This window comes from Streptomyces sp. NPDC008317 (assembly GCF_042955955.1).
Taxonomy (GTDB): Bacteria; Actinomycetota; Actinomycetes; order Streptomycetales; family Streptomycetaceae; genus Actinacidiphila.
Window position 1 is genome coordinate 1,084,326 of record NZ_JBIBFQ010000002.1, and the last position, 85,979, is coordinate 1,170,304.

Below are 85,979 nucleotides of genomic sequence, written 5' to 3' on the forward strand. Positions count from 1 at the left end.
ATGTCGTCGAGGGCGGCAAGCCCTTCTGGTACGCCGATACCGTCAGGGCCTGGAGTGCCCGGCGGCCGGGAAACCGCGGCCGCCGGGATCCGGACTGAGCCTCAGTGCCGCGTGGCCGGCTCGGGGTCCCGCCGCTCCTGCGAGGAGCGCGGGGCCTTCGTGCCCTCCGCCGCCTCCTGGCCGCCGCCCTCCGATATGCCGAACCGGTCGTGGAAGCGGCGCAGCACCGGCGGCGCCCACCAGGTGGCCCGCCCGGTCAGCCGCATCACCGCGGGCACCAGCAGGGTGCGGACCACCATCGCGTCCATGAGCACCGCGAGCGCGATGCCGAGCCCCAGCATCTTGGTGTTGGCCACCCGCGACGTGCCGATCGCGACCATCACCACGGCCAGGATCACCGCCGCCGCCGTGATCAGTCCGCCGGTCCGCTTGAGCCCGAACTCGATGGACGCCTGGTGGTCGCCACTGCGGTCGTACTCCTCCTTGATCCGTGAGAGCAGGAACACCCCGTAGTCCATGGAGAGTCCGAAGGCCACGCAGAACATCAGCACCGGCAGGGTCGTCTCGATGCTGCCGGTGGCTGTGAAGCCCAGCAGTCCGGACAGATGACCGTCCTGGAAGACCCACACCACCGCGCCGAACATCGCGGTGAGGCTCAGCGCGTTGAGCAGCACCGCCTGGAGCGGGATGATCACGCTGCCGGTGAGCAGGAAGACCAGCAGCAAGGTGACCAGGGCGATGATCCCGGCCGCCCATGGCAGCCGTTGGCCGATGGTGTCCTTGGTGTCCACCAGGACGGCGGCCTGGCCGGTCACCGAGGCTTTGAAGTCCGTGGGCACGGCGCGGATCGCGCCGACCAGGTGCTGGGTGCCGGCGTCCACCGCCTCGCTCGTGGACAGCACCGTCATGTAGGCGGCGCCTGAGTCCTGGGCGACGACCGGCCCCTCGACCCGGACCACGCCGGGCAGGGCGGCCACCCGCTTCTCGTATCCGGCCAGTTGGGACCGGTCGGCGCCTTCGGCCAGCACCGTGATGGCGCCGTCGGGGCTGCCGGGGAACTCCTGGCGAATGTGCTGCTGCACCACATGGGACTCGGCCGCCGAGGGCAACTGCCGATCGTCCGCGGCGCCGAAGCGCACCTGGAGGAAGGGCAGTCCGAGCAGCAGCAGGCCCGCGACCGCGCCGATCGCGAAGAGCGGCGCCCTGCGCATCACCAGCCGGGCGAAGGCGGCGTATCCCGCGCCGGGGTCGCTCGCGGGCCTGCGGCGCAATGCCTTGCGCAGATCCAGCGCGTTGACCCGGTCTCCGAGCAGGACCAGGCAGGCGGGCAGCGCGATCAGCGCCGCGGCGGCGGCCAGCAGCACCACGGCGATCCCCGCGTAGGCGAAGGAGCGCAGGAAGTACTGCGGGAAGACGAGCATCGCGGCGAGCGAGGCGGCGACGGTAAGGGCCGAGAAGAGGACGGTGCGGCCCGCCGTGCGCAGGGTCACTCCGACCGCCGCGCGCGGGGTGAGTCCGGTCGCCAGCTCTTCGCGGAATCTGCGGACGATGAACAGGGCGTAGTCGATCGCGAGGCCGAGGCCGAGCGCGGTGGTGAGATTCTGCGCGAAGACCGAGACGTCGGTGAACGAGGTGATGGCGCGCAGCACCGCGTTGGTGCCGAGGATCGCGATGATGCCGACGCCCAGGGGCAGCAGTGCGGCGATGGCGCTGCCGAAGACCATGACGAGCAGTATCAGGGTGACGGGCAGGGCGATCATCTCGGCCTTGACCAGGTCGTCCTGGATGGTGCTCTGCAATTCGTGCCGGACGGCGGCCGAGCCGCCGACGCTCACGTCGACCGGTCCGTGCTCCCCGCGGTAGGCGGGGGCGATCCGTTTGACGGCGGTGGCCACCGCGTCGTCGTCGCCCTTGAGTCGGGCGGTGATCATCGCCGAGCCGTCGTCCTTGGCGCGCAGCACCGGCGCGTGGGTGCCCCAGTAGGAGGTGACGCCGGTGACCGCCGGATCGGCGGCGAGCTTGCGGGCCAGCTCCTGCCCCTGCGCGGCCACGGCGGGGCTGTCGACTCCCGCGCCCTTGGCGTCGACCAGCAGGACCAGATTGGGCTGGGAGGCGGGGAAGTGGTCGGCGAGCGCCGCGGTCGCGTACGAGGACTCGGAGTCGGGCGCTTCCCAGCCGCCGCTGGCCAGCCGGTCGGCCACGCCTCGCCCGGCGACGACCGCGAGCGCGGTGAAGAGGAGGGCGAGCAGCAGCGTCAGCCTGGGCCGGGCTGTGACGGCCCGCGTCCAGCCCCCGACCTCGGAGTCGTGGTTGACATCAGCCATGACAAAAGGTGTCCTCTCCCCGTAGTGCGACGTAGAATCGCAAATGCGAACTGTCGCTCGCGTTTCAAGAATGCGAGCGAACGCTCGTGTTTGTCAATACCCCTGGGGAGTCACCGTGTCCGAGGCGGAAGAGCGGCAGCCGCGCCGTCGGCAGGCCCGTGGCGAGCGGCGTGTCACACAGCTCCTCCAGGCCGCCGCCAGCGTGTTCTGCGCGCTGGGCTACACGGCGTCCAGCACCAACGCGATCGCCCGCGAGGCAGGGGTGTCGCCGGGCACGCTCTACCAGTTCTTCCCGAACAAGGAGGCCATCGCGGTCGAGCTGGGCAGCCAGCTCGCCAAGGAGATGGAAGCCACCCACGGCCGGGTCTTCACCGTCGAGAACGCCCTGCTGCCGCTGGACGAGATGATCGACGCCGTCGCAGGCCCCTTCATCGAGTTCAACTGCGCCAACCCGGCCTTCCTCGCCCTGATCAAGGGCCCGGACACTCCCGGCAAGGTCGCCGAGGGCCACGACGAGCTGCACGCGTCACTGCTCGCGCGCCTCACCGAACTGCTCGGCGTCCGTCAGCCGTCGCTGTCCACAGCGGAACGCACGCTTGTGGCGCAGATGTCCTTCGCGATGTTCAAGGCAGGACTCGACCTCGTCGTCCAGCACGAGGGCGAGGAACGGGACGCGTACGCGCGGGAGATGAAGGGGATGCTCTACCGCTATCTGGCGCCCTACCTGGGCACTGGGGCGGTCACCGGTCCGGGCACGGCCGCCGCCCCGGACAAGGGCGCCGCCCCGGACAGGAGCCCAGAAGACAGCACGGACACCGCCGCCGCGCGCTGACTCCGGGTCCGGGCACGCGGCCGAAGGCTACTTGCCGCGGCCGGCCAAGAAACAGGGAAATCCGCCCCGGTCCTTGCCCGGTGGCGGACTTGTGCGCGCGACAGTGGCGCCTGTGACGGATGTCGATGTGGTGGTGGCCGCTGCCCCTGGTCCCGCGGGCAGGCCACCGGCCGGTCCCGTACCACCACCGCCGGAGGGTCCCGGTACGACCACCGCGTCACCCGCGAAGGACGCCCGTACCACCATCGAGGGAGGCCGGGTCGCCTCGCGCTCCACCACCAGGCGGGGATCGCGACGCTCACGCGCCCGCGAGACCCACTGCACCAGCGTGCCGATACCGGCGACGAGCATCGATATACCGAGCCCCAGGCAGAGGGCGAAGAACGAGTTGGAAGCGGCTTTGCCGCTGAAATAACCGGCTCCGACGGAATAGCTGGCCCAGACGGCCTCCGCGACACCCGCGCCCACCGCGTAACGCCGGGCGGGATAGCGCACGACACCCGCCGCGAGACCGCCTATCACTCGGCCGCTGGGCAGAAAGCGCACACCGATCACAAAGGGCACACCGTGCCGCTGTATCCGTAGGGCGGCCCATCTGAGCAGCGCCGCCCGGCGTTCGTCGCGCTCCATGCGGGCCAGGACACGGCCGCTGAGCGCCCGGCCGGTGCGGTGGATCAGCATGTCGCCGAGGACCGCGCTGCCCGCCACCACCAGCAGCACGAGGGCGATGTCCAGCCGTCCCTCGGCCGCCATCACTCCGCCGGTCACGAGCAGCACGGAGTTGGGCACGAGCGGCGGGGCCGTGGTGAGGGCCAGTACCGCGTATGCCCAGAAGACGTGTCCACCTCGCAGGTACTCAGCGAGACCCGAGGTGAAGTCCAGTGACGACACGTTCAGTGCAACGTCCATTCCACCGCCCCTCTTCCCGCCCCCGGGCTTCAAAACTGACAGCGGCCGGTGGGACGGGGCAAGGGGGTTTCCCGCGGATCAGGGGATTCCTCGGGGGCTCCCAGGAGAATTCATCCTGAGGGTCCAGTCGGGCTACTCCTCAGGGAGTACGGGCGCGCCTGTCACGGAACGCGGAATGCTCCCGGCGCACTGGACCTCCGGAGCACAGGGCCTCGGGAGCACAGGGACCACCGGGTCACCGGGTCACCGGGTCACCGGGTCACCGGGTCACCGGCCGAGCAGTTCGCCGCCGTTGCACTGAAGGATCTCGCCGGTGATGAAGCCGGCGTCGGGGGACGCGAGGAAGAGCACGGCCGCCGCCACGTCGGCGGGGTGGCCGACGCGACCCACGAGCGTGCGCCCGGCCCGCCGGGTCAGCTCGGCGTCGTTGAGCCGCGAGCCGAAGAATTCGGTGCCCGCCACGGTGCCGGGCGCCACGATGTTGCACGTGACGCCCTGCGGGCCGAGCTGGGCGGCCAGCGAGTGGTTCCAGGCGTGCAGGGCGGCTTTGGAGGCCCCGTAGGAGCCGCCACCGCGCAGCGCGGCCACCGAGGTGACCGTGACCACCCGGCCGCTGTCGGTGAAGCGGTCTCGCAGCGATTCGGTCAGCAGCACCGCGGTCAGCACATTGCGCTCGAAGTCGCCGCGCCAGCGGGCGAGCACCCCGTGCGGGCCCGCGCCGATCGCCAGCTCCCGGCTGCCCGCGTTGTTCACCAGGACGTCGACCTGCTCGGGCAGGTGCCGGAGCGCCGCCTCGACGTCGTCGGGGTCGGCCAGGTCGCAGGCGACCGGGGTGACGTCCAGCCCGCGCTCCCGGCGCAGCTCCTCCGCGGTGGCGTGCAGGACCTCACGGCGACGGCCGACGATCGTGACGTGGTGGCCCTCCTCGGCGAAGCGGATCGAGATCGCCCGACCGATGCCCGTACCCCCGCCGGTCACGACGACGCTGCGGCCCGCTGTCCCGTTCTGTGCCATGTACTCCGCCCCTCATGAGGAGACAGCACGCTACGGGATCGCCCCATACCGCCCGCGAGCGGGGTAGCCTGCGAAAACGCCCCCATTCGAAGAGACGTAGATCACAGGGCTTGGAACGTAACCATTACGGTGGTTCGTGGGTCTTATGTCTTGAGCACCGCGCTCCCGGCGGAGCCGGTGGGGGGCTGCGGAACGGGCTGTCTTGGGGGACGGCCCGGGAATGCGTCGCCGGGGCGATGTCCGGGGAGCTTTGAGCGGCCCTCCCGGGCCGCAGTCGTCCCGGCACGGCGCAGCCGCCGAAAGACGCCCGGTCGGACCCGTGGGGGGATCCGTTCCGGGAACGGGAGCGCCCCGTGCCGGACCCGTGGGGGGATCCAGCGCGGGGCGCTTCTTCATGCGTGGTGGGGCCAGGCTCAGCCCGTGGTTCAGCGGCCCTCGACGGGCACGTAGTCGCGGATCTCGACGCCCGTGTAGATCTGCCGCGGACGGCCGATGCGGGAGCCGGGCTCCTTGATCATCTCGTGCCACTGGGCGATCCAGCCGGGCAGCCGCCCGATGGCGAACAGCACGGTGAACATGCTGGTCGGGAAGCCCATGGCCCGGTAGATCAGACCGGTGTAGAAGTCCACGTTCGGGTACAGCTTGCGCGAGACGAAATAGTCGTCGCCGAGCGCGTGCTCTTCGAGCTTGAGCGCGATGTCCAGAAGCTCGTCGGACTTGCCGAGCGCCGACAGGACGTCGTGCGCGGCCGACTTGATGATCTTCGCCCGGGGGTCGAAGTTCTTGTAGACGCGGTGTCCGAAGCCCATGAGCTTCACACCGTCTTCCTTGTTCTTCACCTTGCGGATGAAGGCGTCCACGTCGCCGCCGTCGGCCTGGATGCCTTCCAGCATCTCCAGCACCGACTGGTTGGCGCCGCCGTGCAGGGGGCCCCACAGCGCGCTGATACCGGCCGAGATCGAGGCGAACTGGTTCGCCTGCGAGGAGCCGACCAGCCGGACCGTCGACGTCGAACAGTTCTGCTCGTGGTCGGCGTGCAGGATGAAGAGCTTGTCGAGGGCGCTGACCACGACCGGGTCGAGCTCGTACTCCTCGGCCGGCACGGAGAACGTCATGCGCAGGAAGTTCTCGACATAGCCGAGGTCGTTGCGCGGGTAGACCACCGGCTGACCGACGGACTTCTTGTACGCGTACGCCGCGATGGTCGGCAGCTTGGCGAGCAGCCGGATCGTGGAGAGGTGGCGCTGCTCGGGATCGAACGGGTTGTGGCTGTCCTGGTAGAAGGTCGACAGCGCGCTCACCACGGACGACAGCATCGCCATCGGGTGGGCGTCACGGGGGAAGCCGTCGTAGAACCGTTTGACGTCCTCGTGCAAAAGGGTGTGCTGGGTGATCTCGCCCTTGAACTCGGCCAGCTCGTCGACTGTCGGCAGTTCGCCGTTGATCAGCAGGTAGGCGGTCTCCAGGAAGCTTCCGCGCTCGGCGAGCTGCTCGATCGGGTAACCGCGGTAGCGCAGGATGCCTTCCTCACCATCGAGGAAGGTGATCGCGGACTTGTAGGCCGCAGTGTTGCCGTAACCGCTGTCCAGGGTGACCAGCCCGGTGTCGGCGCGCAGCTTGCCGATGTCGAAGCCGTTGTCACCGACGGTGCTGTCAACCACCGGGTAGCTGTACTCGCCGTCCCCATACCGCAGTACTACAGACTTGTCGCTCACGTCATTCCCTCACCGACGGTGTTGCCTCTTCTTCGAGGTGCCCTGACGAGGTCCACTGTCCCCCATTTGGCACTGGCGTGTGCACTCGGGGTCGGCCATCGGGCCGAAAGGTGGCACTCAGTGCCTATTTTGCGCCCCTGGACAGCCGGTGGTCGAGAGCCGTGAAGCGCTTTCCCGCCGACACCGTCCGCACCGCCTGACCGATGGCGCGACGCGATCCGACCAGCACGACGAGCCGCTTCGCCCTGGTCACAGCGGTGTAGAGCAGATTGCGCTGCAGCATCATCCAGGCACTGGTGGTGACAGGGATCACCACGGCCGGATACTCGCTGCCCTGCGAGCGGTGGATCGTCACCGCGTACGCGTGGGCCAGTTCGTCCAGCTCGTCGAAGTCGTACGGGATCTCCTCGTCCTCGTCGGTGTGCACGGTGAGGCGCTGCTCGACGGTGTCCAGCGCGGTGACCACGCCGACCGTGCCGTTGAAGACGCCGTTCGCGCCCTTGTCGTAGTTGTTCCTGATCTGCGTGACCTTGTCGCCGACCCGGAAGGTCCGGCCGCCGAACCGGCGCTCGGGCAGGTCGGGCCGCGCCGGGGTGACGGCCTGCTGGAGCAGTCCGTTGAGCACGCCCGCGCCCGCGGGACCTCGGTGCATCGGCGCGAGCACCTGGACGTCACGGCGCGGGTCGAGCCCGAAGCGGGCCGGGATGCGGCGGGCCACCACGTCCACGGTCAGCCTGGCCACCTCCTCCGAGTCCTCCTCGGCGAAGAGGAAGAAGTCGGGCAGGCCCTGAGTGAGCGGCGGGACACCGGAGTTGATCCGGTGCGCGTTGGTCACCACCCCGGACTGCTGGGCCTGCCGGAAGATACGTGTGAGCCGCACGGCGGGCACGGGGCCGTCCGCCGCGAGCAGGTCACGCAGCACCTCACCTGCGCCGACGCTCGGCAACTGGTCCACATCGCCGACGAACAGCAGGTGCGCGCCCGGCGGCACCGCCTTCACCAGCTTGTTCGCCAGCAGCAGGTCGAGCATCGACGCCTCGTCGACCACCACCAGATCCGCGTCCAGCGGCCGGTCCTTGTCGTACGCCGCGTCGCCGCCCGGCTTCAGCTCCAGCAGCCGGTGCACGGTCGAGGCCTCGGCGCCGGTCAGCTCGGCCAGCCGCTTGGCGGCGCGGCCGGTCGGGGCGGCCAGCACCACCTTGGCCTTCTTCGCGCGCGCCAGCTCCACCACCGAGCGCACGGTGAACGACTTGCCGCAGCCGGGGCCGCCGGTGAGCACGGCGACCTTCTCGGTCAGCGCCAGCCGTACCGCCTCCTGCTGTTCCGGTGCGAGATCGGCCCCCGTCCTGGCCGCCAGCCAGGCCAGCGCCTTGTCCCACTCCACGTCCCGGAAGGCGGGCAGCCGGTCCTCCGGTCCGCGCAGCAGCCGCAGCAACTGGGCGGCGAGCGATATCTCGGCCCGGTGGAAGGGGACCAGGTAGACGGCCTTCACCTGTTCCTCGTGCCCGTCCGGCGAGGGCACGCTCTCCCGGACGACGCCCTCCTCCTCGGCCAGCTCGCCCAGGCAGTCGATCACCAGGCCCGTGTCGACCTGGAGCAGCTTCACCGAGTCCGCGATCAGCCGTTCCTCGGGCAGATAGCAGTTGCCGCCGTCAGTGGCCTGCGACAGGGCGTACTGCAATCCCGCCTTGACCCGCTCCGGGCTGTCGTGGGGTATCCCGACCGCCTGCGCGATCCGGTCCGCGGTCAGGAAGCCGATCCCCCAGACCTCGGCGGCCAGCCGGTACGGCTGGTTCTTCACCACGGAGATCGACGCGTCCCCGTAGCCCTTGTAGATCCGCACGGCGATGGAAGTGGACACCCCCACTCCCTGGAGGAAGACCATCACCTCCTTGATCGCCTTCTGCTCCTCCCACGCGGCGGCGATCAGCTTGGTGCGCTTGGGGCCAAGCCCCGGCACCTCGATCAGCCGCTTCGGCTCGCCCTCGATGATCTCCAGCGTGCCGGTGCCGAAGTGGTCGACGATCCGCTCCGCGATCCTCGGCCCGATGCCCTTGATCAGCCCCGATCCCAGGTAGCGGCGTATCCCCTGGATCGTGGCCGGCAGCACCGTCGTGTAGTTCTCGACACTGAACTGCTTGCCGTACTGCGGATGCGAGCCCCAGCGGCCGTGCATCCGCAGCGACTCCCCCGGCTGCGCCCCCAGCAGCGCGCCGACGACCGTCAGCAGATCCCCCGAGCCACGGCCGGTGTCCACCCGCGCGACCGTGTACCCGGTGTCCTCGTTGGCGTAGGTGATCCGTTCCAGGACGCCGTCCAGCACGGCCAGCCCCGACTCGCCCATGCCCGGCCTCCCTTCCCGGCCCTCCCGTTGGTGATCTGTTCCGAAGGTACCGGTTGACTCGGACACCCCGTCGCCGCCCTGTGGATAACTCTCCGGCGGCAACTCCCCCTGTGGACAACGCCGCTCGGGCCACCCGGCTGCGGCCCTTCACGCGTTCGGCCGAACTCCGGGGGCCGCCGCTCGCGCGCCCGCGTAGCGTGCGGCACATGAGCGACCGACCGCTGCAGGACGAAGTGCTGACCGAGCTGGGTGACGAGCGGCTTCAGGAGATGGCCGATCGGCTCGGCACGGACACGGACGCGGCTCGGCAGGTCGTGGGCGCCTCGGTGGGTTCGCTGACCGGTGTGGTCACGGACGAGGCGGTGACACCGGGCGGGACCGCGGAGTTGAGCCAGGCGCTGGAGCAGGCCGCCTCGGAACCGGAGCCGCTCACCGGGGTCGCCGGTTTCGCGGGGCTCGGCACGGGCGTGGGCGGCGGTCTGCTCACCACGGTGCTGCGCAAGGCGACCGCGCCGACGGCCCGCGCGGTGTCGAAGCGGACGGGTCTTCCGGTGGCGGCGGTCACGGGGGCGCTGGAGACGCTCATTCCCGTGGTGGCGACGGTGCTGGCCAAGCGGGCCCGCCGGGCGAAGTGAGGCGGACGCGGCGAGCCGCCCCGGCGGTCACAGCGTCCGCACAGAGATACGAAAGAGGTCCGGCACAAGGCCGGACCTCTTTCGTTTCCCCCCTGCTACCCCCGAAGCCCCCCTCGGGCGCATTTCCCTCTCGGCTCCGTGAAACCCCTCCCAGGAGCCTTGATGCCCAGTAAGACCACCGACCCCCCGGAAGGGTTGTACGACGGATGCGTAATCTCTCAAGTTTTTTTCAGAGAACGTGCCGGAGGTACCGATCGGCGATCTCGGCGACCAGTTCAGCGCCGTCCCTGGCCCACAGCGCGGGGTTGAAGATCTCCACCTCGACCGGCCCGCGAAAGCCCGTCGCGTCCACCTGCTCACGCAGTCCCCGCAGGTCAACGCAGCCGTCACCGAGCTGTCCCCGCCCCAGCAGCACCCCCTCCGGCAGCGGCGTCACCCAGTCGGCGACCTGGAAGGAGGCGATCCTGCCGCCCGCTCCGGCCCGGACGATCTGCGTAGGCACCATGTCGTCCCACCACAGGTGATAGGTGTCGACCACGACACCCACGTGGTCCGCGGGGAAACGTTCGGCGATGTCCAGCGCCTGGCCGAGCGTGGAGACCACACACCGGTCGGAGGCGTACATCGGGTGCAGGGGCTCGATCGCGAGCCGTACCCCGTGCTCCGCCGCGTAGGGCGCCAGCTCGCCGATCGCGTCGGCGACCCGCTCCCTGGCGGCGGCGATGTCGCGGTCGCCCGCGGGCAGGCCGCCGGAAACCAGCACCAAGGTGGCCGTTGCCAGCGTCGCCGCCTCGTCGATCGCCGCGCGGTTGTCGTCCAGCGCAGTCGCCCGCTCCGCCGGGTCGGTCGCGGTGAAGAATCCGCCGCGGCACAGCGATGTCACGGTGAGCCCGCTGTCCCGCATCAGGTCCGCTGCACGCTCGACGCCGTACTCCCGCACCGGCGCCCGCCACAGCCCCACCGAGCCGATCCCGGCCGCCACGCACCCCTTGGCCAGCTCGGGCAGCGACCACTGCTTGACGGTCTCCTGGTTGATGCTCAGCCGCGAGAGGTCGCAGGTCACGTCGCTGTGCACGTCGTCGTGAGAGGCGGATGCGGAGGACTCGGGGTCGGGCGACGTCGGTACGGTCATGCGTCCACTCCGTATACGGCGAGCAGGCCGCGCATCCGAGCCTCGGCGAGTCCGGGGTCGGGGAACAGGCCGATCCGGTCGGCCAGTTCGTAGGCGCGGGCGAGATGCGGCAGGGAACGGGCCGACTGGAGACCGCCGACCATGCTGAAGTGCGACTGGTGCCCGGCCAGCCAGGCGAGCAGGACGACACCGGTCTTGTAGAAGCGTGTCGGTGTCTGGAACAGGTGCCGGGACAACTCGACGGTGGGGTCGAGGACGCGGCGGAAACCGGCGGCGTCCCCGGTGTCGAGGGCGCTGACGGCCGCCGACGCCAGGGGCGCGAGCGGGTCGAAGATGCCGAGCAGCGCGTGGCTGAAGCCCTGTTCGTCGCCCTCGATCAGCTCGGGGTAGTTGAAGTCGTCGCCGGTGTAGCAGCGCACGCCCTGCGGCAGGCGGCGGCGCAGTTCGACCTCGCGCCGCGCGTCGAGCAGCGAGATCTTCACGCCGTCGATCTTGTCCGGGTGGGCCTTGATGACGTCGAGGAAGGTGTCGGTCGCCGCGTCCAGATCGTCGCTGCCCCAGTACCCGGCGAGCGCCGGGTCGAACATCGGGCCGAGCCAGTGCAGGATCACCGGGTCACCGGCCTGACGCAGCAGCCGCCCGTACACCTCCAGATAGTCCTCAGGGCCCTTCGCGACCGCGGCGAGGGCGCGGGACGCCATGAGGACGGCCTGCGAACCGGTCGCCTCGACGAGCGCCAACTGCTCCTCGTAGGCGGCGGCGACCTCGTCCAGTGTGGCGGCGGGACCGGTGAGCTGGTCGGTGCCGACACCGCAGGCGATCCGGCCGCCGACGGCACGCGCCTCGGCCGCCGACCGGCGGATCAGCTCCGCCGCGCCCGCCCAGTCGAGCCCCATGCCGCGCTGCGCGGTGTCCATGGCCTCGGCCACGCCCAGCCCGTGCGACCACAGATGGCGGCGGAAGGCGAGAGTGGCGTCCCAGTCGACGGCCGCGGGCTCGTCCGCCGCCGTCCGCAGCGGGTCGGCCACGACATGGGCGGCGGAGTACACGACACGGCTGCGCAGCGGAAGATCCGCGCTATAGGTGACGGATTCCGAACGCGGCACATAGGTGCGCGTTTCACCGGACGCGTCCGGCAGCAGGATGCTCACAGGGCCAGCTCCGGAACCTCGAAGCGGCGGCCCTGCGTGGAGGAGGCCAGGCCGAGTTCGGCGAGCTGGACGCCCCGGGCACCGGCCAGCAGGTCCCACTGCCAGGGCTCGTCGAGCGCGACGTGCCGCAGGAACAGCTCCCACTGGACCTTGAATCCGTTGTCGAAGTCGCCGTTGTCCGGGACCTCCTGCCACTGGTCCCTGAAGGACTCGGTGGCGGGCAGGTCCGGATTCCACACCGGCTTCGGCGTGGCGGAACGGTGCTGGACGCGGCAGTTGCGCAGCCCGGCGACCGCGGATCCGAGCGTGCCGTCGACCTGGAACTCCACCAATTCGTCGCGGTTGACGCGCACCGCCCAGGAGGAGTTGATCTGTGCGACGGCGCCGCCCTCGAGTTCGAAGACACCGTAGGCGGCGTCGTCCGCGGTGGCGTCGTACGGCTTGTCCTTCTCGTCCCAGCGCTGCGGGATGTGGGTGGTGGCCAGCGCCTGGACGGTACGGACCCGGCCGAACAGCTCGTGCAGCAGGTACTCCCAGTGCGGGAACATGTCGGCCACGATGCCGCCGCCGTCCTCCGAGCGGTAGTTCCAGGAGGGGCGTTGGGCGCTCTGCCAGTCGCCTTCGAAGACCCAGTAGCCGAATTCGCCGCGGATGGACAGGATCCGGCCGAAGAAGCCGCCGTCGATGAGCCGCTTGAGCTTCAGCAGGCCCGGCAGGAAGAGCTTGTCCTGCACGACGCCGTGCTTGACGCCCGCGGATGTGGCGAGCCGGGCTAGTTCCAGCGCTCCGTCGAGTGAGGTGGCGGTGGGCTTCTCGCAGTAGATGTGCTTGCCCGCGGCGATGGCCGCCTTCAGCGCGGTCTCGCGGGCCGCGGTCACCTGCGAGTCGAAATAGATGTCGACGGAGGGGTCGGCGAGGACGGCGTCGAGGTCGGTCGACCAGTGCTCGATGCCGTGCCGCTCGGCCATGGCCCGCAGCGCGTGCTCGCGCCGGCCCAGCAGGATCGGCTCGGGCCACAGTGTGGTGCCGTCGCCGAGGTCGAGTCCGCCCTGCTCACGCAGGCTCAGGATGGAGCGGACCAGGTGCTGCCGGTATCCCATCCGCCCGGTGACGCCGTTCATGGCGATCCGCACTGTCCTGCGTGTCACGTGACAAGTCCTCTCGTCGCTGCCGGGTGCAGGGAACGCGTCCACGGTCACCAGCGCGGCAATAGCAAGCGCTTTCTGCTCGTTTACGCTAGCTGCTACGGCCTGCGTTCGACAAGAGTCTCCTGGTGGTGAATGGAAGCGCTTTCTCTCACATGCGCCACCGCTCCCCCTCGCGTCCACGAAGTGAGACCATGTGCCCCTGCGAGCGGGAACGCGCACCTCACGGCGCCCCTCGCGCCCACCGCCCCCTGCAGAAGGACCGGACCGAGATGGCAGTGACTCTGGCCGATGTGGCGGCGCGCGCCGGAGTATCGTCGGCGACCGTGTCCCGTGTTCTGAACGGCAACTACCCGGTCGCGGGAAGCACTCGGGAGCGGGTCAGGCGCGCCGTCGCCGAACTGGACTATGTCGTCAACGGCCAGGCGCGGGCCCTCGCCGCCGCCACCTCCGACCTGGTCGGCGTCCTCGTCAACGATGTCGCCGACCCCTTCTTCGGGCTCATCGCGAGCGCCGTCCAGGCCGAGATCAGCGCGGGCGCGGCGCCGGGCGGCGGCAAGCTCGCCGTCGTGTGCAACACCGGCGGATCTCCCGAGGCCGAACTCACCTATCTCACGCTGCTCGAACGCCAGCGCGCGGCGGGCGTGGTCCTCACCGGGGGCGCCGTGGAGAGCGCGGAGCACACGGCGGCGGTCACCGCGCGGCTCACCCGGCTCGCCGCGTCCGGCGCCAATGTCGTGCTGTGCGGCCGTCCCCCGCTGACCCTGCCGGACAGCGGGCTCGTCGCGGCCACCGTCGCCTTCGACAACCGCGGCGGCGCGCGGCGGCTGACCGAGCACCTGCTGTCCCTGGGCCACCGCAGAATCGGTTACGTGACGGGGCCGGTCGAGCGCAGCACCTCCCGGCACCGGCTGGAGGGCCACCGTGCGGCCCTGGCCGCGAGCGGTACCCGGATCACCTCGGATCCGGAGGCGTACGCGGAGCGGCTGACGGTGCACGGGACGTACGACCGGGCGTCGGGTTACGACGCCGCGCTCGAACTGCTGCGGCGGGACGCGGGTCTGACCGCGATCGTGGCCGCGAACGACACGGTCGCGCTCGGCGTGTGCGCGGCGCTGCGGGACCAGGGGCTGAGCATTCCCGGTGACGTGTCGGTCGCCGGATTCGACGATCTGCCGTTCAGCGCCGATGTCTCCCCGGCCCTGACGACGGTCCGCATTCCCTTGCAGGAGGCGGGCGCGCGAGCCGGGCGGTTGGTGATGGGGCGGCTGTCCCCGCCGCCGGGCGGGGTCGCCACGATCCGTACGGAACTCATGGTCCGCGGGTCGACCGCGCCGCCGTCGGGCCGGTCCGACTGAAGTTATCCACAGGTTTCGGAGGGGTCTTCCGCCCGGCCCCGCGTCCGCCTACCTTTGACTCAGGCAAAGGAAATGGGGGATTGATCATGGCCGTCCGGGAGATCCGCGAATTCAACCGCTTCTACACCAACCTGATCGGCGCGCTCGACTACAGCCGCCACCTGCACACACCGTTCACCCTCACCGAGGCGCGCGTGCTGTACGAGCTGGCGCACGCCCCGCGGACCGACGCGGCCGACCTGCGGGTGGAGTTGTCGCTGGACGCGGGCCATCTCAGCCGGATGCTGACCAAATTCGAGGAACGGCAACTGGTCACCCGCGGCCCGTCAGAACAGGACGCCAGGCGGCAGCGGATAGAGCTGACCACGCACGGGAGGCAGGCCGCGTCCCTGTTGGAGGAGCGGTCGGAGGAAGCCGTCGGCTCGCTGGTGGACCGCATACGTCCGCAGGACCGGCCGCGGCTGTCCGAGGCTATGCGGACGGTTCGGGAAATACTGCGCGACAACACCGTCAGCGGCGACAGCGGTGGCGACGGCCGTGCCCCGGCCACCGGCGGCGAGCCGTCCGCGTCGCGGGTCGTGCTGCGCGGCGCGCGCCCCGGCGATCTGGGGTGGTCCATCGAGCGCAACGCGGAGGTCTACGCGACGGAGTTCGGGTGGAACGAGGAGTACGAGGCGCTGGTCGCCCAGATCGTCGCGGACTTCGCCGCCCATCGCGATCCGGAGCGCGACGCGGTGTGGATCGCCGAACTCGACGGACGGCGGGCGGGCTGCGTCTTCTGTGTACGCGACAAGGAGCCGGGCACCGCGCGGCTACGGCTGCTGCTGGTCGATCCGGCCGCCCGGGGACACGGCATAGGCAAGTTGTTGGTGGACGAATGCATCGCCTTCGCCCGCTCCGCCGGCTACACCGATCTGGTCCTGTGGACCAATGACATACTGGCCGGCGCCCGAACGATCTATCAGCGCGCGGGATTCGAACTCGTCGCGGAGCAGCGGCATCACAGCTTCGGCCGCGAACTCATGGGGCAGGACTGGCACTTGGCGCTGTAGGGGACAGCGCCGCAGGGCCGACACGACATCGCAGACACATTACAGGGGGGATTCCATGGCGATTTCGATGCAGAAGGTGGAGCAGACCGCGCCCGGTCTGGTCAGCCTCTACAAGCAGGCGGCCGTCAGCCTGGACAAGCACCGGCTGTCGGGCGAAAGCGCCGCGGTCTATCTGGTGCTCGACCGCTCGGGCAGCATGCGGGAGTTCTACAACGACGGCACCGTCCAGCATCTCGCCGAGCAGACACTCGGCCTGGCCGCGCATTTCGACGACGACGGCATCGTCCCCGTCGTGTTCTTCTCCACCGAGGTCGACGGTGTGGACGAGGTGTCGCTGACGCGGTACGGCGGCCGGATCAACAAGCTCAATGAGGCGTACGGCCATATGGGTCGCACCAATTACGCGGCTGCCATGGAAGCGGTCATCGAGCACTATCAGCGGTCGGGGTCGACGGCGCCCGCGTTCGTGGTGTTCCAGACCGACGGCGGGCCGATCAACAAGGGCGCGACCATCGAGGTGCTGTGCAAGGCGGCGAAGCTGCCGATCTTCTGGCAGTTCGTGGGATTCGGGGACGACGAATTCCGCTTCCTGCGGCGGCTGGACGAACTGCCGGTACCCGCCAAACGGGTGGTGGACAACGCGGGGTTCTTCCCCGCGGGCAAGGACCCGCGATCGATATCGGACGCGGTGCTGTACGACCAGCTCATGGCGGAGTTCCCCGACTGGCTGGCGGCGGCCCGCGCGCAGGGCATCGTCGGCGGCTGAACAGGTGCCGAGCAGGGGCTGAACACGGGTCGGGCGGGGCCGAACGCGGTTGACCCGGCAGGAAGCGGTGCCTAGTGTCCGGCGAATGAAACTCGCCTTCTCCACTCTCGGCGTCCCGGCCCTGCCCATCGAGCAGGTGGTGCGGCTCGCGACGGAAAACGGCTTCCACGGCGTCGAATTGCGCGCCAGCGACGAGGAACCGGTCCACCCCGGTCTCTCGGCCGGTGAACGCGCCGACGTGGTGGAGCAGTTCGGCAAAGCCGGGGTCGAGATCCTCACCGTGGCCGCCTACGCCAAGGTGGCCGCGCCCGGGGACGACCAGCCGGTGCTCGACGAGATCGGCGCGGCGATGACCCTCGCGGCCGATCTGGGGGCCTCCTACGTGCGGGTGTTCCCCGGCGGAGGCGACACCGAGTCGCAGGAGGCGGACACGGTCGCCGCGCGCCGGCTCGCAGCGGTGGCGCCGGTCGCCGCCGACCTCGGGGTGCGGGTGCTGCTGGAGACCCATGACTCGCACCGCGGCGGCGCCGATGTGGCGCGGATCCTGGGCCTGGTCGGACACCAGGGGGTCGGCACGATCTGGGACGTGATGCACACCTGGCTGGCGGGAGAGCAGCCGTCCACGACCTATCCGGCACTGGCCCCGTACCTGGGCTATGTCCAGGTCAAGGACATCGCTTCGGCGGCGGACACCACGCCGCTGGCACTGGGGGCCGGGGTGCTGCCGCTGGCGGAGACCGTCGAGGTGCTGAGCCGGGCGGACTGGGACGGCTGGCTGTGCTGGGAGTACGAGAAGCGCTGGTATCCGCAGGTGCCGGAGTTGGCGGGGCTGCTCGGCCCGGCGCGCGAGCACCTGTCCCGGTTGCTGGCCGACTCGGCCTGAACGGCATGCTCGATCTGGCGCGGCTGAGGGCGCTGCACGCGGTGCACGTCCACGGGTCGGTGGGCGCGGCGGCCGAAGCGCTCGGCTACACGCCGTCGGCGGTCTCGCAGCAGATCTCCAAGCTGGAGCGGGAGACCAGGTCCGTGCTGCTGGAGCGGCACGGGCGCGGGGTGGCGCTCACGGACGCGGCGCATCTGCTGGTGGAGACCGCGCAGCGGCTGATGTCGATCGTGGAGGCGGCCGAGGTCACGCTGGAGGAGCAGCGCGGACGGCCCACGGGACGACTGACGCTGGCGGCGTTCCCGACGGCGGCCTGCGGGCTGCTGCCCGGAGTGCTGGCGGAACTGACCGCGGCGCACCCCGCGTTGGAGCTCCGGCTGCTGGAGGTGGACGCGCATCTGTCGGTGGACCTGGTGGCGCGCGGGGCGGTGGACCTGGCCGTGGCGCACGACTGGGACATCGCGCCGCTGCCCGCGCCGCCTGGCTTGGAGCGGGCGGTCATCGGGGACGACCGGTGCGACGTACTGGTCCCTGCCGGGCACCGGTTGGCCGAGCGGGCGTCGCTGACGCGGGCGGATGTGGCGCACGAGCGGTGGATCTGCCAGCCGCCGGGGTCGGTGTGCCACGACTGGCTGGTGCGGACGTTGCGGGAGGCCGGGACGGAGCCGGACATGGCCTTCCAGGTCGGCGAGTACGGGACGCAGTTGGCGCTGGTGGGGGCGGGGCTCGGTATCGCGTTGGTGCCGAGGCTGGGGCGGGGGCCGGTGCCCGAGGGCGTCGCGGTCGTACCGCTGGAGCCCGCTCCGGTGCGGCGGCTGTACGCGCTGTGGCGGACGGGGGCCGCGCGCAGGCCCTCGATCGTCGCGGCGGTCGACACGTTGAGGTCGCATTGGGCGGCTGGGCCCGGATCGGCCGCCGAGGACGGATGATCGGGGCATGCGCCCACGACTTCCGCACCGTCCGCCGCGCCCGCAGCCGGGCGGTGACCATGCCCCTGAGGCCATCGCGGAACCGGGCGGGGTCGGGGACCGTCACACCGGCATGCTGACCGTGAAGGTGAATCAGCGCGGAGCGGCCTGGGCCGTGGCACTGGCCGTTTCGCTGACCTTGGGTGCCGTCGCCTGCGGGAGCGGCACCTCGGACGCGGCGGACGGCGCGCCGTCCAGCACGACCGGGCCCGTGACGCCGAGCGGCGACACGACCACCGCGCCGCCGACGACCACCGAGCCGACGACCGCGACGCCGACGACCGGTGGCCCCACCACGGGCAGGGCGACGCCGGGGACGGGGTCGATCGCCAGTCGCGTCGTGTACTTCTCGTCGTCGGTGCGGGCCGTCGCGGGGACGCACGAGGTGCTGCGCGACCGGGGCGAGTTGGACCGTTTCGCCACCACCGTGGCGCACAACGACGGGAAGACGGCGGCGGAGATCTCGGCGGGCGGGGCGGCGACGGACTTCGGGCGGTACGTGCTGGTCGGCTGGACCGAGTCGACCGGGTGCAGCGCGGCCACGTCGGCGACGCTCGGCGTGGCGGGCAACTCGCTGAAGCTGCGCGTCGAGCAGCCGACGCCGACGGCGGAGTGCCTGACGGACTTCCGCGTGACGGTGGTGTTCGAGGTGCCGAAGGACCGGATCCCGGCGCGACCCGCCTTCGGCTGACCGAAGGCGGGACGCCAGGAGCCCAGAAGGCCAGAAGGGCAGAAGGGCGGCAGGCCAGGAAGGCGGGACCCGCCGGTTCCGTCGCACGGGCGACGGGTCCTCCCGTCACGCCACCGCGCGCACCTCGCCCGTGAAGGTGCGCCACAGCTCGGCGTAGCGGCCGTCGCGGGCCAGCAGCGCCGCGTGGGTGCCGTCCTCGATGACCCGCCCGTGGTCGAGGACGACGACCCGGTCCGCACGGGCCGCCGTGCTCAGCCGGTGCGCGACGACCAGCGTCGTACGCCGGGTGGCGAGCCGGTCGGCGGCCTGGTTGACGAGGGCTTCGGTGGCCAGGTCGAGGGCCGCGGTCGCCTCGTCGAGAAGCAGGACGGCGGGGTCGACCAGTTCGGCGCGGGCCAGGGCGATCAACTGCCGCTGTCCGGCCGACAGATTGCGGCCCCGCTCGGCGACCTGGTGGAGATAGCCGCCCTCCAGCGTCGCGATCATCGCGTGCGCGCCGACGGCCCGCGCCGCCGCCTCGACCTCCGCGTCGGTCGCGCCCATCCGTCCGTACGCGATGGCGTCGCGCACCGTGCCCGCGAAGAGGTACGGCTCCTGGGGGACGACGCCGAGGCGCTGCCGGTAGGCGGTGAGGTCGAGTTCGCGGATGTCGGTGCCGTCGACCAGCACCGCGCCGTCGGTCGGGTCGTAGAACCGCGCGACCATCTTGACCAGGGTGGACTTGCCCGCGCCGGTCTCGCCGACGAAGGCGACGGTCTGTCCGGCGGGGATGCGCAGATTCACGCCGCTGAGCGCCTCCGCGCCCTCGGCCCCCTCGCCGCCGTACCTGAAGTGCAGGTCGCGGAAGGCGATCTCGCCACGCAGCCTTCCGACCTCACGCGGCCGGGCGGCGGCCGGGGTGGCGGTCGGCTCGTGCAGCAGCTCACGGATCCGGCCGAGCGACACCGACGCCTGCTGGTAGCCGTCGAAGACCTGCGAGAGCTGCTGCACGGGTGAGAAGAACAGGTCGATGTAGAGCAGATACGCCACCAGCGCGCCCGCCGTGAGCGTCCCCGCGCTGATCCGGTGCGCGCCCACGATCAGGACGAGCGCCGCCGCCACGCTGGACAGCAGCTGAACGAAGGGGAAGTAGACGGAGATCAGGAACTGGCCGCGCACCCGCGCCGTCCGGTAGTCGTCACCGCGTTCGGCGAATCGTTCCGCCCCGCGCCGCTCCCCCCGGAACGCCTGCACGATCCGCAGACCCGCGACGTGCTCTTGGAGGTCGGCGTTGACGACGGCGATCCGCTCGCGCGCCAACTCGTACGCCTTCACCGACTTACGGCGGAAGACCCAGGTGGCGACGATCAGGATCGGCAGCGTGGCGAAGACCATCAGGGCGAGCTGGACGTCGATGGCGAGCAGCGCCACCAGGATGCCGAGGAAAGTGAGGACGCTGACCAGCGCCGTGACCAGCCCGGTCTGGAGGAACGTCGACAGCGCGTCCACGTCCGTGGTCATCCGCGTCATGATGCGGCCGGTCAGCTCGCGCTCGTAGTAGTCGAGGCCGAGCCGGTGCAGGTGCGCGAAGATCTTCACGCGCAGGGTGTAGAGGACGCGTTCGCCGGTGCGGCCGGTCAGCCGGGTCGAGCCCCACTCCGCCGCCCACTGCGCGATCACCAGGACCAGGCCGAGCAGCGACGCCACCCAGACCGCGCCGAGCGCCGCCTGCCGGACGCCCGCGTCGATGCCGTGCCGGATCAGCACCGGCAGCAGCAGTCCCGCGATGGCGTCCACGGCCACCAGCGCCAGGCTGAGCAGCAGCGGGGTGCGGAAGCCGCGCAGCAGGCTGCCGAGGCCGAACTTCTCCTCGGCGGTCCGCGCCCGGTCCTCGTCGACCTCCGGGGTGTCCAGGGCGGGCGGCAGCGCGGCGACCTTGGCGAGCAGGTCGGGAGTGGCGGGCATGCCCGCCAGCGCGCCCGCCATGCCGCCCTGGGCGGGGGCGACCCGCGGCGGCCCGGAGGCGCCCGCGCCGGCGCTCCGCCGGTCGTCGTCCTCGGCCGCGGCGCGCCGGTCGGCAGGCCACAGCTCCGGAGTCACCGCCCCCGGAGCCACAGCCTCGGGACAAGCGCCGTCGCCCCGCGCCGGGCCGTCCTCGTCGAGCGGGCACTCGAAACCGTCGAGGCCGTCCGTACAGCCCTCGGTCCGCGCACCCGCCAGTTCGGCCTGCGCCGCGGCCATGTCCGTCTGCGCCGCCTCCCACTCGATCCGCCCCGCCGGGTCGAGGTCGACCACGTCGGCGCCGAGCGCGTCCGGGTCGGTGAGCAGCGCGCGGTAGAGCGGGCAGCGCTCCTGCAACTCCTCGTGCGTGCCGACGTCCGCCAGGCGTCCCGCGTCCAGTACGGCGATCTGGTCGGCGAGCGCCAGCGTGGAGCGGCGGTGGGCGATCAGCAGCGTCGTACGGCCGCGCATCACCTCGCGCAGCGCGTCGAAGATCTCCGCCTCCACCCGGGCGTCGACCGCCGAGGTGGCGTCGTCGAGCAGCAGCAGCCGGGGGTCGGTGAGGATCGCGCGGGCCAGGGCGACGCGCTGGCGCTGGCCGCCGGACAGGGTCAGGCCCTGCTCGCCGACGACCGTGTCGTAGCCGTCGGGCAGGTCGGAGATGAAGCCGTCCGCCTGCGCGGCGCGGGTGGCGGCGAGCATCTCCTCCTCGGTGGCGTCCGGGTGGCCGTAGAGGATGTTCGCCCGCACGCTGTCGGAGAACAGGAAGCTGTCCTCGGGCACCATGCCGATCGCGGACCGCAGCGATTGGAAGGTCAGCTCCCGTACGTCCACGCCGCCGACGCGTACGGCGCCGCCGGTCACGTCGTACAGCCGCGGCAGCAGCAGCGAGACCGTGGACTTGCCGGAGCCCGAGGAGCCGACGACGGCGACGGTCTCGCCGGGCTCGACGCGCAGGTCGAAGCCGTCGAGGACGGGCCGGTCCTCGGTGTAGCCGAAGGTGACGTGGTCGAAGTCGACGGTGGCGGGGGCGTCCGCGGGCAGCGTCCTGGTGCCGTCGGTCAGCGTGGGCTCGGTGTCGATCAGTTCGTAGACCCGCTCGACCCCGGCCCGCGCCTGCTGGCCGACGGTGAGCATCATCGTCAGCATCCGGACCGGGCCGGTGAGCTGCGCCAGGTAGGTGGAGAAGGCCACGAAGGTGCCGAGGGTGATCTGGCCGCGAGTCGCCATCCAGCCGCCGAGCGCCAGCATGCCGATCTGGCCGAGGGAGGGCACCGCCTGGAGCGCGGGGCTGTAGCGGGCGGTGAGACGGATGGTACGGAGGCGGCCGGCGAACAGCTTGCGGCTGACCGTCTCCAGCTTGTCCATCTCCTGCTGCTCCTGGCCGAAGCCCTTCACCACGCGCACACCGGTGACCGAGCCGTCGACGATGCCCGCGACGGCCGCCGCCTGACCTTGCGCGTACCAGGTCGCGGGAAACAGCCGCTTACGCGACCGGTCGGCGATAAACCACAGGGCAGGGGCGACCGCGAGCGCGACCAGGGTGAGCAGCGGCGACAGCGTGAGCATCACCACGAGCGAGAGCACGAACAGCAGCAGATTGCCGATCATCATCGGCAGCATGAAGAGCAGACCCTGGATGAGCTGGAGGTCGCTGGTGGCGCGGCCGACGACCTGGCCGGTGCTCAACTCGTCCTGGCGGCGGCCGTCCAGGCGCATGATCGAGCGGAACATCTCATTGCGCAGGTCGTACTGGACGTCCAGGGCGAGCCGTCCGCCGTAGTAGCGCCGCACATAGGTGAGCACATAGACGACGACGGCCGCCGCGATCAAGGTGAACGCCCAGGGCGCGAGCGGCTTGTCGTGCTTGACGATCACGTCGTCGATGATCAGCTTCGGCACCAGCGGGACCAGCGCGGTCACCGCCATGCCGCCGAGTGACGCGCCCATCGCGAGCAGCACATTGCGGCGGTAGCGCCAGCAGTACGTGGTCAGCCGCCACAGCCAGCCCCGCTCCTTCGGCGTCCGCGCCGCCGCCCCCTCACCGGGGACAGGACCTTCCTTCGTCGTCCTCGCCCTGGTCAACGACCTTGCCACCCGCGTCCTCCAGCCCGTCCGTCCACCCGTTGCCGCCGGAGGCTGCAACGCTCCGGCGTGCGCGTTTCATCCTCCCGCAACAAATGGGAGACCAAGGTCGCGGGGCGGTGCGACCTTGGTCGTAGTCCCCGGGGCGACGCCGGCCAGGCCGCCGAGGGGCCGCGAACAGGCCCGCAGAACGGCCCTGGAGGGGCCCTTCAGCGGGCCGCGGCGACCTGCCGGGACATGATCGTCGTCAGCTCGTAGGCGGTGTGCGAGGCCGCGACCGAGGTGATCTCGGCGTGGTCGTAGGCCGGGGCGACCTCGACGACATCGGCCGACACCAGGTGGCAGTCGGCCAGGCCCCGCAGGATCTCCAGCAGCTCGCGGGAGGTGAGCCCGCCGGCCTCCGGGGTGCCGGTGCCGGGCGCGTGCGCCGGGTCGAGCACGTCGATGTCGACCGAGATGTACAGCGGACGGTTCCCGACACGCTCCCTGAGCTGCTGCGCGACCTCGTCGACACCGCGCCGCATGACGTCGGCGGACGTCACGATCCCGAAGCCCATCTTCTCGTCGTCGTCCAGGTCCTTCCTGCCGTACAGCGGGCCGCGCGTGCCGACGTGCGACAGCGCCGACGTGTCGAGAATGCCCTCCTCGACCGCGCGCCGGAAGGGCGTGCCGTGGGTGTACTCGGCGCCGAAGTAGGTGTCCCAGGTGTCCAGGTGCGCGTCGAAGTGCAGCAGCGCCACCGGGCCGTGCTTGCGCGCGACGGCGCGCAGCAGGGGCAGCGCGATGGTGTGGTCGCCGCCGAGCGTCATCAGCCGGGCACCGGTGTCCAGCAGGTCGTCCGCCGCGGCCTGGACGGTCTCCACGGCCTCGTTGATGTCGAACGGGTTGGCGGCGATGTCGCCCGCGTCCGCGACCTGGGCGAGCGCGAAGGGCGACGCGTCCTGCGCCGGGTTGTACGGGCGCAGCAGCCGTGACGCCTCGCGGATCGCGTTGCCGCCGAACCTCGCGCCGGGCCGGTAGGAGACGCCGGAGTCGAAGGGCACGCCGACGACCGCGACGTCGGCGGCGCCGACCTCGTCCAGGCGCGGCAGGCGCGCGAAGGTGGCCGGTCCCGCGTAGCGCGGGACACGCGAGGAATCGACGGGGCCGCGCGGCTCTGCGCTGCTCATGGGTGGCTGCCTCTTTCGTTGGGGATCGCCCGCCTGAGGGGCGAGGCCGACCCTACGTGGCCGCCGGAAGCCACCGGAATGTACGTTTCCTCCAATCGGGGGTTCCGATTACGCCTCGGCGTCGATCCCCGGCCGGACGCACGTCCGAGCGGCGGAGCGGGACAATGTGCGCATGCCCATGGATCCAGCTGCCGCAGCACCCACCCGCCAGGCCCTCGTCGCCCATCTGACCAGCACCCGGATAGCCGGCGACGTGGCGACCAGCCGCGAGAACAACCTCGACCACTTCCGGGCGCTGGCCGAGGGAAATCGCTACTACTGGTTCGGCCTGGAGCTGGGTGACCGCTGGGACGACCAGGCGGCGGTGCTGGAGCTGATGGCCGAGCGGTGCGGTGTCGTCGCCGATCCCGGGCACCGGCACGGGCAGGACACCATCGATCCCGAGCTGACGATCGACGCGCTCGACCGGATGGCCGATGTGCTGCACAAGGCGGCGGAAAACGGCTCCAGGGTGCTGGTGGCGACCGGTCACCCGGCGGGTCTGTTCGCCGTCCACTGGGAGCTGGCCGCCGCGCTGCGCGAGGCGGGCTGCACGCTGATCACCCCGTCGGAGCGCCTGTACGCGGACGGCGGTGAGATCCGGCACCTGGCGTCCGTTTCCATGGTCCACCGGGCGGGCGGTCTGGTGCACACCCACTCGCCCGACCCGATGCGGGAGATCCTGGACGCGCTGGAGCGCGACGGCGAGCCGCTGCCCGATCTGGTGATCGCCGACCACGGCTGGGCGGGGTACGCGGGCGAGCGCGGCATCGAAACGGTCGGCTTCGCGGACTGCAACGACCCGGCCCTTTTCGTCGGCGAGGCGGAGGGCAGCCTGCTGGTGACCGTCCCGCTGGACGACAATGTGCCGCCGCAGCACTACGCGCCGCTGACCGCGTATCTGCTGGCGACCGCCGATCTGACCGCCGCAGGTCAGGCCGCGCGGAACTGACGCGGTCCCGGTCCGTCGCTACGCTCGCTACCATCAATGAAGGAACAAAAGGAACATCAGGGTCAAGAGGGGGCGAGGAAGGCAGGCGCAGTGGTCCAGGTCGTGATCGTCGATGACGAAGCACTGGTCAGGGCCGCCCTGCGAAGCATCCTCGAATCCTCCGGCGACATCCGGGTGGTCGCGGACTGCGACGGGCACGACGCCGTCGGGACGGTGACCGCGACGCGTCCCGGCCTCGTCCTGCTGGACGCGGTGATGCCGCCGCCCGACGACGGACTGACCGTCCTGCGCGCCCTGCGGGCACTGCCCTCGCCGCCCGCCGTCGCCATGCTGACCGCCTTCGACACCAGCGCCCATCTGCGCGCGGCGATGGCGGCGGGCGCCACCGGTTTCCTGCTCAAGGACACCGCGGTCGGCACCCTGATCGACGCGGTACGCGTCATGGCGCGCGGCGGCACCGTCTTCACCCCCACCGTGGGCCGCGCGGTCGTCGACGGCTTCCTGGGCGATCCGCCCGGCTCCGACGGCGCGAAGGGGCCCGGTACGCCCGAGGCGTCCGCCCACGCCGCGGCCCTGGCGCCGCTGACCGACCGCGAGACCGAGGTGCTGCGGCTGCTGGCGGCCGGGCTGCCGAACGCCCGGATAGCGGCCGAGCTGGGGATCTCGGTCGGCACCGTCAAGGACCATGTGCGCGCGGTGCTGCGGAAGCTCGCCGCGCCCAACCGGGTGGCCGCCGCCGTCGTCGCGCACCAGGCCGGGCTGGTACGGGTGCCGAAGTGATCGTGAAGCCACGTGTCGCCCTGCCGGACGCCGCGCTGTTCGCCCTCTCCGCCACCGAGGTGTGGGCCACGCGCTCCTTCGGCGGCCCGGTCTCGTTCACCTTCGCGACCCTGGGCACGCTGGCGCTGCTGTTCCGGCACCGCTTCCCGCTGATCGCCTTCGCCGCGACCCTGCCCGCCCTCTCGCTCGGTTACATCTGGTTCTCGCCGATGGGCGCGCTCTACGAGATCGCCGCGGGCGGCCCCGACCGTCACCGCGCACAAGGGTGGCCGTTTTCTCCGGCCCGGCCCTCGAAGAGCGCGCCTTCCGGTACGCCGCCCGCCACGTCCTTCGCCTCGGCGGCTCTCCTACCACCCGGGACGACGGCCGCTACCTCATCGGCCACGCTCACCCGTTCGGGTGAGCGCGTGATATCTCGCCGCGCCCTGCTGATCGGTGGCTGCGCGCTGCTCGCGGCGACGGTCTCCTGCGTGCCCTGGCCGTTCCGCGCCCCGGCGCCCTGGGGGCTGTCGGACACGATCCTCGCGGTGATGCTGTCCTCGCTGCTGGCCCTGGCGCCGACCGCGCTGGGCCTGTTCGCCGCCTCGCGGCGCGAGCTGGCCGGGCGGCTGGAGGAGCTGGCGGCCAGCAGGGAACGGGAGCGAGAGCTGGCCGCGGAACAAGCGGTGGTACGGGAGCGGGCCCGGCTCGCCCGCGAGATGCACGACACCGTGGCGCACCACATCAGCCTGATCGCCGTGCAGTCCGGCGCCCTGGAGGCGACCGCGCGGGGACCGCAGGCGCGGGCGGCGGCCGGGGCGGTGCGCGAGCTGAGCCGGGACGCGCTGGACGAGCTGCGCCGGATGGTGGGGCTGCTGCGGCTGCCGGTGACGTCGGGGCAGCCGCTGGACGCGGGCCCCGGCCTCGCGGGCATCCCCGCGCTGGTCGCCGCCGCGGGACCCGGCACGCACGGCGAACTGCCCGGCGCCATGGCCCCGGCCGACGCCGCCCGCCTGCCCTCGGACGTCCAGCACGCCGCGTACCGCATCGTGCAGGAAGCGCTCACCAACATCCGCAAGCACGCGCCCGGCGCGGAAACCCGCGTCCTGGTGCGGCACAGCGGCGACGTGCTGGTGGTGGAGGTGCGCAACGGACCCGCGTCGGCGGCGCCGGGACCGGCCCTGCCCTCGGGCGGCCACGGTCTCGCCGGGCTGCGCGAGCGGGCGGTGCAGCTCGGCGGCGAATTCATCGCGTCGCCCGCGGCGACCGGGGGCTTTCTCGTACGGGCGACGCTGCCGGTCGGACCGGCGGTCGAGGCGGCGTAGGCGGAGCCGCGCGATCAGAGCCCGCGCGCGGCTCCGAAACCGCCGAGCCGCAACGCCGCGCGTGTCTGGTATCCGGGAGCGGAAATCCGCGCTCACCCGAAAGGGTGAGCGTCAGTCGCGCGGCACCCGCACCAGGCCCTCCTGGATCACCGAGACGGCGAGCTGCCCGTCGCGGGTGTAGATCCGGGCGGTGCCGAGGCCGCGACCGCCGGAGGCGGACGGGCTCTGCTGGTCGTAGAGCAGCCATTCGTCGGCCCGGAAGGGCCGGTGGAACCACATGGCGTGGTCCAGGCTCGCGCCGACCACGTCGCCGACGGTCCAGCCGCCGCGGCCGTGGGCGAGCAGGACCGAGTCGAGCAGCGTCATGTCCGACACATAGGTGGCGAGACAGACGTGGAGCAGCGGGTCGTCGGCCAGTTTGCCGCGGGCGCGGAACCAGACCTGGGAGCGCGGTTCGCGGATGACACCCGCGGTGAGGAACGGCGGGTCCTCGACGTAGCGCAGGTCGACGGCCGCGCGGGTCTCGAGTATCCGGTCGACCACCGTGGGGTCGGGGAACCGCGCGGCGTGTACGGGCAGCATCTCCTCGGCCGTCGGCAGCGTCTCCGGGTCGGGCGCGTACGGCATCGGCTCCTGGTGTTCCAGGCCCTCCTCGTGGACCTGGAAGGACGCCGAGAGGTGGAAGATCGGCTGGCCGTGCTGGATCGCGACGACCCGCCGGGTGGTGAAGGAGCGGCCGTCGCGGATCCGGTCGACCTGGTAGACGATCGGCGCGCCGGGGTCGCCGGGCCGCAGGAAATAGGCGTGCAGCGAGTGCGCGCCGCGGTCTTCGGGCGCCGTGCGGCCCGCGGCGACCAGGGCCTGTGCGGCGACCTGGCCGCCGAAGACCCGGGGCACCACGGCCGACCGGCTGACACCGCGGAAGATGTCCCGCTCGATCCGCTCCAGGTCGAGCAGATCGAGCAGGGACTGGAGCGGATCCCGGGAGTCGTTCACGGGTCTTTCGGCATTCACGCGTCCGCCGGCTTTCTCACGGATGGGTCTACGGTCACAGGCCCATCGACTTGGCGATGATGGACTTCATGACCTCGCTCGTGCCGCCGTAGATCCGGTTGACGCGGTTGTCGGCGTACAGGCGGGCGATCGGGTACTCGTTCATGTAGCCGTAGCCGCCGTGGAGCTGGAGGCAGCGGTCGATGACGCGGGCGGCGACCTCGGTGCAGAAGAGCTTGGCGGAGGCGGCGTCCGCGGCCGACAGCTCCTTCTTGTCGTGCGCTTCGAGGGCGCGGTCGACGACGGCCTGCGCGGCGTCCACCTCGGCCTTGCAGGCGGCGAGTTCGAACTTGGTGTTCTGGAAGGACGCGACGGTCTGGCCGAAGACGGTCCGGTCCTGGACGTACGCCTGGGCGAAGCGGATCGCGGCGGCGGCCTGGGCGTACGCGCCGACGGCGATGCCCAGCCGCTCCTGCGGGAGATTCTGTCCGAGGTAGGAGAAGCCCTTGCCCTCCTCGCCGAGCAGGTCCTCGAGCGGGACCTTGACGTCGGAGAAGGAGAGTTCCGCGGTGTCGGAGGTGCGCAGGCCGAGCTTGTCGAGCTTGCGGCCGACCGCGTATCCGTCGGCCTTTGTGTCCACGACGAACAGGGAGATGCCCGCGCGGCGGTCCTCGGGCGTGGCGGGGGCGGTGCGGGCGCAGACGATGACGCGGTCGGCGTGGACGCCGCCGGTGATGAAGGTCTTGGCGCCGTTGAGCACGTAGTGCGTGCCGTCGGCGGAGAGCTTGGCCGTCGTCCTCATGCCCGCGAGGTCGGAGCCGGTGCCGGGTTCTGTCATGGCGATGGCGAACATCGTCTCGCCGCTGACGAAGCCGGGCAGCCAGCGCTTCTTCTGCTCGTCGGTGGCGTAGGCCATCACGTAGGGCAGGCAGAGGCCGACGTGGACCCCGCTGCCGCCGAAGCTGACGCCCGCGCGGGCGCACTCCTCGCTGATGACGGCCTGGAATTTGAAGCTGTGCTCGCCCGCGCCGCCGAACTCCTCGGGCACCTCGATGCCGAAGACGCCCAGCTCGCCGAGCTTGTAGTAGAAGTCGCGCGGGACCAGGCCAGCCGCCAGCCACTCGTCGTGGACGGGGACGACCTCGGCCTCGATGAAGGCACGTATCGTCTCGCGGAACGCTTCGTGGTCCTCGTTGAACACCGTACGACGCACAGCGCGCCTCCCATCCGCGACCGGGTCCGCTGCCGGGGCGGTCGACAATCGAGCATTAAGCAAGCGCTCAGTAAGTTACCCGCCAGTCGGCCGTGCTGTCCAGACCGTCCAGCGCGTCCAGCGCCCCGAGGGCGAGCCGGTGCAGCAGGGCCGCCATCGCGGTCCTGCCGGGCAGTCCGCCGCGCTCGCCGAGGTGCGGAGTGGAGTTGAGCAGACCGAAGACGGCGTGCACGGCCGCGCGCACCTCCAGCTCGGTGGCGCCCGGATGCACCAGCCGCACGACCGCGACCCACTCCTCGACGTACTGCCGCTGGAGCTGGCGGACCAGCTTGCGGTCGGAGTCGCGCAGCCGGTCCAGCTCGCGGTCGTGCAGCGTGATCAGCGGCCGGTCGTCGATCGCGAAGTCGATATGGCCGCGGACCAGCGCGTCCAGCGCCTCGACGGGCCCGGTCGCCTCGGCGACCCGCATCTTGCCCGCGGTCAGCAGCCGGCCGCTGATGCCCACCAGCAGCTCGGCGAGCATGGCGTCCTTGCCCGCGAAATGCCGGTAGAGACCCGGGCCGCTGATGCCGACCGCGGCGCCTATCTCGTCGACACCGACCCCGTGGAAGCCGCGCTCGGCGAAGAGCCGGGCGGCCTCTCGGAGAATCTGCTCGCGACGGTTCTCCGCCGTCTTCGTCGGGTTCATGAGATCGAGTCTAGACAACCGAGTTAGCGAGCGTTAACGTGGAGTCATCACGTTAACGCTCGCTAACATCCGGGGGGCCGAACCATGGCAGCACCCGCCCTGTCCAGCGCCGCAGATCCGGCGTCAGAGGCGTATCAGGCCAATGCACAGGCTCATGCCGCATTGACCGCGGACCTGCGCGACAAGCTGGCCGTCGCGCGGCTCGGCGGCGGCGAGAGAGCCCGCGCCCGCCACACCGCGCGCGGAAAGCTGCTGCCCAGAGACCGGGTGGACGGGCTGCTCGACCCCGGCTCGCCCTTCCTGGAGCTGGCGCCGCTGGCCGCGGACGGGATGTACGACGGGCAGGCACCGGCCGCCGGGGTGATCGCCGGGATCGGCCGCGTCGCGGGGCGTGAGGTCGTGGTCGTCGCCAATGACGCCACGGTCAAGGGCGGCACCTATTACCCGATGACGGTCAAGAAGCACCTGCGCGCCCAGGAGATCGCCCTGGACAACCGGCTGCCGTGCGTCTACCTGGTCGACTCCGGCGGCGCCTTCCTCCCCCGGCAGGACGAGGTCTTCCCCGACCGCGACCACTTCGGCCGGATCTTCTACAACCAGGCCACCATGTCCGCGCGCGGCATCCCGCAGATCGCCGCCGTCATGGGCTCGTGCACCGCGGGCGGCGCCTACGTCCCGGCGATGAGCGACGAGGCGGTGATCGTACGGAATCAGGGCACGATCTTCCTCGGCGGCCCGCCGCTGGTGAAGGCGGCCACCGGCGAGGTCGTCACCGCGGAGGAACTGGGCGGCGGCGAGGTGCACTCCCGGGTCTCCGGCGTCACCGACCACCTCGCCGAGGACGACGCCCACGCGCTGGACATCGTCCGCGACATCGTCGCCACCCTGCCCGCGCGCGGCGCCCCGCCGTGGACGGTACGGCCCGCGGAGCCGCCCGCCGTGGACCCGGCCGGGCTGACCGGCGCGGTACCGGTCGACTCCCGCACCCCGTACGACGTCCGCGAGGTCATCGCGCGGCTGGTGGACGGCAGCCGCTTCGCCGAGTTCAAGGCGGAGTACGGCACCACGCTGGTCACCGGCTTCGCCCACATCCAGGGCCATCCGGTCGGCATCGTGGCCAACAACGGCATCCTGTTCGCCGAATCCGCCCTCAAGGGCGCGCACTTCATCGAGCTGTGCGACCAGCGCGGCATCCCGCTGCTGTTCCTCCAGAACATCTCCGGCTTCATGGTCGGCCGCCAGTACGAGGCGGGCGGCATCGCCAAGCACGGCGCGAAGATGGTCACGGCGGTCGCCTGCGCGCGCGTGCCCAAGCTGACCGTGGTGATCGGCGGCTCCTACGGCGCGGGCAACTACTCGATGTGCGGCCGGGCCTACAGCCCGCGCTTCCTGTGGATGTGGCCCAACGCCAAGATCTCGGTGATGGGCGGCGAGCAGGCCGCGTCCGTGCTGGCCACCGTCAAGCGCGACCAGCTCGCCGCTGCGGGCGAGAAGTGGAGCGAGGAGGCGGAGGAGGCGTTCAAGGCCCCGGTCCGCGAGCAGTACGAGACGCAGGGCAACGCCTACTACGCCACCGCCAGGCTCTGGGACGACGGTGTGATCGACCCGCTGGAGACCCGTACCGTCCTCGGCCTGGCCCTCACCGCCTGCGCCAACGCCCCCCTTCCGACCGCCGATCCGGGTGCGCCCGGCTACGGCGTCTTCCGGATGTGAGGGGCGTGCCGACCATGAACACCGCAACCGCCGGGAGCGCGAGCCCCATGTTCGACACCGTCCTGGTCGCCAACCGCGGCGAGATCGCCGTCCGCGTGCTGCGGACCCTGCGGGAGCTGGGCGTCCGCTCGGCCGCCGTCTTCACCGACGCCGACGCCGACGCCCGGCACGTACGCGAGGCGGACACCGCGGTACGGATCGAGAACTATCTGTCGGCCGCCGAGCAGGTACGGGCGGCCGTCGAGGCGGGTGCCCAGGCGGTCCACCCCGGCTACGGCTTCCTGGCGGAGAACGCGGCCTTCGCCCGCGCCTGCGCCGAGGCGGGCCTGGTCTTCATCGGACCGCCCGCCGAGGCCATCGAGCTGATGGGCGACAAGATCCGCGCCAAGGAGACGGTCCGGGCCGCGGGCGTCCCGGTCGTGCCCGGCAGCACGGGCAGCGGGCTCACCGACGACCAACTGGCCGACGCGGCACGGGAGATCGGCCTGCCGGTGCTGCTCAAGCCCTCGGCGGGCGGCGGCGGCAAGGGCATGCGGCTGGTGCGCGACGAGGCACTGCTGGCCGAGGAGATCGCGGCGGCCCGGCGCGAGGCGCGCGGCTCCTTCGGCGACGACACGCTGCTGGTGGAGCGGTGGATCGACCGCCCGCGGCACATCGAGATCCAGGTCCTGGCCGACGGCCACGGCTCGGTGGTGCACCTCGGCGAGCGCGAGTGCTCGCTGCAACGACGGCACCAGAAGGTGATCGAGGAGGCCCCCTCGGTCCTGCTCGACGAGGCGACCCGGCAGGCGATGGGCGAGGCCGCGGTGCAGGCCGCCCGCTCCTGCGGCTACACGGGCGCGGGCACGGTGGAGTTCATCGTCCCCGGCGCCGACCCCGGCGCGTACTTCTTCATGGAGATGAACACCCGCCTCCAGGTGGAGCACCCGGTGACGGAGCTGGTCACCGGGCTCGACCTGGTCGAATGGCAGCTCCGGGTGGCGTGCGGCGAGCGGCTGGGCTTCGGACAACGGGCCATCGCCATGACCGGCCACGCCATGGAGGCGCGGATCTGCGCGGAGACCGCCAGAGCGGGCGACGGCCGGGTGGACTTCCTGCCGTCCGCGGGCACCGTCGTGGCGCTGGCCGAACCGACCGGCCCCGGAGTGCGCGTCGATTCGGGTCTCGCGGTCGGCACGGAGGTGGGCACCGCCTACGACCCGATGCTGGCCAAGGTGATCGCCTACGGCCCCGACCGGGCCACGGCGCTGCGACGGCTGCGGGCCGCGCTGGCGGACACCGTCGTGCTGGGCCTGGACACCAACACCGGTTTCCTGCGCAGGCTGCTGGCCCACCCGGCGGTGGTCGCGGGCGAGCTGGACACCGGGCTGATCGACCGGGACGCCGCCGAGCTGCTGCCGCCCGGCGTGCCGGACGAGGTGTACGCGGCGGCGGCGCTGCTGCGGCAGGCCGCGCTGGCCCCGGCCCCGGACGCGGGCGGCTGGACCGACCCCTTCTCGGTGCCGAGCGGCTGGCGGCTGGGCGGCGAGGCCGCCTGGACGGTGCACCACCTGCGGGTTCCCGGCCGGGAGCCGGTGACGGTACGGGTCCGCGACGGCCTGGTGCGGATCGGCGAAGGACCGGCCACGGCGGCCCGGTTGACGCTGGACGGACCGCGCGCGCTGCTCCACCGCGAGGGCACGGTGACCGCTTTCCGGCACGCGGGCGAGTGGCTGGGCCGGGACGGCGACGGCTGGTGGGTACGGGCGTACGACCCGGTGGCCGCGGCCCTGCGCGGCGCCGCGGGCGGGGGCGGGGGCGGCGCGCTGACCGCGCCGATGCCCGGCACGGTCACGGTGGTGAAGGTCGGCAAGGGGGACGAGGTCGTGGCGGGCCAGAGCCTGCTGGTGGTGGAGGCCATGAAGATGGAGCACGTGATCACCGCCCCGCACGACGGGACGGTGTCCGAGATCGACGTCACCGCGGGCAGCACCGTGGCGATGGACCAGGTGCTGGCGGTGGTCACCCCGTCGGCCGCGCAGGACCCGGCCGAGGCGGCAACACCCGCGGCAGCCGCCGGAACAGCGCCCGAGGCGCCCGCCGGACCGACCGCCGCGCGGACCACCGCATCCGACGCCGCGCGGACCACCGCACCCGCTGCCGGTCAGACCACCGCGCGGGCTTCCGCGCCGACTGCCGGGGAGGCGTCATGAGTGCCGCCGACCGGAGCCCGGCCGCGTCCGGGACACCCACCGGCGCCGCCGCGGGTACGACGACGGACGCGACCGGCGGCGCGCTGCCCTCCGGACTGCCGATGGCCGTACCCGCGGCCGGGCTGCCGACGGCCGTGCGGATCCACGAGGTCGGCGCGCGGGACGGATTGCAGAACGAGAAGGCGACCGTGCCGACCGCCGTGAAGGCGGAATTCGTGCACCGGCTCGCCGCGGCCGGGCTCGGCACGATCGAGGCGACCAGCTTCGTCCACCCCAAGTGGGTGCCCCAACTGGCCGACGCGGCCGAGCTGATGCCGCTGCTCGCGGACCTGGACCCGGCGGTGCGACTGCCGGTGCTGGTGCCGAACGAGCGGGGTCTGGAGCGGGCGCTGGAGCTGGGCGTCCGGGAGATCGCGGTCTTCGGCAGCGCCACCGAGTCCTTCGCGCGCGCCAACCTCAACCGGACGGTGGAGGAGTCGCTGGCGATGTTCGCCCCGGTGGTGACCAGGGCCAGGGACGCGGGCGCCACCGTCCGCGGCTATCTGTCGATGTGCTTCGGCGACCCCTGGGAGGGCCCGGTCCCGATCGGGCAGGTCGCCGCCGCGGCCCGGCGGCTGTACGAGCTGGGCTGCACCGAGCTGAGCCTCGGCGACACGATCGGGGTGGCGACGCCCGGCCATGTCACGGCGCTGCTGGACGAACTGACCGGCGGCTCCGGCGGCAACGGCGTCCCGGTCGACAAGCTCGCCGTGCACTTCCACGACACCTACGGCCAGGCGCTGTCCAACACGCTGGCCGCGCTCCAGCGGGGCGTCACCGTCGTGGACGCCTCCGCGGGCGGCCTCGGCGGCTGCCCGTACGCCAAGAGCGCCACCGGAAACCTCGCCACCGAAGACCTCGTCTGGATGCTGCACGGCCTCGGCATCCGCACCGGGGTCGATCTGGACCGCCTCAGCGCCACAAGCGTGTGGATGGCGGAGCACCTGGGACGGCCGAGCCCGTCCCGTACCGTCCGCGCCCTGACCCACCAGGAGCAGTAGCCATGTCGATCGACCACCGTCTGTCCGCCGAGTACGAGGAACTGCGCGCCACGGTCGCGGAGTTCGCCAAGGACGTGATCGCCCCGAAGATCGGCGAGTTCTACGAGCAGCAGGAGTTCCCGTACGAGATCGTGCGGGAGATGGGGCGGATGGGCCTGTTCGGGCTGCCGTTCCCCGAGGAGTACGGCGGGATGGGCGGCGACTACTTCGCGCTGTGCATCGCGCTGGAGGAGCTGGCCCGCGTGGACTCCTCGGTGGCGATCACCCTGGAGGCCGGGGTGTCGTTGGGCGCGATGCCGGTGTTCAGGTTCGGCACCGAGGAGCAGAAGCGCACTTGGCTGCCGAAGCTCTGCTCGGGCGAGATGCTGGGCGCGTTCGGGCTGACGGAGCCGGAGTGCGGTTCCGACGCGGGCGGCACCCGTACCACCGCGCGGCTGGACGAGGCGACCGACGAGTGGGTGATCAACGGCACCAAGTGCTTCATCACCAACTCGGGCACCGACATCACCGGGCTGGTCACGGTGACGGCGGTGACCGGCCGCAAGGACGACGGCAGGCCGCGGATCTCCTCGATCATCGTGCCGTCGGGGACGCCCGGCTTCACGGTGTCGAAGAAGTACAGCAAGGTCGGGTGGAACGCGTCGGACACCCGCGAGCTGTCCTTCGCCGACTGCCGGGTGCCCGCGGCGAATCTGCTGGGCGAGGAGGGCCGGGGCTACGCGCAGTTCCTGCGCATCCTGGACGAGGGGCGGATCGCGATCTCGGCCCTGTCCACCGGTCTGGCGCAGGGCTGTGTGGACGAGTCGCTGTCGTACGCCAAGACCCGGCACGCCTTCGGGCGTCCGATCGGTGACAACCAGGCGATCCAGTTCAAGATCGCGGACATGGAGATGCGGGCCCACACGGCGCGGCTGGCGTGGCGGGACGCGGCGTCGCGGCTGGTGCACGGCGACGAGTTCAAGAAGGAGGCGGCGCTGGCCAAGCTCTACTCCTCCGAGATCGCGGTCACCAACGCCCGTGAGGCCACGCAGATCCACGGCGGCTACGGCTTCATGAACGAATACCCGGTGGCCCGTATGTGGCGGGACTCCAAAATCCTGGAGATCGGCGAAGGCACCAGCGAGGTGCAGCGCATGCTGATCGCACGGGAGTTGGGGCTGGTGGGCTAGAACACCCGCCTGCGGGGAAGAGTGATCCCTGAGACAACTGGGACACAGGACCGTTGAAGCGGTGAGTTAGGTTAGGCTAACCTAACTCAGCCGCTCAACGAGAGGTCTGCCCATGCGCTCACACCTGCTCAACGACGCCACGACGGAGCACTATCTGCGCTCCGTCTCCCAGGGAGTCGAGCGGGTGGCGGCCACCCTCGCCGCGACCGACCGGCCTTTCACCGGTATCACCCCGGAAGCCCTCGCGCCCCGGATCGACGCGATCGACCTCGCCCAGCCGCTCGGCGACACCGCCGCCGCGCTGGACGAACTCGAAGCGGTCTATCTGCGCGACGCCGTCTACTTCCACCACCCCCGCTACCTCGCGCACCTCAACTGCCCGGTCGTCATACCGGCCGTCGCCGCCGAGGCCGTGCTCAGCGCCGTCAACTCCTCCCTCGACACCTGGGACCAGAGCGCCGGCGCTACCCTCATCGAGCGCCGCATGATCGACTGGACGGCCGAGCGCGCGGGCCTCGGCCCGGCGGCCGACGGCGTCTTCACCAGCGGCGGCACCCAGTCCAACCTCCAGGCGCTGCTGCTCGCCCGTGAGGAAGCCGTCACCCGCGGCGCCGCCTCCTCGCGGCTGCGCATCCTCGCCTCCGAGTGCGGCCACTTCAGCGTCCAGAAGTCCGCGAAGCTGCTCGGCCTCGGCGCCGACGCCGTCATCTCCGTCCCCTGCGACCAGAACAAGCGGATGCAGAGCCTCGCGCTCGCCCGCGAGTTGGACCGCTGCGCCCGCGAGGGCCTGACCCCGATGGCCGTCGTCGCCACCGCGGGCACCACCGACTTCGGCTCCATCGACCCGCTGCCCGCCATCGCCGACCTGTGCGAGCGCCACGGCGTGTGGCTGCACGTGGACGCCGCGTATGGCTGCGGCCTGCTGGTCTCCCCCACCCGCCGCCACCTGCTCGACGGCATCGAGCGCGCCGACTCGGTGACCGTCGACTACCACAAGTCCTTCTTCCAGCCCGTCAGTTCGAGCGCCCTCCTGGTCCGCGACCGCACCACGCTGCGGCACGCCACGTACTACGCGGACTACCTCAACCCGCGCCGCACTACCACCGAGCGCATCCCCAACCAGGTGGACAAGTCGCTCCAGACCACACGGCGGTTCGACGCCCTCAAGCTGTGGATGACGCTGCGCGTGATGGGCGCCGACGGCGTCGGCCAGCTCTTCGACGAGGTCGTGGACCTGGCCGCCGAGGGCTGGAAGCTGCTCGACGCCGACCCGCGCTTCGAAGTGGTCGCCCCGCCGACCCTGTCCACGCTGGTCTTCCGCTGGATCCCGGCCGCCGTCACCAGCCCGGCGCTGATCGACCGCGCCAACCTGCACGCCCGCAAGGCGCTGTTCGCCTCGGGCGAGGCCGTCGTGGCGGGCACGAAGGTACGCGGCAGCCACTACCTGAAGTTCACCCTGCTCAACCCGCGCACCACCCCCGCCGACATCGCCACCGTCCTCGACCTGCTCGCCGAGCACGCGGACCAGTACCTGGGAGACGCACTTGTCCACGCCTCGTGACCCGGACTCGGCATCCGAACCCGCCGCGCCGGAACCGGAGTTCGACTTCATCGCGATCGGCCTCGGCCCGTTCAATCTGGGCCTGGCCTGCCTGACCGAGCCGATCGACGACCTCAACGGCCTCTTCCTGGAGGCCAAACCGGACTTCGACTGGCACTCCGGCATGTTCCTGGAGGGCAGCACCCTCCAGACGCCGTTCATGTCGGACCTGGTGACCCTCGCCGACCCCACCTCGCCCTTCAGCTTCCTCAACTACCTCAAGGAATCGGGGCGGTTGTACTCCTTCTACATACGCGAGAGCTTCTATCCGCTGCGCGAGGAGTACAACGACTACTGCCGCTGGGCCGCGGCCCGCATCCCGTCGATCCGCTTCGGACAGACGGTCACCGAGGTGACCTACGAGGACGGCGCAACGTACGACGGCACACACGAGGGCACGCACGGCGGGACCTACGTCGTACGGACCGCGAGCGGCGCGGCGCACCGTACGCGCCGCCTGGTCCTCGGCACCGGCACACCGCCGTACGTCCCCGCCGCCTGCGAAGGGCTCGGCGGCGACCTCATCCACAACTCCCGCTATCTGGCGGCCAAGAGCGACCTCCAGCGCAAGCGCAGCATCACGATCGTCGGCAGCGGGCAGAGCGCCGCCGAGATCTACCACGACCTGCTCCAGGACATCGACGCGCACGGTTACGCGCTGAACTGGGTGACCCGCTCGCCGCGCTTCTTCCCGCTCGAATACACCAAGCTCACGCTGGAAATGACGTCGCCCGAATACGTCGACTACTTCCATTCCCTGCCGTCCCCGGTCCGCGACTCGCTCAACGTCTCGCAGAAGAACCTCTACAAGGGGATCAATTCGGAGCTGATCAATGACATCTTCGACCTGCTCTATCTGAAGAACCGGCGCGGCAAGGTCCCGACCCGGCTGCTCACCAACACCTCGCTCGACAGCGCGCGGTACGACGCCGACAGCGGCACGTACACCCTCGGGCTGTGCCAACGCGAGCAGGGCGGGGAGTTCACGATCGACACCGAGGGCCTGGTCCTCGCCACCGGCTACCGCTACCAGGTGCCGGAATTCCTCGCCCGCGTCCGGGACCGCATCCGCTGGGACGAGCAGGGCCGTTACGACGTCACCCGCGACTACGCCATCGACGTCACCGAGCGCGCGATCTACGTGCAGAACGCCGAACTGCACACGCACGGCTTCGTCTCCCCCGACCTCGGCATGGCGGCCTACCGCAACTCCCGCATCATCCGGGAGCTGCTCGGCCGCGAGCACTACCGCGTGGAAAAGGCCATCGCCTTCCAGGAGTTCACCGCATGAGCAGCACGAACAGCATGAGCGGCGCAAGCACCGCAAGCACCGCGCACAGCGCGGGCAGCACCGGCACAGACCTCGACTTCACCTTCCGCCCGGTCGACCCCCTCGCCGACGCCGACCTGCTGCACACCTGGGTGACGCACCCGAAAGCCGGTTTCTGGCTGATGGGCGACGCGAGCCGTTACGACGTCGAGCGCGCGTACACCGAGATCGCGCAGGCCCCGTACGAGGAGGCGTTCCTCGGCCTCCAGGACGGACGGCCCGTCTTCCTGATGGAACGGTACGACCCCGCGCGGGTCGAACTCGTCGGGCTCTACCCGGCGCGGCCCGGTGACGTCGGCATGCACTTCCTGGTCGCGCCCTGCGACACCCCCGTGCACGGCTTCACCCGCGCGGTGATCAGGGCGGTGATGGCCGAACTCTTCGCCGATCCCGCGACCCGCAGGGTGATCGTGGAGCCCGACGTCCGCAACACGGCGGTGCACGTACTCAACGAGACGGTCGGCTTCGAGATCATCGAGCGGATCAAGAAGCCGGAGAAGGACGCCTTCTTGAGCATCTGCACCCGCGAGCGCTTCGAGGCCACCCGATGACCGACGTCGACCACCTCACCCCGGAGCTGTGGGAGCGGGCCACCCGCCACCTGGTGGCCAAGGCCCTCGCCGAATTCGCCCACGAACGCCTGCTCACCCCGGAGCCCGCGAGCCAGGACGCCCAGCACGGCCAGCACGGCCAGGACCGTCAGCACGCCCCGGACGCCCGGCACGGTCAGAAGGACCACGACAGCTACCTCGTCCGCAGCGACGACGGCGCCACGACGTACCGTTTCGCCGCCCGCCGCCTGGCCCTCGACCACTGGCGGATCGACCCGGCGAGCGTCACCCGCCACCGGCAGGAGGCCGAACTCCCCCTCGACGCGCTCGACTTCATCACCGAACTGCGCACCACCCTCGCCATCAGCGACAGCGTCCTGCCGATCTACCTGGAGGAGATCAGCGCGACCCTCTCCGCCGCCGCCTTCAGGCTCGCCGCCCGCGACCGCGCGCCGGTGAGCGCGGCGGAGCTGACCCGCACCGGATTCCAGGCCATCGAGACCGGGATGACCGAGGGCCACCCCTGCTTCGTCGCCAACAGCGGCCGGCTCGGCTTCGGCGCGGACGACCACCCGCGGTACGCGCCCGAGGCCGCCTCCCCCGTCCGGCTGATCTGGCTGGCCGCGCGCCGCGACCGCACCACCTTCAGCGCGGGCGCGGGCATCGACTACGAGGACTTCCTCACCGCCGAACTGGGCCGGGAGCAGCTCCGGCGCTTCGCCGCCGCGCTGACCGGCCGGGGCCTCGACCCGGCCGCGTATCTGCTGATCCCGGTCCACCCCTGGCAGTGGTGGAACAAGCTCTCGGTCACCTTCGCGGGCGAGGTCGCCCGGCAGCACCTGGTCTGCCTCGGCCCCGGCGACGACGCGTATCTGGCGCAGCAGTCGGTCCGTACGTTCTTCAACACCACCGTCCCGACCAGGCACTATGTGAAGACGGCGCTGTCCGTCCTCAACATGGGCTTCATGCGCGGCCTGTCCGCCGCGTACATGGCGGCCACCCCTGCGATCAACGACTGGCTCGCCGAGCTGATCGCCGCCGACCCCACCTTCACCGCCGCCCGCTTCTCGATCATCCGCGAGCGGGCGGCGATCGGTTATCACCACCGGCAGTACGAGGCGGCCACGGCGTACGGCTCCCCGTACCGGAAGATGCTGGCCGCGCTGTGGCGGGAGAGCCCGGTCGCGGACCTGGAGCCGGGCCACCACCTGGCCACGATGGCGTCGCTGCTGCACACCGACGCCGACACGAGCACGGGTACGGGTACAGGCACGGGTACAGGTACGGACACAAGCACCGGCACCGGCACCGGCACCGACGCGGGCACCTCCTTCGCGGGCGCCCTCATCGCCCGCTCCGGCCTCCCCGCCGAGACCTGGCTGCGGCGCTACCTGGACGCGTATCTCGTCCCGGTGCTGCACAGCCTCTACGCCTACGGACTGGCCTTCATGCCGCACGGCGAGAACGTGATCCTGGTGTTGGACGAGACCGGGACGGTGCGGCGGGCGGTGTTCAAGGACATCGCGGAGGAGATCGTGATCATGGACCCGGAGACGCCGCTGCCGCCCGAGGTGGAGCGGATCAGGGCCGAGGTCCCGGAGGACGAGCGGGTGCTCGCCGTCTTCACCGATGTCTTCGACTGCTTCTTCCGCTTCCTCAGCGCGATCCTCCACACCGGGAAGATCCTGGACGAAACGGTGTTCTGGCGGACGGTCGCCGAGTGCGTCGCCGACTACCAGGCCGCCCACCCCGACCTCGCCGACCGGTTCAAGCGGTACGACCTCTTCGCGCCGGAATTCACCCTGTCCTGCCTCAACCGGCTCCAGCTCCGTGACAACCAGCAGATGATCGACCTCGCCGACCCGTCGGCCGCCCTCCAGTTCGCGGGCACCCTCCCCAACCCCCTGGCGGCCCACCGGCCGCACCCGTAACCGGGCCAACCGGGCCGACCGGGCCGTCCGCGCCCGCAGCAGTGCCGTCTTCGTCCGTAACGGCCGAATTTTCACCCCCTTGGCCGCTTTCCCTGCCCGAAATCGGGCAGGATTCTTGCAAAGCGCAGATGATCACATCAGTATCGATGGGTGCTCGAACGCCGGACGTCCTACGAGGACCTGATCGACCACCTGGTGCGCTCCACGCCGCTGCACCGCGGCGAGGCGAGCCGGGTGGTGCTGGACGTGCTGGCGTACTTCGACGAGACGACGGAGGAGTTCGTCCGCAGGAGACACCGCGAACTCCAGGCCAAGGGCCTGGTCAACGCGGACATCTTCGAGCGGATCGCCGAGGAGCTGCCGCACCGCGCGGTGGCCCCCTCGGCCCTCTCGCAGCGCCAGCTCCGCCGCATCGTCTACGGCTGAGCGACCGAGCGACCGAGCCGACAATGCGGTCGAGCGGCTGAGTGGCTGAGCGGCTGAGCGGCTGAGCGGCCGAGCGGCCGAGCGGCCGAGCACCGTCGGCCACCGGGACAGGGCACCCGGGGGCCGAAAAGAACAGAACAGAACACGGACAGACACAGGGACGAGGGACGACCATATGTGCGGAATCGTCGGATACATCGGCAGGCGTGACGTGGCACCGCTGCTCCTCGAAGGGTTGCAGCGGCTGGAGTACCGGGGTTACGACTCCGCGGGCGTCGTGATCACCGGAAAGTCCGGCGAGCTGAGGACCGTGAAGGCCAAGGGCCGGGTGCGCGAGCTGGAAGGCCGCATCCCCAAGCGCTTCGCGGGCACCACCGGCATCGCGCACACCCGCTGGGCCACCCACGGCGCCCCGAGCGACCACAACGCGCACCCGCACCTCGACGGGGACAACAAGGTCGCGATCGTCCACAACGGGATCATCGACAATGCGTCCGAGCTGCGTGCCAAGCTCTCCGCCGACGGCGTCACCTTCGCCTCGGAGACCGACACCGAGGTGCTGGCCCACCTGATCGGCCGCGCCCAGGCGGAGACCCTGGAGGAGAAGGTCCGCGAGGCGCTGCGCTCGGTCGAGGGCACCTACGGCCTCGCCGTCCTGCACCGCGACTTCGCCGACCGCATCGTCGTGGCCCGCAACGGCTCCCCCGTCGTCCTCGGCATCGGCGAGAAGGAGATGTTCGTCGCCTCCGACGTCGCCGCGCTCGTCGCCCACACCCGCCAGGTCGTCACCTTGCAGGACGGCGAGATGGCCACCCTCAAGGCCGACGACTTCCGCACGTACACCACCGAGGGCTCGCTGACCACGGCGACGCCGACCACCGTGGAGTGGGAGGCCGAGTCGTACGACATGGGCGGCCACGACACGTACATGCACAAGGAGATCTCCGAGCAGGCGGAGGCGGTCGACCGCGTGCTGCGCGGCCGGATCGACGACCGGTTCTCCACCGTGCACCTGGGCGGCCTGAACCTGGAGCCGGGCGAGGCCCGCCGGGTGCGCCGGATCAAGATCCTCGGCTGCGGCACCAGCTACCACGCGGGGCAGATCGGCGCCGGACTGATCGAGGAGCTGGCCCGTATCCCCGCGGACGCCGAGCCCGCCTCGGAATTCCGCTACCGCAACCCGGTGGTCGACCCCGACACCCTCTATGTCGCGGTCTCCCAGTCCGGCGAGACGTACGACGTGCTGGCCGCCGTCCAGGAGCTCAAGCGCAAGGGCGCGCGGGTGCTGGGCGTGGTCAACGTGGTCGGCTCGGCCATCGCCCGCGAGGCGGACGGCGGCACCTATGTGCACGCCGGGCCCGAGGTCTGCGTGGTGTCCACCAAGTGCTTCACCAACACCGTGGTCGCCTTCGCGCTGCTCGCCCTGCACCTGGGCCGGATCCGCGACCTGTCGGTCGCCGACGGCAAGCGGATCATCGAGGGCCTGCGCCGGCTGCCCGGCCAGATCGACGAGATCCTGAAGACCGAGCCGGAGATCAAGGCGCTGGCCAGGCGGTACGCGGACGCCAAGTCGATGCTGTTCATCGGGCGGGTACGCGGCTACCCGGTGGCCCGCGAGGCGTCGCTGAAGCTCAAGGAGGTCTCGTACATCCACGCGGAGGCGTACCCGGCCTCGGAGCTGAAGCACGGGCCGCTGGCCCTGATCGACCCGTCCATGCCGACGGTCGCGATCGTGCCGGACGACGACCTGCTGGAGAAGAACCGGGCGGCCCTCGAGGAGATCAAGGCCCGCAGCGGGCGCATCCTCGCGGTCGCGCACCAGCCGCAGGAGAAGGCCGACGACACCATCGTCGTACCGAAGAACGAGAACGAGCTGGACCCGATCCTGATGGGCATCCCGCTCCAGCTCTTCGCGTACCACACGGCCCTCGCGCTGGGCCGGGACATCGACAAGCCGCGTAACCTGGCGAAGTCCGTGACCGTCGAGTAGCCGAGCGATCGGCTCGTCGCCGGTCGCGCATACGGCGAAGGCCCCCGCCAGCCCGGCGGGGGCCTTCGTAAACGTCCGTACGGGACGATCCCGCACGGAACGTGCGACCGCCCGCCGCGACCCTCCGCGAGCCGCCGCGACCCTCCGTGACCCGCCGCGACCCTCCGCGCCCTACGGAATGACCACCACGGGCCGCTGCGCCCGCCGCGCGAGCCGCCCGGCGACCGAGCCGAAGATCCGGCCGACCAGGCCGTGCGTCCCGCCCACCACGATGGCGTCGGCCTCGTACTCCCGGCCGACCTCCTCCAACTCGTGGCAGATGTCGCCGCCGCGCTCCACCAACACCCAGGAGATCTCGGCGAGGTGGTCCGCGCAGGCCAGTTCGAGGCCGAGGACTTCGGTGCGGTGGTCGGGCACGTCCACGAAGACCGGCGGTTCGCAGCCCGCCCACACGGTGGCCGGAAGCCGGTTGGCGACATGCACGATGATCAGCGCGGAGTGCGTCCTGCGGGCCATGCCGATGGCGTAGGACAGGGCGCGCTCGCTGGAGAGGGAACCGTCGAAGCCCACCACGACCCCGTGCCGGAAGGCAGGATCGCAGGCGTGCCGCAGCGCTGGAGCCTGCTCGGGCAGCGCCGCCGACTCGGCGAGCGGCCTGCCGTCGGCGGGCTCGGGAAACTCATGACCGGCCATGATGCGGATTCTCGGCGAGGGCGGCGCTGACGCGCCGAGCAGCGGACAAGGACGGTGCGCGCGGGGCGGGCCGCCGGAACCAGCCGGTTTCGGCCAGTTCGCCACTTCCCGTCCCACTGACTCCAGAGTACGGCCGCGGAGACCGCCTGCACAGGCTTGCCGGGGCTCCACAGCCCTGTCGTACCCGGCAGGTACCCGGAGTTTCCGGAAGAATGCCGGAGCCGGGCCCAGAGTGCAACGCCATCACGCCAACCGGCGGCACGGTTCAGCGCACCGGCGCACCGTGGGGGCGCATCGGGATCACCCGTCCGTGGCTCTTCCGGAACGCCTCGGAACCCCGCCGCAGGCACCTCGGACCGGTGCGCAGGACACCTCCGGCGCACGTGAACGACGTGTTCGGGCTCCGGCAGGCGCGCGGGCCGGCCGCGCGCCGCGCACCGCTCCCCGCACGCGGTGGGCGCACCACCCGGCGCCCTTTACGCACACCGGCCCGCCGAACGACGTTTTTCGGCCAACTTCTCTTCCCTGCGCGCCGATTGGGCTTCCGGATCATTAACACCCCCACCACCTGCGGTTCTACGATGCCCAAAGACGCGGAGGGGGCGTTTGGTGGCCCGTGTGGCGGGAGGCGTACTTCCCAGCGGGCTCAGCGAGTGAAACGCTTCGTGATCGAATGCTTTACGCCACGTTGTCTTGTCGACTTAGCGTCAGATGGTGAACTAGTCACTAACGCCCCACCTGACACAGTAGATTTGATCATGGGTGGCCTCATGGGGGAAAACATGCAGGACCGAGGGGACGACGCGTCGATTCGAGGGGGGCTTGAGCTCCATGAGCCAGGAGTCCAGTTCCGTTACGGCGGCGGACAGTCCGTCGCAAGCACCATCGGCATCGCCTCGCGCCATTCGTAAACTTTCCGCGCGACGCCGACCGGAAGTCGTCGCCGTGCTGCTCTTCAGCGGCGGACCGATCTTCGAGAGCTCCATACCGCTCTCGGTCTTCGGCATAGACCGGCAGGACGCGGGCGTGCCCCGCTACCGGCTGCTGGTCTGCGCCGGGGAAGACGGCCCGCTGCGGACCACCGGCGGACTCGAACTGACCGCGCCCTACGGCCTGGAGGCACTCTCCAGGGCCGGCACGGTCGTCGTGCCCACCTGGCGCTCGATCTCCCAGGCACCGCCGCCCGAGGCGCTGGACGCGATCCGCCGCGCCCACGAGGAGGGTGCCCGGATCATCGGACTGTGCACCGGCGCCTTCGTGCTGGCCGCCGCCGGGCTGCTGGACGGTCGCCCGGCCACCACGCACTGGATGTACGCGCCCACGCTCGCCAAACGGTATCCCTCGGTGCACGTGGACCCCAGGGAACTGTTCGTGGACGACGGCGACGTCCTCACCTCCGCGGGGACCGCCGCCGGGATCGACCTGTGCCTGCACGTGGTGCGCACCGACCACGGCGGCGAGGCCGCGGCGGCGCTGGCCAGACGGCTGGTCGTACCGCCCCGCCGGGCGGACTGGCAGACCGGTCAGCGACACCTCGACCGGTCTTTACCCGAGGAGATCGGCGCCGACCCGCTGGCCGAGGTCGTCGCCTGGGCGCTGGAGCATCTTCACGAGCAGTTCGACGTCGAGGCGCTGGCCGCGCGCGCGTACATGAGCCGTCGGACGTTCGACCGGCGGTTCCGCTCGCTCACCGGCAGCGCGCCGTTGCAGTGGCTGATCACCCAGCGGGTGCTCCAGGCGCAGCGGCTGCTGGAGACGTCGGACTACTCGGTCGACGAGGTGGCGGGCCGCTGCGGCTTCCGCTCGCCCGTCGCGCTGCGCGGGCACTTCCGGCGGCAGCTCGGCTCCTCCCCCGCGTCCTACCGGGCGGCCTACCGCGCCCGCAGGCCGCAGGACGAGCCGGACCGCACGCCGCCCGCACCCGACCTGCCGCCGCCCCGGCGCGGCCCGGTCTCCCAGATCCTGGCCGCCCCCGGCAAGACGGACAGTGACGCCTATGTCGCCGCCCGTGTGCCCGAGCAGCCCGGCAGCAGGGCCGAGGCGGCCGAGAGCGCGTCCCGGGGGCGGCTGCGCGCCCCACGCAGCCTGGGCGCCGCACTGCCCGGCTCACGGGATCGCCCCGTAGGGTGAGGCGTATGAACGACCGGATGGTGTGGATCGACTGTGAGATGACCGGGCTGTCGCTGGCCCACGACGCGCTGATCGAGGTGGCCGCGCTCGTCACGGACTCCGAGCTGAATGTGCTCGGGGACGGGGTGGACGTGGTCATCCGGCCGCCCGACGAGGCGCTCGTGACCATGCCGGACATCGTGCGGGAGATGCACACCTCCTCCGGTCTGCTGGAGGAGCTGCCCGGCGGGATCACGCTCGAAGAGGCCGAGAAGATCGTGCTGGGGTACGTGCGCGAGCACGTGGCCGAGCCGCGCAAGGCGCCGCTGTGCGGGAATTCGGTCTCCACCGACCGCGGCTTCCTCGCGCGCGACATGGGGACCCTGGAGCAGCACCTGCACTACCGGATCGTGGACGTCTCCTCGATCAAGGAGCTGGCCCGCCGCTGGTACCCGCGCGCGTACTTCAACAGCCCGGAGAAGAACGGCAACCACCGGGCGCTGGCCGACATCCGCGAGTCGATCGCGGAGCTGCGCTACTACCGCGAGGCGGTCTTCGTCCCCCAGCCGGGGCCGGACACCGACACCGTGCGGGCCATCGCGGCCAAGCACGTCCTGCCGGCGGAGTAGCGCGGCCGGAAGGCCCTGCTGAGCGGCCAGGAAAGGCCGCGGGAAGCGGCCGCGAAAGCTCGCCAAAAGGGATGCGCGAGCACGCCCCCGCACCCTGTACACTTCTTCAGGTCGGCGCCTGAAAGCGCCGGACATGGTGGGTGTAGCTCAGTTGGTAGAGCACCTGGTTGTGGTCCAGGTGGCCGCGGGTTCAAGTCCCGTCACTCACCCCATACGAGAGGCCCGGCCCGCGGAAGCGGACCGGGCCTCTCGCGTGACTCACGTCACATCAGGGGTGGTCGTACGCCGCCTCACTCGTTGAAGAGCAGCGCGTACGAGCCCATCGCCAGCGCGATGTCCGCCTGGGCCCAGAAGCGGTGGTAGGTGAAGGTCGGGGCGGCTCCTCCGCCGAGGTAGGTGGCGATCTTGGACCAGTTGGGGTCGTTCTTGTAGAAGGAACGCAGCTCCAGGAAGGTCGAGCTGGAGTTGATCTTGTCGCCGTTCGGCATGGCGCCGGAGAAGGTGGACGGGACGTAGACCGGGTCGTTGAAGCGGGAGAAGTCCGTACGGGTCTCCGGCACCGCGATGCCCAGGGCGTCCTGGTTGTTGCTCCACATGCCGTCCAGCAGCGCCTTGGCCGTGGTCTTGGCGGCGGCGTTCCCGGACTTGGCGCCGTAGTACGACAGGGTCTTGGCCAGGGCGGCGGCGACACCGAGGTCGTTGCCGTAGGACGTAACCGTGACGTGCAGGTTGGCGTTGGCACCCGGCGAGGCGGCGTTCCAGGTGTCGGGAGCGCCGGTCCAGGCCAGGTCGGACGGGATCTTGAAGGTGCCGTCGGGGTTGATGGTGGTCTGGGAGATCGCCCAGGTCACCCACTTGTCGAGCACCGCCTTGGCCTTGGCGTCACCGGTCTGCTGGTAGTACTCGGCGACGCGCTCCATCGACCACGCCTGCATGCCGAACCACTGGTTCGACGGCGGGTCGTGGTAGACGGGCTCCCAGTCGTACGCCATCCCGTAGAAGGTCGGCGTGCCGGCCGGGGGCTGGGCGTAGGCGCCGTCCCAGCTATTGGTGGCACCGCCCGCGATGCCGCCCTCCTTGGACTGGAGCCAGGTGTAGAACTCCAACTGCCGGGTGAGGCTGGTCGACCAGTCCTGCTTGCCGGTGGCCGACTTGGGGGCCATCGCCGGGTCGGTGGTCAACGCGTAGGCCGCCAGCGGGTTCTGGTAGCCGAAGTGCGAGGCGCCGTCACCGATCCGCCAGGACCAGCCGCCGCCCGTACCGCTGGAACCGCCCCAGGCGTAGTACCAGGACAGCAGGTAGTGCTCGCTGTCCTTGCCGGTGCCCGCCGGGCAGGACGGACTCGTGCAGTTGCCGATCTTCTTGAAGTACTTGTCGAAGAACGAGTACCGCAGGTAGTCGCCCATCTTTCCGGCCTTGGCGACCGTGGTCGCCACATCGGCGCCCTTGCCCTGCGCCTTGGCCCAGGTGTCCGCCCAGTAGGCGGCCTGGATCGCGCGCGCGTCGGCATCCGGGGCGTCGGTGTACTTCCACTGCTTGGCGTACGACGAGTCGCCGGTGAACAGGTCCAGATAGCCGTTGGTGCCGCCGTACTTGAAGGCGTCGCAGGTCGGCTGCGGCACCGTCTCCCACACCGACTCCTGCGCGCCGCGCTGGAAGGTGTTGATGTACGAGGGACCGGCCGCCGTCGGGCCCAGCTCGCAGCCGCCGCCGGGCGTGTCACCGAACCCGTAGGTGTTGTCCACGTCCTGGAGCCAGTGCATGCCGTAGATGTCGGACGTGCCGTACGCCGACTTCAGCTCGTTCGCGATCGGGTCCTGACCGACCGGGACGCTCGTGTCGAGCTTGGACGGGTAGTCCGAGGGCAGCGGGTGCTCCGGCGCGTACGTGGCGGGCTTGCTCGGGTCGTAGAAGCTGTTCGTGGGCTGGTCGGCGGAGGTGGGGATCATGTACTTCTCCATCAGCGCCCAGGCCCCGTTGAACTTGCTCCAGTCCTGGGTGATCCGGCCGTACATCGCCTGGAGCCAGATCAGGTACGAGTACGCCTCCGACGTCGTCTCGTGCCCGTAGTCCGGCGCCTCCACGATCAGGGTCTCCACCGAGTGGTAGGGGATGCCCTGCGGGGAGAAGTAGCCGTTGGCCGGGTCGGTGATCTTGCCGTAGAGGTTCAGGAAGCGGGAGTCGTACGTGCCGCTGGTGCCCGTCACCTCCGTCACCGTGACGTCGGCCTTGGCGAAGCCGGTGGCGGTCGCGGAGAAGGTCGCCGCTCCGCTGCCGGTGGCCGCGGCGGCGACGGTGACCGTCTGCGCCGTGCTCCAGTTGGCGGGGGTGAAGATCAGGCTGGCGCCGGACTTCACGGTCAGCGAGGTGTTCCCCGAGGTGCGCGCGACGGCGACCGTGACATTGGCCGACGGCGCGCCGGACAGCTTGACACCGAAGGTGCCGGTGCCGCCCTGCGTGACCGAGACCTGCGTGGGCGAGGCGACGATCGAGGGCCCGGCGGCCACGTGCACGCCCACCGGGGTCGATTCGCCGGACGCGCCCAGGCTGTCGTACGCCTTGGCGTAGACCGAGTAGTCACCGGCCGCGACCGCGGGCCAGGTGAAGGTGTAGGGCGAGGTGGTGTCGGTGCCCAGCAGCGTGGTGTCGCTCCAGAACTCCACCTTGCTGACGGTCGCCGAGTCCGCCGCGACCGCGGTGGCCGCCAGCGGGATGCTGGCGCCGGCGGTGTACGTGGCCCCGGCCGACGGGCTGGTGAGCACGGTGAGCGGTGGCTGGTGAGCGCCCCCGCATACGGTGCCGTTGACGGCGAAAGCGGTCGGCGCCGCGTTCGTGCCGCTGTAGTTGAAGTTGGCGCTCGTGGTCACACCGGCGTTCGGCGCGATCGTCTTGTTCCAGTCGAGCGATTTGACGGTGACGTTCTTCCCGGTCTGCGACCAGGTGCCGTTCCAGCCGCTCTGGAGCGTCTGGTTGCCGGCGTAGGCGTACGTCAGTGTCCAGCCGTCGATCGCGGCCGTACCGCGGTTGGTGATGGTGGCGTTGGCGGTGAAGCCCGAACCCCAGTCGTTGGCCGAGTAGTCGACGCTGCACTGGAGAGTGGCCGCGTGGGCGACGGTTCCGCCGCCTGCCACGGTCAGGGCGAGCGGCAGGGACAGCGCGACGGCGAAAGCCGTCACCAGCCTGCGGATCCGCTTGCTGAACGGTCTTCCTCTGGGCATGCGAGAAGCCCTCCTCGCGGTTCTGTGGGGGGATGGAAACATCTGAACCAGTGGGAGCGCTCCCACAATCAAGGCGCTGTGAGCGCACTGTCAAGAGGTGAAGCAGAACGGCATGTTCATGCCGCTATCACCGGGGAGTCGCTACAGAAGTCGACACGGTCGTCACCGAACCCCTACCGCCCTCGCCGACTTGCCGCTATGGTCTGCGGCGGACCAGTGGGAGCGCGTCCACTTCTCGATCCCCCCACTTACGAGGAGTCGCACATGCGACGACCCACGCGCACCGCGGCATTCGGGATCGCGGCCGTCACGACGGCCGCGACCGCCGCCGCGCTACTACCCGCCGCGCTCGGCGCGACCGCGTCGGGTGCCGCCCCCGCCTGTTCGGTGACCTACTCGGTGACCAGCCAGTGGGACGCCGGATTCCAGGGCGATGTGGTGATCACCAACAACGCCGCCGCGACGACCAGTTGGAATCTCAGCTTCGACTTCCCCGGCAGCCAGAAGGTCACCCAGGGCTGGAACGGCACCTGGACCCAGTCCGGCAAGACCGTCAGCGTCGCCTCGATGTCGTACAACGGGACGATCGCCACGGGCGGTTCGGTGAGCGCCGGATTCCTGGCCAACTGGTCGGGCTCCAACCCGGCGCCGACGGTCTTCAAACTCAACGGGACCACGTGCAATGTGAACGGCACGACGCCGCCCACCACGCCCCCGACCACTCCCCCGACGACCCCGCCCACGACACCCCCGACAACGCCGCCGACCACACCGCCGACGACTCCGCCCGGTGGTGACACCGCGCCGCCCAAGCTGCACGTCTCCGGCAACCAGCTCGTCGACTCCACCGGCAAGAACGTCGTGCTGCACGGCGTCAACCGCTCCGGCACCGAGTTCATGTGCGCGCAGGGCTACGGCGTCTTCGACGGCCCGGTGGACGACGCGGCGATCGACGCGATCAAGAGCTGGCACGTCACGGCGGTCCGCGTCCCGCTCAACGAGGACTGCTGGCAGGGCCTTTCGTACGTGCCCGCCGCGTACGGCGGCGCCAACTACGTCTCGGCGATCACCGGCTGGGTCAACCGGCTGGTCGCGCACGGCATCACGCCGATCGTGGAGCTGCACTGGAGCCACGGCACGTACACCGGCAACTCGGCGGGCTGCTCGGACGTCAACGCGACCTGCCAGAAGCCGATGCCGGACGCGCAGTACGCGATCCCGTTCTGGACCGGCGTGGCCAACGCGTTCAAGAACAACACCTCGGTGGTCTTCGACCTGTTCAACGAGCCCTACCCGGACCGCGCCACCTCCACCACCGAGCAGGCGTGGACCTGCTGGCGGGACGGCGGCACCTGCCCGGGGATCGGCTACCAGGTGGCCGGCATGCAGTCGATGATCAACGCCGTACGCGGCACCGGCGCGCAGAACGTGATCCTGGCGGGCGGTCTGGCGTACTCCAACGACCTGACCGGCTGGCTGGCGCACAAGCCCACGGACCCGACGGGCAATCTGGGCGCCGCGCTCCACGTCTACAACTTCAACACCTGCTCCTCGGCGGCCTGCTGGGACTCGCAGGTCGCGCCGGTCGCGGCGCAGGTCCCGCTGGTGGCCGGTGAGATCGGCGAGAACACCTGCTCGCACGGCTTCATCGACCAGTTCATGAACTGGCTGGACGCGCACAAGCTGTCGTACCTGGGGTGGACCTGGAACACCTGGGACTGCTCCTCGGGACCGTCGCTGATCTCGGCGTACGACGGGACGCCGACGGCGTACGGGATCGGGCTGCGCGATCACCTGGCGTCGCTGGGGTAGCCCGGTGACGTGACGAGCCGGAGCGGTCCCGCGCATGGATGGCGTGTGCGGGGCCGCTCCTTCGCGCCGCGCGGGAGTGCGAGGCGCGAACGACGGCGCGCGGGGTGTGAGCTGCGGGTTCGGCGTCCGCTCGCGTTCGGTTCTCGAAATCGGGCACGGGGCCAACTGACCATTATTGAACAACTCATTGACGCGGCTGTTCGGCGCTTGTAAACATCACCTCGCCGGGAGAGCGCTCTCAATGCACTCCGGCTCCCTCCGGCCTCCATCACGGACCCCCACCCGGTTGAGGAGAACACATGTCAGGCAGCACTACCCTGTCGGTGCGCCAACGGCCGTGGCGCGGCGGGCGCCGGCCGGTTCTGATCTTCACCGTCCTCGCGGCCCTGCTGGCGAGCCTGGCGCTCGTCTGGACCCAGTCCCCGGCCCGCGCGGCGGACACCCTGCTCTCCCAGGGCAAGCCGGCCACCGCGTCCTCGACGGAGAACGCGGGCACCCCCGCGTCGGCCGCCGTGGACGGCAACATCGGCACCCGCTGGTCGAGCGCCGCCGCCGATCCGCAGTGGCTCCAGGTCGACCTCGGCTCCTCGCAGACGATCACCTCCGTCGCCCTCAACTGGGAGGCGGCGTACGCGAAATCCTTCAAGATCCAGACGTCGGCCAACGGCACGACCTGGACCGACATCTACTCCACCACGACCGGAACGGGCGGCAACCAGACGCTGACCGTAAACGGTTCCGGGCGCTATGTCCGGGTGTACGGCACGGTCCGCGCCACCCAGTACGGCTACTCCCTGTGGGAGTTCCAGGTGTACGGCAACGGCGGTACGACGCCGCCCGCCGCCTGCGGCACGGCCAACGCCGCGCTGAACCACCCGGCCACCGCGTCCTCCACCGAGAACGCGACCACCCCCGCCTCGGCGGCGGTCGACGGCAACACCGGCACCCGCTGGTCCAGCGCCTTCGGCGACCCGCAGTGGCTCCAGGTCGACCTCGGCTCCTCGCAGACCATCTGCAAGGTCGGCCTCAACTGGGAGGCGGCGTACGCCACCGGCTTCCAGATCCAGGTGTCCGACAGCGGTACCGGCGGTTGGACGAACATCTACTCCACCACCACCGGGACCGGCGGCGTCCAGGCGCTCAACGTCACCGGCACCGGCCGCTACCTGCGGGTCAACGGCACCGCCCGCGCCACCGCGTACGGCTACTCGCTGTGGGAGCTGACCGTCAACACCACCGGCGGCGGCACCACGACTCCCCCCACCACACCGCCCAGTGACAGCTTCTGGGGCACGACGGACGACATTCCGGCCGCGCACAATGTGATGGAGCTGAAGATCCTCAACCGGACCAACGGCCAGTACCCGGACAGCCAGGTGTACTGGAGCTTCAACGGCACGGTCCACTCGATCGCCGAGCAGCCGTACTTCGACATGCCGGCGAACTCCTCGGGCCGGATGTACTTCTACCTCGGCTCGCCGAACAGCCAGTACTACGACTTCATCGAGTTCACCATCGGCGCCAACGTCTTCAACGGGAACACCACCCGGGTCGACGCCTGGGGCCTGCCGCTGGCCATCCGGCTGCACACGCACGACGGCCAGGACGTCCAGCTCGGTGACAGCCAGGACCTGTTCAACCAGAGCCGGGAGGCGACCTTCGCGCAGTTCCAGGCCGCCGTACCGCAGCAGTTCAAGGTGCTGGCCCAGACCCAGGCCCCGTACCGGATCATCGCGCCGGGCAGCGACCCGAGCTTCCGCGCGGGCGGCGCGAACGCCAACTACTTCACGGCGTACGCCAATTCGGTCGGTGTCAACGAGCCCACGTCCAACATCTTCGGCTGCGCGGGCTCGCTGGCGGGCAACCCCGGCATGTGCGCCGCGCTCAACCGGCACACCGCCAACCTCCCGTCCAGCCAGTGGGAGGACCCGACCAAGTTCTACACGGGCGGCGACCCGGCCAACTGGTACGCCAAGTTCTGGCACGACCACGCGATCAACCACCTCGCCTACGGGTTCCCGTACGACGACGTGGCCGGGCAGGCCGCGTACGCCTCGCTCCAGAACCCGCAGTGGATGGAGATCGCGGTGGGCTGGTAGCACCCGCTGCCGCTCCTTCCTTCTCACCGTTCTTTTCTCCTCCCCCCACAAGCCGGGGGCGGGCGGCGGCCGTTCATGGCCGCCGGCCGCCCCCGGCGGCATGTCCGGGTCCGGCGGCGCGCGGGTCCGGCTTCTTTGCGACTCGGATATCTCGCCATGGCGGACGTTTTACCTCCGGATATCCATGGACGAAACGGGTGTTACACATGAGGCGGTGTTGACATGTGCTCGACATCGTTTGATGGTGGGGGACGGCCGGTGGTGAGAGCGCTCTCGTGCGGTGGAGGCGCGCTGGACTGCCGGGCGCTGTTCGAGTGTGTTGTCCCCCCACGATTTCTCGCTCGCGAGAAGGTGCAAAGGAGCGCGTCGATGCGACGTATGACTCGTACGGGCTGGTGTCTGTCCGCCGTAGTGGCTTTGGGAGTAGGGGCGTTGGGGCTGGCGCCGGTGACCTCGGCGTCGGCCTCGGAGCCGTTGTCGCCGGGACTGGTGAGCGCCATGCAGCGGGACCTGGGGCTGACCCAGACGCAGGCGACCGCGCGGCTGAAGGCCGAGGCGACGGCGACCACGCTGGCGCCCACCGCCCGGCGCGCGGCCGGAAAGGCGTTCGGCGGCGAGTGGTTCGACGCCGCCTCCGGCAAGCTGGTGGTGGGGGTGACCGACAGCGCCGCGACCGAGGCCGTACGCGCGACCGGCGCTTCGACCGTGAAGGTCGCGCACACCGCGGCCGCGCTGGACTCGGCCAAGGCCGGGCTCGACACCGCGGCCAAGTCGTCGGCCGGTGCGCCCGCCGCGGTGCGGAGCTGGCGCGTCGACGTCACGACCAACCGCGTCGTCGCCGACGTACAGGCGGGGGCGGAGAACCGCGCCGACGTGGCGGCCTTCCTCGCGCCCGCCCGCGCCGCCGGGCTGCTGACCGTCAAGGCCGACAACTCCCCCGCGCCCCGCACCTTCTCGGCCGGGACCGTCGGCGGTGACCCGTACTACATCAACGGCAACACCCGCTGCTCCATAGGCTTCTCGGTGGTCGGCGGCTTCGTCAGCGCCGGGCACTGCGGCACGCCGGGCAGCTCCGTGGCCGGCTGGGACGGCTCGGCGATGGGCACCTTCGTCGGCTCCACCTTCCCCGGCAACGACTACTCCTACATCTCCATCGGCAACGGCTGGTGGACCGTCCCGGTCGTCCTCGGCTGGGGCACCGTCAGCGACGTCCTGGTCCGCGGCTCCAACGTCGCCCCGGTCGGCTCCTCCATCTGCCGCTCCGGCTCCACCACCCACTGGCACTGCGGCACCGTCCTGTCCCAGGGCGACACCGTCAACTACGCCCAGGGCGCGGTCTACAGCCTGACCGGCACCAACGTCTGCGCCGAACCGGGCGACTCCGGCGGCTCGTTCATCACCGGCGACCAGGCCCAGGGCGTCACCTCCGGCGGCTGGGGCAACTGCACCAGCGGCGGCCAGACCTGGTTCCAGCCGGTCAACCCGATCCTGAGCCGCTACGGGCTGACCCTGGTCACCGCCTGACCGGATACGGGACCCGTCGCGGTCCCGGTGATGCGTGACAGGCGATGCGTGACAGCTGCGCCTGGTGCGAAGTCGGCGAGGACTTCGGCCGGGTCGGCGGAGTCGGTCGCATGTCGTGTGTCCATGCCTCTAGGGGCGTGTGAGGCGCCGGATTCTTGAAGCCCAGCCCCTTCGGGGGCGGTGGAAAGAATCCGGCGCCTCGCGCGTCCTACTCCATGTCCGGCAACGCGGGGCGACCCGCAGATCGAATGGAGCGGAGGACATGGGACAAGGCTCGGGGGCCATGACGACGAGCGCCGTACCGCCGCCGAAACGGCTGTCGGAGGAGCTGGAAGGGCTCATCGAGGCAGAACTGAAGGAGGTACATCCCCGCCTGCTCAGGGCGGTCAGGCGACTGACCCGGGACGCGGTCCTCGCCGAGGACATCACGCAGGAGGCGTGCATCGCCGTCATCCTGGAGTACCGCAAGGGCACCGTCTTCGAGAAGCCGGTGATCGTCTTCGCGACGGTGGTCGCCCGCAACAAGCTCAAGTCGCACTACAACCGGCTCGGTACGCGCTACGAGGACCCGACCGGGGAACTCCCCGAAGGCGTCCCGTGGCCCGGCGTTCCCGGCCGCCCCGCCGCGGACCATCTCACGGCCTCACTGGAGTTCATCGAACTCCTCGCCGCCGTACGAGCCGCGATCGGCCACGAACGCCCGTACACCATATGGGAATTGACCCATGTATGGGGCCTGAGCGGGGTCGAGATCGCCGCCCACCTGGGCGTCTCGCCCGCGACCGTCAGCAAGGACCTGAAGAAGGCCACCCGACTGGCCTTAGGCATCGGCCCGGAGGAGGAATGGCGCGCGGAATAGGTCTGCTTCTCGGGACCACGGATCACTTTCACCGTGGTCCCGAGTCGGGATCTAATCCCGACACGAAGAACAGGGGGAGACAGGGAGGATGCACGTGTCGAAACCGAATCGAGGGGATTCACCGCACGAAAGGATGCTGGCATACCTGAACGAGAGTGACCGCACGATGAACGACCCGCCCGAGCCCGAGGGGGGCAAGGGCGTTGGGGGCACGACCGGTTGGCATGAGGTGTACGGGGGACTCATGGCGACCGCGGAGGCAGTCCGGATCGTGGCGGGGGCCACGGCGGACGCGCCGACGACCGGGGAGGACGTCGCCGGCGCACCACGGGAACACCCGGGGGAACACCAGGGGGAATGGGTACCGGTCGGCGGCACGCGGGGGCGCTGATCCGTATCCCGAACGTGCCCGTTGCCCGACGCGAGGGGGTCGTCGAGCAACGGGCACATCGACGGATGGCAGAGCTCACGTCAGACGTGACGACACGAAGTGTCTGCACGGGCCAAATGTACTTCAGGCCCGTTGACGGGGAATCCAATGGGCGGCTCCAATCACCGCTGTCCCCACCTATCGGTAACCTCATAGCAACTCACGCCATGTCGAACGGCCAACTCGCCGGCGCCGGCCTCGCTCTCCGTTAAATATACACCGGCGAAGGAAGTGCAATCAGGGCTCAGCTTTCCTTCAGCAACCGCGCGAGCCTCTTTCGCCGCTTCATCGCGCCAGTATCGAGAAGGTCTTTGTGTCATACCAAATTCCTACCGCGCGTTCCAAGAGCGACCCTCCACCAACACCTCCGCAGTAGTCGATCAGACTCTGCTCATGCTGGCATATCAGCACATCATTGCCACCGGGAATCTCAATCCAGTCAATCTCTCGGAGGTCAGAAGAACTGTATCCGGCACCACTGATAGCATGCCTACGATCACTAAATGCACGATGGATTCTGACGTGAATAGTGTTCGCCTTGGTCGCCGACCCGACATACACCTTTCCATCATTCGTCTTGATGATGTAGACGCCCTGAGTATTGGGCGCGTTCAACCGGCCGGAAGACGACTGGGACCCAAAGATTCGACATCCGTAGTCGTTGTGAACGAGGACCGACGTCTCACCCGCCAGCACATAGTACGTGTGCTACGCGACCTCCTTCCGCGAGTACAAGGGCAGCGACCCGACGACGAAAGGTCTGGCCGCGACGCCCGCCGCACCTGGCGCACCGAACAGGCCAGCGCCCACGCCGGCCTCCCCGATTCCGATGCGGACACGACTCTCGTCTTCGGCCACTGGGGCTACCTCGGCTCGGGCTACAGCCCCGGCGCCCCCTCCTCGCCGCTGACGTCTGGCACCGCAGGGAACTTCAACGCCACTTCGCGGCCGAAGGCGGCTGCTGATGACCACGACTTCTCCGCCCTACACCCGGCGGTGCGTCCGATGCAGGAACTGCTGACGATCCCCCAGGTCATGGCTCGCCTCCAACTCGGCCGCTCCGCCGTCTACGACCTGCTCCGCACCCGGCAACTCGACTCGATCACCCTCGGCCGCGCCCGCCGCATCCCCGCACACGCCCTCACGGACTTCATCCGCACCCGACTCGAACAGGACGCCGCCAGACCACACCCCGCGACACCCCGCCTCCCGACGGACCCGCGCCAACGGCGACGGAACCGTCTACCAGCGCAGGGACAACCGCTGGGAAGCCGCCGGATACGTCCTCGCCCCCGGCGACACCCACCGCCGCATCCGCGTCTACGGCACTACCCGCAAAGAGGCCCTGGCCAAGCTCACCGAGAAGATCGCCGCCAGCAACCGTGGCCTCCCCATCCCGTCCGCGCAGGGCTGCGTACCTGACGTACTGGCTCGATGCTGTCGCCGTCCACCAACTCCGGGAGAACACCCACACCCGCTACACCGCCGTTGCCCGGATCTACCTCACCCTCGGCCTCGGGCGGAAGTAGCTCGTCAAGCTCACCGCCAAGGACATCCGCACCTGGCTCAACCAACTCCGCACCACCTGCCAGTGCCGCACCCGCGGCCTCGATACCGCCCGCGACCAGCCCCTCTGCTGCGCTGCCGGAAAGTGCTGCTCCAAGTGGCTCCCGCCCCTGGCCCTCGCCTACGTGCGCTCCGTCCTCAAGTCCGCCCTGGAGCACGCGGTACGGGAGGAGAAGATCCCGCGCAATGTCTCCCGCAATGTCCGTACGGGCACGCCACGGCCTCGCCGCTTCGAACCTCTCACCGCCGACGAGGCCCGCGAATCCCTGGCCGCCGCCAACGGTCACCGGTTGGAGGTGCTGCTCGAACTCGCTCTGCACACCGGGCTCCGCAAGGGCGAACTCCTGGGCCTGCGCTGGGAAGACCTCGACCTGGCCGGCGGAACCGCCAGCATCCGACGCACCCTCCAGCGCACCAACTCAGACGGCCTGACCGCCCTCCCGACGAAGACCCAGAGCTCCGAGCGGCGGATCGCACTACCGACGCCGTGCCTGTGCTCTCTCGAACAGCACCGCGACCGACAACTCCAGGAACGCGAGGCAGGGGGGACGGGCTGGAAGGACAGCGGCTATGTCTTCACCCGCCCGGACGGCGCTCCGGTAGAGGGGTCCACCCTCACCCGGCACCTCAACACCCTGCTCCGCCAGGCCAGACTCCGCCGCATCCGCTTCCACGGCCTCCGCCACTCGACGGCCATCCTCCTCCTGGAGCAAGGCATGGAACTCGTCGTTATCAAGGAGCTGTTGGGTCACGCCCCAGTTTGGGGTCACCGCCACCGTCTACGCCCACGTCCGACTCCGCCTCCAACGCGACGCCATCGACCTCCTCGGCCACGCCCTCCGCCACTCCGCAGAGAACACCAACAAGCCCGACGACGGCGACGACCCACCGCCTTGCGCAGTACCCGTCCGCTGACGTTGCCGTCAACTACTGCCGTCAGGCACCGCTGTGGCCCCGTCGGAACGCTCCCGACGGGGCCACATATTTGCTCTTGCATGCAGGCACGATGCGAAGATCAGGTTTTCCGGTTACGGCCTGGTATCACTCACCACTCCACACCGCAATCTCTCCTCCGGGCATGCAGGTCACTCGCTTCCCCTTAGGCCCGACAAACCCCCAAGCCTCATACTCCTCGTCCGGCTGGACAGTCAGTGTCGTGCCGCTTTCGAATTCGATCACGAGATCCCCGACTCTTCCCACCTCAGCCTCAGTAATCACGTCACGGGCCAGCCGGACGAGATGGGGAGCAGCAACGTCCGGGGATTCTGGATCGAAAGACACATGATCCCCGGCCGAGACTTGAAGAACCGCCTCGGTCTCGACGCGCAGTTCGCAATCCCCACTGGTCAGGAGTGTGAGAGCCGCGTCGAAGCAGACACGGGTAACTGCTTGACCCCGAAGGTTCAGGTTCATTCCTACCATCCCACCGGAAGTGGATAAGTGCCGTCTGGATTCATCGGGATATGCGTATCCGCTTTCGAGCCGGGCTTTCCGTCGAGCCCGATCGGCTGGCCATACTTGTTGGTGAAACGCACATAGCCATCCGGGTACCTTCCGGTCGGATTCATCACGCGAAGCGTGTCAGCATTTCCGGTAGACCCAGGCTTCTGCCACACGCTTCCCTTTCCGTTATCAGCTGCCCGTGCCACCCAGTCGTCACCCACTCCAGTGGGACGCTGAGGGCCGATGGCGGGAGTGCATGGTGTCGAATTGTGAACGAGCACCGGAGTCTTACCCGCGAGTACATAGTACGTGTGGAGCTGTTCGATGGTGAGGTTGTACATCGCGCCGGCGCCGGGCCGGCCGGCGACAGAGAGGATGCGGGTGTGCTTGTTGTCCTCCGTGTTGAGGACATGGCCTGGTATGAGCTGACCTGCCTCCACCCAGGTGTGGCTGGTGTCGTCCCAGAAGGGGTGGCGGGAAGTGGTGTGAAGCGTCTTTGTCTCGCCGGTCGAGGCCTGGACTGTGACGTCGGTCAGGTCGTCGTCGTGGTGGACGAGTCTGGCGGTTACGCGGCGGGTGCCGATGTGTTTTCCGGTTTTCGGGTCTGCCGCTTCGACCTCGTCGCCGGGCTTGATGTCCTTGATCGGCTTGAGTTTGCCGTCTTTCATGAGCACGAGGGTGGACGGCGAGAAGCTGTTCGTCAGGCATCCTAGAGTGCCACCGGTGTACTTGTTGCCCTCGCGAAGCGCTGCCGCAAGGACTCTCAGCTTGCTCTGGAATACGACGCTCGCCTGGAGTTCCGCGCAGGCTAGGAGGTCTCCGTTTCTGCATGACTCAAAGCCAGAGATCCCGAGCATTTCCTTCTCGGTGTCCCAGATTTTCTGTATCGTGCGGTTGAACCCTTCGGACTTGGAGAGCGCGTAGCACAGGACTTCGTTGTGCTGGCACCATTCACCAAGGTTGTGTGTTGCCTGGCAGCCGAGGACACCGCACTTGTAGGCGTCCCTCATACGCTGGCAGTCCTGGTCGCAGGAGGACGGGTCCGTGTCCGCGCTCGTCGTTACGGGAGCGGGGCTGTTTCCGGTTTGTTTGCCGTTGTCGGGCAGGCCGTTGCCGTTTTGGTCGTTCTTGGGGCAGGCGGCGCCGTCGCGGCTGCTGCTGCCGCAGTCGGTACGGAGGCCGGTGGGGTCGCTGTAGGTGACCGGGCTGTTGTTGCTGTAGCTGTAGCCGTTCATCTGCTGCGGGTCGGCGGTGTCGAGGAGGGGGTCGGCGCTGATGAAGCGGCCGGTGGCGGGGTCGTAGTCGCGGGCGCCTAGGTGGGTGAGGCCGGTGCCCTGGTCGATGGTGCCGCCGATGAAGCCCTTGCTGCCGGGCCAGTTGGCCGGCGGGGTGCCGCGGGCTCCGCCGAAGGGGGTGGAACGGCGCTGTTGCATGGCCAGGTCGGTTGCGGCGATGGCCAGTTGGGAAGTGCCGAGGTGGTCGCCGATGAGGAAGCTGAGTTTGTTGTCGTCGGTGCGGATGGCCTGGGTGCCGCCGCCGAGGTCGTAGTAGCGGGTGGCCTTGGCCTTGGTGGCGCCCTTGGTCAGGGTGATCTCGGTGGAGCCGAGGTAGACGGTGGTGTCGGTGGCGGTGCGGGTGATCAGGCGGTTGCCGTCTGCGTCGTAGACGTAGGAGACGACGGTCTTGGTGCCACCGTTTCCGTCGTCCTCGGTGACCTTGGCGAGATGGCCCTCGGCGTCCCAGATCAAGGTCTGCTTGTCGCCGCCGACAGTGCGGGTGGCGGTATTCCCTGTGGCGTCGTAGGTGTAGTAGTCGGCCGCTGTTCCAGTCGCTCCGGTGGTGTCGACTTCGCTGAGAGTGTGCGGCCGCGCCGCTGTCGCGCTCGGATTGATGTAGGCGCGGTGGACGTCGTTGGCCGTCACCCCGTTGGGGTCGTGGAGTGTTTCGGTCTTGCGGTTGCCGCTGAGGTCGTAAGTGTACGACTGCCAGTAGGGGGCCGGTCCGCCGAGAAGCGCGGCGCTGGGGTCGCCGCAGGTGGCGGCCGTCTGGGCCCAGGTCTCGGTGAGACGGCCGAGGTAGTCGTAGGTGAAGCACTGATTGTCGGTGCCGTCGCGCGAGACGTCGTTGATCGAGGTGACGTTGCCGGCTTCGTCGTACCCGTAGGTGGAGGACTTGTCGGTGCCGGGGACGTCCTCGCGGTCGACGCGCGCGTTGGCCAGGCGCTGTGTGCCCCACTGGTAGGTGTTGGTGACCTGGGTCTTCTTGCCGCCGCTTTGGTAGGTGTACTGGAGCGGCTTGCCGGTGAAGCTGTAGACGGCATCGGTGAGGTATGTGGTGCCGCCGGTTCCGGTGAGCTTGACCAGGCGCAGCACGTCGTCGTACGTGGGCACCAGGACGTCGGCGGCCAGGGAGCCGGCCGCGGGGTAGCCGGTCGACTGGAGTGTGCCGTTGGCGTTGTACTTGACGTTGGTCTGGTATGACCCGGCCAGTGTTTCCTCGCCGGTGACCGACGGGATAGTGGTGGTGATCCGGTTGGGCCGGTAGAGGGCGTCGTAGATGTTGTACGTGGTGGTGTACGCGGTCCCGGTGGCTCCGCCGACGTAGCGGGTGGCGGAGGCGAGTTGGCCTTTGTAGTCGGACGGATCCCAGACGTGCCTGGTCAGCAGCGGTCCGGTCGCGGTGCCGTCATGGGTCTCGGTCTCACGGCCCAGGCCGTCGTACACATGCGTGATCGTCTGGTGGTTGGCATCGGTGGTGGAGACGAGCTGGTTGCGGTCGTCAAAGACCGAGGAGGTGTCACCCTTGTCCGGGTCGTGCGCACCGGTCTGGTTGCCACGCTGGTCGTATCCGTAGGACCAGACAGTGCCCGACGGGTCGGTGATCTTCTCCAGCTTCCCGGCGGGCGTGTAGCCGTAATGGGTCGTGTCGGCCGCTCCGGTGGGGGTGGCTGCGTGGTACTGGAGCAGGTCGGTGGTTCGGCCGCGTGCGTCGACCACCGTGGTGGTCGGAGTGGCTCCCCTCGGCGGCGTGACCGTAACGCGGTCGCCGCCGTACGTGGTGCTGGTGGTTGCCAGAATGCCACCGCCGCCGCTGTTGCCCGAAACCTGCTGGGTCTGGACGACGCGGCCCAGGCCGTCGTAGGTGTTGCGGGTCTGGGTCTCGACACCGAGAGCGTCATCGAGCTTCAGCAACTCCGACGAGGGTGCGCTGGTGTTGTAGTACGGGGCGAAGGCCATGACAACTTGACCGCGCTCGTCGTAGAACGTGTCCGTCACCAGACGTCCGCCGTTCGGGCCGGGCGCCTGGGTCTGCCGCGGCTGCAGGAACCCGTCGTACAGGGCGAAGGAGGTCTGCTGCCCGGCGTCGCTCTTGAGCGTTTTGGTGGCGACCGAGATCGGTTTGGTGTCGGTGATGGTGTAGACGAACTGGTAGTTCGGAATGTCGCTGTTGGCCTTGGACCGGTCGGGCAGCCAGACCTTCAGACTGCGGCCGAGGGCGTCGTACGTCATGTCGGTGCGCTTGTTATTGGTGTCCAGCGCTGTGAGGGGCAGGCCGCGCAGCGTGTCGTAGGTGGTCTTCGTCGCCTGTGAGGTCGATGCCGTGCCTGGCACCGCTGGCGGCGAAGTCACGGTTACGGTCGTCGGAAAGCCTGTCGCCGGGGCGTAGGCCGTGGTCATCGTCCGACCGTCAGTGCGGTTGGTCCGGACCGGGCTCGTGGTTTCGGTGGCGGTGACAGTACCGGTGAGGTCCGTCGCGGTCAGAGGCCGACCGTAGGTGCTGTCGTATGTGGCGCCGGCCTCAAGGTAGGTAGCTTTGCTGCCGTCATGGCTTTTCAGGGATGCCATGTGGGTGGCGTCGCCCTTGGTGGGCGCGACACCGTAGTCGAGTCCGTCGTAGGCCGTGCGGACATCGGAGAGAACGTCCTTGGCCCGGTTCGGGGTGGCGGAGCAGTTGACGGCAACGGTCTCGCTGCGCGCGACGGCGGTGAGCAGCCACACGCTGGTGTTGTCCGCATAGGTGACGCGGGTGCACTGATCGTCGGCGGGAGTGCTTTCGTCACCGAAGTCATCGGTCTTGACGACGCGCCCGGCGGTGTTCTCGAAGCTGTTGACCTTGTAGGTCTGCCGCCAGGTGGTTCCCGCGCCGTTGTCCAGCGAGGCCCAGGTGCGAGTGTTCGCGGTACCGGTGAGGTCGGCCGTGGTCGTGCCCCAGTCCCGCACCCGCTTGGCCGTCTCGTGGAACCAGGGGGTGTTGACGGTCTTCGACAAGACCTTGCCGCCCGGCGCGCTGTACTGCTCGGTCTTGTACTCGAAGCCCGCCACCGGGTCGCTGTCGGTGATGGTGCCGCCGTGGTCGTCGGAGACGGTGACCGGGTTGGTGCCGCCCTTGTCGCCGTCCATGCCTCGCAGGAAGTAGTGGTCGGTCTGGGTCTTCATACCGACCGGGTCCTGACCGCCGGTCTGGACCCGGACGTGGCCGTAGCCGCGCCAGGTCGACCAGGTCTTGTACTTCTCCTTGGTGAGCCCTTCATCGTCGTCGTAGTGCCAGGCCGCCCCGTCGAGGTAGGAGTAGCGGGTGACCATGTCCGGCGACGATTTGGTGCGGTCGGTCCGGACGACGGTGTCGACGACGTATTTGTTGAACCACTGCAGAGTGGGATCCGTGTCGCCCTGCTTGGTGAAGTAGACCGGGAAACAGCGGGTGGTGTTGGACGCCGGCGTCGGCAGGTGGGCAGCGTCGCAGGTGGCCGCGGAGTAGGTGACGTCGAGTTGTCCGCCGGATTCGTCGACGACTGTGGCCAGCCGCTCCTTGATGAACGGTGCCGTGTCGTCGCCGGGTTGTTTGAGGCGGTTGGTGCGCTGGTCGTATCCGAAGGTGACCGGCGGCAGGGAGATGTTCGGAGTGGCCGACTTGCCGGTGTGCTTGACCGACTTGAGGAGCAGTTGGTAGTCGATGTCGGCCATGCCCCAGCCCTGGTCCAGGTGCCAGGTGTCGATGGGGTTGTAGCCACTGCTGTCCGGCTTGAGGACTTGGGTGGTGACGTCGGTGAGGCGCTTGCGGGTCCAGAACGTGGGGGACGCGGACTTCGTGCAGTCCGCGCCCGCGGCGCAGTTCAGGTCCCACGGGGTGTCGTACCAGTAGAACGACTTGTCGTTGATCGTGCCCGCGTCGCAGGTGACGCCGGTTTCGGGGATGCAGCGCTCGGCTGAGGCGAAGTCGACACGGGCGAGTGCCTTGGCGGAGTAGACGGAACTGTCCCGTAGCCCGTACTCGATGTGGTCGAGGCTGCCGCCGCGGTCGTACGCGGTTTCGTCGGCGGGCTTCAGGTTGCGGGCGTAGGTGTTGGTCTCCTTGTTGTAGAAGTAGGCGATGGCGTTGCCGTGGACGTCGACCGCGTAGTCGAGATTCCAGCGCCAGCCTTGCTGGCACCAGGAGTTGGCGAACGTGGCCGCGTTGCAGGGCTCACCGGAGTCGTCGCCGTAGACCGGCACGGTCCAGGCCGAGTTGGTGACTGCGTTGCCGGTGGCCCAGCCGGGAAGCCGGTTGTAGCCGAAGTAGTAGCGGGTACCGTCGGTGGTCGTCACCTTCCAGTACTCGTCGTTGCGCGCCCCGTTGGCCCGGACGTTGTTCGTGTCACCGTAGACGCGGTCGACCTTGGTGCCGTCGTCGCCCTTGAGACGGAAGGTGTTGGTTCCCGTTGCGATGAGCTCTCCTGCGTGCCCGTTGAAGGAGAGCGTCGCGTTGTCATAGGCCCAGCACAGGTCGCCGGGAGCCTTCCCGTCGGCGTTCTTCACGTTGTCGTCGGCGCATGGCTTGTAACTGCGCTCGATCGAACCGGACCAGAGGTTGAAACCGTCGCCGGCCCAGGACGCCTGATTGTTGGAGTTGGACGTACGTCCGTCCAAAGAGCCGGAGGAGTAGGCGAGCTTGACAGTCGGAGTGAATTTTCCTGGCACATCCGGTGTGGGCATCGGATAGGACCAGGTGAAGTCACCAGTGTTCAGGTTGGCGTTCCACGTCGCGGACGACGACAGCGGCGTCGCCTTGTAGTCACCGTGATCGCTCGATGTCCCGGTGGCCACGGCGAGCAGCAGCGACTGGCCCGCGGCAGGCACGCCTACCGATGCCGCGGTAAGGCTGTGGGCAGCCGGGTCGTTGCGGGCCGGAACGGGAGTACGCGTGGAGCAGGACGGCTCTTCAGGCGTGGTGGCCGCGCAGGCCGGGAGCTGCACCAGTCGGACCCGGGCGGCGTAACCGCCTCCGTAGACCTGGGAGAAGGCGCTGTAGTCCACGGTCAGTCCCACCGCGTTCCCGCGGGCTGCGTTCTGGCGGCTGACAGAGAAGAGCATGCCGTCCACGCCGGCCCGCTGGGCGGCCTGATGGTCAAGCACCCGCACGGTGGCGGCGCCTTCCAGGGGCCTACTCGCCGTCTTCGCCCGGGCGGTCTGTGCGGTCGCGGTGGTGAGCGCCACCGCGGTGCTTCCGGCGCGGACGGCGGTGGCGGTCTTTCCCGGGGCGGGGAGCGTCACCTGCGCGGTACTGGCCTTCGGCCAGTTCTGTTTCGGCGTCCACTGGGGGATGCCAGGCGCACCCTTGGTCTGGCGGGGTGCCATCTTCACGTCGTGGCCGCTCAGTGCCTTCTCCGACGCCGGAATCCCCGGCATGTCGTCGGCTTCCGCCACAGGGAGGACCGCCCCTTGCAACAGGGTGGCGATCAGGGCGCCGGAGACGACTGCGGCGATCCTGCGGCGAATCCGTCGTCTCATGCCCGCAGAAGTCGTCGCTGTCCTTGCCCGCTTCATCATGAAATCCGTCCTGCGCCGCACAAGCCATGCCCCCTCGCCCCGGTTCGGGGCAGTCCGCCGAAAGGTCGTGGTCAAAAGGGTGGTACTGGGACTGCTCTGCGGGGTGGCCGCACAGTTGGTGCGGCCACCCCGCCATGGCCGGTCAGGGGCCAGGGTTGGTGGGGATCGCGTTTCCATTGGCCAGAATTGCGATCTGCTCGTCGTTGGCGGCGCCTTGGAAGACCCACACGTCGTCGATCGCGCCCGACCAGTTCTCGCCGAAGACGCCGCCGTTCAGGGAGCGCCCGATCTGCAGGCCCTTGGTCGCGTCGAAGGGATGCGCGTCGGAGTTCCAGGACACCTTCGTCGTACACGTCGGGTCGTTCTGCGTGCCGTCGCCGTCGTCATCCGCGCACACCGACTGACGCAGTCCGCCGTCGACGTACAGGCGCATCTGCGCAGCGAAGGCGTCGTAGACAACGGTGATGTTGCTCCAGCCGTCGTCCTGGAAATTGGTGTGCTCTGCGAGAGAGTGTTTCGCGGCGCTGTCGTCTGTGGTGGCCATGTCCAACTGCCATCGCCCGGCGTTCGGGTCGTCCGGGTCAGGGACGTAGCGCACGGCGAAGGCGGAGTTCTTCACACCCGCCTGGCTCAGCACGGTCCGTGGCGATGTCGGCCGCGGTCCTTTGACCCAGGCACTGACGGTGAAGCTGGTGTTGGTGTGGATCGGTGACGCCGTGGTGGAGGCGTAGCCGTTGCTCGTACCGTCAAGCAGCAGACTGCCCGGCCCCACGTAGCCGCTGGTGTCGATACTCGCCCCGGTACCCAGATTCAGCGGGTGCCGGTCCGCTGCTGTGGGCAGATCGTCGGGAGAGGCAGCGGGGCTGCCCGAGACGGCGTCCAGCTTCCACCGGCCTGCCACGATCGGCCTGGACCGGTACAGGTCGGACACCTCGGGACCGGACAGCGCCCGGTCGAAGAGCTGGACGTCATCGATCTGTCCGGGGAAGAAGTCCCCCCCGACATGGTCGAAGGAACTCGCACCGATCTGTACGCCGCCAGTGCTGTAGAAGGGGGTGGCGAAGCTGGTGGTGGTCACATGGACGCCGTTCACGTACAACTGCATCTCATCGGCGATACCGTCGTAGGTGCCGACCAACTGCGTCCACACACCGGCCGGGGATTTCGTTGTGTCGCCTTGTGCGGCCCGGACCAGTGTGGCGCTGGGAGCGTCCGTGGTGAACTGGCCGAACGTCCAGCCGAGTGCGTTGGAGTAGTAGATCTCGAAACTCGGACGTGAGGACCCTGCCTGGGTCACGACGACCGCGCCGTGGTCGGGCTTGACCGAGAGCTTCGCCCACGCCACCACGGACATACTGTCGACTGCGTTGACGTGCGGGAACGTAGTGGCCGCGTAGTCGTCGACTCCGTCGAGCGTCAGTGCGTTGCCGTAGACACCTGGTTGACCGGGCGTCGCCCCGCCCTTGTACGTGGCAGCCTGCACGTCTGCGTGTCCGCTGATCACCGTGGTGGCAGCGCCGTCGTCCTGCGTCGCTCCCTCGTCGAGGGAGAAGACCGCTCGGGCTGGGCGTCCGGTGTCCAGCGGCTGCTTGTTGGCCAGCCTGGTGACGTCGTTCTGTACCAGGGGCTTGTCGTAGATCCGTACGTCATCGATGGACCCGGGGAAGAACGAGGTCGGGTTTCCACCGTGGGAGCCCGCGCCGATCTGCAGTCCTCGGCGGGCGTCCCATGGGGTGGCGTACGCCTTCGTACCCGCCGCGACTCCGTTGACGTAGAGGGTCATCAGGTCGGCCGCCGAGTCGTAGACACCCGCCAGGTGAACCCACTCACCCGGATGGACGCCGCCGCCGGCGGCCTGCGCCGCTTCTACTGGTGTCGCTGAAGTCGTGTCGGCCGTGTACTGGTTGAACGCCCAGCGGTCGGTCGTCTTGTTGTAGTACAGCTCGAACCCGGGGCTGTTGTTGCCGGGTTGCGCGGCCACCACCGCCGAGGAGCCCGGCATCGTGGACAGATTCACCCACGCGGCGACCGAGAACCCGTACGACGTGTGCACCGTGGGGATGTCGGAGTACAGGTAGTCGTCGATCCCGTCGAACGTGACCGCATTGCCCACGGCGCCCGGAACACCCAGCGTGGGGTTGCCCGCGATGTCGAGCGTCCGCTCTCCGCCACTGCCTTCGGCGGCGGTCGCACCGGCTGGGTCGTCCAACTTCCACGCGGCCCTGGCCGGCTGGCCGGCCTTCACCTTGAACATGTACGACGTCGGCGCGCGCTTGTTGCCCAACGAGTCGAGTGTGGAGGCATAGACGATGTTGACACCGGATTTCGTGGGGCGGAACTTGATCGTCTTGGCCGCGCCCGCGGTGGTGGTGATCACGTTGGCCGATGACGGCTCTTCGTTCACCCCGTACCAGTACTTCGTGGTGCTGCTGTCGGTGGGAGAGGAAATGGTGAAGGTGCCATACCGGCCGACACCGTCATAGCTCGGGTCCAGCGGATCGTTGACGTTGATCGGCGGGTAGTCGCCGGAGGTGATCGTCGGGCTTGCCGGTGCGCTGGTGTCGTAGACGAAGTAGCAAGCGGTCGCGGCCCCGTCGTACGACCAGGGGGAGTAGCTGTACCGATTTTCCTCGTCGTAGTCCGCCACACGTACCGTCCACCCGATTGTGAGGTTCTCCGGGATGGTCGAGGGGAGGGCGATCGAGAAACTGGAGCCCGAGGCCTTGGCCGTCGTCCACGCTGACGTCCAGTGCGTCGTCCGGTTCGTACCTCTGCTCGCATCCCACAGAAGCGCGAACTGAACGGCGACGTGGTCTCCGTCGGGGTCGGTGACGTTCACCGCCGAGACCGTGGGCACAAACCGCGTGGAGCTCCCGAGCGGATTGCACGTCCCGCCCGGATTCATCGACAACTGCGACATCTTGAGCTGCGTCGGCGGCTTGTTGTACTTCACCCGCAGGAACGCGTCGTCGGAGAACCGTTTCCACGCGTACTTGTCCCCCTCTTCCGTCGCCTTGAGACCGAACGTGGCCGTGGAAGAGCCGTGAGAGACCGCGTACTTCACACCGTCCGTGGCCTCGAACTCCACGTCACCGGCCGGGCATCCCGAACCGCCGCCCTTGGCGACATCGGCCGTGCCGAGTGCGTCTGCCCAGAATCCGCTGGCGAGCTGCGTGTTCCACGTCGTCGACGAGCTGATCGGCTTGGTCCGCCACAGCTCGACCACGCGTTTGTCGCAGCTCGCCGAGTGCGTCTCATGCCCGACGAAAGTGGCCTTGACGATCGTCTTGCCGATGAACTTCGACGTGGAGAACTGGTAGAACAGCCGCTTCAGGTCGTACGGGGCGCAGTAGTCCCAGCCGCAGTAGCCGACACCCGCGTCGGAGTCCCCGTTGAACCGCCACTGCGGTGAGGACGCCCAGTACCGCGAGACCATCGTCCACGACGACGCCTTCGGCGTGTACGTCTGCGGGTCGATGAACACCGGGAAGCGGGTGCCCGCGTCGGCCAGCATGTTCTGGTCGGGCGTCAGATGCAGTTCGCTCCCGTCAGCGGACACCTCGACATCGATCGGGGCGATGTTCGAGGCGTCTCCGGGACCGAGATCGTCGGCTGCCCCCGCCGTCTCATCGGCAGAAGCCGCCCGGCCTCCTGCGGTCTTGGTGGCCGTCTGCGTGCCCGTCGGGCTCGCCGAGTCCCACATCAGCGGCTGGGGGGCCTCGAATGCGACACCTCCGCCCGCCTCGTCGGTAACCTCCAGGCCACCGCCGACCGATTCGGCCAGGCGCAGCCCCTGCCCCTGCACTCCCAGCTTGAGTTGAGTGAGCGCCGGGTTCTTCGCGGCTTCGGCCGTGCGCACGACCAGCACCTGGTGGAAGCCGTCCACATCGGCACGCATCTGCAGATCGACGTCAGGGAAAACGTTCTTGTACGTGGCCGTGTCCCCGTCGAGTACCGGCGCGGGAAGCGGTGCGGGCCACGTGTAGGTCAGCTTCTTGCCCGCGTTGTCCAGCGACACCAACGGGCTACTGCCGCCGCCGGAGAAGGTGATCCCCACGGTCGTCGCATTCGGGACTACTGTTCCCTGCGCCGTCGCGGTCAGAGTGTTGTCAACCGGCTGCCACCCGCCGCGAATCCGGGCACGCACCGGCCGGACATGCTCCACCACCTCGAACTGGCCATCGGCCGTGGCGTACGTCTCGCTCGACTCCGACCGCAGCGACGTGATCTCCACATCTGCCCCGGACGACGCGGCCTGTGCCTTCGCGGCGTCCTCGGTGAGGGCCGAAGCGGCCTTTCCCTGCGGGGACTTCTCCGCTGTCTGCGAAGGAGGAGCGGCGAACGCCTGCCCGCCCGCACCCAAGGGCGCGAGGCCGCCCGTCACCATTACCGCCGCCACGGCAGCAATCAACGACCTGCGCGCATGTCTGCCCACCACAGAGCTCTCCCCCGCCCCAGCCCCAAAGTCCCCACCCGGAGCCACAGAATTCTCACAAGTTCGCAGATCTTACATGTGATGTACATGCTCAGGTCAAGGGTGCATAAAGGGGTCTTCTGGCGGGTGGGCGGACGATGGAGACCACGGGCATATCCGGAGGGAGTCCTTCCATGCGGAGGGGGCGATCACTCGTGGGCATAATCTGCTTTACTCCACGCCGTGGATGACAGAGGGGCGTCTCAGCCTGGCGGTGGAAGTAGCGGCGGAACGGGCGTGGACGGGGTGCTTGCGCCGCAACAACCGGGCTCGGGAAATGAGTTGCCGGAATATCCCCGTGGGGGGCCTACGGATCAGACTGTGTACGGGCAGGTGCCGGTGGGCGGGATGCCGCCACTGGCGTCGTGGGGCCGACGGGTAGCGGCGGCACTGATCGACGGCATCATCGTGTACGTGCCCGAACGCATCGTCTGGTACGCGCTGGGCAGCACGCCGGCAGCAGCCCAGTGGGGCGCGCTTCTCGTCCTCCTGATTGCCATCGGCCTGAGCTACGTGGCGGGCACCACCGGGCAGACCCCCGGAAAGAAGGCGGTCGGCATCCACCTCCTACGCGAGGCCGACGGGCAAGTCCTCGGCGTCGGGAGGGCCTTCGGCCGCTGGCTCCTGCACATCCTCGACGCCGTCTGCTGCGGGCTCGGCTATCTGTGGCCGCTGTGGGACGAAAAGCGGCAGACCTTCGCCGACAAGATCGTGCGCTCCGTCGTCATCAAGCCCTGACAGCCGCAGGCGCGACAGCGGGGGCCACGGCGATGCCGCCGTGGGCGCGACGCCGGGCCTGAGTGACGAGCCGGGGCCGGAATCGAGCCGTGGCGACGACCTTGGTCTCGATGACGAGTCTCCGCTTCACGACGCCGAAGGCGGCCTGGGGGCGGGGCGGTTGGACCGGTAGCGGCCGGGGGTGGTGCCGAGGACGGCGGTGAAGGCGGCGATGAAGCCGCTGGGGTTGGCCCATCCGCAGGCGGCGGCGGTGCGGAGGGTGTCGTGGCCGTCGGCGAGGAGCACGAGGGCATGGTGGATGCGCAGTTGGGTGCGCCACTCGTAGAAGGTCATGGCGAGTTCGTCGTGGAAGAGCCGGCTGAGGGTGCGGGGGCTGGCGCCGATCGTCCTGCCGAGTTCGGCCAGCGTGGAGTTGTCCGCCGGGTTCTCGTAGAGGATCCGGGCGACGGCTCGCAGCCGGTCGTCCGCGGGCTCCGGCAGGTGCAGGGGCTGTTCGTGCGCTTCCTGGAGGTCGTCGACGAGGACGCGCAGGAGGCGGGCGCGCGCGGCGGGGCTGTGCGCGGGCACGTCGGCGTCGTGCGCGCGGGGTCCGGTCAGGGCGAGCAGGACCTCGCGGGCGAGGCCGGAGGCGAGGAACACGGCGGGGTGGCCGGGCAGGAGCCGGGCGAGGGACGGCGTGAGGAAGACGATCCGCATGTCGGTGACGCCGTGAGCGCGGTGGTGGTGCGTGAACCCCGCCGGGGTCCAGGCGACCCGGTCGGCGGGCACGATCGAGGTGCCGCGCTCGGTGTGGACCGCCAGGACGCCGCTGGCCGCGTACACCAGGTGCCCGCGTGGGTGCGACCGCACCTCGCTCGCCTCGCCGGACGGCCAGAGGTGGCGCCCGCCGGACGGCCACACATGGGACGTCACACCGGCGGCCGGGCGAGGTTGGCAGCGAACGGGCATGACTTGGCATCGTAGCGGTACCACGCCACCGCCTGCCCCCGTGAGACTGGCTCTGTACGCAGTGGTCCCGCGGCGCGCCGAGCGCCCGACCGGGCCGCGTGTCACCCGGAGAAGGAGAAGCACATGGCGACGTTCGTCCTCGTACCCGGCGCGTGGAAGGGCTCCTGGTCGTTCGAGGCGGTGGTCCCGCTGCTGGAGCGCGCCGGGCACACCGTGCACGCCCTGACCCTGACCGGTCTGCGGCCGGACGACGACAGCGCGACGGTCGCGACCGCCGGTCTCGACACGCACGCCGACGACGTGCTGCGGTGCCTGGACCGCCACAGCGTCACCGGCGCGACGCTGGTCGGCCACAGCTACGCCGGGATGGTGGTCGCCGCCGCGGCCGACCGCGCGGAGGGCCGGATCTCCCGGCTGGTGCACCTCGACGCCTACGTACCGCGCGACGGTGATTCGTGCTGGTCGTCGACGAACGACCACTTCCGGGAGGTGTTCGCCGCCGGTGCCGCGGCCACCGGCTACTCCGTCCGGCCGCCGGACGGCGGCGATCCCCGCCGCCGCCCCCATCCCCTCGCCGCCTTCCTCCAGACGGTCCGGCTGACCGGCGCGGTCGCCCGCGTCCCCCGCCGCGAGTTCGTCTACTGCTCGGGCTGGGAGAACCGGACGCCCTTCGCCGGCCTCCGCGCCCGCCTCCAGGCCGACCCCGCCTGGCGGGTCCACGACCTCCCGACCGGCCACGACGCCATGCACGAGGCCCCGGACGCCGTCGCCGCGATCCTCCTCGCCGACGCCGACGCCGACGCCGAGGCCGACGCCGACGCGCACACCGCCGCCGACACCGCTGCCACCGCCCACCCGAGCGCCTGAGCCCGGCGCGTGTCGGATCCCGCAGCCGAGCTCACGGCGTTCATGGCGCGGTATGAGCAGGCCAACAACAGCCACGACATCGCACGCGTGGTGCAGCCCCGGTCAGGGGAGGGGCGGGGCACGAACGTGATCGTGAAGCGGGACGGGGCGTGGAAGATGCTGCACGAGCATCTGAGTTTCTGACGCGTCGGTGGGCCGGTGGGGGTCCTTCGGGCCGGGGCCCGGCGTCGCCGCCCGAGGCGGAAACTCGGGTGCGGGGGCCGGACGGGCGTGTCTAGGGTGCGGCTCGGACGTCGAGGGATCGGAGAGGTACGGGGTATGAGCAGTGAACTGTTCGCGATCTGCTTCAACGCGACGCGGCCGACGGGGCTGGCGAAATTCTGGTCCGGGGTGCTGGGCTGGGAGGTGACCCCCGGTGAGGAAGCGGACGCGCAGGGCGGTGTCGCGATCGTGCCGCCCGCCGCGGACGGGGCGACCGGCGGCTTCCGTATCCGCTTCCTGCCGAGCCAGGAGCCCAAGTCCCGCCAGAATCAAGCACACTTCGACCTGACGAGCGCCTCCGCCGAGGACCAGCGGCAGACGGTGGCCAGGGCGCTGGAACTGGGCGGACAGCACATCGACATCGGCCAACTCCCCGAAGAGGGGCACGTCGTGCTCGCCGATCCTGACGGCAACGAATTCTGCGTCATCGAGCCCGGCAACACATTCCTCGCCGACACCGGCGTCATCGGCGCCCTGGCCTGCGACGGCACCCGCGAGGTCGGCTACTTCTGGAGCGAGGCCCTGCGGTGGCCCCTGGTCTGGGACCAGGACGAGGAGACCGCGATCCAGTCCCCCGAGGGCGGTACGAAGATCACCTGGGGCGGGCCGCCCGTCGCCCCCAAGACCGGCACCAACCGCCTCTTCTTCGAACTGGCCCTCCCCGCCGGCGCCGACCGCTCCGCCGAGGTCGACCGCCTCCTCGCCCTGGGCGCCACGCGCCCCGAGGCCGCGGAGACCGACGGCGGAGCCCACGTCCTGCTCCTCGACCCCGACGGCAACGAGTTCTCCGTCCGGAGGCCCGGATAGGCCGTCCTGCCCGGATGAAGCCGTCCTGCCCGAGCCTGCCCCGGCCCGGCTCCCGCCCCGCCCCGCCGCGGCTCGCCGCGGTCAGTCCGCCGTGACGCCCCAGTAGCCGATCGAGACCGGCCGGCCGTCGGCGTCGTAGAGGACGGTGCGGTTGCCCGCCGCGCGGTCGGGGTAGAGGTCGCCGCGGTCCGACACCGCGGCGGTCCACTCGGCCTCGGTGGGACGGCCGCCGGGGCACCAGGCGCGGACCTCCGCGTCGGCCAAGGGGCCCGTGAACGGCCCCTCTTCGTCATCGTCCCGAACCCGTGGTCGTCCTCGGAGAGTTCGCGCTCCTGCTCGGCCCGGAACGCCGCCGCCGGATCCGGGCGGTGCGGAACCCCGTGGCCGAGGCGGAGGGGGAGCGTCGGCCACGGGGCGCGGGGGTCAGATTCCGCAGGAGGAGGCGCTCCAGTAGCGGGAGCTCTGGTCGCCTAGGTGGGCGTGGGTGCTGTGGCCCGGGTAGCCGGGGCCGAGGATCTCGTTGAAGCCGTGGTAGCGGGCCTCCTGCACGATGCGGCAGTAGCTCGGCGAGCCGATCAGGTCGACGGCACGGCCGTACATGTGGTTGCTGTTCGCGGCCCCGCCGACGGCGCTGTTGCACGACGCTGAGCGGAAGCCGCTGCTCGTGTTGAGCGGCTGGTCGCCCAGCGCGTGGCGCAGCGCCTCCAGCTTCCACATGAGCCGCAGGGCGTTGTCACGGGCGGTGGCCGCACTGACCGCGCCGCCCGCCCAGGTGGTGTTGCAGCGGTTCATCTCGCCGAAGGTGAAGTGGATCGGGGTGCAGTCGGTGTCCTGGAGCGCGCCGATCTTCGCGAAGGTCTGCGGCCCGGCGATGCCGTCCGCCGTGAGGCCGTACGCCTGCTGGAAACGCACGACGGCGGACTTGGTCGCCGGCCCGAACTGGCCGTCGGTCGCCAGCACCGCGCCGTAGCCGGGGTATCCGGCGATCCGGATCTGGAGCTGGCGGACGTCCTCACCGCTCGCGCCCTGGCTGAGGGTGCGGCCCCAGGAGTAGCAGCCGGCCGCATGGGCGCTGCCCGCCGTCACGGCGGTTCCGACGAGGATAGCTGACGCAAACATGACAATAGCGAGTAATGCACGGACGTACCGTCTCAACATCACGCCTCCCATGGGGGGTTCACGGACTCATGAGACTGCCCGACCTTGTCTATGCGCGTCAACCACTCCTTGACCTGGCATATTCGCCTGGCGCACCTCGCCCGCGAACGCCGGCGGGGCCGCGCGGACACGGTGTCCGGGCGGCCCCGCCGAAGCAGGCCCCGCCGAAGCAGGCACGCGGGCCGAGGGTCAGGACCCCTGGGTGAACGTGTAGTGCGGGGAGTCGTACTGGGGGCCGTTCTTCTCGTACGTGAACCAGTACGTGAGAACGCTGCCGGTGGAGAGGCCGTTGACGGTCTGGGTCCAGGTGCCGGAGGAGTTGGTCATGCGGAAATTCTGCTGACCCGCGCCGTTGACGAGGTAGTGGACGTCGACGTAGGCGGCCGGGGTGGTCGGGGTGAAGGAGATGCGGGCCTGCGTGGAACTGGTGGAGGTGACACCGGCGGTGTAGTCGGGCGTGGTGGTGCTGCCGCCCGTGCTGCCCGCGCTCGAACCGGAGCTGGTGCCGGAACTCGTACCGGAACTCGTACCGGAACTGGTGCCGGAACTCGTCCCGGAGCTCGTACCCGTGCTCGTACCGGACGACGTACCGCCGTTGTTCGTGCCGCCGACCGTGCCGCTGCTGCCGCCGGTCGTCTGGTACACGGCGAACCAGTCGACGCTCATGCCCGCGCCGGAGCTGATGTCGGCGGACGGGGAGGTGCAGCCGCAGACCTTGTTGGGGTACGAGCCGCCGATGGCGACGTCGAAGATGGCGAAGAAGCCGTGGTCGACGGCGGCCTGCCAGGTGGCGACGGAGACCTGGTTCTCGTTGACGGTGTAGGTCAGATTGCCGTCGAGGTAGAAGCGGAGCTGCTCGGCGGAGGTGTTGGTGCGGTCGATGACGGCCGAGTACTTGTGGAAGCCGGTCTGGCAACCGGCGCACGGCTGGAGGTCGCTGGTGATGCCGTCGGGGTCGTGGCACTCGCCCGCCCACTGCCCGCAGTGGAAGGTGGTGGAGTGCTTACTGAGGGCGTTGACGTCCTCCATGATGTCGATCTCGCCGATGCTGGGCCAGTTGGTGGCGCTGACCGGGCGGGCGGCGGCGCCCATCGCCCAGAAGGCGGGCCAATAGCCGAGCCCGCTCTGGGGGTTGGGCTGCTGGATCGAGGCGCTGATTTCGAGCTGACCGCCCGCGGGGGCCGCGAAGTCCGTGCGCTGCGTCTCCACGCGACCCGAAGTCCAGTGCCCCGAGGCGTCCTTGACCGGCTTGATCACCATGTGGCCGGAGCCGTCCTGGTACACGTTCTGCGTCGAGTCGGTGGAGGTCTCGATCTCGCCGGTGCCCCAGTTGCCCGCGCCGCCGGGGTAGCTCGTGCCGATGTCGTAGAGCCAGTTGGACCGGTTGAGGCCGCTGCCCGCCGCCCCGTTGAAGTCGTCGCTGAACACGGTCGTCCACCCCGCCGCGGGTCCGGGAACGGCCGCCGACGCCGAACCGCCGGACAGCACAAGGCCGGTGATGCCGGTCACGAGGAGGAGCAGGGCGCTGAGCACGGCCGTGGGACGTCCGCTGACGAAGCGGCGGGCGGCCGATGGAGGGGATGTCGTCATGGGCAGGTGCTGCCTTTCGGTCGTGGGGGGACAGCTGCCGTGGGGGCGGGACGCTGAGCGTGAGCCGTGGTCCGTGGTACGTGGTCCGTCGTGCGTGGTCCGTCCTGCTCGTGCGCGACCCGCCGCCCGTGGTGCCGTACTCGATATGCGTGATGCGGGCATGACATGTCGGGAATCCTGAGAGCGCTCTCAGAGCTGCGTGCGAATGGAGTGTCGGGCGGAACGGCGGGGGCGTCAAGGCATCGCACACAGATCCGCCGGGTGGGGGGCGGCGGCGGACGGGGTCGGGCACGCGCCACGGCCCCCGCCCGGGGAGGGCGGAGGCCGTCACACGCGCCGGGGCCGCGGGGTCCGCTCGATCACCTCTGCGAGGCGACCGGTTCGCGGTCCAGGTCGGGACCGGAGGCCGGCTCGCCCTCGCTGAGCCCGAAGCGGTCGTGGAATCTGCGCAGGAAGCCCGGCGCGTACCAGGCCGATCCGCCGAGCAGGCGCATCGCGGCGGGGACGAGGACACCGCGGATGGCCACGGCGTCGATGAGGATGGCCAGTCCGCTGCCGAGGCCGAACATCTGCATGAAGCTGAGCTTGGCCGTGCCGAAGGCGAAGAAGCTCACGGCCAGCAGGCAGGCCGCCGCGGTGACGATGCGCCCGGTGTGCCCGAGGCCGTTGACGACGGCCGACTCGGTGTCCTCGCCCTGGTCGTGGAGTTCCTTGATCCGGCTGGTGACGAAGACCTCGTAGTCCATCGAGAGTCCGAAGACGATGCAGAACATCAGCACGGTCATCGACATCTCCATCGGCTGCGCGGTGAAGCCGAGCAGGGAGGAGAGATGGCCGTCCTGGAAGATCCACGTCATGACGCCGAGGGTCGCCACCAGGGTGATCGCGTTGAGCAGCAGGGCGCGCAGCGGCTGCACGAGGCTGCCGGTGAACAGGAAGAGCAGGATGAAGGTGGTGAGGACGACCAGGCCGATGGCGAGCGGGAGTTGGCCGCCGATGGAGTGCCTGGTGTCGACCAGTTCGGCGTCGGTGCCGCCGACCAGCGGGTGCGTTCCGGCGGGCGGCGCGAGGTCCCGTACCGCGCCGACCAGGTCCTGGGCCGCGTCCGACCTCGGCGTCAGGGAGCTGGTCACGCTGATCCGCTGCCCGTCGGGGCGGCCGAGGTTGGCGCTGCCCGGCCCGGCGGCGGAAGCCTGCCCGTCGGCGTAGGTCCCGGTGCTGGTCTCGACCCGTACGACACCCTTGAGCTGCGACAGCCGCTGCGCGTACGACCCCAGGGGGCCCTTGTCCACGGCCTGGCCGAAGACGATCTGGAGGGCGGAGTCGTCGCTGCCGGTGAAGTCGCTCCTGAGCGTCGCGGAGACCTGGCGGCTCTCGGCGTCCTTGGGCAGCACGCGCTCGTCCGGGGTGCCGAAGACGATGCCCAGCAGGGGGCTCGCCGCCGCCAGCAGGACCACGAGCACGGGCAGCGCGGTGAGCGCGGGCCGCCGCATGGAGGTACGGGCCAGCCGCGCCCACACGGAGACGCGGGCGGTGGAGTCGGCGGAAGTCGTGGCGCTCGCGGCGCTCGCGGAATTGACGGCCTTCGTGTCGTTCGCGGCGCTCGCGGCCTTCATCCAGGGCATCCGCCCGCTGTTGACCCGGTGGCCCAGGACGACGAGCAGCGGCGGCATGACGAACAGCGCGCTGACGGCCGCGATGGCGACGACCCCGACGCCCGCGAAGCCGAACGAGCGCAGGAAGTACTGCGGGAAGACCAGGAGCGCGGCGAGCGCGGCGGCCACGGTCGCCGCGGAGAACGCGACGGTGCGGCCCGCGGTGTGGACGGTCCGGCGGACGGCGTCGTCCACGCTCGCGCCTGTCGCGAGCTGCTCCCTGAACCGGCTGATCATCAACAGGCCGTAGTCGATGCCCAGTCCGAGGCCGAGGGCCGTGGTGAGATTGGTCGCCGTGTTCGAGACGCTGGTGACGTCCGCGAGCAGGGACAGCTCGGCGAACGAGCCGAGGATGGCGATGACCGCGATGGCCAGCGGCAGCAGGGCGGCCACCGCGCTGCCGAAGACGAACAGCAGCAGGACGAGGGTCAGCGGGATCGCGATCAGCTCGGCCAGTTCGAGGTCCTTGACGACCTGCGTCGCCATGTCGTTGCCGACGGCGGCCACACCGCCGGCCCGGACCGTGAGCGCGTCCTTGTACGTACCGCCGAAGTGGTCGAGAAGCTTCTCGGCGTTCTTCTGCTGCTGCGTCGGGTCGCCCTTGACGTGGGCGAGCACCATGGCCTCGCGGCCGTCCTTGGACCGCAGTTCGGTGCTCCGCGTGTCCCAGTACGAGACGACGTTCGCCAGCGTCTTCTCGCTCTTCAGCTCGGCGACCAGGGCCCGCCCGTTCCGCTCGGCCGCCGGGGCGTCCACGCGGCCGTCGGCGATACGGCCGTCCGCGGTGCGGACGAGCAGCACCAGATTCGTCTCGCCGCCGAATCTCTTGTCGATGAGGTCGCGTGCCCGGGTGGACTGGGAAGCTGGATCGTCGAAGCCGCCGCCCAGTAGCTTGGTGAAGGCGCCAGCACCCACGGCACCCATGACGGCCGTCGCCACGATGGCGACGATGAGTACCAGCCGGGACCGGCGGATCGCCAGTTCGGCTATGCGTTCGAACACGCGAGATCTCCTCTGCGGACTTGCGGGCCTTCTGGACGCGCGTACCGGCGCAGTCGCGGGTGTGCGGGGCCCGCGGAGTCGCGCCGTGCGGCGGATGCGACGGGAGTGACGTCGCCGTGACGAACGTAGACAGCACACAACAGACTTTGGCAGTGCGAGATTTACCTGACAGTGTTCAAATTCCGGATACACGCCAAGGAAGCCGTCGTAGTGTGGGCGCATGCCCGCCGAGGAACACCCGCCAGCGCCACCGGACGTCTCCACGCCGACAACACAGCCGACACCACGGACGACACCGCCGGCACCGCGAATACCGCCGACAGCAGCAACGCCCCCGCCACCGCCCGCCGCGCCCTCTCTGCGTGAACGGCGGCGCGCGGCAGCGACGCAGGAGATCCTGGACGCCGCCGAACACCTGATCGGGGAGAACGGCCCCGAGGGCCTGTCGATGCGCGCGATAGCCCGCGGCCTGGGCATGACCGTGCAGGCGCTCTACCACTACTTCCCGAGCCGGGACGCCCTCGTCACCGTGCTCGTCACCAAGGCGTACGACGACCTGACCGCCGCCGTACGTGCCGCGCTCGACCGAGCGGCGGCGGACTGGCCGGATCTGCCGCGCCTGGTGGTCGCGGCCGAGGGCTACCGCCACTGGGCCATCGCCCACCCCGAGCGGTACCAACTCCTCTACGGGACACCGCTGCGGGGGTACGCGGCCCCGCACGACGGCATCACCACCCAGGCCAACCGCCGGATGAGCGTGCTCTTCCAGCGCGAACTGTTCGACGGCTTCAGCACCGCGCAGCTCGCGGCGGCCGACGTCCCCGCGCTCTCGCCCCGGCTCCTGGCGCACCTGGACCGGCTGCCGCCGGAGGGCCCGGGAGAGCTGCCCCCGCCGGCGGTCGCTCTCCTCATGGAGGCGTGGGGCCGCCTGCACGGGCAGGTGGTCCTGGAGGTCTTCGGGCACACCTCGTTCCTCGGCGAGCACCAGGCCGAGGTCTTCCGCATGGCGATGCGGAATCTGCTCGCGGACGTCCGCCGCCGTATCCCGGCGGACGTGATGGTGCCGCAGACGTAGGACGGACCCGCAGCGAGTGGGCCCGACACCCGCGCGGGCCCGAGGCCCACGCGCGCCCGGCAGGGATCAGGGGGCGGTCTCGGCCCCCAGGATCGCGGCGAGCTGGCGCGGCTCGGAGAACATCGGCCAGTGCCCCGTGTTCATCTCCACCAGCCGCCACCGCTTGCCGTCCAGGAGCGCGGCCACGTCGCTGTTCGGCTCCGGGCCGTCCAGAAGGCACTTGATATACGTCGTCGGGAGGTCGGCGAGCGGGCGGGACAGCGCGGCGGGCTCGGTGAGCGAGGCAGCCGGATGCGGGGTCGCGCCCGCGACGAGCCGGGCGACCTGCTCGTCGGTCAGGCCCTGGCCCTCGAACTCCCCGGCGGCGGGCGGCGGCCAGAAGCCGTCCCCCTCGGCCAGGATCGCCTCGAATCTGGCCTGCCCCTCCCACCAGCCGGACGCGAACGACCCGCCCTCGACCGGCACTTCGGAGTCGACCAGGACCATACGGGCCAGCCGGTCGCCGATCCGCCCGGCGGCCTGGCCGACCGGAATCCCCGAGTAGCTGTGCCCGACCAGGACCACGTCCCGCGAATCGAGCCGCTCCACCTCGGCCACGATGTCCTCGACATGCGTCCGCTGCCCGGCGTCCGGCGCGGTGCCCCGCTTCTCGGCGAGCCCCGACAGCGTCAGCGGATGGACGCCGTGCCCGGCCGCCCGCAGCTCGGGCACCACCTCGTCCCACGCCCACGCGCCGAGCCACGCCCCCGCGACCAGTACGAATTCAGCCATGGCGGCAACGTATCCGAGGGGAACGACAATCCCGCCGAGGCCCGCACGCCGCCGCGCGACATCCGTACGACAGCCGTGCGACAGCCCCCGGCAGACGGACGGCACCCGCGCCAATCCGTACGCCGTACCGCGCCGAATACAGGGTGAGAGCCCCGACCGGAACAGCCCGGCACAGCCCGGAACAGCACAGCGGAGCCGCCGCCTCACCGGGCGGCACCGCGGAAAGCGAGCGCGTCCATGCCCTCCGTGACACCCACCGCGGCCGACCGGCTGCGCCCCCACCTGGACCAGGCGCTCGGCGGGGAACCGCCGCTGCGGGTGCGGCTGTGGGACGGGAGCGAGCTGGGCTCGGGCGACGGACCGCTGGTGGTCGTACGGCGGCGGCGGGCGCTGCGGCGGCTGGTCTGGCAGCCCGGCGAGCTGGGCCTCGCGGAGGCGTACGTGGCCGGGGAGATCGACGTCGAGGGCGATGTCGGGGAGGCGCTGCGCACGGTGTGGGCGGCCATCCGGCAGCAGAAGCTGCGGCCCGCCCGGCTGTCGGCGGCCGACCGGGCACGCGCGCTGGCGGCGGCGGTACGGATCGGCGCGATCGGGCCGCGCCCCGCGCCGCCGGGGGCGCCGGCGCGGCTGAGCGGACGCCTGCACAGCAAGGACCGCGACCGGGCGGCGATCCACCACCACTACGACCTGTCGAACGACTTCTACGCGCTGCTGCTCGACGAGACGATGGCGTACTCCTGCGGTTGGTGGACCAGCGACGCCCCCGACTACACGTCCGCCGACGCGCAGCGCGACAAACTCGACCTGATCTGCACGCGGTTGGGGCTCGGGCCCGAGGCCCGGCTGCTCGACATCGGCTGCGGCTGGGGCTCGTTGACCCTGCACGCCGCTGAGCGGTACGGCGCCCGCGTCACCGCCGTCACCCTCGCGGCCGAGCAAGCGGCGTACGTACGACAGGAGGTGAAGGCGCGCGGGCTCAGCGACCTGGTCGACGTGGAGTGCCGCGACTACCGCGACATCCGGGGCGGCGGCTACGACGCCGTGGCCACCATCGAGATGGGCGAGCACGTCGGCGACGCCGAGTATCCGGCCTTCGCCGCGGCCCTGCACGACCGGCTCAGGCCGGGCGGCCGGGTGATGGTCCAGCAGATGTCACGCGGCCGGAACGCGCCGGGCGGCGGCGCCTTCATCGAGACCTACATCGCCGCCGACATGCACATGCGCCCGCTCGGCGAGACCGTCGGCCTGCTCGAACAGGCCGGTCTCGAAGTGCGGTCCGTCACCGCGATGCGCGAGCACTACGTCCGCACCATCCTGGCCTGGCACCGCACGCTGGAGGACCGCTGGGCCGAATTCGTCGCCCTCGTCGGCGAGGAGACCGCCCGCGTGTGGCGGCTCTACCTCATCGGCAGCGCCCTGTCCTTCGGGGAGAACCGCATGGGCGTCGACCAGATCCTCGCCTGCCGCCCGCCCGCGCCCGAGGACGCGGCATGAACCGATTTAACGTATTCGGTGCACGGCGGGCCTCACCCATGCACTGGCGCACGGCCTGCGGACGGGCGAGGCGGACGGCGACCGCGACGGGCTGATCACGCTCGGCGAGTTGTACGCGTACGTACGCGACCGGGTGCGGGCGGCCGCCGACGTCCACGGCGAACTCCTCATCGCCCGGTGCGACCGCCCCGCCGCGTCCTCCGGCCACCGCCGGGAGCACCCTCACCACCACCTCGCCGTACCGGAGTTGGAGCTGCCCGACGTCCCGGACGCAGCCGGCACCGTCTGTGGCGGCGGTGAACGGCGTCCGCAACGCGTTCTGAGAGCGCGTACGAGGGCCCGCGTTCAAGAAACGTACGCGCCTCGGCGGCCCGAGGTCGTGGCCTCCGTTCATGGCCGAGATCTGGGATGAACAGGAGCTGATCGGCGAGGGATTCGAGCGGGTCTTTGCCGAATTGGACCGATACGACGCCCCGATTTTCGGCCTCGCCGAGGTCGAAGGGAAGCCGCACTACTTCCGGCTCGTGTACGAGGACACCTACGCCGTGTGGCCCGTCGGCGCCGCCCAACTCGCCCTGGAGCGCGAGCGGTGGGCCCTCTTCGCGGCCTGGCACGCCCGCTACGAGGCCGGCACGGCCGAGCCCGACACCCACCCCGGCACGGGCGGCGTCGACGCCCGCTACGACGAACTCACCGCACTGCTCCTCCCCCACCGCGACACCCCCGCCGAGCCGCGCGTCCTGACCGCCCAGTGGCGCTCCACCCCCGGCCCCCGCTACCGCCCCGACGGCGTCGACTACCGCGTCAGATGGCGGCCCGCCGACTGAACCGGATACGGCGTCTCCCGGCTCTCCGTCTGCAACGCCCTGTGCCACTCCCCCATCTCCTCGGCCAACTGCCCGTGCCGGGCCAGCACCGGAGCCGGGACCTTCCCCGTATTGCGCTCCAGCCAGCGCACCAAGTGCGTACGGATGTAATCGCGGTCGTACGTCCGGTGCCGCTCGTAGAACTCGGCCTCCGCCGACGACAGTTCGAACCTGGTCGACACCGCCAGGCCGTAATCCGCGAAGTACAGGCGGTGGCCGTCGGTCAGGATATTCTCGAAGTGCGCGTCGAAATGCAGCAGTTCGCGGTCGTTCATGAATTCCGCGCCGTCCAGCAGCTCGCGCTCGATCCGCTCGCAGACGCGTTCCGTCGTCTCCTCGTCCGCCTCCGCGAGACGGTTCCGCAGCCAATTCTGCAAATTCTGCGGGATGTACTCCATGAAGACCACCACGCTCGCCGTCGCGTCCCGCACACCCTCGATGCGGCGCCTCATTCCGGGGCTGCCGCCCCAGTACGCCACCGCCGCCTCCACATCGGCCAGCTCCTTCGGCAGGGGCCTTCTCGTGCTCGGCAGCACCCGCCAGTGATACGTCATGGGGAAGCCGTCGTGCTCTCCCGCCAGGACCCAGTTCGTCGTCATGGCATGGACGGCCAGTTCGCGCCAGGCGCCGAAGCCGGGGGTGGCGATGCCGTAGTGGCAGAACGCCGGGAGGTCGAAGACGTTCGCCGTCGAGTGGGTGTTCTCCGGGCGCCTTTCGAGGTCGGTGAGGCGGATCTCCTTCACGAAGACGGGGGTTCCCGCGAGGAGCACCTTTGAGGTCTGTCCGCCGATGCCTTCTCCGAGGGGTTCACCCCTTTCCACGAGCTCGCGCAGTTCCGCGTCACTTCTTAGCGCCAGCTCTGTCGCCACTTCCCCGTAAACCGCGGTCCGCTTCTTCACGTCCTGTCCTTCCTCCGTCCTGTCTTTCCCACCCGCCCACCCGTGCGGGTGCTTTCTTCGTCTGCGGGTGCCGCCCGTGCCTGGTCGGTCCCGGCCCGGGGCACCTCCTCGGGCGACGAACC

At 70.2% G+C, this 85,979-nt stretch carries 62 protein-coding genes, 1 tRNA gene and 1 pseudogene (1 of these 64 only partly in view); 39 read left to right on the forward strand and 25 right to left on the reverse strand.

Going from position 1 to position 85,979, the window contains the following annotated elements; translation table 11 throughout:
• Window positions 1–98: the 3' end of an AlpA family transcriptional regulator gene (locus ACFY9V_RS09700; RefSeq protein ID WP_188280324.1), read on the forward strand. 106 nt of this gene lie to the left of the window's left edge; the window shows 98 of its 204 coding nt (coding positions 107–204); its start codon lies off the left edge, out of view; the stop codon is at window positions 96–98.
• A 3-nt stretch (window positions 99–101) separates the two neighbouring features.
• On the opposite strand, the gene ACFY9V_RS09705 is transcribed toward ACFY9V_RS09700, so the two are convergent.
• A complete protein-coding gene (locus tag ACFY9V_RS09705) occupies window positions 102–2,324 on the reverse strand; it encodes an MMPL family transporter (RefSeq protein WP_391160478.1) in 2,223 nt (740 codons plus the stop codon).
• A gap of 115 nt (window positions 2,325–2,439) precedes the next feature.
• Here ACFY9V_RS09705 and ACFY9V_RS09710 point away from each other — a divergent pair, with 115 nt between their 5' ends.
• Entirely contained in the window at window positions 2,440–3,156 is a 717-nt protein-coding gene (locus ACFY9V_RS09710; RefSeq protein WP_391160480.1) for a TetR family transcriptional regulator, read from the forward strand.
• A 27-nt stretch (window positions 3,157–3,183) separates the two neighbouring features.
• On the opposite strand, the gene ACFY9V_RS09715 is transcribed toward ACFY9V_RS09710, so the two are convergent.
• From ACFY9V_RS09715 to ACFY9V_RS09730, 4 genes are all read right to left on the reverse strand, one after another.
• The gene (locus ACFY9V_RS09715) at window positions 3,184–4,065 is read right to left on the reverse strand and encodes a VTT domain-containing protein (RefSeq protein WP_391160482.1); all 882 of its coding nucleotides are present in this window, start codon (window positions 4,063–4,065) and stop codon (window positions 3,184–3,186) included.
• A 267-nt stretch (window positions 4,066–4,332) separates the two neighbouring features.
• Entirely contained in the window at window positions 4,333–5,079 is a 747-nt protein-coding gene (locus tag ACFY9V_RS09720; protein WP_391160485.1) for an SDR family oxidoreductase, read from the reverse strand.
• Between the two features lie 425 nt (window positions 5,080–5,504).
• Window positions 5,505–6,794, reverse strand: a complete 1,290-nt coding sequence (locus ACFY9V_RS09725; RefSeq protein ID WP_188280320.1) for a citrate synthase — start codon at window positions 6,792–6,794, stop codon at window positions 5,505–5,507.
• A gap of 124 nt (window positions 6,795–6,918) precedes the next feature.
• Window positions 6,919–9,138 carry an ATP-dependent RecD-like DNA helicase gene (locus ACFY9V_RS09730; protein WP_391160487.1) on the reverse strand — a complete coding sequence of 740 codons (2,220 nt, stop codon included), beginning with the start codon at window positions 9,136–9,138 and terminating at the stop codon, window positions 6,919–6,921.
• A gap of 206 nt (window positions 9,139–9,344) precedes the next feature.
• Here ACFY9V_RS09730 and ACFY9V_RS09735 point away from each other — a divergent pair, with 206 nt between their 5' ends.
• Window positions 9,345–9,773, forward strand: a complete 429-nt coding sequence (locus ACFY9V_RS09735; RefSeq protein ID WP_355337030.1) for a DUF937 domain-containing protein — start codon at window positions 9,345–9,347, stop codon at window positions 9,771–9,773.
• Between the two features lie 229 nt (window positions 9,774–10,002).
• On the opposite strand, the gene ACFY9V_RS09740 is transcribed toward ACFY9V_RS09735, so the two are convergent.
• The 3 genes from ACFY9V_RS09740 to ACFY9V_RS09750 all read right to left on the reverse strand — a co-directional run bounded on the left by ACFY9V_RS09740 (window position 10,003) and on the right by ACFY9V_RS09750 (window position 13,204).
• On the reverse strand, window positions 10,003–10,836 hold the full coding sequence (locus tag ACFY9V_RS09740; RefSeq protein WP_391160613.1) for a TIM barrel protein: 834 nt from the start codon (window positions 10,834–10,836) through the stop codon (window positions 10,003–10,005).
• A 65-nt stretch (window positions 10,837–10,901) separates the two neighbouring features.
• The gene (locus ACFY9V_RS09745) at window positions 10,902–12,056 is read right to left on the reverse strand and encodes a DUF993 family protein (protein ID WP_391160489.1); all 1,155 of its coding nucleotides are present in this window, start codon (window positions 12,054–12,056) and stop codon (window positions 10,902–10,904) included.
• Entirely contained in the window at window positions 12,053–13,204 is a 1,152-nt protein-coding gene (locus ACFY9V_RS09750) for a Gfo/Idh/MocA family oxidoreductase (RefSeq protein WP_391160490.1), read from the reverse strand. The genes ACFY9V_RS09745 and ACFY9V_RS09750 overlap by 4 nt, the downstream gene beginning before the upstream one ends.
• Before the next feature lie 269 nt (window positions 13,205–13,473).
• On the opposite strand from ACFY9V_RS09750, the gene ACFY9V_RS09755 reads away from it, so the two are divergent.
• The 6 genes from ACFY9V_RS09755 to ACFY9V_RS09780 all read left to right on the forward strand — a co-directional run bounded on the left by ACFY9V_RS09755 (window position 13,474) and on the right by ACFY9V_RS09780 (window position 18,919).
• The gene (locus ACFY9V_RS09755) at window positions 13,474–14,559 is read left to right on the forward strand and encodes a substrate-binding domain-containing protein (protein WP_391160492.1); all 1,086 of its coding nucleotides are present in this window, start codon (window positions 13,474–13,476) and stop codon (window positions 14,557–14,559) included.
• 86 nt (window positions 14,560–14,645) lie between these two features.
• The gene (locus ACFY9V_RS09760; protein ID WP_391160495.1) at window positions 14,646–15,611 is read left to right on the forward strand and encodes a GNAT family N-acetyltransferase; all 966 of its coding nucleotides are present in this window, start codon (window positions 14,646–14,648) and stop codon (window positions 15,609–15,611) included.
• 55 nt (window positions 15,612–15,666) lie between these two features.
• Window positions 15,667–16,377: a VWA domain-containing protein gene (locus tag ACFY9V_RS09765; protein ID WP_355337020.1), complete on the forward strand. Its 711-nt coding sequence runs from the start codon at window positions 15,667–15,669 to the stop codon at window positions 16,375–16,377.
• An 85-nt stretch (window positions 16,378–16,462) separates the two neighbouring features.
• Window positions 16,463–17,260 carry a TIM barrel protein gene (locus ACFY9V_RS09770; RefSeq protein ID WP_391160497.1) on the forward strand — a complete coding sequence of 266 codons (798 nt, stop codon included), beginning with the start codon at window positions 16,463–16,465 and terminating at the stop codon, window positions 17,258–17,260.
• 5 nt (window positions 17,261–17,265) lie between these two features.
• Window positions 17,266–18,189, forward strand: coding sequence for a LysR family transcriptional regulator (locus tag ACFY9V_RS09775; protein WP_355337016.1), 924 nt, complete (start codon window positions 17,266–17,268; stop codon window positions 18,187–18,189).
• A gap of 7 nt (window positions 18,190–18,196) precedes the next feature.
• On the forward strand, window positions 18,197–18,919 hold the full coding sequence (locus tag ACFY9V_RS09780; protein ID WP_391160499.1) for a hypothetical protein: 723 nt from the start codon (window positions 18,197–18,199) through the stop codon (window positions 18,917–18,919).
• 105 nt (window positions 18,920–19,024) lie between these two features.
• On the opposite strand, the gene ACFY9V_RS09785 is transcribed toward ACFY9V_RS09780, so the two are convergent.
• Window positions 19,025–22,903 carry an ABC transporter transmembrane domain-containing protein gene (locus tag ACFY9V_RS09785; protein ID WP_391160615.1) on the reverse strand — a complete coding sequence of 1,293 codons (3,879 nt, stop codon included), beginning with the start codon at window positions 22,901–22,903 and terminating at the stop codon, window positions 19,025–19,027.
• 290 nt (window positions 22,904–23,193) lie between these two features.
• On the reverse strand, window positions 23,194–24,153 hold the full coding sequence (gene speB / locus ACFY9V_RS09790; protein ID WP_391160501.1) for an agmatinase: 960 nt from the start codon (window positions 24,151–24,153) through the stop codon (window positions 23,194–23,196).
• Between the two features lie 172 nt (window positions 24,154–24,325).
• Between speB and ACFY9V_RS09795 the strand changes: the two genes are divergently transcribed.
• The 3 genes from ACFY9V_RS09795 (at window position 24,326) to ACFY9V_RS09805 (ending at window position 27,228) form a co-directional block, all read left to right on the forward strand.
• The gene (locus ACFY9V_RS09795) at window positions 24,326–25,144 is read left to right on the forward strand and encodes a phosphatase (protein ID WP_391160503.1); all 819 of its coding nucleotides are present in this window, start codon (window positions 24,326–24,328) and stop codon (window positions 25,142–25,144) included.
• A gap of 90 nt (window positions 25,145–25,234) precedes the next feature.
• The gene (locus ACFY9V_RS09800) at window positions 25,235–25,924 is read left to right on the forward strand and encodes a response regulator (RefSeq protein ID WP_391160505.1); all 690 of its coding nucleotides are present in this window, start codon (window positions 25,235–25,237) and stop codon (window positions 25,922–25,924) included.
• Complete coding sequence (locus tag ACFY9V_RS09805; protein WP_391160507.1) at window positions 25,921–27,228, forward strand: histidine kinase; 1,308 nt, start codon at window positions 25,921–25,923, stop codon at window positions 27,226–27,228. Before ACFY9V_RS09800 ends, ACFY9V_RS09805 begins: the two co-directional genes overlap by 4 nt.
• Before the next feature lie 111 nt (window positions 27,229–27,339).
• Here ACFY9V_RS09805 and ACFY9V_RS09810 read toward each other — a convergent pair whose 3' ends face one another.
• The 3 genes from ACFY9V_RS09810 to ACFY9V_RS09820 form a co-directional block, all read right to left on the reverse strand.
• Window positions 27,340–28,224: an acyl-CoA thioesterase domain-containing protein gene (locus ACFY9V_RS09810; RefSeq protein ID WP_391160509.1), complete on the reverse strand. Its 885-nt coding sequence runs from the start codon at window positions 28,222–28,224 to the stop codon at window positions 27,340–27,342.
• A 52-nt stretch (window positions 28,225–28,276) separates the two neighbouring features.
• Window positions 28,277–29,434 carry an acyl-CoA dehydrogenase family protein gene (locus tag ACFY9V_RS09815; RefSeq protein ID WP_391160511.1) on the reverse strand — a complete coding sequence of 386 codons (1,158 nt, stop codon included), beginning with the start codon at window positions 29,432–29,434 and terminating at the stop codon, window positions 28,277–28,279.
• Between the two features lie 67 nt (window positions 29,435–29,501).
• Entirely contained in the window at window positions 29,502–30,122 is a 621-nt protein-coding gene (locus ACFY9V_RS09820) for a TetR/AcrR family transcriptional regulator (RefSeq protein ID WP_355337000.1), read from the reverse strand.
• Window positions 30,123–30,206: 84 nt separating this feature from the next.
• On the opposite strand from ACFY9V_RS09820, the gene ACFY9V_RS09825 reads away from it, so the two are divergent.
• The 10 genes from ACFY9V_RS09825 (at window position 30,207) to glmS (ending at window position 44,064) form a co-directional block, all read left to right on the forward strand.
• Window positions 30,207–31,835: a carboxyl transferase domain-containing protein gene (locus ACFY9V_RS09825; RefSeq protein ID WP_391160513.1), complete on the forward strand. Its 1,629-nt coding sequence runs from the start codon at window positions 30,207–30,209 to the stop codon at window positions 31,833–31,835.
• A gap of 47 nt (window positions 31,836–31,882) precedes the next feature.
• Window positions 31,883–34,027 (forward strand): biotin carboxylase N-terminal domain-containing protein, encoded by a 2,145-nt coding sequence (locus tag ACFY9V_RS09830; protein WP_391160618.1) that lies wholly within the window; start codon window positions 31,883–31,885, stop codon window positions 34,025–34,027.
• A 101-nt stretch (window positions 34,028–34,128) separates the two neighbouring features.
• Window positions 34,129–35,067, forward strand: coding sequence for a hydroxymethylglutaryl-CoA lyase (locus ACFY9V_RS09835; protein ID WP_355337226.1), 939 nt, complete (start codon window positions 34,129–34,131; stop codon window positions 35,065–35,067).
• 2 nt (window positions 35,068–35,069) lie between these two features.
• A complete protein-coding gene (locus ACFY9V_RS09840) occupies window positions 35,070–36,236 on the forward strand; it encodes an acyl-CoA dehydrogenase family protein (RefSeq protein ID WP_355336996.1) in 1,167 nt (388 codons plus the stop codon).
• 112 nt (window positions 36,237–36,348) lie between these two features.
• A complete protein-coding gene (locus tag ACFY9V_RS09845) occupies window positions 36,349–37,797 on the forward strand; it encodes a pyridoxal-dependent decarboxylase (protein WP_391160516.1) in 1,449 nt (482 codons plus the stop codon).
• Window positions 37,781–39,127 (forward strand): SidA/IucD/PvdA family monooxygenase, encoded by a 1,347-nt coding sequence (locus ACFY9V_RS09850; RefSeq protein WP_391160519.1) that lies wholly within the window; start codon window positions 37,781–37,783, stop codon window positions 39,125–39,127. Before ACFY9V_RS09845 ends, ACFY9V_RS09850 begins: the two co-directional genes overlap by 17 nt.
• Window positions 39,124–39,717, forward strand: a complete 594-nt coding sequence (locus ACFY9V_RS09855; protein WP_391160521.1) for a GNAT family N-acetyltransferase — start codon at window positions 39,124–39,126, stop codon at window positions 39,715–39,717. The genes ACFY9V_RS09850 and ACFY9V_RS09855 overlap by 4 nt, the downstream gene beginning before the upstream one ends.
• Window positions 39,714–41,648 carry an IucA/IucC family protein gene (locus ACFY9V_RS09860; protein WP_391160522.1) on the forward strand — a complete coding sequence of 645 codons (1,935 nt, stop codon included), beginning with the start codon at window positions 39,714–39,716 and terminating at the stop codon, window positions 41,646–41,648. The genes ACFY9V_RS09855 and ACFY9V_RS09860 overlap by 4 nt, the downstream gene beginning before the upstream one ends.
• A gap of 150 nt (window positions 41,649–41,798) precedes the next feature.
• Window positions 41,799–42,074, forward strand: coding sequence for a hypothetical protein (locus tag ACFY9V_RS09865; protein WP_188280294.1), 276 nt, complete (start codon window positions 41,799–41,801; stop codon window positions 42,072–42,074).
• A 175-nt stretch (window positions 42,075–42,249) separates the two neighbouring features.
• Window positions 42,250–44,064: a glutamine--fructose-6-phosphate transaminase (isomerizing) gene (gene glmS / locus ACFY9V_RS09870; protein ID WP_391160524.1), complete on the forward strand. Its 1,815-nt coding sequence runs from the start codon at window positions 42,250–42,252 to the stop codon at window positions 44,062–44,064.
• A 171-nt stretch (window positions 44,065–44,235) separates the two neighbouring features.
• Here glmS and ACFY9V_RS09875 read toward each other — a convergent pair whose 3' ends face one another.
• Entirely contained in the window at window positions 44,236–44,757 is a 522-nt protein-coding gene (locus ACFY9V_RS09875; RefSeq protein WP_355336983.1) for a universal stress protein, read from the reverse strand.
• An 831-nt stretch (window positions 44,758–45,588) separates the two neighbouring features.
• Between ACFY9V_RS09875 and ACFY9V_RS09880 the strand changes: the two genes are divergently transcribed.
• From ACFY9V_RS09880 to ACFY9V_RS09890, 3 genes are all read left to right on the forward strand, one after another.
• Window positions 45,589–46,887, forward strand: a complete 1,299-nt coding sequence (locus tag ACFY9V_RS09880) for a helix-turn-helix domain-containing protein (protein ID WP_355336981.1) — start codon at window positions 45,589–45,591, stop codon at window positions 46,885–46,887.
• A gap of 5 nt (window positions 46,888–46,892) precedes the next feature.
• The gene (gene orn / locus ACFY9V_RS09885; RefSeq protein WP_355336979.1) at window positions 46,893–47,495 is read left to right on the forward strand and encodes an oligoribonuclease; all 603 of its coding nucleotides are present in this window, start codon (window positions 46,893–46,895) and stop codon (window positions 47,493–47,495) included.
• Between the two features lie 136 nt (window positions 47,496–47,631).
• Window positions 47,632–47,707: transfer RNA gene (locus ACFY9V_RS09890), tRNA-His, on the forward strand.
• A gap of 78 nt (window positions 47,708–47,785) precedes the next feature.
• Here ACFY9V_RS09890 and ACFY9V_RS09895 read toward each other — a convergent pair.
• Window positions 47,786–50,713: a glycoside hydrolase family 48 protein gene (locus ACFY9V_RS09895; RefSeq protein ID WP_391160527.1), complete on the reverse strand. Its 2,928-nt coding sequence runs from the start codon at window positions 50,711–50,713 to the stop codon at window positions 47,786–47,788.
• Window positions 50,714–50,977: 264 nt separating this feature from the next.
• On the opposite strand from ACFY9V_RS09895, the gene ACFY9V_RS09900 reads away from it, so the two are divergent.
• The 7 genes and pseudogenes from ACFY9V_RS09900 (at window position 50,978) to ACFY9V_RS09930 (ending at window position 60,106) form a co-directional block, all read left to right on the forward strand.
• Window positions 50,978–52,525, forward strand: coding sequence for a cellulose binding domain-containing protein (locus ACFY9V_RS09900; protein ID WP_391160528.1), 1,548 nt, complete (start codon window positions 50,978–50,980; stop codon window positions 52,523–52,525).
• A gap of 299 nt (window positions 52,526–52,824) precedes the next feature.
• Window positions 52,825–54,624: a discoidin domain-containing protein gene (locus tag ACFY9V_RS09905; protein WP_391160530.1), complete on the forward strand. Its 1,800-nt coding sequence runs from the start codon at window positions 52,825–52,827 to the stop codon at window positions 54,622–54,624.
• A gap of 369 nt (window positions 54,625–54,993) precedes the next feature.
• A complete protein-coding gene (locus ACFY9V_RS09910) occupies window positions 54,994–56,148 on the forward strand; it encodes an alpha-lytic protease prodomain-containing protein (protein ID WP_391160533.1) in 1,155 nt (384 codons plus the stop codon).
• Window positions 56,149–56,410: 262 nt separating this feature from the next.
• A complete protein-coding gene (locus tag ACFY9V_RS09915; protein ID WP_355336971.1) occupies window positions 56,411–57,007 on the forward strand; it encodes a sigma-70 family RNA polymerase sigma factor in 597 nt (198 codons plus the stop codon).
• 1,435 nt (window positions 57,008–58,442) lie between these two features.
• Window positions 58,443–58,619: pseudogene (locus tag ACFY9V_RS09920) on the forward strand (helix-turn-helix domain-containing protein); the annotation flags it as partial.
• Between the two features lie 200 nt (window positions 58,620–58,819).
• On the forward strand, window positions 58,820–58,966 hold the full coding sequence (locus ACFY9V_RS09925; protein WP_391160624.1) for a hypothetical protein: 147 nt from the start codon (window positions 58,820–58,822) through the stop codon (window positions 58,964–58,966).
• Between the two features lie 333 nt (window positions 58,967–59,299).
• Window positions 59,300–60,106 carry a tyrosine-type recombinase/integrase gene (locus ACFY9V_RS09930; protein ID WP_391160620.1) on the forward strand — a complete coding sequence of 269 codons (807 nt, stop codon included), beginning with the start codon at window positions 59,300–59,302 and terminating at the stop codon, window positions 60,104–60,106.
• Here ACFY9V_RS09930 and ACFY9V_RS09935 read toward each other — a convergent pair.
• The 3 genes from ACFY9V_RS09935 to ACFY9V_RS09945 all read right to left on the reverse strand — a co-directional run bounded on the left by ACFY9V_RS09935 (window position 60,045) and on the right by ACFY9V_RS09945 (window position 71,651).
• On the reverse strand, window positions 60,045–60,416 hold the full coding sequence (locus ACFY9V_RS09935) for a DUF6188 family protein (RefSeq protein WP_391160536.1): 372 nt from the start codon (window positions 60,414–60,416) through the stop codon (window positions 60,045–60,047). The genes ACFY9V_RS09930 and ACFY9V_RS09935 overlap by 62 nt on opposite strands.
• Window positions 60,417–60,418: 2 nt before the next feature.
• On the reverse strand, window positions 60,419–67,273 hold the full coding sequence (locus ACFY9V_RS09940) for an RHS repeat-associated core domain-containing protein (RefSeq protein WP_391160538.1): 6,855 nt from the start codon (window positions 67,271–67,273) through the stop codon (window positions 60,419–60,421).
• A gap of 121 nt (window positions 67,274–67,394) precedes the next feature.
• Window positions 67,395–71,651, reverse strand: a complete 4,257-nt coding sequence (locus tag ACFY9V_RS09945; protein WP_391160541.1) for a LamG-like jellyroll fold domain-containing protein — start codon at window positions 71,649–71,651, stop codon at window positions 67,395–67,397.
• A 423-nt stretch (window positions 71,652–72,074) separates the two neighbouring features.
• Between ACFY9V_RS09945 and ACFY9V_RS09950 the strand changes: the two genes are divergently transcribed.
• Window positions 72,075–72,464: an RDD family protein gene (locus ACFY9V_RS09950; RefSeq protein ID WP_355337222.1), complete on the forward strand. Its 390-nt coding sequence runs from the start codon at window positions 72,075–72,077 to the stop codon at window positions 72,462–72,464.
• A gap of 126 nt (window positions 72,465–72,590) precedes the next feature.
• Here ACFY9V_RS09950 and ACFY9V_RS09955 read toward each other — a convergent pair whose 3' ends face one another.
• Window positions 72,591–73,412, reverse strand: a complete 822-nt coding sequence (locus ACFY9V_RS09955; protein ID WP_391160543.1) for a helix-turn-helix domain-containing protein — start codon at window positions 73,410–73,412, stop codon at window positions 72,591–72,593.
• Window positions 73,413–73,535: 123 nt separating this feature from the next.
• Here ACFY9V_RS09955 and ACFY9V_RS09960 point away from each other — a divergent pair, with 123 nt between their 5' ends.
• The 3 genes from ACFY9V_RS09960 to ACFY9V_RS09970 all read left to right on the forward strand — a co-directional run bounded on the left by ACFY9V_RS09960 (window position 73,536) and on the right by ACFY9V_RS09970 (window position 75,347).
• Entirely contained in the window at window positions 73,536–74,279 is a 744-nt protein-coding gene (locus tag ACFY9V_RS09960) for an alpha/beta fold hydrolase (protein ID WP_391160546.1), read from the forward strand.
• 9 nt (window positions 74,280–74,288) lie between these two features.
• On the forward strand, window positions 74,289–74,462 hold the full coding sequence (locus ACFY9V_RS09965) for a nuclear transport factor 2 family protein (RefSeq protein WP_391160547.1): 174 nt from the start codon (window positions 74,289–74,291) through the stop codon (window positions 74,460–74,462).
• A gap of 135 nt (window positions 74,463–74,597) precedes the next feature.
• Window positions 74,598–75,347: a VOC family protein gene (locus tag ACFY9V_RS09970; RefSeq protein ID WP_391160550.1), complete on the forward strand. Its 750-nt coding sequence runs from the start codon at window positions 74,598–74,600 to the stop codon at window positions 75,345–75,347.
• 81 nt (window positions 75,348–75,428) lie between these two features.
• On the opposite strand, the gene ACFY9V_RS09975 is transcribed toward ACFY9V_RS09970, so the two are convergent.
• From ACFY9V_RS09975 to ACFY9V_RS09990, 4 genes are all read right to left on the reverse strand, one after another.
• Entirely contained in the window at window positions 75,429–75,611 is a 183-nt protein-coding gene (locus ACFY9V_RS09975) for a hypothetical protein (protein ID WP_355336959.1), read from the reverse strand.
• Between the two features lie 159 nt (window positions 75,612–75,770).
• Window positions 75,771–76,505 (reverse strand): D-Ala-D-Ala carboxypeptidase family metallohydrolase, encoded by a 735-nt coding sequence (locus ACFY9V_RS09980; RefSeq protein ID WP_391160552.1) that lies wholly within the window; start codon window positions 76,503–76,505, stop codon window positions 75,771–75,773.
• A 189-nt stretch (window positions 76,506–76,694) separates the two neighbouring features.
• Window positions 76,695–78,095 carry a glycoside hydrolase family 16 protein gene (locus tag ACFY9V_RS09985; RefSeq protein ID WP_355336956.1) on the reverse strand — a complete coding sequence of 467 codons (1,401 nt, stop codon included), beginning with the start codon at window positions 78,093–78,095 and terminating at the stop codon, window positions 76,695–76,697.
• Window positions 78,096–78,454: 359 nt separating this feature from the next.
• Complete coding sequence (locus tag ACFY9V_RS09990) at window positions 78,455–80,752, reverse strand: MMPL family transporter (protein WP_391160556.1); 2,298 nt, start codon at window positions 80,750–80,752, stop codon at window positions 78,455–78,457.
• Between the two features lie 220 nt (window positions 80,753–80,972).
• Here ACFY9V_RS09990 and ACFY9V_RS09995 point away from each other — a divergent pair, with 220 nt between their 5' ends.
• Window positions 80,973–81,827: a WHG domain-containing protein gene (locus ACFY9V_RS09995; protein WP_391160558.1), complete on the forward strand. Its 855-nt coding sequence runs from the start codon at window positions 80,973–80,975 to the stop codon at window positions 81,825–81,827.
• 66 nt (window positions 81,828–81,893) lie between these two features.
• Here the strand turns inward: ACFY9V_RS09995 and ACFY9V_RS10000 are convergent, their stop codons facing one another.
• On the reverse strand, window positions 81,894–82,598 hold the full coding sequence (locus ACFY9V_RS10000; protein WP_391160560.1) for an alpha/beta fold hydrolase: 705 nt from the start codon (window positions 82,596–82,598) through the stop codon (window positions 81,894–81,896).
• Window positions 82,599–82,835: 237 nt separating this feature from the next.
• On the opposite strand from ACFY9V_RS10000, the gene ACFY9V_RS10005 reads away from it, so the two are divergent.
• Together ACFY9V_RS10005 and ACFY9V_RS10010 are read left to right on the forward strand one after the other, a co-directional pair.
• Complete coding sequence (locus ACFY9V_RS10005) at window positions 82,836–84,092, forward strand: class I SAM-dependent methyltransferase (protein WP_391160561.1); 1,257 nt, start codon at window positions 82,836–82,838, stop codon at window positions 84,090–84,092.
• 392 nt (window positions 84,093–84,484) lie between these two features.
• A complete protein-coding gene (locus tag ACFY9V_RS10010; protein WP_391160562.1) occupies window positions 84,485–84,919 on the forward strand; it encodes a hypothetical protein in 435 nt (144 codons plus the stop codon).
• Here the strand turns inward: ACFY9V_RS10010 and ACFY9V_RS10015 are convergent.
• A complete protein-coding gene (locus ACFY9V_RS10015; protein ID WP_391160564.1) occupies window positions 84,889–85,857 on the reverse strand; it encodes a protein kinase family protein in 969 nt (322 codons plus the stop codon). The genes ACFY9V_RS10010 and ACFY9V_RS10015 overlap by 31 nt on opposite strands.
• Window positions 85,858–85,979 lie beyond the last annotated feature (122 nt).

Coding starts and splice junctions, on each gene's coding strand:
- ACFY9V_RS09705 (WP_391160478.1), bottom strand. CDS start 2,324: ATGGCTGATGTCAACCACGACTCCGAGGTCGGGGGCTGGACGCGGGCC.
- ACFY9V_RS09715 (WP_391160482.1), bottom strand. CDS start 4,065: ATGGACGTTGCACTGAACGTGTCGTCACTGGACTTCACCTCGGGTCTC.
- ACFY9V_RS09720 (WP_391160485.1), bottom strand. CDS start 5,079: ATGGCACAGAACGGGACAGCGGGCCGCAGCGTCGTCGTGACCGGCGGG.
- ACFY9V_RS09730 (WP_391160487.1), bottom strand. CDS start 9,138: ATGGGCGAGTCGGGGCTGGCCGTGCTGGACGGCGTCCTGGAACGGATC.
- ACFY9V_RS09735 (WP_355337030.1), top strand. CDS start 9,345: ATGAGCGACCGACCGCTGCAGGACGAAGTGCTGACCGAGCTGGGTGAC.
- ACFY9V_RS09755 (WP_391160492.1), top strand. CDS start 13,474: ATGGCAGTGACTCTGGCCGATGTGGCGGCGCGCGCCGGAGTATCGTCG.
- ACFY9V_RS09760 (WP_391160495.1), top strand. CDS start 14,646: ATGGCCGTCCGGGAGATCCGCGAATTCAACCGCTTCTACACCAACCTG.
- ACFY9V_RS09765 (WP_355337020.1), top strand. CDS start 15,667: ATGGCGATTTCGATGCAGAAGGTGGAGCAGACCGCGCCCGGTCTGGTC.
- ACFY9V_RS09770 (WP_391160497.1), top strand. CDS start 16,463: ATGAAACTCGCCTTCTCCACTCTCGGCGTCCCGGCCCTGCCCATCGAG.
- ACFY9V_RS09775 (WP_355337016.1), top strand. CDS start 17,266: ATGCTCGATCTGGCGCGGCTGAGGGCGCTGCACGCGGTGCACGTCCAC.
- ACFY9V_RS09780 (WP_391160499.1), top strand. CDS start 18,197: ATGCGCCCACGACTTCCGCACCGTCCGCCGCGCCCGCAGCCGGGCGGT.
- speB (WP_391160501.1), bottom strand. CDS start 24,153: ATGAGCAGCGCAGAGCCGCGCGGCCCCGTCGATTCCTCGCGTGTCCCG.
- ACFY9V_RS09795 (WP_391160503.1), top strand. CDS start 24,326: ATGCCCATGGATCCAGCTGCCGCAGCACCCACCCGCCAGGCCCTCGTC.
- ACFY9V_RS09820 (WP_355337000.1), bottom strand. CDS start 30,122: ATGAACCCGACGAAGACGGCGGAGAACCGTCGCGAGCAGATTCTCCGA.
- ACFY9V_RS09825 (WP_391160513.1), top strand. CDS start 30,207: ATGGCAGCACCCGCCCTGTCCAGCGCCGCAGATCCGGCGTCAGAGGCG.
- ACFY9V_RS09830 (WP_391160618.1), top strand. CDS start 31,883: ATGTTCGACACCGTCCTGGTCGCCAACCGCGGCGAGATCGCCGTCCGC.
- ACFY9V_RS09835 (WP_355337226.1), top strand. CDS start 34,129: ATGGCCGTACCCGCGGCCGGGCTGCCGACGGCCGTGCGGATCCACGAG.
- ACFY9V_RS09840 (WP_355336996.1), top strand. CDS start 35,070: ATGTCGATCGACCACCGTCTGTCCGCCGAGTACGAGGAACTGCGCGCC.
- ACFY9V_RS09845 (WP_391160516.1), top strand. CDS start 36,349: ATGCGCTCACACCTGCTCAACGACGCCACGACGGAGCACTATCTGCGC.
- ACFY9V_RS09855 (WP_391160521.1), top strand. CDS start 39,124: ATGAGCAGCACGAACAGCATGAGCGGCGCAAGCACCGCAAGCACCGCG.
- ACFY9V_RS09860 (WP_391160522.1), top strand. CDS start 39,714: ATGACCGACGTCGACCACCTCACCCCGGAGCTGTGGGAGCGGGCCACC.
- glmS (WP_391160524.1), top strand. CDS start 42,250: ATGTGCGGAATCGTCGGATACATCGGCAGGCGTGACGTGGCACCGCTG.
- ACFY9V_RS09875 (WP_355336983.1), bottom strand. CDS start 44,757: ATGGCCGGTCATGAGTTTCCCGAGCCCGCCGACGGCAGGCCGCTCGCC.
- ACFY9V_RS09880 (WP_355336981.1), top strand. CDS start 45,589: ATGAGCCAGGAGTCCAGTTCCGTTACGGCGGCGGACAGTCCGTCGCAA.
- orn (WP_355336979.1), top strand. CDS start 46,893: ATGAACGACCGGATGGTGTGGATCGACTGTGAGATGACCGGGCTGTCG.
- ACFY9V_RS09895 (WP_391160527.1), bottom strand. CDS start 50,713: ATGCCCAGAGGAAGACCGTTCAGCAAGCGGATCCGCAGGCTGGTGACG.
- ACFY9V_RS09900 (WP_391160528.1), top strand. CDS start 50,978: ATGCGACGACCCACGCGCACCGCGGCATTCGGGATCGCGGCCGTCACG.
- ACFY9V_RS09905 (WP_391160530.1), top strand. CDS start 52,825: ATGTCAGGCAGCACTACCCTGTCGGTGCGCCAACGGCCGTGGCGCGGC.
- ACFY9V_RS09910 (WP_391160533.1), top strand. CDS start 54,994: ATGCGACGTATGACTCGTACGGGCTGGTGTCTGTCCGCCGTAGTGGCT.
- ACFY9V_RS09915 (WP_355336971.1), top strand. CDS start 56,411: ATGGGACAAGGCTCGGGGGCCATGACGACGAGCGCCGTACCGCCGCCG.
- ACFY9V_RS09935 (WP_391160536.1), bottom strand. CDS start 60,416: ATGAACCTGAACCTTCGGGGTCAAGCAGTTACCCGTGTCTGCTTCGAC.
- ACFY9V_RS09950 (WP_355337222.1), top strand. CDS start 72,075: ATGCCGCCACTGGCGTCGTGGGGCCGACGGGTAGCGGCGGCACTGATC.
- ACFY9V_RS09955 (WP_391160543.1), bottom strand. CDS start 73,412: ATGCCCGTTCGCTGCCAACCTCGCCCGGCCGCCGGTGTGACGTCCCAT.
- ACFY9V_RS09960 (WP_391160546.1), top strand. CDS start 73,536: ATGGCGACGTTCGTCCTCGTACCCGGCGCGTGGAAGGGCTCCTGGTCG.
- ACFY9V_RS09970 (WP_391160550.1), top strand. CDS start 74,598: ATGAGCAGTGAACTGTTCGCGATCTGCTTCAACGCGACGCGGCCGACG.
- ACFY9V_RS09980 (WP_391160552.1), bottom strand. CDS start 76,505: ATGTTGAGACGGTACGTCCGTGCATTACTCGCTATTGTCATGTTTGCG.
- ACFY9V_RS09985 (WP_355336956.1), bottom strand. CDS start 78,095: ATGACGACATCCCCTCCATCGGCCGCCCGCCGCTTCGTCAGCGGACGT.
- ACFY9V_RS09995 (WP_391160558.1), top strand. CDS start 80,973: ATGCCCGCCGAGGAACACCCGCCAGCGCCACCGGACGTCTCCACGCCG.
- ACFY9V_RS10000 (WP_391160560.1), bottom strand. CDS start 82,598: ATGGCTGAATTCGTACTGGTCGCGGGGGCGTGGCTCGGCGCGTGGGCG.
- ACFY9V_RS10005 (WP_391160561.1), top strand. CDS start 82,836: ATGCCCTCCGTGACACCCACCGCGGCCGACCGGCTGCGCCCCCACCTG.
- ACFY9V_RS10010 (WP_391160562.1), top strand. CDS start 84,485: ATGGCCGAGATCTGGGATGAACAGGAGCTGATCGGCGAGGGATTCGAG.